This is a genomic window from Streptomyces sp. NPDC017940 (assembly GCF_044328435.1).
Taxonomy (GTDB): domain Bacteria; phylum Actinomycetota; class Actinomycetes; order Streptomycetales; family Streptomycetaceae; genus Streptomyces.
On the sequence record NZ_JBIRHJ010000013.1, the window covers coordinates 1 to 96,774 of the forward strand.

General features: G+C 72.1%; 86 protein-coding genes and 1 pseudogene. 54 read left to right on the top strand and 33 right to left on the bottom strand.

Annotation, left to right across the window (positions count from 1 at the left end; all coding sequences use genetic code 11):
• Window positions 1-232 precede the first annotated feature (232 nt).
• Window positions 233-538 carry a 30S ribosomal protein S14 gene (gene rpsN / locus ACH4DX_RS32715; RefSeq protein WP_398157752.1) on the bottom strand — a complete coding sequence of 102 codons (306 nt, stop codon included), beginning with the start codon at window positions 536-538 and terminating at the stop codon, window positions 233-235.
• Entirely contained in the window at window positions 538-774 is a 237-nt protein-coding gene (rpmB, locus tag ACH4DX_RS32720; RefSeq protein WP_398123604.1) for a 50S ribosomal protein L28, read from the bottom strand. Before rpmB ends, rpsN begins: the two co-directional genes overlap by 1 nt.
• 71 nt (window positions 775-845) lie before the next feature.
• Here rpmB and rpmG point away from each other — a divergent pair, with 71 nt between their 5' ends.
• The 5 genes from rpmG to ACH4DX_RS32745 all read left to right on the top strand — a co-directional run bounded on the left by rpmG (window position 846) and on the right by ACH4DX_RS32745 (window position 3,295).
• Entirely contained in the window at window positions 846-1,010 is a 165-nt protein-coding gene (rpmG, locus tag ACH4DX_RS32725; protein WP_385842331.1) for a 50S ribosomal protein L33, read from the top strand.
• A gap of 1 nt (window position 1,011) precedes the next feature.
• A complete protein-coding gene (locus ACH4DX_RS32730) occupies window positions 1,012-1,260 on the top strand; it encodes a type B 50S ribosomal protein L31 (protein ID WP_398123603.1) in 249 nt (82 codons plus the stop codon).
• A complete protein-coding gene (locus tag ACH4DX_RS32735) occupies window positions 1,260-2,507 on the top strand; it encodes a CobW family GTP-binding protein (protein ID WP_398157753.1) in 1,248 nt (415 codons plus the stop codon). The genes ACH4DX_RS32730 and ACH4DX_RS32735 overlap by 1 nt, the downstream gene beginning before the upstream one ends.
• Window positions 2,508-2,509: 2 nt before the next feature.
• Window positions 2,510-2,752 (top strand): 30S ribosomal protein S18, encoded by a 243-nt coding sequence (rpsR, locus tag ACH4DX_RS32740; RefSeq protein WP_398123601.1) that lies wholly within the window; start codon window positions 2,510-2,512, stop codon window positions 2,750-2,752.
• Window positions 2,753-3,055: 303 nt separating this feature from the next.
• The gene (locus ACH4DX_RS32745) at window positions 3,056-3,295 is read left to right on the top strand and encodes a DUF397 domain-containing protein (protein WP_398123600.1); all 240 of its coding nucleotides are present in this window, start codon (window positions 3,056-3,058) and stop codon (window positions 3,293-3,295) included.
• A 42-nt stretch (window positions 3,296-3,337) separates the two neighbouring features.
• On the opposite strand, the gene ACH4DX_RS32750 is transcribed toward ACH4DX_RS32745, so the two are convergent.
• Entirely contained in the window at window positions 3,338-3,826 is a 489-nt protein-coding gene (locus tag ACH4DX_RS32750) for an ATP-binding protein (protein WP_398123599.1), read from the bottom strand.
• A 336-nt stretch (window positions 3,827-4,162) separates the two neighbouring features.
• On the opposite strand from ACH4DX_RS32750, the gene ACH4DX_RS32755 reads away from it, so the two are divergent.
• The 7 genes from ACH4DX_RS32755 (at window position 4,163) to ACH4DX_RS32785 (ending at window position 11,387) form a co-directional block, all read left to right on the top strand.
• Complete coding sequence (locus ACH4DX_RS32755; RefSeq protein WP_398123598.1) at window positions 4,163-5,077, top strand: helix-turn-helix domain-containing protein; 915 nt, start codon at window positions 4,163-4,165, stop codon at window positions 5,075-5,077.
• 60 nt (window positions 5,078-5,137) lie between these two features.
• Window positions 5,138-6,595, top strand: a complete 1,458-nt coding sequence (locus ACH4DX_RS32760; RefSeq protein ID WP_398123597.1) for an aldehyde dehydrogenase family protein — start codon at window positions 5,138-5,140, stop codon at window positions 6,593-6,595.
• 134 nt (window positions 6,596-6,729) lie between these two features.
• A complete protein-coding gene (locus tag ACH4DX_RS32765) occupies window positions 6,730-7,278 on the top strand; it encodes a DinB family protein (protein ID WP_398157754.1) in 549 nt (182 codons plus the stop codon).
• A gap of 81 nt (window positions 7,279-7,359) precedes the next feature.
• Entirely contained in the window at window positions 7,360-8,004 is a 645-nt protein-coding gene (locus ACH4DX_RS32770) for a PadR family transcriptional regulator (RefSeq protein WP_398123595.1), read from the top strand.
• Between the two features lie 169 nt (window positions 8,005-8,173).
• Window positions 8,174-9,148: an ATP-binding cassette domain-containing protein gene (locus tag ACH4DX_RS32775; RefSeq protein WP_398157755.1), complete on the top strand. Its 975-nt coding sequence runs from the start codon at window positions 8,174-8,176 to the stop codon at window positions 9,146-9,148.
• Entirely contained in the window at window positions 9,145-9,984 is an 840-nt protein-coding gene (locus ACH4DX_RS32780) for an ABC transporter permease (protein WP_398123593.1), read from the top strand. The genes ACH4DX_RS32775 and ACH4DX_RS32780 overlap by 4 nt, the downstream gene beginning before the upstream one ends.
• A gap of 158 nt (window positions 9,985-10,142) precedes the next feature.
• Window positions 10,143-11,387: a DedA family protein gene (locus ACH4DX_RS32785; RefSeq protein ID WP_398157756.1), complete on the top strand. Its 1,245-nt coding sequence runs from the start codon at window positions 10,143-10,145 to the stop codon at window positions 11,385-11,387.
• A gap of 31 nt (window positions 11,388-11,418) precedes the next feature.
• Here ACH4DX_RS32785 and ACH4DX_RS32790 read toward each other — a convergent pair whose 3' ends face one another.
• A complete protein-coding gene (locus tag ACH4DX_RS32790) occupies window positions 11,419-13,164 on the bottom strand; it encodes a threonine/serine exporter family protein (protein WP_398157757.1) in 1,746 nt (581 codons plus the stop codon).
• Between the two features lie 73 nt (window positions 13,165-13,237).
• Window positions 13,238-13,729: an inorganic diphosphatase gene (locus ACH4DX_RS32795; RefSeq protein WP_030361059.1), complete on the bottom strand. Its 492-nt coding sequence runs from the start codon at window positions 13,727-13,729 to the stop codon at window positions 13,238-13,240.
• A gap of 85 nt (window positions 13,730-13,814) precedes the next feature.
• Between ACH4DX_RS32795 and dacB the strand changes: the two genes are divergently transcribed.
• The 6 genes from dacB to folE all read left to right on the top strand — a co-directional run bounded on the left by dacB (window position 13,815) and on the right by folE (window position 21,382).
• Window positions 13,815-15,329, top strand: coding sequence for a D-alanyl-D-alanine carboxypeptidase/D-alanyl-D-alanine-endopeptidase (dacB, locus tag ACH4DX_RS32800; protein ID WP_398157758.1), 1,515 nt, complete (start codon window positions 13,815-13,817; stop codon window positions 15,327-15,329).
• A 69-nt stretch (window positions 15,330-15,398) separates the two neighbouring features.
• The gene (locus tag ACH4DX_RS32805; RefSeq protein ID WP_398157759.1) at window positions 15,399-16,535 is read left to right on the top strand and encodes a zinc-dependent metalloprotease; all 1,137 of its coding nucleotides are present in this window, start codon (window positions 15,399-15,401) and stop codon (window positions 16,533-16,535) included.
• Between the two features lie 176 nt (window positions 16,536-16,711).
• Window positions 16,712-17,815 (top strand): tRNA lysidine(34) synthetase TilS, encoded by a 1,104-nt coding sequence (tilS, locus tag ACH4DX_RS32810; RefSeq protein ID WP_398157760.1) that lies wholly within the window; start codon window positions 16,712-16,714, stop codon window positions 17,813-17,815.
• 45 nt (window positions 17,816-17,860) lie between these two features.
• Window positions 17,861-18,421: a hypoxanthine phosphoribosyltransferase gene (gene hpt / locus ACH4DX_RS32815; protein WP_016643984.1), complete on the top strand. Its 561-nt coding sequence runs from the start codon at window positions 17,861-17,863 to the stop codon at window positions 18,419-18,421.
• 195 nt (window positions 18,422-18,616) lie between these two features.
• Window positions 18,617-20,653 (top strand): ATP-dependent zinc metalloprotease FtsH, encoded by a 2,037-nt coding sequence (gene ftsH, locus ACH4DX_RS32820; RefSeq protein WP_398123613.1) that lies wholly within the window; start codon window positions 18,617-18,619, stop codon window positions 20,651-20,653.
• 123 nt (window positions 20,654-20,776) lie between these two features.
• Window positions 20,777-21,382, top strand: coding sequence for a GTP cyclohydrolase I FolE (gene folE / locus ACH4DX_RS32825; RefSeq protein WP_398157761.1), 606 nt, complete (start codon window positions 20,777-20,779; stop codon window positions 21,380-21,382).
• Between the two features lie 555 nt (window positions 21,383-21,937).
• Here the strand turns inward: folE and ACH4DX_RS32830 are convergent.
• The 6 genes from ACH4DX_RS32830 to ACH4DX_RS32855 form a co-directional block, all read right to left on the bottom strand.
• Window positions 21,938-22,426, bottom strand: coding sequence for a DUF3180 domain-containing protein (locus ACH4DX_RS32830; RefSeq protein WP_398123586.1), 489 nt, complete (start codon window positions 22,424-22,426; stop codon window positions 21,938-21,940).
• Between the two features lie 88 nt (window positions 22,427-22,514).
• Complete coding sequence (gene folK / locus ACH4DX_RS32835) at window positions 22,515-23,111, bottom strand: 2-amino-4-hydroxy-6-hydroxymethyldihydropteridine diphosphokinase (protein ID WP_398157762.1); 597 nt, start codon at window positions 23,109-23,111, stop codon at window positions 22,515-22,517.
• Window positions 23,108-23,467, bottom strand: coding sequence for a dihydroneopterin aldolase (gene folB / locus ACH4DX_RS32840; protein WP_398123584.1), 360 nt, complete (start codon window positions 23,465-23,467; stop codon window positions 23,108-23,110). The genes folK and folB overlap by 4 nt, the downstream gene beginning before the upstream one ends.
• A gap of 231 nt (window positions 23,468-23,698) precedes the next feature.
• Window positions 23,699-24,286 carry a nuclear transport factor 2 family protein gene (locus tag ACH4DX_RS32845; protein ID WP_398123583.1) on the bottom strand — a complete coding sequence of 196 codons (588 nt, stop codon included), beginning with the start codon at window positions 24,284-24,286 and terminating at the stop codon, window positions 23,699-23,701.
• Entirely contained in the window at window positions 24,283-25,155 is an 873-nt protein-coding gene (gene folP, locus ACH4DX_RS32850) for a dihydropteroate synthase (protein ID WP_398157790.1), read from the bottom strand. The genes ACH4DX_RS32845 and folP overlap by 4 nt, the downstream gene beginning before the upstream one ends.
• 153 nt (window positions 25,156-25,308) lie before the next feature.
• The gene (locus ACH4DX_RS32855; protein ID WP_398157763.1) at window positions 25,309-27,159 is read right to left on the bottom strand and encodes a phosphatidylglycerol lysyltransferase domain-containing protein; all 1,851 of its coding nucleotides are present in this window, start codon (window positions 27,157-27,159) and stop codon (window positions 25,309-25,311) included.
• 223 nt (window positions 27,160-27,382) lie between these two features.
• On the opposite strand from ACH4DX_RS32855, the gene ACH4DX_RS32860 reads away from it, so the two are divergent.
• Window positions 27,383-28,516, top strand: a complete 1,134-nt coding sequence (locus ACH4DX_RS32860) for an alpha/beta hydrolase (RefSeq protein WP_398157764.1) — start codon at window positions 27,383-27,385, stop codon at window positions 28,514-28,516.
• 39 nt (window positions 28,517-28,555) lie between these two features.
• Here the strand turns inward: ACH4DX_RS32860 and ACH4DX_RS32865 are convergent, their stop codons facing one another.
• Window positions 28,556-29,722, bottom strand: a complete 1,167-nt coding sequence (locus ACH4DX_RS32865; RefSeq protein WP_398157765.1) for an ABC transporter ATP-binding protein — start codon at window positions 29,720-29,722, stop codon at window positions 28,556-28,558.
• 170 nt (window positions 29,723-29,892) lie between these two features.
• On the opposite strand from ACH4DX_RS32865, the gene ACH4DX_RS32870 reads away from it, so the two are divergent.
• From ACH4DX_RS32870 to ACH4DX_RS32885, 4 genes are all read left to right on the top strand, one after another.
• Entirely contained in the window at window positions 29,893-30,633 is a 741-nt protein-coding gene (locus ACH4DX_RS32870; protein ID WP_398157766.1) for an ABC transporter permease, read from the top strand.
• On the top strand, window positions 30,630-31,310 hold the full coding sequence (locus ACH4DX_RS32875; RefSeq protein ID WP_398123578.1) for an ABC transporter permease: 681 nt from the start codon (window positions 30,630-30,632) through the stop codon (window positions 31,308-31,310). Before ACH4DX_RS32870 ends, ACH4DX_RS32875 begins: the two co-directional genes overlap by 4 nt.
• Before the next feature lie 80 nt (window positions 31,311-31,390).
• The gene (locus ACH4DX_RS32880; RefSeq protein WP_398157767.1) at window positions 31,391-32,356 is read left to right on the top strand and encodes an ABC transporter substrate-binding protein; all 966 of its coding nucleotides are present in this window, start codon (window positions 31,391-31,393) and stop codon (window positions 32,354-32,356) included.
• A 165-nt stretch (window positions 32,357-32,521) separates the two neighbouring features.
• Entirely contained in the window at window positions 32,522-34,033 is a 1,512-nt protein-coding gene (locus ACH4DX_RS32885; RefSeq protein ID WP_398157768.1) for a coiled-coil domain-containing protein, read from the top strand.
• A 153-nt stretch (window positions 34,034-34,186) separates the two neighbouring features.
• Here the strand turns inward: ACH4DX_RS32885 and ACH4DX_RS32890 are convergent, their stop codons facing one another.
• Window positions 34,187-35,623: a PH domain-containing protein gene (locus tag ACH4DX_RS32890; protein WP_398157769.1), complete on the bottom strand. Its 1,437-nt coding sequence runs from the start codon at window positions 35,621-35,623 to the stop codon at window positions 34,187-34,189.
• Between the two features lie 38 nt (window positions 35,624-35,661).
• Complete coding sequence (locus tag ACH4DX_RS32895) at window positions 35,662-36,186, bottom strand: PH domain-containing protein (RefSeq protein WP_398123574.1); 525 nt, start codon at window positions 36,184-36,186, stop codon at window positions 35,662-35,664.
• A gap of 63 nt (window positions 36,187-36,249) precedes the next feature.
• Here ACH4DX_RS32895 and ACH4DX_RS32900 point away from each other — a divergent pair, with 63 nt between their 5' ends.
• Complete coding sequence (locus ACH4DX_RS32900) at window positions 36,250-37,446, top strand: NADH-quinone oxidoreductase subunit D (RefSeq protein ID WP_398123573.1); 1,197 nt, start codon at window positions 36,250-36,252, stop codon at window positions 37,444-37,446.
• A 65-nt stretch (window positions 37,447-37,511) separates the two neighbouring features.
• On the opposite strand, the gene ACH4DX_RS32905 is transcribed toward ACH4DX_RS32900, so the two are convergent.
• A complete protein-coding gene (locus ACH4DX_RS32905) occupies window positions 37,512-38,477 on the bottom strand; it encodes an SAM-dependent methyltransferase (RefSeq protein WP_398157791.1) in 966 nt (321 codons plus the stop codon).
• A 172-nt stretch (window positions 38,478-38,649) separates the two neighbouring features.
• On the opposite strand from ACH4DX_RS32905, the gene ACH4DX_RS32910 reads away from it, so the two are divergent.
• Window positions 38,650-39,852, top strand: a complete 1,203-nt coding sequence (locus ACH4DX_RS32910; RefSeq protein WP_398157770.1) for a sensor histidine kinase — start codon at window positions 38,650-38,652, stop codon at window positions 39,850-39,852.
• A gap of 127 nt (window positions 39,853-39,979) precedes the next feature.
• Window positions 39,980-40,654, top strand: a complete 675-nt coding sequence (locus tag ACH4DX_RS32915; protein ID WP_398123571.1) for a response regulator — start codon at window positions 39,980-39,982, stop codon at window positions 40,652-40,654.
• 58 nt (window positions 40,655-40,712) lie between these two features.
• On the opposite strand, the gene ACH4DX_RS32920 is transcribed toward ACH4DX_RS32915, so the two are convergent.
• The gene (locus tag ACH4DX_RS32920) at window positions 40,713-41,822 is read right to left on the bottom strand and encodes a DUF5937 family protein (RefSeq protein WP_398123570.1); all 1,110 of its coding nucleotides are present in this window, start codon (window positions 41,820-41,822) and stop codon (window positions 40,713-40,715) included.
• Between the two features lie 284 nt (window positions 41,823-42,106).
• Here ACH4DX_RS32920 and ACH4DX_RS32925 point away from each other — a divergent pair, with 284 nt between their 5' ends.
• A complete protein-coding gene (locus ACH4DX_RS32925; protein ID WP_398123569.1) occupies window positions 42,107-42,343 on the top strand; it encodes a hypothetical protein in 237 nt (78 codons plus the stop codon).
• Here ACH4DX_RS32925 and ACH4DX_RS32930 read toward each other — a convergent pair.
• A complete protein-coding gene (locus ACH4DX_RS32930) occupies window positions 42,303-43,499 on the bottom strand; it encodes a threonine aldolase family protein (protein ID WP_398157771.1) in 1,197 nt (398 codons plus the stop codon). The two genes, ACH4DX_RS32925 and ACH4DX_RS32930, sit on opposite strands and share 41 nt — an antisense overlap.
• A gap of 210 nt (window positions 43,500-43,709) precedes the next feature.
• Here ACH4DX_RS32930 and ACH4DX_RS32935 point away from each other — a divergent pair, with 210 nt between their 5' ends.
• The 10 genes from ACH4DX_RS32935 (at window position 43,710) to ACH4DX_RS32980 (ending at window position 53,121) form a co-directional block, all read left to right on the top strand.
• Entirely contained in the window at window positions 43,710-44,642 is a 933-nt protein-coding gene (locus tag ACH4DX_RS32935) for a Rossmann-like and DUF2520 domain-containing protein (protein ID WP_398157792.1), read from the top strand.
• Window positions 44,639-45,661, top strand: coding sequence for a pantoate--beta-alanine ligase (gene panC, locus ACH4DX_RS32940; RefSeq protein ID WP_398157772.1), 1,023 nt, complete (start codon window positions 44,639-44,641; stop codon window positions 45,659-45,661). Before ACH4DX_RS32935 ends, panC begins: the two co-directional genes overlap by 4 nt.
• Window positions 45,658-47,361 carry an L-aspartate oxidase gene (locus tag ACH4DX_RS32945; protein WP_398123566.1) on the top strand — a complete coding sequence of 568 codons (1,704 nt, stop codon included), beginning with the start codon at window positions 45,658-45,660 and terminating at the stop codon, window positions 47,359-47,361. The genes panC and ACH4DX_RS32945 overlap by 4 nt, the downstream gene beginning before the upstream one ends.
• A 5-nt stretch (window positions 47,362-47,366) precedes the next feature.
• Entirely contained in the window at window positions 47,367-48,377 is a 1,011-nt protein-coding gene (nadC, locus tag ACH4DX_RS32950) for a carboxylating nicotinate-nucleotide diphosphorylase (RefSeq protein ID WP_398157773.1), read from the top strand.
• Window positions 48,378-48,383: 6 nt separating this feature from the next.
• Window positions 48,384-49,190, top strand: a complete 807-nt coding sequence (locus ACH4DX_RS32955; protein ID WP_398123564.1) for a type III pantothenate kinase — start codon at window positions 48,384-48,386, stop codon at window positions 49,188-49,190.
• A 1,246-nt stretch (window positions 49,191-50,436) separates the two neighbouring features.
• Window positions 50,437-51,087: a hypothetical protein gene (locus tag ACH4DX_RS32960; RefSeq protein ID WP_398157793.1), complete on the top strand. Its 651-nt coding sequence runs from the start codon at window positions 50,437-50,439 to the stop codon at window positions 51,085-51,087.
• A gap of 13 nt (window positions 51,088-51,100) precedes the next feature.
• On the top strand, window positions 51,101-51,280 hold the full coding sequence (locus tag ACH4DX_RS32965; RefSeq protein ID WP_030567935.1) for a hypothetical protein: 180 nt from the start codon (window positions 51,101-51,103) through the stop codon (window positions 51,278-51,280).
• A gap of 163 nt (window positions 51,281-51,443) precedes the next feature.
• Window positions 51,444-51,929, top strand: a complete 486-nt coding sequence (locus ACH4DX_RS32970; RefSeq protein ID WP_398157774.1) for a BlaI/MecI/CopY family transcriptional regulator — start codon at window positions 51,444-51,446, stop codon at window positions 51,927-51,929.
• 93 nt (window positions 51,930-52,022) lie between these two features.
• Window positions 52,023-52,559: an amino-acid N-acetyltransferase gene (locus tag ACH4DX_RS32975; RefSeq protein WP_398123608.1), complete on the top strand. Its 537-nt coding sequence runs from the start codon at window positions 52,023-52,025 to the stop codon at window positions 52,557-52,559.
• A 226-nt stretch (window positions 52,560-52,785) separates the two neighbouring features.
• A complete protein-coding gene (locus ACH4DX_RS32980; protein WP_030567941.1) occupies window positions 52,786-53,121 on the top strand; it encodes an Lsr2 family protein in 336 nt (111 codons plus the stop codon).
• On the opposite strand, the gene ACH4DX_RS32985 is transcribed toward ACH4DX_RS32980, so the two are convergent.
• The gene (locus ACH4DX_RS32985; protein ID WP_398123562.1) at window positions 53,100-53,774 is read right to left on the bottom strand and encodes an SCO3374 family protein; all 675 of its coding nucleotides are present in this window, start codon (window positions 53,772-53,774) and stop codon (window positions 53,100-53,102) included. The two genes, ACH4DX_RS32980 and ACH4DX_RS32985, sit on opposite strands and share 22 nt — an antisense overlap.
• Window positions 53,775-54,239: 465 nt before the next feature.
• On the opposite strand from ACH4DX_RS32985, the gene ACH4DX_RS32990 reads away from it, so the two are divergent.
• Entirely contained in the window at window positions 54,240-56,762 is a 2,523-nt protein-coding gene (locus ACH4DX_RS32990; protein WP_398123561.1) for an ATP-dependent Clp protease ATP-binding subunit, read from the top strand.
• Window positions 56,763-57,012: 250 nt separating this feature from the next.
• Here ACH4DX_RS32990 and ACH4DX_RS32995 read toward each other — a convergent pair whose 3' ends face one another.
• A complete protein-coding gene (locus ACH4DX_RS32995; protein ID WP_398157775.1) occupies window positions 57,013-60,012 on the bottom strand; it encodes an NACHT domain-containing protein in 3,000 nt (999 codons plus the stop codon).
• A 383-nt stretch (window positions 60,013-60,395) separates the two neighbouring features.
• Here ACH4DX_RS32995 and ACH4DX_RS33000 point away from each other — a divergent pair, with 383 nt between their 5' ends.
• A complete protein-coding gene (locus ACH4DX_RS33000; protein ID WP_398123559.1) occupies window positions 60,396-61,076 on the top strand; it encodes a M23 family metallopeptidase in 681 nt (226 codons plus the stop codon).
• 73 nt (window positions 61,077-61,149) lie between these two features.
• On the opposite strand, the gene ACH4DX_RS33005 is transcribed toward ACH4DX_RS33000, so the two are convergent.
• Window positions 61,150-61,734 (bottom strand): TetR/AcrR family transcriptional regulator, encoded by a 585-nt coding sequence (locus ACH4DX_RS33005; RefSeq protein ID WP_398123558.1) that lies wholly within the window; start codon window positions 61,732-61,734, stop codon window positions 61,150-61,152.
• A 133-nt stretch (window positions 61,735-61,867) separates the two neighbouring features.
• On the opposite strand from ACH4DX_RS33005, the gene ACH4DX_RS33010 reads away from it, so the two are divergent.
• Entirely contained in the window at window positions 61,868-63,517 is a 1,650-nt protein-coding gene (locus ACH4DX_RS33010; protein WP_398157776.1) for an MDR family MFS transporter, read from the top strand.
• A 228-nt stretch (window positions 63,518-63,745) separates the two neighbouring features.
• On the opposite strand, the gene cseC is transcribed toward ACH4DX_RS33010, so the two are convergent.
• The 5 genes from cseC to ACH4DX_RS33035 all read right to left on the bottom strand — a co-directional run bounded on the left by cseC (window position 63,746) and on the right by ACH4DX_RS33035 (window position 68,798).
• The gene (cseC, locus tag ACH4DX_RS33015; protein WP_398157777.1) at window positions 63,746-65,269 is read right to left on the bottom strand and encodes a two-component system sensor histidine kinase CseC; all 1,524 of its coding nucleotides are present in this window, start codon (window positions 65,267-65,269) and stop codon (window positions 63,746-63,748) included.
• A gap of 177 nt (window positions 65,270-65,446) precedes the next feature.
• Window positions 65,447-66,163 (bottom strand): two-component system response regulator CseB, encoded by a 717-nt coding sequence (cseB, locus tag ACH4DX_RS33020; protein WP_398123555.1) that lies wholly within the window; start codon window positions 66,161-66,163, stop codon window positions 65,447-65,449.
• A 66-nt stretch (window positions 66,164-66,229) separates the two neighbouring features.
• Window positions 66,230-66,823 (bottom strand): hypothetical protein, encoded by a 594-nt coding sequence (locus tag ACH4DX_RS33025; protein ID WP_398123554.1) that lies wholly within the window; start codon window positions 66,821-66,823, stop codon window positions 66,230-66,232.
• A gap of 68 nt (window positions 66,824-66,891) precedes the next feature.
• Window positions 66,892-67,431: a SigE family RNA polymerase sigma factor gene (locus tag ACH4DX_RS33030; protein WP_030567966.1), complete on the bottom strand. Its 540-nt coding sequence runs from the start codon at window positions 67,429-67,431 to the stop codon at window positions 66,892-66,894.
• Window positions 67,432-67,865: 434 nt separating this feature from the next.
• Window positions 67,866-68,798, bottom strand: a complete 933-nt coding sequence (locus ACH4DX_RS33035; protein ID WP_398157778.1) for an A/G-specific adenine glycosylase — start codon at window positions 68,796-68,798, stop codon at window positions 67,866-67,868.
• A 2,041-nt stretch (window positions 68,799-70,839) separates the two neighbouring features.
• Here ACH4DX_RS33035 and ACH4DX_RS33040 point away from each other — a divergent pair.
• Together ACH4DX_RS33040 and ACH4DX_RS33045 are read left to right on the top strand one after the other, a co-directional pair.
• The gene (locus ACH4DX_RS33040; protein ID WP_398157779.1) at window positions 70,840-72,456 is read left to right on the top strand and encodes a sensor histidine kinase; all 1,617 of its coding nucleotides are present in this window, start codon (window positions 70,840-70,842) and stop codon (window positions 72,454-72,456) included.
• 93 nt (window positions 72,457-72,549) lie between these two features.
• On the top strand, window positions 72,550-73,224 hold the full coding sequence (locus tag ACH4DX_RS33045) for a response regulator (protein ID WP_398123551.1): 675 nt from the start codon (window positions 72,550-72,552) through the stop codon (window positions 73,222-73,224).
• 520 nt (window positions 73,225-73,744) lie between these two features.
• Here the strand turns inward: ACH4DX_RS33045 and ACH4DX_RS33050 are convergent.
• A pseudogene (locus ACH4DX_RS33050) lies at window positions 73,745-74,368 on the bottom strand (phosphatase PAP2 family protein); the annotation flags it as partial.
• A gap of 205 nt (window positions 74,369-74,573) precedes the next feature.
• Between ACH4DX_RS33050 and ACH4DX_RS33055 the strand changes: the two are divergent.
• Window positions 74,574-75,395 carry a hypothetical protein gene (locus ACH4DX_RS33055; protein ID WP_398157780.1) on the top strand — a complete coding sequence of 274 codons (822 nt, stop codon included), beginning with the start codon at window positions 74,574-74,576 and terminating at the stop codon, window positions 75,393-75,395.
• Between the two features lie 102 nt (window positions 75,396-75,497).
• On the opposite strand, the gene disA is transcribed toward ACH4DX_RS33055, so the two are convergent.
• Both disA and radA read right to left on the bottom strand, forming a co-directional pair.
• Window positions 75,498-76,622, bottom strand: a complete 1,125-nt coding sequence (gene disA, locus ACH4DX_RS33060; protein WP_398123548.1) for a DNA integrity scanning diadenylate cyclase DisA — start codon at window positions 76,620-76,622, stop codon at window positions 75,498-75,500.
• A gap of 111 nt (window positions 76,623-76,733) precedes the next feature.
• Window positions 76,734-78,143 carry a DNA repair protein RadA gene (radA, locus tag ACH4DX_RS33065; RefSeq protein ID WP_398123547.1) on the bottom strand — a complete coding sequence of 470 codons (1,410 nt, stop codon included), beginning with the start codon at window positions 78,141-78,143 and terminating at the stop codon, window positions 76,734-76,736.
• A 189-nt stretch (window positions 78,144-78,332) separates the two neighbouring features.
• Between radA and ACH4DX_RS33070 the strand changes: the two genes are divergently transcribed.
• Window positions 78,333-80,315, top strand: coding sequence for a hypothetical protein (locus tag ACH4DX_RS33070; RefSeq protein WP_398157781.1), 1,983 nt, complete (start codon window positions 78,333-78,335; stop codon window positions 80,313-80,315).
• 449 nt (window positions 80,316-80,764) lie between these two features.
• On the opposite strand, the gene ACH4DX_RS33075 is transcribed toward ACH4DX_RS33070, so the two are convergent.
• Window positions 80,765-81,694, bottom strand: coding sequence for a hypothetical protein (locus ACH4DX_RS33075; RefSeq protein ID WP_398157794.1), 930 nt, complete (start codon window positions 81,692-81,694; stop codon window positions 80,765-80,767).
• A 233-nt stretch (window positions 81,695-81,927) separates the two neighbouring features.
• Here ACH4DX_RS33075 and ACH4DX_RS33080 point away from each other — a divergent pair, with 233 nt between their 5' ends.
• The 5 genes from ACH4DX_RS33080 (at window position 81,928) to ACH4DX_RS33100 (ending at window position 87,205) form a co-directional block, all read left to right on the top strand.
• A complete protein-coding gene (locus ACH4DX_RS33080) occupies window positions 81,928-82,869 on the top strand; it encodes a Ppx/GppA family phosphatase (protein WP_398123545.1) in 942 nt (313 codons plus the stop codon).
• Between the two features lie 133 nt (window positions 82,870-83,002).
• The gene (locus ACH4DX_RS33085; RefSeq protein WP_398123544.1) at window positions 83,003-83,827 is read left to right on the top strand and encodes a sugar phosphate isomerase/epimerase family protein; all 825 of its coding nucleotides are present in this window, start codon (window positions 83,003-83,005) and stop codon (window positions 83,825-83,827) included.
• Window positions 83,824-84,450 carry a TetR family transcriptional regulator gene (locus ACH4DX_RS33090; protein WP_398157782.1) on the top strand — a complete coding sequence of 209 codons (627 nt, stop codon included), beginning with the start codon at window positions 83,824-83,826 and terminating at the stop codon, window positions 84,448-84,450. Before ACH4DX_RS33085 ends, ACH4DX_RS33090 begins: the two co-directional genes overlap by 4 nt.
• Window positions 84,451-84,750: 300 nt before the next feature.
• On the top strand, window positions 84,751-86,604 hold the full coding sequence (gene ilvD, locus ACH4DX_RS33095) for a dihydroxy-acid dehydratase (RefSeq protein ID WP_398123542.1): 1,854 nt from the start codon (window positions 84,751-84,753) through the stop codon (window positions 86,602-86,604).
• Between the two features lie 124 nt (window positions 86,605-86,728).
• On the top strand, window positions 86,729-87,205 hold the full coding sequence (locus tag ACH4DX_RS33100; protein WP_398157783.1) for an SH3 domain-containing protein: 477 nt from the start codon (window positions 86,729-86,731) through the stop codon (window positions 87,203-87,205).
• Window positions 87,206-87,257: 52 nt separating this feature from the next.
• On the opposite strand, the gene ACH4DX_RS33105 is transcribed toward ACH4DX_RS33100, so the two are convergent.
• Window positions 87,258-89,591, bottom strand: coding sequence for a protein kinase (locus tag ACH4DX_RS33105; RefSeq protein WP_398157784.1), 2,334 nt, complete (start codon window positions 89,589-89,591; stop codon window positions 87,258-87,260).
• A 224-nt stretch (window positions 89,592-89,815) separates the two neighbouring features.
• Between ACH4DX_RS33105 and ACH4DX_RS33110 the strand changes: the two genes are divergently transcribed.
• From ACH4DX_RS33110 to proC, 4 genes are all read left to right on the top strand, one after another.
• The gene (locus tag ACH4DX_RS33110; protein ID WP_398157785.1) at window positions 89,816-90,433 is read left to right on the top strand and encodes an EamA/RhaT family transporter; all 618 of its coding nucleotides are present in this window, start codon (window positions 89,816-89,818) and stop codon (window positions 90,431-90,433) included.
• A gap of 180 nt (window positions 90,434-90,613) precedes the next feature.
• Window positions 90,614-91,450 carry an ABC transporter ATP-binding protein gene (locus ACH4DX_RS33115; RefSeq protein ID WP_398157786.1) on the top strand — a complete coding sequence of 279 codons (837 nt, stop codon included), beginning with the start codon at window positions 90,614-90,616 and terminating at the stop codon, window positions 91,448-91,450.
• Window positions 91,451-91,557: 107 nt separating this feature from the next.
• Window positions 91,558-92,295: an ABC transporter permease gene (locus ACH4DX_RS33120; protein WP_398123538.1), complete on the top strand. Its 738-nt coding sequence runs from the start codon at window positions 91,558-91,560 to the stop codon at window positions 92,293-92,295.
• A 126-nt stretch (window positions 92,296-92,421) separates the two neighbouring features.
• Complete coding sequence (gene proC, locus ACH4DX_RS33125) at window positions 92,422-93,288, top strand: pyrroline-5-carboxylate reductase (RefSeq protein WP_398123537.1); 867 nt, start codon at window positions 92,422-92,424, stop codon at window positions 93,286-93,288.
• A 146-nt stretch (window positions 93,289-93,434) separates the two neighbouring features.
• Here the strand turns inward: proC and ACH4DX_RS33130 are convergent, their stop codons facing one another.
• Window positions 93,435-94,025 (bottom strand): cysteine hydrolase family protein, encoded by a 591-nt coding sequence (locus ACH4DX_RS33130; RefSeq protein WP_398157795.1) that lies wholly within the window; start codon window positions 94,023-94,025, stop codon window positions 93,435-93,437.
• Window positions 94,026-94,111: 86 nt separating this feature from the next.
• Here ACH4DX_RS33130 and ACH4DX_RS33135 point away from each other — a divergent pair, with 86 nt between their 5' ends.
• Entirely contained in the window at window positions 94,112-95,146 is a 1,035-nt protein-coding gene (locus tag ACH4DX_RS33135) for a GlxA family transcriptional regulator (RefSeq protein ID WP_398157787.1), read from the top strand.
• Here ACH4DX_RS33135 and trpS read toward each other — a convergent pair.
• Entirely contained in the window at window positions 95,074-96,111 is a 1,038-nt protein-coding gene (trpS, locus tag ACH4DX_RS33140; RefSeq protein ID WP_398157788.1) for a tryptophan--tRNA ligase, read from the bottom strand. The two genes, ACH4DX_RS33135 and trpS, sit on opposite strands and share 73 nt — an antisense overlap.
• Before the next feature lie 431 nt (window positions 96,112-96,542).
• A partial coding sequence (locus ACH4DX_RS33145; RefSeq protein WP_398157789.1) for a hypothetical protein occupies window positions 96,543-96,774 on the bottom strand: 232 nt, incomplete at its 5' end.

Consider the following 96,774-nt stretch of genomic DNA (forward strand, 5'->3'; position numbering starts at 1 on the left):
GTGGCGGGATGACCGAGCGCAGCGTGCCAAGCAACACACTGACGGCGCGGTAAAGCAGACAGTGTCCACTACGCGAGCACGGCCATCCCGCCACGACCCCGCCACCCCCACAAACGGAAAGGCGAACACGACGCGAGACACCAGCGAACGCGACCCCGAACCACCCCCTGCCCAGCCCGAGCCCGAGCCCGAGCCCCAGCCCCAGCCCCAGCCCCAGCCCTCGAGCCCAGAACTACCAGGAGGACTTGCGCACGCCGGGCAGAAACCCGGCGTGAGCCTGCTCCCGCAACCGCACCCGGGAGAGCCCGAACGCCCCCACGTACCCACGGGCCCGCCCGTCCACGCTGTCACGGTTGCGCACCCGCGTGGCACTGGCGTCCCGAGGCTGCCGCTCCAACTCGGCCCGGGCGGCAAGCCGTTCGCGGTCAGACGTGGAAGGCCGCCGGATGACCTCCTTCAAAAGGGCCCGCCGCACGGCGTACCGCGCGACGACAACCCGCCGCCGCTCATTTTTCGCGACCTTGCTCTTCTTCGCCATCAGACCTTCCCCCCACGAGCCCGAATCCTGGCCACAGCGGCCTCGATCCCGATGCTGTCGACGGTCTTGATGCCCTTGGCGCTCAGCCGCAGCCGAACCTGACGCCCCTCGCTGGGCAGCCAGTACCGCTTGCGCTGGACGTTGACGTCGAAGCGGCGCGAGGTGCGCCGATGGGAGTGGGAGATCTGCTGGCCGAACCCCGGCACGGCGCCGGTGAGCTGGCAGTGGGCGGACATGGTGACGCACCTCTCGATCGGATTCGCTCCCGCGTATTTGAAAACGGGATTCATTTTCATACACTACCTCCATGGCCCGCAACGAACTCCGCCCGATCATCAAGCTCCGGTCCACAGCCGGAACCGGCTACACGTACGTGACCCGCAAGAACCGCCGGAACAACCCGGACCGCCTCACCCTGCGCAAGTACGACCCGGCGGCAGGCCGGCACGTCGACTTCCGAGAGGAGCGCTGACATGCGACCCGACATCCACCCGCCGTACGGCCCGGTCGTCTTCCGCGACAAGGCCGCGGACTTCGCCTTCCTGACGCGCTCGACAGCGACGAGCGAGAAGACGGTCGTCTGGGAGGACGGCAACACCTATCCCGTGGTCGACGTGGAGGTCTCCTCGGCGAGCCACCCCTTCTACACGGGCCAGCAGCGCGTACTGGACACGGCGGGCCGAGTGGAGCGCTTCGAGCGGCGCTACGGCGGGGGCAGCTGATGGGAGGGCACACCGGGGACGCGGCGGGAGCGCCGTCCGGGGGCCGTATGGACGTGGCGGTGGTGGCGGGGCTGCACGCGGAGGCGCGGGCGGCGGCCGTGGCCCGGCTCCTGGCGACCGTGCAGGGCAGCGTGGCGCTGCACCACGACTTGTCGAGCGCGGCGCGGGGCACGGTCACGCGCACGGTGCGCGACGCGGGCGGTCTGCTCTCCACGGGCGAGGCACCGCTGGTGAACGACTGCGCGTGCTGCGCGCTGCGCGAGGACCTGGTGCCGGAGCTCGAGCGGCTCGCCGCGGCCGGGCTTACCCGGCTGGCGGTGGTCGAACTGTGGGACTCCGTCGAGCCGAAGGCCATGGCGGAGGTCATCGCGGGCCACGGTTCGGACGCGCTGCGCCTGACCGGTGTGATCACGGCCGTGGACCCGGCCCTGCTCCTGCCGTACCTCGCCAACGGCGACGACCTGGCGGACGCCGGGCTCGCGGCGGCGGCCACCGACCAGCGCACGGTCGCCGACACCTGGGCGCGCCAGCTGGAGTACCCGCCGGTGCTCGCGGTACTCGAACCCACCGCCCGGGCCGTCCCCGACCCGGCCGACCCGGCCAACCAGGCCGATCAGACCGATCAGACCGCCCCCGGCGAGGTGGACGCCGAGGACCGGGCGCTGCTCGCGCAGCTGCACCCGACGGCCCGCCAGGTCCCGATCGGCCACGGCGACCTGGCGGGCGCCGCACTCGCGGGGTTCGACGTGGAGGCGGCGGCCGCGGCCCAGCACCCGGCGTGCGCGCTGCTGCCCGCGGAGGCCGACGACAGCGGGGTCGGCACCTTCGTCTGGCACCGTGAACGGCCCTTCCACCCGGAGCGGCTCTATGCCGCGCTGGAGGATCTGACCTGTGCCGCCGCCCGCAGCCGCGGCCGCTTCTGGCTCGCGGACCGGCCCGACACCCTCCTCGCGTGGGACGCGGCGGGCGGCGCGCTGTGCGTGGAGAACGCCGGGCCCTGGCTCGCCTCCCTGCCGGACGCGGCGTGGGAGATGGTGCCGCCGGTGCGCAGGGCAGCCGCGGCGCTCGACTGGCACCCCGAGCACGGGGACTGCTGCCAGCACCTGGTGTTCACCTCGCCGGGCCTCGACCGCGACGGCATCGCCGAGGTCCTTGAGTCCTGCCTGCTCACGGATGAGGAGTACGCCGCAGGGCGTGCCGCCTGGAAGACCCTGCCCCCCGCGTTCGACGCCCTCCTGGAGGTCTGACCTTGTCCCCGCGCCGCCCCGACCGTGCCGGCAAGCCCCGCACGTCCCGGCCCAACCCCCTCGACACGGCGGGAATCACATACATCGACTACAAGGACACCGACCTGCTGCGGAAGTTCCTCTCCGACCGCGGCAAGATCCGCAGCCGCCGGATCACCCGGGTGACGGTGCGGCAGCAAAGGCGGCTGGCGAAGGCCGTCAAGAACGCCCGCGAGATGGCGCTGCTGCCGTACGCACCCCGCTGAGGGGCCGCGCCGTTTCGCGGCATACGTCCCGCGACGCCCGGAACGCCGTCGCGCGGTGGACACCTCCCCGTCCGCCACGCGACGGCGTTCTTTTCGACTTCGGCCAAAAAGCGCAGCCGTAATGGCTCTCTTTGCGTCTGTCATAGCGAGCGGGACGGTGTTCGATCCGGTCCACCGGCGGTGTAACCACCTCACCACGCCGCGTGCACGTGCATCTGCCCATGCATCAGCACATGAACAGAGCTATGATCCGGGACAGTTGACAGTTACAACAACAGCCACGGCACCACCGGGGAGCGACCTGTGCATCACGTGTTCAACGGCATGGCCGCCACGGATCTTCACGGGGTGGTCTGGCAGAAGAGCAGGCACAGCAATTCACAGGGTGCCTGCGTGGAGTTCGCGAAACTGCCGGGCGGCGACGTGGCCGTCCGCAACTCGCGGTTCCCCGAGGGGCCCGCGCTCGTCTATACGCGTGCCGAGATCGAGGCCATGCTGCTCGGCATGAAGGACGGCGAGTTCGACGACCTCATCGGGGGCTGACCGGCTCCCGGCCGGCGCCCGGGCCCCCGGGGGGCCGCGGGCCTAGGCCAGCTGGAACAGCGCCCACACCACTTTGCCGTTCAGCGCGCCCGCCAGCGGGTGCCAGCCCCAGCCGTCGCTGAACGAGTCCACCAGGAACAGGCCGCGGCCCGACTCGGCGGAGAAGTCGTCCTCCGCCTCCTCGCGCGCCACCGGGCTGTCGTCGCTGGGGTCACGTACCGCGCACACCAGACGCGAGGTCCAGCGCATCATGTGCAGCCGCACGGGCGCGTCCTCGGCGGTGCCGACCGGACACGCGGCGCGCGGGGTGTCCGCGGGCAGCGCGTGCCGCAGGGCGTTGGTGACGAGCTCCGAGACGACGAGCGCGATGTCGTCGAACCGCTCCTCCAGGTCCCAGGACACCAGTGTCCTACGGGTGAACTGCCGGGCGCTGCCCACGGCTTCGTAGCGAGCGGGAAGGGCGCAGGAGGCCGCGCTGGAGACCGCGGAGGGGTCGAGCGGAGGAAGGCCCTGCCGTAACGGCTCGAGCATGGTCGATCCATTCGTCCCCATGCGAGGCACTCCCCGGTTTTCGCGGTTCGCGGTACAAAGCGATCGAGCGGTGGCGCGGTCGGTACAGCCGGGCGGCACAGCGATGGCGCAGCGGTGACGCGCGGACCATGGTTCCGAATGCGCACAGCAGATGCAAGGGCAGATGCACGTGCACGCGCCGGACTCGACCGTTCCTGGGCTGTTTCTTGCCTATTTCTTCCGACGACTTCTTGCGGAGACCTTCCTGAGGCTTTCCCTTTCCGTAACCGTACGAGCACGGCCTGAAGCGTTTAATGGCAGACTGCGGGTCTCACACCTTGGGGAGGACTGAGCGAAGTGACCGCTGGGGAGTCGAGCGGCTCGGTGGTACGGCGCATCCTGCTGGGCTCGCAACTGAGGCGCCTGAGAGAGTCGCGGGGCATCACCCGTGAGGCGGCCGGCTACTCGATCCGCGCATCCGAATCGAAGATCAGCCGCATGGAGTTGGGACGGGTGAGCTTCAAGTCGAGGGACGTCGAGGACCTCCTCACGCTCTATGGCGTCACGGACGAGACGGAGCGCAACGCCCTCCTCTCGCTCGCCAAGGAGGCCAACCTGACGGGCTGGTGGCACAGTTACTCGGACGTCCTGCCCGGTTGGTTCCAGACATATATCGGTCTCGAAGGCGCCGCCTCCCTGATCCGGGTCTACGAAGTCCAGTTCATCAACGGCCTGTTGCAGACCGAGGCCTACGCCCACGCGGTCGTCGAGCGCGGCATGAAGGCCGCGGCCGCAGGCGGGACGGGCGGAGGGCGCAAGTCCGCGCGCGGCAGCCGGATCAACCAGGCCGACGTGGACCGCCGGGTGGCGCTGCGCCTCGAACGCCAGAAGCTGCTCGTGTCCGAGCGGGCTCCGAAGTTCGCCTGCGTCCTCGACGAAGCGGCCCTGCGCCGTCCGTACGGCGACCGCGAGGTGATGCGCGGCCAGATCCAGCATCTGATCGACATCTCGGAGCGCCCGAACGTGACGTTGCAGGTCATGCCGTTCACCTTCGGCGGGCACGCGGGCGAGTCCGGCGCCTTCTCCATGCTCAGCTTCCCCGAGTCCGATCTGTCGGACGTCGTGTACCTGGAGCAGCTGACGGGCGCGCTCTATCTGGACAAGCCCGAAGAAGTCGCCCAGTACGAGCGGGTGATGGCCGAGCTGCAACAGGACTGTCCTGATCCGGCCGACAGCCGCGACCTTCTCCGTGGTCTACTCCAACTGACCTGAATCGTCAGTAGGATGACGTGAATTCAGGTGTCTGCACTCAGCGGCAAGGGGTCTCGCGTCATGTCCTTCTTCACCGATCTGGCTCACCAGTACATCGACGGTGAGTGGAAGGCCGGCTCCGGTTCCTGGGACATCATCGACTTCAACCCGTACAACGGGGAGAAGCTGGCATCGATCACGGTCGCCACGGCGGACGAGGTCGACCAGGCCTACCGCGCGGCGCAGCGCGCCCAGGAGGCCTGGGGCGCGACCAACCCCTACAGCAGGCGCACCGTCTTCGAACGCGTCCTGCGGATCATCGAGGACCGCGAGGCTGAGATCACCGAGGCGATCGTCGCCGAACTCGGCGGCACGCTGGTCAAGGCCGGCTTCGAGCTGCACCTGGCCAGGGAGTTCCTGCGCGAGGCGATACACCTCTCGCTCGCCCCGCAGGGCCACCTGCTCCCCTCGCCGGACGACACCAAGGAGAACCGCCTCTACCGCGTCCCGGTGGGCGTCGTCGGTGTCATCAGCCCCTTCAACTTCCCCTTCCTGCTCTCGCTGAAGTCGGTGGCCCCCGCCATCGCCCTCGGCAACGCCGTCGTCCTCAAGCCGCACCAGAACGCCCCGGTCCTCGGCGGCAGCCTGATCGCGAAGATCTTCGAGGACGCGGGACTGCCGCCGGGCGTCCTGAACGTCGTCATCACGGACATCGCCGAGATAGGCGACGCGCTCATCGAGCACCCGGTGCCCGGCGTCATCTCCTTCACGGGCTCCGACGCCGTCGGCCGCCACGTCGCCACGGTCTGCGCCCAGAACTTCAAGCGCTGCGTCCTCGAACTCGGCGGCAACAGCGCCCTGATCGTCCTCGACGACGCCGATGTGGACTACGCGGTCGACGCCGCCGTCTTCAGCCGCTTCGTGCACCAGGGCCAGGTCTGCATGGCCGCGAACCGCATCCTCGTGGACCGGGCCGTCCTCGCCGAGTTCACCGAGAAGTTCGTCGCCAAGGTCAAGTCCCTGAACGTCGGCGACCCGGCGTCCCCGGAGACGCACATCGGCCCGCTCATCAACTCCTCGCAGGCCGACGGCGTGACCTCGCTGGTCACGCAGGCCGTCCAGGCGGGCGCCAGGGCCCTGCTGCACGGTGCCACCGAGGGCAACCTGGTCGCGCCCTCCATCCTCACCGACCTGCCCGACGACGCTCCCCTCCTGCGCCAGGAGGTGTTCGGCCCGGTCGCGATCATCCTGCCCTTCGACGGCGAGGAGGAGGCCGTCCGCATCGCCAACGACACTCCGTACGGCCTGAGTGGCGCCGTCCACACCGGTGACGTGGAGCGCGGGGTGCGGCTCGGCAAGCGCATCAACAGCGGCATGATCCACATCAACGACGGCACCATCCACGACGAGCCGATCGTGCCCTTCGGCGGCGAGAAGCACTCCGGCGTCGGGCGCCTCAACGGCGAGGCGACGGTGGAGGCGTTCACGACCCACAAGTGGATCTCGGTACAGCACGGCCGCTCGCGCTTCCCGTTCTGAGGTCCCGCGCGGCTCCCGGACAACCGCATGCCACACCCGCGGACCCTTGAGGACAGCACCTGTCCGCAAGGGTCCGTAACGTCTGCGGTGTCGGAAAGGCCGGCGGCCCGGAAGGGCGCAGAAAGGCGGACACCATGGTCACCCACGTCAACGCGGAAGCGCACGGAGACGAGCGCGGCGCACTGATCGCCTTCGTGGACGCCCAGCGCGGCGGCGTCCGCCGCGCCGTGCTCGGCCTGAGCGACGCGCAGGCGTCCGCCCGCCCGAGCGCCAGCGAGCTGACCCTGGGCGGCCTCGTCAAGCACGTCGCGGAGACCGAGCTGAACTGGCTGCGGATGGCCCAGCAGAAGCCGAACGAGCGGCAGCGGACCGAGGAGACCTGGGGCGACAGCTTCCGGCTCGTCGAGGGCGAGACGCTCGCCGACGCCCTCGCCCTGTGGGAGCGGGTGGCCGCGGAGACCGAGGAGTTCATCCGCGCGGTGCCGAGCCTCGACGACACCTTCCCGCTGCCCGACGCGCCCTGGTTCCCGAGCGGCGGCGCCGTTTCCATGCGCTGGCTGATGCTGCACCTGATCGAGGAGATCGGCCGGCACGCCGGTCACGCCGACATCATCAGGGAGTCCCTGGACGGCAAAACGGCCTTCGAACTGGTGGCGCTGGAGTCGGGTCAGTCGTGGGGATGACTGTCCGGACCCGTACCCTAGTCAAAGTTGATGAATAGCATCGACTGAGCGACGCAGGCCAAGCTACTGAAGGGTGCGTGGATGTCAGCGATCCGGCTGCTTGTGCTCGGGGCCGTGCGCCAGCACGGGCGGGCGCACGGCTATCAGGTGCGCAACGACCTGGAGTACTGGGGCGCCCACGAGTGGTCCAACGCCAAGCCCGGCTCGATCTACCACGCCCTCAAGCAGATGGCGAAGCAGGGCCTGCTGCACGAGCACGAGACCGCGCCGTCCACGGCGGGCGGTCCGCCGCGTACCGAGTACGAGATCACGGAGAAGGGCTCGGAGGAGTACCTCGCCCTTCTCCGTGAGGCGCTGACGTCCACGCACAACCAGAAGCCCGACATGCTCTCGGCCGCGGTGGGCTTCATGGTCGACCTGCCGCGCGAGGAAGCCGTGGCCCTGCTGAAGCAGCGGATCCAGAACATGGAGGACTGGCGGACCTCCGTCACGGAGTACTACACCCCCGAGGACGGGCCCGAACAGCTCGGTCACATCGGCGAGATCATGAACCTGTGGCTGCACTCGGCGGACGCGGGCGAGCGGTGGACCCGCCAGCTCGTCGAACGCGTCGAAGGCGGCGCGTACACCTTCGCCGGCGAGGGGGAGCCGTTCGTGGCGGTGCTCGCCGAGGGCGAGGAGAACCCGTACGCGACGGGGGAGCGGCACGCGGGGGACAACGCCTGAAGCGGGTCGACGACGTCTGCCGCCTCCACGACATCTGAGGCATCGCATTAATCAAGTTTGACGAGCCGCGCGTTCGGGCAGTACTTTTGGGCCGCCCTGGTAGTCAAGCTTGACTACCAGGGGCTGTGCGGGGCACGACTGGCGGTGCTCGACCCCTGGAGGGAGACGGATGACGGACGCGATCGTCGTCGAGGGCGTACGGAAGAGGTACGGCGACAAACGGGCCCTGGACGGGCTCGATCTGGTGGCCGCGCGGGGCACGGTGCACGGAGTGCTCGGACCGAACGGCGCGGGCAAGACCACGGCGGTACGGATCATGGCCACACTGCTCCGGGCTGACGAGGGCCGCGTGGAGATCGCGGGGTGCGACGCGCGGCGGCAGGCGCGGGAGGTGCGCCGCCGCATCGGCCTCCTCGGCCAGCACGCCGCGGTGGACGAGGAGCTGAGCGGCCGGCAGAACCTGGAGATGTTCGGGCGCCTGCACCACCTGGGCGCGCGCCGCGCGGGCGCACGGGCCGACGAACTCCTTTCCCGCTTCGGCCTCGCCGACACCGGCCGCAAGGCGGTCAAGCAGTACAGCGGCGGCATGCGGCGCCGCCTGGACCTCGCGGCGTCGCTGATCACGGAGCCGCAGGTGCTGTTCCTCGACGAGCCGACGACGGGCCTCGACCCGCGCGGCAGGGCCGAGGTGTGGGATTCGGTGCGCTCCCTGGTCGGCGGCGGTACGACGGTGCTCCTGACCACGCAGTACCTGGAGGAGGCCGACCAGCTCGCCGACCGCGTCTGTCTGGTCGACCAGGGCAGGGTAGTCGCGGAGGGCACCACGGACGACCTGAAGGCACGGCTCGGCGGCGACCGCATCGACGTGGTGGTGCGCGACGGAGCCCAGCTGGTGCGGGCGGCACGCCTGCTGCCGGGCGCCGCGGGCGGCACGGACGGCGTGACGGTCGACGCCGACCGGCGGCTGGCCAGCGCGCCGGTCACCGACCGCATGGAGGCACTGACCCGTGTGGTCCGCGCACTCCAGGACGAGGGCATCGACGCGGAGGACGTCGCGGTGCGCAGGCCGACCCTCGACGAGGTGTTCCTGCGCCTCACGGCAGGCCGTACGGAGGACCGGGACCACGTGAAGGAGGCCGTGTGAGCGCGACGACGACCGGTGCGGCGGCACCGCCAGCGGACGCGGTGCGGGGCTCACGGCTCGCGCTGGCCCTCACCGACTGCTGGACGATGACCCGGCGCGAACTCGCGCACTGGGGCCGCCAGCCCGTCCAGGTCCTGGTGGGGCTCTTCTTCCCCGTGATGATGCTGCTGATGTTCAACTACCTGATCGGCGGCGGCAAGGGCATCACCGGCGACTACGCCGAGTTCCTGGTGCCCGGGATGTTCGCGCTGACCATGGTGTTCGGACTCGACGCGACGATGGTCGCGGTCACCACCGACCTCAACAAGGGCGTGGTGGACCGCTTCCGGTCCATGCCCATGGCCAACGGCGCTGTCCTGGTGGGCCGTTCGGCCGCCGACATGCTCCAGTCCTTCGTCTCCCTGCTCGTCATGATGGGCGTGGGCCTCGCCATCGGCTGGCGCTGGCACGGGTCCCTGGCCGCGGTGGCCGGGGCGGTCGGCCTCCTGATGCTGCTGCGGTTCGCGATGCTGTGGCTCGGCATCCACCTGGCGATGGTCGCGGGCAGGCCGGAGCTGGTGACCGCCGTGCAGATCCTCGTCTGGCCGGTGGGATTCCTGTCCAACGCGTTCACCGTCCCGGAGAACATGCCGGACTGGCTGGGCGCCGCCGTCGAGTGGAATCCGATGTCCGCGGCGGCCACCGCGGTGCGGGACCTGTTCGGCAACGATCCCGGGGTGAGCGGGACGTCCTGGGCGGCCGAGCACGCCGGACTCCTCGCGGTGCTGTGGCCGATGGCACTCGTGGCGGTGTTCCTGCCGCTCGCGGTACGCAGGTTCGCGGGCCTGAGCAGGTAGGTCCTCGCCCCGGGCCCCGGGGCCCGGGGCCGGGACCCGCCCTGGAACCTGTCCGTGCCGCCTGGCGTTGGTAACTTGGGCGGCGACCGCTGTCATCACCTCGCTCGGTCGCCCCCGAAGTTCGCCGCACTTCCTCACACCCTCAGGAGCCCGGAACCGTGACGACGCTTGCGCTCGGACCAAGCTGGCTGGATCCGGACTACCTGCTGAACCAGTTCGGCCTCTGGGGCCTCCTCCTGATCGTCTTCGCCGAGTCGGGCCTGCTCATCGGCTTCTTCCTGCCCGGTGACTCGCTCCTGTTCACCACCGGCCTGCTGATCACGACGGGCAAGCTGGACACCCCGCTGTGGCTGACCTGCATCCTGATCTGCATCGCCGCGATCGCGGGTGACCAGGCCGGATATCTCTTCGGCAAGAAGGTCGGACCCTCCCTGTTCAACCGCCCGGACTCCAAGCTGTTCAAGCAGGAGAACGTGGTCAAGGCCCATGAGTTCTTCGAGAAGCACGGCCCGAAGTCCCTGGTCCTTGCCCGCTTCGTGCCGATCGTGCGGACGTTCACGCCGATCATCGCGGGCCTCAGCGGCATGCGGTACCGCTCGTTCATCACCTTCAACATCCTCGGTGGCGTCCTGTGGGGCGCGGGCGTCACGCTGCTCGGCGCGTGGCTCGGCAAGCACGAGCTCGTCCACAAGAACATCGAGGCGATCCTCATCCTGATCGTCCTGATCTCGGTGGTGCCGATCATCATCGAGTTCCTGCGGGCCCGCGGCAAGGGCAAGAAGGGGACCGCCCAGACCGATGACCAGGCTTCCTCGGCCCAGCCCTCGGCCCAGGACGACGGCCACACCGGCGGCGAGCAGTACCGGGCGCAGGCGGAGTCCCAGTACCCGTACCAAGGTCGTTACGGCGATCAGCAGCACCACCAGCCCCCGTACCCGGGGCAGCAGCAGTACCAGGGCGGTCAGTACGGCGACCAGCAGTACGGCGGCCAACAGCACCAGGGCCAGTACGGCGATCAGCAGTACCAGGGGCAGTACGGCGACCAGCAGCACCAGGGGCAGTACGGGAACGACCAGGAGCAGTACGGGAACGACCGGCAGCAGTACGGCGGCGACCAGCAGCAGTACGGCGGCAACCAGCACTACAGCGGCGGTCAGTACCAGCCCCAGCAGCCCCAGCACCCGGGCGAGCAGGGGCACTACCCCGACCAGCACACCCAGTTCCTTGGACAGCAGCCCCTGTACCCGGACCCCCGCCGGGCCCCGGAGAACCAGGCCCCCGGGAACCAGGCCCAGGACCACCAGGCCCAGGACCACCAGGCCCAGGACCACCAGACCCAGTACCTGCGGCGGCAGCCCCCCGCCCCCGACGACACCGAGCAGCACAACCAGAACAGGTACTGACCGCGGCTCCGCGGCCCCGCGAACCGGTGGGCTAGAAGCCGCGCGTCCGCTTGGCCGCGCGGCGCCCCCGCTGGTCCTGGGCCGCCGGTGCCTTGAGGAAGAGCCGGGACAGCTCCCCGCCGAGGTTCACGCCGATCGCGATGGCCAGGGCGAGCGCCGCCGCCTTGGAGAGCGAGGCGAGGCCCGGGTTGAGGTTGTTGCGGGCGATCTCGAGCAGCCCGAAGTACGTCGCGCTACCGGGAAGCAGCGGCCCGATCGCCGCCGTCACGAACGGCAGCGCGGAAGCGAACCGGTAGCGCGAGAGCAACTGCCCGAACAGGCCCACGAGGCCCGCCGCGACCGCCGTGGCGGCCACCGGCGAGATGTCCCCGGCCCGCGCGAGCGCACCGTAGACCACCCAGGCGACGCCGCCGTTCAGGGTGACGAGCAGCACGGTTGAACGTTCCTGCTGGAGCAGGACGGCGAAGGCGAGGCTCAGCGCCATGGACGCGGCGATCTGGATCCAGGGCCGGTCGCTGGTGTGGATCGACGTCTCGGGGTTGAGGCCCGCGTCGAGGGTCACGCCGAGGTAGAGCACCATCAGGACGCCGCAGACGATGCCGACGATCAGATACCCGACCTCGAGGAGCCGGGCGGCGGCGGTGATGTAGTAGCCGGTCAGGCCGTCCTGGACGCCCGCGACGAGCGCCCGCCCCGGGATCAGCGCGAACAGCCCACCGGTGATGACCGCGGACGCCTTCACGTCCGGCAGGTCGAGCAGACTGATCGCCACGCCCATGGCGGCGGGCGGCATCGCCGCGACCACGAACTGGTAGAACTCCGGCAGACCGCGCCCCGCGCACAGCCACGCGAGCCGGTCGCCCAGCATCGCGCCGAGGGCGGCCGCGACGAACACCAGAACGTCACCGCCGACGAGGACGGACGCCGAACCGGCGAGCAGCCCGGCCGCGGCCGTCAGGGCCCAGCCCGGGTAGGGGTGGCGGTTGCGGCGCACCTCGGCGAGGCGCCGGTAGGCCTCCTCCAGGGAGACCTCGACGTCCTCGGAGCTGATGTCGTCCACGAGCTGGTAGACGGCCGCGAGACGCGTGTAGTCCGTGCCGCGGCGGCGCACCGTCCGCGACGCCGTCACCGGGTCGTCGACCAGGGACGGCTGGTACGAGATGGCGATGAGCGTGAACGTGACGTTCGGCTCGCAGCGGTCGAGGCCGTAGGAGTGCGTGACGGCGAACATCGCCGCCTCCACGTCCTCCGCGCCCTCGCCGCCCGCGAGCAGCAGCTCCCCGATGCGCAGCGTCAGGTCCAGGACGCGCGGCACGGCGCGCCCCTCGTCGTCCTCCTGCTTCTGCGTCGGCTCCGGCGCCGGGCGCTCGGCCACCGGGGTGCGCAGCATCGTCCGCATCCGGTCCTGCCAGGGCGCCTCCTTCGTCAGCCGGACGACGGGCACGCCGCCGGGCGGCGTGAAGGCGGGCGGCTGCTGCCGGGAGTCGTAGGTCTGCGGCGGGGTGAACGCCGACGACTCCTTGTCCTCGGGCACCTGGGGGATCCTGAGGCCCGTCGGGATCGTGAACTCGGAGGAGGGGTGGTCCTCCTCGGCCACGGCCGTCTGGTCGACGCCGCCCACCGGGGCGAAGGCGCTGTGCGCCTCGTCCGACTGCGGCTTGCGGTCTTCCTCCTCCGGTTCAGCCACCGGTGATGCCTCGCTCCTATGTACGTACGTGTCGTTGCGCGCCCTACGTACGTCAGTATGCGCACGACGTACGTAGGTATGCGTCCGCATCCATGGCGCATACGCGGACGGGCCGCCTGACCCGGGGAGGTCAGGCGGCCCGTCGGCTGCGGTTCGCGGGGGCTCAGTGGCCGCCGTGCGCCTCGAAGCGCTTGTACGAGGCCTCGATCTCGGCCTCGGCGTCGGTGCGGCCGACCCAGTCGGCGCCCTCGACGGACTTGCCGGGCTCCAGGTCCTTGTAGACCTCGAAGAAGTGCTGGATCTCCAGGCGGTCGAACTCGGACACGTGGTGGATGTCGCGCAGGTGCTCCACGCGCGGGTCGGAGGCGGGGACGCACAGCAGCTTGTCGTCGCCGCCGGCCTCGTCCGTCATCCGGAACATGCCGATCGCGCGGCACTTGATGAGGCAGCCGGGGAAGGTCGGCTCGTCCAGGATGACCAGGGCGTCCAGCGGGTCGCCGTCCTCACCGAGGGTGTTCTCGACGAAGCCGTAGTCCGCCGGGTAGCTGGTGGACGTGAAGAGTCGACGGTCCAGGCGGATACGGCCGGTCTCGTGGTCGACCTCGTACTTGTTCCGCGAACCCTTCGGAATCTCGATGGTGACGTCGAACTCCACGGGTGGCTCCTCCATGATCAGCACATACTTCGGGTGGTTAAGTGTCCCTCACGCAGATGTGTGATCGCGAAAGGGGCAGGTCGTCGTGGACGAGCGCAAGCCTGGGCAGCAGCTTCACAAGCTGTTGGAGCTTCTGAGGCGGCTTGCCGTCAAGCCTCCCGCGAAACTCAGGACCTGGCAGCTCACGGCCGTCTCGGCCGCTGCCGGCCTCGTCGTCGCGGCCGTGGCGATCGCCGCGGCCGGCCCCTGGGACTCCTCCGGTCAGCGTACGGCCGAGCGGGACCTCGCGGCCTCCCGGGAAGCCGGGGGTGGTGTAGATCACGCCGGGCCGCCGGGCCGCGAGGCATCGGACGCGGTGCCGAGCGCCCCCGCCGTGCTCGCCGGACTCTCGCGTTCCGCCCGTACCGCCGACGGGACGGGCGCCAAGCCCCTCGCCGCCGTCCTCGACCCGCTCATGGACGACGCGAAGCTGGGGCCCGAGCGCTCCGCGGTGGTCGTGGACGCGGTCTCCGGCGAGCGCGTGTACGGCAAGGGGGCGGGGCGGGAGCTGACCCCCGCGTCCACCACGAAGATCGCCACGGCGGTCGCCGCCCTGTCCGCCCTCGGCCCCGACCACCGGCTGACCACGAAGACCGTCGTCGAGCCGGGATCCCGCCACGTCGTCCTCGTCGGCGGCGGCGACCCCACGCTCACCGCCCGCGGCGACGGCCGCTACGTGGCCGAGTCCGCGAGCCTGCGCGAGCTCGCCGACGACACCGCCGAAGCCCTCAAGAAGCGCGGCGCCGACCAGGACGTCACCCTTTCCTACGACACATCGCGCTATTCGGGACCGTCGCAGCACCCCATCGGCCCCAACGAGAACATCGCCCCCGTCAGCGCCCTCATGGCCGACGAGGGCCGCCTCGACACCTCCTCCTCGGGGACCGCGCCGCGCACCGCGGAGCCCGCGGGCGACGCCGCGCGGAACTTCGCCAACCTGCTGCGCGAACGCGGCATCGGCATCGAGGCCGACCCCGGCCCCGGCAGGGCCGGCACGACCGCCGAACACCTGGCGAGCACCCGTTCGCAGCCCCTCGCCGCCCTGGTCGAGCGGATGCTGACGCACAGCGACAACGACATCGCCGAGGCCCTGGCGCGCGAGACCGCCGTGGCCGCGGGTGAGCCCGCGAGCTTCGAGGGGGCCTCGCGGGCGGTACGGGACCGGCTCGGCAGGCTCGGCCTGCCGCTCGACGGGGCCGTGTTCGACGACGGCAGCGGCCTCGACCGGGACGACCGGCTCAGCGCACAGCTCCTCGCCGCCCTCCTGAAGCGGGCCGCCGGGCCCGGCCACCCCGAGCTGCGGTCCGTGGTCACGGGCCTGCCGGTCGCCGGATTCACCGGGACCCTGGTCGGCCGCTACCCGGAAGCGTCCGCGGGCACGGGACTCGTACGCGCCAAGACCGGCACCCTGACCGGCGTGAACAGCCTCGCAGGCACCGTGGTCGACGCGAACGGCCGCCTCCTGGTCTTCGCCTTCATGACCACCGGAACGACGGACCCCCAGGGCGCCCAGTCCACCCTGGACGCCATGGCCACGGCGCTCGCGGTCCGCGGGTCGTAGCGCGCGGGCCGGACCCACGGCGCCCCCAACCCCGGACGCGAGCCCGGCCGACCACGTACGGTTGACGGCATGACGAGCCTCGGTGGTGCGGAGATGGTCGACTGGAACCTCGCGGTGGCGACCGCGACCCGGCTCGTGCGGCCGGGCCCGGAGGTCAGCAGGGACGAGGCCCGCGCGGTGGTCGCCGAGCTGCGCAGGCACGCCAAGTCCTCGGAGGGACACGTCCGTTCGTTCACCCGGATGGGTACGGACGACATCCACGACACCCCCGTCCTCGTGGTGGACCGCGCGGGCTGGGTGCGCGCCAACGTCGCGGGCTTCCGCGAGGTGCTCAAGCCGCTCCTGGAGAAGATGAAGGACCGCCGCGGCCCCGGCCCCGGCGGCGCCGTGCTCGGCGCTGTCGGCGGCAAGGTGACGGGCGTCGAGCTCGGCATGCTGCTCTCCTTCCTGGCCTCCCGCGTCCTCGGCCAGTACGAGACCTTCGCCCCCGCCACCCGCGAGCTCCCGGCCGGCGCGAACGGCGGCGGCAGGCTCCTGCTGGTGGCGCCCAACATCGTCCACGTGGAGCGCGAACTCGACGTGGACCCGCACGACTTCAGGCTCTGGGTGTGCCTGCACGAGGAGACGCACCGCACCCAGTTCTCGTCCGTGCCGTGGCTGCGCGACCACCTCGAGGGCGAGATCCAGGCCTTCCTCGGCGAGACCGACGTCGACCCGATGACGGTCCTGGAGCGCATCAGGGAGGCCGCCCAGTCGCTGGCGGGCAGCCGCTCCGACGGCGCGGAGGACGAGGACGCCGCGGCCGACGGCGGCCGCTCCTTCGTGGAGATCGTCCAGACCCCGGCACAGCGCGAGATCCTGGCCCGCCTGACCGCCGTCATGTCCCTGCTCGAAGGCCACGCGGACTACGTCATGGACGGCGTCGGACCCGACGTCGTACCGTCCGTCAGCGAGATCAGGGAGAAGTTCAAGGAGCGCCGCAGGCGCGGCGCGGGACGCCTCGACCAGGCGCTGCGCAAACTGCTCGGCCTGGACGCGAAGCTGCGGCAGTACCGCGACGGCGAGCGGTTCGTGCGGGCGGTCGTGGACGAGGTCGGCATGGACGGCTTCAACCGCGTGTGGACCTCCCCGAACACGCTGCCCACCAAGGCCGAGATCGCCAAACCGGCGGACTGGGTCGCACGGATGCACCCCAGGGCGGACTGAGCGAACCGGTGCGGCCGACGGCAGGAGAACGCCTCCGCAATCACCCGTCCGAGGGACCGTGAGCCGTGGGTGGGCGTGCGATGCTCGGGTAATGGCTCGGCTCTGTCACGATCGACACACTCTGAGTGACTGAACTGAGGCTCACCCCCCGAACTTCATGAAGGGAACCAACCGGAATGGGTCCCCATCCTGCGGTCGCGGCGATACGCCTGGCGGTCCGCCGCGTGCTCCACGACGTACTGACCGACACCGCCGCGCACCGCGAGCTCACCCCGTCGCGCTCCGCGCCCCCCGACGGCAACCCCCGCCCCCCTCAGCAGACCCCCCTGGAGCCCCTGACCCCGCAGGGCTTCGCGCACGAGCCGCCCCCGCCGCTCGTGCTCGTGGCGTGCTCCGGCGGCGCCGACTCCATGGCCCTCGCGTCGGCACTCGCGTTCGAGGCCCCCAAGCTCGGCATCCGTGCCGGCGCGGTGACCGTCGACCACGGCTTGCAGCCCGGCTCCGACCTGCGCGCCGCCGAGGTCGTCACCCGGATGACCGCGCTCGGCCTCGACCCCATCGAATCCCTGGTGGTGCACGTCGGCCGGGACGGCGGCCCCGAGGCCGCCGCCCGCGACGCGCGCTACGCCGCCCTCGACGAAGCGGCCGAACGCCACGGCGCCGCCGCCGTGCTGCTCGGCCACACCCGCGACGACCAGGCCGAGACGGTGCTGCTCGGGCTCGCCCGCGGCTCCGGCATCCGCTCGCTCTCCGGGATGGCCGCGGTCTCGGGGGCCGGCGGCCGCTACCGCAGACCCTTCCTGCACCTCGACCGCCAGACCGCCCGCAAGGCCTGCATGGTCCAGTCGCTGCCGGTCTGGGACGACCCGCACAACGCCGACCCGGCCTACACCCGCTCACGCCTGCGGCACGAAGGCCTGCCCGCCCTGGAGAAGGCGCTCGGCAAAGGCGTCGTGGAGGCCCTCGCGCGCACCGCGCAGCTCTCCCGCGACGACGCCGACGCGCTCGACGCCTGGGCCGCGCAGGCCGAGCCGTCGGTGCGGGACGCCACCGGCGTGCTCGAGTGCGCCAAGCTGTACGCGCTGCCGCCCGCGGTGCGCCGCCGCATCGTGCGCCGTGCGGCCATCGGGGCGGGTGCCCCCGCGGGCGCGCTGTTCGCCCGGCACATCGAAGAGGTGGACCGGTTGATCACGGCCTGGCGGGGCCAGGGCGCCATCAATCTCCCGGGCAAAGTCGTCGCACGGCGGCAGGGTGGCAGACTGGTCATCCGGCAAGGCTGACCCGGGACTGTTTTTCCCGACCGGCCGGTGGGACGACCGAAAGTGATGCGGGTGGACGCGAAAGACATGGGCACCGACCTCCAGTCGGTGCTCATCACCAAGGAAGAGATCGACGCGAAGCTGGCCGAGCTGGCCGCGAAGATCGACGCGGAGTACGCGGGCAAGGACCTCCTGATCGTCGGCGTGCTGAAGGGCGCCGTGATGGTCATGGCGGACCTGGCGCGCGCGCTGTCCACGCCGCTCACGATGGACTGGATGGCGGTGTCCTCGTACGGCGCCGGCACGCAGTCCTCCGGCGTGGTCCGCATCCTCAAGGACCTCGACACCGACATCAAGGGACGCCACGTCCTGATCGTCGAGGACATCATCGACTCGGGCCTGACGCTGTCGTGGCTGCTCTCCAACCTCGGCTCGCGCGAGCCCGCGTCCCTCAAGGTGTGCACGCTCCTGCGCAAGCCCGAGGCGGCGAAGGTCGCCATCGACGTGGAGTGGGTCGGCTTCGACATCCCGAACGAGTTCGTCGTCGGGTACGGCCTGGACTACGCCGAGAAGTACCGCAACCTGCCGTTCGTCGGCACCCTCGCCCCGCACGTCTACGGGGGCTGACGACTTGCGCCGGGCACTCCGGGCGGAGTAGGACGCCCGGGAACCCTCAGCCGTTTCCCGCCGTTGGAGCATGCGAAGGCGGTACAGGCAGCCGTCCCGTGCGGCTTCGGGTCACAATGCTGGGGTACCGTCCGAAGAACAGTCTTTATCAAACTCACTATGGCAGGAGGTACGGAGCGCCATCGCTCCGTGTGGATGGACGTGAAGCGATACTTCCGTGGGCCAGTCATGTGGATCGTGCTGGCCGTCCTTGCCGTGGTCGTGTTGATGCAGGTCGTCGGTTCGTCCGGCGGCTACAAGACGGTGGACACCGGCCAGGTCGTGCAGGCCATCGACGACAACAAGGTCGAATCGGCCAAGCTCACGACCGGTGACGATCACACCATCAAGGTGGAGCTCAAGGACGGCCAGAAGGTCAAGGGCAGCAGCAAGATCCAGGCGAGCTACATCGGCGACCAGGGCGTCGAAGTCGCCAAGATGCTGCAAGCCAAATACGAGGACAAGCAGATCCCGGACGGTTACACCGTCTCCCCGTCGAAGCAGAACCCCTTCGTCGGCATCCTGCTGTCCCTCCTCCCCTTTGTTCTCATCGTCGTCGTCTTCCTGTTCCTGATGAATCAGATGCAGGGTGGCGGCAGCCGGGTCATGAACTTCGGCAAGTCCAAGGCGAAGCTCATCACCAAGGACACCCCGAAGACGACGTTCAGCGACGTCGCGGGTTCCGACGAAGCGGTCGAGGAACTCCACGAGATCAAGGAGTTCCTCCAGGAGCCGGCGAAGTTCCAGGCCGTCGGCGCCAAGATCCCCAAGGGCGTGCTGCTGTACGGCCCGCCGGGAACGGGCAAGACGCTCCTCGCGCGCGCGGTCGCGGGCGAGGCGGGCGTGCCGTTCTACTCCATCTCGGGTTCCGACTTCGTCGAGATGTTCGTCGGTGTCGGTGCCTCCCGTGTGCGTGACCTCTTCGAGCAGGCCAAGGCGAACGCCCCGGCGATCGTCTTCGTCGACGAGATCGACGCGGTCGGCCGCCACCGCGGCGCCGGCCTCGGCGGCGGTCACGACGAGCGCGAGCAGACGCTCAACCAGCTGCTCGTCGAGATGGACGGCTTCGACGTGAAGGGCGGCGTCATCCTGATCGCCGCCACGAACCGGCCCGACATCCTCGACCCGGCCCTCCTGCGCCCCGGACGCTTCGACCGGCAGATCGCCGTCGACCGCCCGGACATGCAGGGCCGTCTGGAGATCCTCAAGGTTCACCAGAAGGGCAAGCCGGTCGCGCCGGACGTCGACCTGGGCGCCGTCGCGCGGCGCACGCCGGGCTTCACCGGCGCCGACCTGAGCAACGTCCTCAACGAGGCCGCCCTGCTCACCGCGCGCAGCAACCAGAAGCTGATCGACAACCACATGCTGGACGAGGCCATCGACCGCGTCGTGGCGGGCCCGCAGAAGCGGACCCGGATCATGTCCGACAAGGAAAAGAAGATCACCGCGTACCACGAGGGCGGTCACGCCCTGGTCGCGGCGGCCTCCCCCAACGCGGACCCGGTCCACAAGATCACGATCCTGTCGCGCGGACGTGCCCTCGGCTACACCATGGTCCTGCCGGACGAGGACAAGTACTCGACCACGCGCAACGAGATGCTCGACCAGCTCGCGTACATGCTGGGCGGGCGCGCGGCCGAGGAACTGGTCTTCCACGACCCGACCACCGGTGCCGCCAACGACATCGAGAAGGCCACGGCCACCGCTCGCGCGATGGTCACGCAGTACGGCATGACCGAGCGTCTCGGCGCGATCAAGTTCGGCGGCGACAACACGGAGCCGTTCCTCGGCCGCGAGATGGGCCACCAGAGGGACTACTCCGAAGAGGTCGCGGCGCTGGTCGACGAAGAGGTCAAGAAGCTCATCGAGACCGCGCACAACGAGGCCTGGGAGATCCTGGTCGAGAACCGCGACGTCCTCGACAACCTGGTCCTCCAGCTCCTGGAGCGGGAGACGCTGAACAAGGAGGAGATCGCGGAGATCTTCGCCCCCATCGTCAAGCGTCCGGCCCGGCCGGCCTGGACGGGCTCCACGCGGCGTACGCCGTCGACGCGCCCGCCGGTGCTCTCGCCCAAGGAGCTCTCGCTGACCAACGGTGCGAACGGCGCCACCCCCGCGGTGACCGCCGGCACGGCCGGTACGGGTGAGACGAAGGGCGTCGAGGTGGCTCCGGAGGACCGCCCCGAGAGCTGACTCCTGCCCGTCCCGGGCGTCTCACCAGGCCCGGAATGGATGCCGCGCCCCCCAGGTTCTAGCCTGGGGGGCGCGGCTCTTTTCGGCCCCCCGCATGACACAGGAACCAGGAACGAGGCACAGATGACCGACCCCGTGACGCTGGACGGCGAAGGCTCGATCGGCGAGTTCGACGAGAAGCGGGCCGAGAACGCCGTGCGCGAGCTGCTCATCGCGGTCGGTGAGGATCCGGAACGCGAGGGCCTGCGGGAGACGCCGGGGCGGGTGGCGCGGGCGTACCGCGAGATATTCGCCGGTCTGTGGCAGAAGCCCGAGGACGTTCTGACGACGACGTTCGACCTGGGGCACGACGAGATGGTCCTGGTGAAGGACATCGAGGTCATGAGTTCCTGCGAGCACCATCTGGTGCCCTTCGTCGGCGTCGCCCACGTCGGCTACATCCCGTCCCAGGACGGCAAGATCACCGGTCTCTCCAAGCTGGCCAGGCTCGTGGACGTCTACGCCCGCCGACCGCAGGTCCAGGAGCGGCTCACCACCCAGATCGCGGACTCCCTGATGCAGATACTGGAGCCGCGGGGGGTCATCGTCGTCGTCGAGTGCGAGCACATGTGCATGACGATGCGGGGGGTTCGCAAGCCCGGGGCGAAGACCATCACCTCGGCGGTGCGGGGGCAGTTGCGGGCTCCCGCTACGCGGAACGAGGCGATGAGTTTGATTATGGCGCGCTAGGCGCTGGGTGCTTCGCGCTGGGCGGTGGCGGGGGGTTCGCGCTGCGCGCTCGTCCTCAGGCGCCGGACGGGCTTGATCTTCGCGCTGCGCGCTTGTCCTCAAGCGCCGGACCGGCTTGATCTTCGCGCTGCGCGCTCGTCCTCAAGCGCCGGACGGGCTGGATGTGCTGCGCGCTCGTCCTCGAGTGGCGGACCGGCTTGATCTTTGTGCTGCGCGCTTGTCCTCAAGCGCCGGACGGGCTGAGTCTGCTGCGGGCTTGTCCTTGAGTGGCGGACCGGCTTGATCGTCGCGCTGCGCGCTTGTCCTCAAGCGCCGGACGGGCTGAGTCTGCTGCGGGCTCGTCCTTAAGTGGCGGACGGGCTGGATTTGCCGCGCGCTCGTCCTCTAGTGGCGGACGGCTGGATTTGCTGCGGGCCCTAGCTCGCGTGGCGGGCGGGCTGGATTCGCTGCGGGCCCGAGCGCGCGTGGCGGGCGGGCTGGGTTTGGTGCGGCTCGTGCTCGTGTGGCGGGCGGGCTGGGCATGCTGCGGGTCCGGGCTCGCGTGAGTGGGAGGGGTCATGCTGCGGGGGCTGTGCCGCCGTGTTCGTCGTTGCCGTCTTCCGGGAGTTTGCAGACCCGCTCGAGGAAGAACGCGGCCGCTATGACGCCGATGCCCGCGAGGACCGAGAAGCCGGCGTAGTACGCCTGGTCGCGGCGGGCGGGGATGTCCAGGAACTCCAGCATAAAGACGCCCACGCCGCCGTACATCCCGCAGACCAGGGCCGCGACCAGCGCGCTGGCCTGGCCGAAGACGACGGCGCGGGCGGCCATCAGCGGCTCGACGCCCTTCGCCCCGGGCCGCCGCTCGCGCTGGGCGCGCAGCCGGGCGCGCAGCGAGATCGCCGTGGCCAGCAGGACCACGGCGATCAGGGCGAGGACGATGGGCGCGGCGAGGGGCACGCGCGGCAGCGTGCCCACGGAGTCCCACAGCCGGGCCGCGGCCCAGGACAGCACCCCGGCGACGGCGAAGAGGCCCGCCAGCATCCCCACGCGCAGTTGCTTCATTCCGGCGGTCGCCCCTCAGTCCTGTCCGTGCCTGTTGCCTGCCGGGTGCGTCCCTGGCCTGCTGTGTGGTCCCTGTGGACCCTAACGACTACTCGGGCAGCCGGAGTTCCAGATCGGTGCGCGGCGCGACACCCTCGCGGGTGATGTCGTCGAGCAGCCGGGCGACGGGCCCGTGCCCGGCGAGCTGCGCCTCCGGCTCGACGTCGTGCCACGGGGCGAGCACGAAGGCCCGCTCGTGCGCCCGCGGGTGCGGCAGCGTGAGCACCGGGTCGTCCGAGACCACGTCGGCGTACGCGACGATGTCCACGTCGATCGTGCGCGGGCCCCAGCGCTCGTCCCGTACGCGGTGGAAGGCCTCCTCCACGGCCTGTGCCCGCTCCAGGAGCGAGGCCGGGGGGAGCGTGGTGCGCACGACCACCACGGCGTTGAAGTAGGCGGGCTGGGAGCCGGGCTCGACGCCCCAGGGCTCCGTCTCGTACACCGGGGAGACCGCCTTGACCCGTAGGCCCGGGGTGTCCTCCAGGGCGTCCACGGCCCCCTGGAGGGTCTCCAGGCGGTTGCCCAGGTTCGACCCCAGGGAGATCACGGCGCGCCGCGGGTTGGACAGCGTCGTGTCGGCGGCGTCCACCTGCTCCACGACGGACGTGGGCACCGGCTGGACGGTGGGGTCGCTGTGGGGGGTCATACGCGGCTCCGGGTGATGGTGACGGTCACGTCGTCGAACGGGACGGTGATCGGGGCGTCCGGTTTGTGCACCGTGACCTCGACTTCCAGGAGTCCCTCGTGCTTCAGGCAGGCCTGGGCGATGCGCTCGGAGAGCGTCTCGATGAGGTTCACCGGCTCGCCCTCGACGACGGCCACGACCTCCTCCGCCACGATGCCGTAGTGCACGGTCTTCGCCAGGTCGTCGTCGGCCGCGGCCGCACGGGTGTCCAGGCCCAGGACCAGGTCCACGATGAAGGTCTGGCCCTCCTCGCGCTCCCGCGGGTACACACCGTGGTGCCCGCGGGCCTTCAGGCCACGCAGCGCGACACGATCCACGCGAATCACTCCTGACAGTCGTCGGTAACGGCCGGTCCTGCCGTGTGCGGTCGGCACACCGGCCTCGATCGAATCTACCTGCGGGCACCGACAGTGTTCGCCCGCGGGGCTGCCGGACGGCCCTTCCCCGCGGGCTCGCGGGTGTCCCTACCCACTCGGACGCGGTCGGCCACCCCTCTCGGCGAGGTGTCCTGCCGCTCCGGACGGCGCGCGTCCGCCCGGCCCGGCGGCTCAGGAGGGGGTGTCGTCGTCCTCGTCGTCGCCGCTCTCGGCGAGCACCGGTGACGCGTGGTGCGACCACAGCTTCCAGCCGTCGGGTGTGCGCCGGAACACGTTCGTGGCGACCACGAGCTGCCCCACGAGAGGGCCCAGCTCGTCGCCGCCCTGCGGCGCGGGACCGCCGCTGAGGATGTTCTCCGTACAGGTCACCAGGGCGGTGTCGCCGGCCACGCAGACCCGCAGGTCGGTGAGGAAGAACTGGATGTACTCGGTGTTGGCCATGATCAGCGCGTACGACCTCAGGACCTCGCCGCGCCCCGTGAGCACCGGCCAGCCCGGGTGGACGCAGGAGATGGCGGGCCCCTCCGAGGCCGGTTCCGGGTCGCCGTCGTCCTCGGGGTCCGCCTCCGGCAGGCCGAGGTCGCGGACCGTGCCGGGGCCGCCCGTCTCCGGTGTCTCGCTGTAGGTGTCCGCGTCGTCGAGGTCCGCGGCGTCGAGCCACAGGTCCGACACGCCGTCGAAGTCGCCCCGCTCCAGCGCTTCGTAGAAGGCGGTGTTGGCGAGCTCGACCTGCTCGACGTCCGTCTGCGCGCGCGTCACTGAGCGCCAGCCTCCCCGGAAGCGTCCGGTCCGGCGCCGTCGCCGGCACCGCTGTACCCCCCGTGGCCGGGCGCCGCCGCGTCGGTGACGGCCTGCGCCACCCGTACCGCGTCCGCCGTGGCCCGCACCTCGTGCACGCGCACCGCCCAGGCGCCCTGGTGCGCCGCGAGCGCGGACACCGCGGCCGTCGCGGCGTCCCGCTCGCGCGCGGGCGGCGGGGACCCCTGCGGACCCGCGAGGACCCGGCCGAGGAACCTCTTGCGGGACGCGGCGACCAGGACGGGGCGGCCGAGCGTGCGGAGCCGGTCGAGGCGGGCGAGCAGTGCCAGGTCGTGCTCGGCGTTCTTGGAGAAGCCGAGGCCCGGGTCGACGACGATCCGCTCCGGGGCGATGCCCCCCGCGACCGCCGCCTCCACGCGCGCGTGGAGTTCGTCGACGACTTCGGAGACGACGTCCTCGTACACGGGCCGGGCGTGGATGTCGGTGAGGAAGCCGCGCCAGTGCATGACCACGAAGGGGGCCTGCGCGGCCGCCACGGCGGGCACCATGCCGGGGTCGGCGAGGCCTCCGGAGACGTCGTTCACGAGCGCGGCGCCCGCCGCGAGCGCCTGCCGCGCCACGCGGGCGCGCATGGTGTCCACGGAGACCGTGACGCCCTCGGCCGCGAGACCGCGGACGACGGGGACGACGCGCCGCAGCTCCTCCTCCTCGTCCACGCGCGCGGCGCCCGGCCGGGTCGACTCACCGCCGACGTCGACGAGGTCGGCGCCCTGGGCGACGAGGTCGATGCCGTGCTTGACGGCGGCCGTGGTGTCGAACCAGCGCCCGCCGTCGGAGAACGAGTCGGGGGTCACGTTCACGACCCCCATGACGGCACAGCGGTCCCACCGGGGGAGTCCCTCCACCGTGCCCCCGGCGTCCCCGCGCCGCCCGCCGCCGCCCCCGGGCGGGATACGCAGCCCGTCCTCGCTGTCCCCGCGCAACGTACTCATGCCTCAAGCCTAGGCCCGCGCGGGCTGCCGCTACGCCGCGCGGACCTCACGCTCGGCGGTGTGCGCCGACCGGTGCGGGCAGGGGCGGCGCTGCGCGGTGGCGCGGCGCAGGAAACGCGGCAGCGCGAACGTGACGAAGCCTTCCGCCTGCATCGCGGCGAAACCGATCCGCGGCAGGTCGCGGCTCGAGCGGTAAACCACGAAGCGGGGCTCCCAGCGCGGCCGGAACTTCGCGTTGAACTTGTACAGCGACTCGATCTGGAACCAGCGCGAGAGGAACACCAGGAGCCCGCGCCAGGCGCGCAGGACCGGGCCCGCGCCCAGCTTCTCGCCGCGGGCGAGCGCCGCGCGGAACATCGCGAAGTTCAGCGACACGCGGGTGATGCCGAGCTTCGGCGCGGCTTGCAGCGCGGCGACGATGAGGAGTTCGTTCATCCCCGGGTCGGCCGACCTGTCGCGGCGCATCAGGTCGAGCGAGACACCGTCCCGCCCCCACGGCACGAAGTGCAGTACGGCCTTCAAGTCGCCGTAGGGACCGGCCTTCTCGTCGGCCTTGTGGGCCGTCGCGATCAGGCAGTCGCCGTCGTCCGGGTCGCCGATGCGGCCGAGCGCCATGGAGAAGCCGCGCTCGGTGTCGGTGCCGCGCCAGTCCTCGGCGGCGCGCTGGATGCGGTCGAGCTCCTTCTCCCCGAGGTCACGGATGCGCCGCACGCGCGTCTCGTAGCCATTGCGCTCGATCCGCTTGACCATCTGGCGCACGTTGCGCATCGCGCGCCCGGACAGGGAGAAATCCGCGACATCCACCACCGCCTCGTCGCCGAGCTCCAGGGCGTCGAGGCCGGTCTCGCGGGTCCAGACCTCACCGCCGGTCTCGGAGCAGCCCATGACGGCCGGGGTCCAGGAGTGCGCCTTGGCCTCGTCCATGAAGCGCTCGATGGCGCCGGGCCAGGCCTCCACGTCGCCGACGGGGTCGCCCGAAGCGAGCATCACGCCGGACACCACGCGGTAGGTGACGGCGGCCTTGCCGCTGGGGGAGAAGACGACGCCCTTGTCGCGGCGGAGCGCGAAGTGGCCGAGGGAGTCGCGGCCGCCGTGCCGTGCGAGCAGCTCGCGCAGTCGGCTCTCGTCGTCCTCGGTGAGGCGTGCGGCCGGGTGCTCGGGGCGGAAGGCCAGGTAGATGGTGGTGAGCGCGGTCAGCATGCCGAGGGTGCCGAGGGAGACGCCGACCGTCCAGGAGGTGCGGCCGGTGTAGCCGACGGGCCCCTCGAAGCCGAACAGGCCGTACAGGACGTGCGCGAGGCGGTCGGTGAGGCCCGGGTCGCCGACGACCTTGTCCGGGTGCACGCTGACGATGACGAGGCCGAGCGCGATGGAACCGGCCCCGAGGAGAACGAAGTTGGCCAGTGCCCGCCAGCGGCTGCGCGGGTCCGGCAGCGCGGCGAACTCGGTGCGGTGCCGCAGCAGCAGGGCCAGGAGCCCCAGCGAGATCGCGGCGCCGATGAACGAGTGGCGGTACGCGAACTGCGCCACCGCGCCCGCGGGCAGCAGCACCACCGCGGCCCGCCAGGCGCGCCGCTTGTGCCGCCGCAGCCCGTGCGCGAGCAGGAGCAGCAGGACGCCGCAGCTCAGCGCGAGGGCGGCGGCGAAGGGGCCGAGCGCGCCCGGCAGGACTTCGGCGAAGGTGTGCAGGCGGCTGTGCCGGAAGCGCGGGAAGACGGCCGCCGCGACGTTCAGGAGGCCCACGAGGGCGCAGATTCTGGCGGCGAGGACCGGGACGGCCTCGGGGCGGGGGCCGCGCAGGATCCGGCGCAGCCGGCCGTCGCCGCTGCCCTGGCCTCCTGGAACCGCACCCGATATTTCGCCATCTATCCTGACAGACATCGCATCCCGTAGTTCTGCGAGAGAGCTTTGATCACGGTGCCAAAGGTGGCATCCGGTGATATTGCGCCCTCTAGGACGGTCCTTCGGGGAGAGGGGTTCACTCCCCTCCGAAAAACCGGTGGAAAGCTGGCGGAAAGTATGGCTCGGGCCGCATCCCGGGATTCCGCCCTCCGCGCCGGCCATCGAGGGGCGGACAGGCAGAAAGCACAGGCAGGATCACCCCATGGGTCTCACGAGCAACAAGGTGCTGGCACTTGCCGTAGTGCTGGCCGTGCTGCTGTTCATCGGCACGGTCTGGCTGTGGCCGCGCCTGGCCCGCCGCAGCTGGCGGGCGGTCAGCGGGCGCGTCGGGCTGCTGCTCGCCACACAGCTCGCGATCTTCGCGTCGGTCGGCCTCGCGGCCAACCAGGCGTTCGGCTTCTACGCCACCTGGGCCGACCTCTTCGGCCAGGAGACGGCGCAGGGCGTGGTCGTCGACCACGACGCCATGAAGGGCGAGAAGGGCCCGGTCCGGGTCGTCGACACCCAGTCCGTCGACGTACCCGGAGGCGGCATCCCGCGGCTCGGCGGACAGATCCAGAAGATCGACATCCAGGGCCGCAACTCCAGGATCGCCAGCCCTGCCTACGTGTACCTGCCGCCCGAGTACTTCCAGCCGCAGTTCAAGCACCGCACCTTCCCCGCGGCCGCCGTCCTGACCGGCTACCCCGGCACCGCCGAGGCGCTCATCAAGGGCCTGCACTACCCGCAGACCGCCCACAAGCAGACCAAGGACGGCAAGATGCAGCCGATGATCCTGGTCATGCTGCGGCCCACGGTGGCGCCGCCCAGGGACACCGAGTGCGTGGACATCCCCGGCGGCCCGCAGTCCGAGACGTTCTTCGCCAAGGACCTCCCCGGCGCCGTCAGCGACCACTACCGCGTCGCGAGGAAGGCCGACAGCTGGGGCATCATCGGCGACTCCACCGGCGGCTACTGCGCCCTGAAGATCGCCATGCACCACCCCCGCGCGTACGGCGCCGCCGTCGGCCTCTCGGCCTACTACAAGGCCGCGCAGGACGTGACGACCGGCAACCTCTTCCACGGCGACAAGGAGCGGGAACGCCGCGCGAACCTGCTCTGGTACCTCGACCACATGCCGCCGCCCAAGACCTCCCTGCTCGTCACGACCAGCAGGAAGGGCGAGGGCAACTACAAGGACACCAAGAAGTTCATCGAGAAGGTCAAGTCCCCCACCCGGGTCTCGTCGATCACCCTCGACAGCGGCGGCCACAACTTCAACACCTGGCGGCGCGAGATCCCGGCGTCCCTGGTGTGGATGAGCGGGCGGCTGACCGGCGGCTCGGACGTGCGCTGAGCCCCTGGGACGTGCGCTGAGCCCGGTACGGGGCGGCGGTCACGCCCCGGCCACCGACGCCACCGTCTCCAGGTCGACGTCCTCGCGCGCGATGTCCCGCGCGTCGGCCGCCGTCGAGCGGCGCAGCGCCTCGTGCAGCCGGGCCGGGGTCAGGACGCCGAGGAAGCGGCCCTCGCTGCGCTCGTCGATGACCGCGATCCAGCCCGCGTCGTGCTGGAGCATCGTCGAGAACGCCTGCTTCAGGCTGGCGCCGACCGGCAGCCACGCCTCCATGCGGCGGGCGTGCTCGCGCACCGTGCCGGTGCCCTCGCGCGCGTGCTCGGCGGAGATCCAGCCGTGCAGGTTGTTCTCGCCGTCCAGGACGACGGCCCAGCGGGCGCTTGCCCCTTGGAGGTCCTTGGGCAGCGGGTCGTCCAGGTGCACCACCGGCGGCTGCTCCAGGTCGCCCTCCTCGATGGGCGTCACGGAGAGCCGCTTCAATCCCCGGTCCGCGCCCACGAAGTCGGCGACGTACTCGGTGGCGGGCGCGCCGAGGACGGTGGAGGGGGTGTCGAACTGCTCGACGCGGCCCTGCCCGTAGACCGCGATGCGGTCACCGAGGCGGACGGCCTCCTCGATGTCGTGTGTGACGAACAACACGGTCTTGCGGACGGCCTGCTGCAAGCGGAGGAACTCGTTCTGCAAATGCTCGCGCACCACGGGGTCGACCGCTCCGAACGGCTCGTCCATCAGCAGGACGGGCGGATCGGCCGCCAGCGCCCTGGCCACGCCGACGCGTTGGCGCTGGCCCCCGGAGAGCTGCTCGGGATAGCGGTCGCCGAACGTCGCGGGGTCGAGGCCGACGAGGTCCAGGAGCTCGGCGGCGCGCTCGCGGGCCTTCGCGCGCTTCACACCGAGCAGGTGCGGGACGGTCGCGGTGTTGTCCAGGACCGTCTTGTGCGGGAAGAGGCCGACCTGCTGGATGACATAGCCGATTCGGCGGCGGAGTCGGACGGGGTCGATTCCGGATATGTCCTCGCCGTCGAGGAATATCCGTCCCTCGGTCGGCTCGATGAGCCGGTTCACCATTTTCATCGTCGTGGTCTTGCCGCAGCCCGACGGGCCCACGAGCGTGACCAGTTCACCCTCCGCCACCTCGAAGGACAGGTCGTCGACGGCTGTCGTACCGTCCGCGTACCGCTTGGTCACGTTCTCGAACCGGATCATGATTCCCCATTGTGGCGCGTGTTCTGTGAAGACGGTGTTGCGCCCGTACGAAGAGGGCCCCCGCGTATCGGAGATTGTCAGTGCTCGGGGTTAGGGTCGCCAGTCGGACGGACATGTGGGTTTCGGTACGTGTCCTGCATGGCGACGGGGTTTCGGGGGAGGCGGGGCGGGTGGGCAAGCGGGACTGCCTGGTGGCGAACGACTGGATCTGCGGTGAGTACATCCGCTCGCGCAGCCAGGAACTGACCGACGCGACGCTGGAGCATGTGGCGATCACGGGCACGTCCGTGCTGATAGGCGTGGCGGTCGCGCTGCCCCTCGCGCTCGTCGCGCGGCGCTGGCGCTTCCTCGCCGCCCCCCTCCTCGGCGTGACCACGGTGCTGTACTCGATCCCCTCGCTCGCGATGTTCTCGCTCCTGCTCCCCTTCTTCGGCCTCTCCGCCACCCTGGTCGTCACGGGCCTCGTGCTGTATTCGCTGACCATCCTGGTGCGGAACATCCTCGCGGGCCTCCAGGCGGTCCCCGAGGACGCCAGAGAGGCCGCCAAGGGCATGGGGTACGGCCCGCTGCGGCTCCTGTGGGAAGTGGAACTGCCGCTCGCGCTGCCCGCCCTGCTCGCCGGTGTGCGCATCACGACGGTGTCCACCGTGGCCCTCACCACCGTCGGCGCGATCGTCGACCACGGCGGCCTCGGCACCCTGATCCTCGACGGCCTCGACACCCAGTTCAAGGCGCAGGTGCTCACCGCCTCCGTGCTGTGCGTCGTCCTCGCCATCGCCGCCGACCTGCTGCTTCTCGCCCTCCAGCGGCTGCTCACGCCCTGGACGCGAGCCCATCGAATACGACCGGGCCGCTTCTCGCGCAAGGCGGGTGCGGCCAACAGCGTGGCCAAGGTGGCTGAGCCCGTATGAACGCGATATCCGGTGCCTACGAATGGCTGACCACGTCCGCCAACTGGCAGGGTGAGAAGGGGGTGTGGCACCGGCTCGCCGAGCATCTGTACTTCAGCGGCGTGTGCCTCGCCGCGGCCTGCCTGATCGCGCTGCCCGTCGCGCTGCTGCTCGGCCACATCGGCAAGGGCGGCGCGCTCGCGGTCAATATCTCCAATGTCGGCCGCGCGGTGCCCACGCTGGCCGTCCTGATCCTGCTCACGCTCACCCCGCTCGGCGAGCACGGGGACGTGCCCACGCTGATCGCCCTCGTCCTGTTCGCCGTGCCGCCCCTGCTGACCAACGCCTACATCGGCATGCGCGAGGTGGACCGCTCGGTGGTGGAGGCCGCGCGCGGCATGGGCATGAGCGGACGTCAGCTGTTCGCCCGGGTCGAGCTGCCGCTCGCGTACCCGATGGTCATGACCGGGATCCGGTCGGCCGCGGTGCAGGTGGTGGCCACGGCGACGCTCGCCGCGATGGCCGGTGAGGGCGGCCTCGGACGGATCATCACGGCCGGGTTCAACCTCCAGAACACCCCGCAGGTCGTCGCGGGCGCCTTCCTGGTGGCGCTGCTCGCGCTGCTCGTGGAGGGCGTCCTCGTCCTCGCGGGGCGGCTTCTCGATCCGATGCGGGGGCGGTCCCGGGTGAGCGACTGAGCCGGCCGGACCTTCCCCACGCTCGCAGCGAAAACTCTCGAAACAGTTCTCGACATGGTTCCCGAAATGGTGGTTCACCGATGAACAGCAGGACGCGTCGCGCACGACGGATGGCAGGGGCGGCAACAGCCGTCGTTGCGCTGACCGCGGGGCTCTCCGCGTGCGGCGGGGACAGCCTGGAGGACGACAAGGGGTCCGAAGGCGGCGGCAAGGGCAAGCTCGTGGTGGGCTCGGCGCGGTTCACCGAGCAGAAGGTCCTCGCCGAGCTGTACGCGGGCGTCCTGCGGGACGCCGGCTACGACGCCTCGGTCAAGACCGTGCAGAACCGCGAGGTGTACGAGCCCGAGCTGAAGAAGGGCACCATCGACGTCGCCCCGGAATACGCGGCCACGCTCACCGAATTCCTCAACCTGAAGAAGAACGGCGCCGACGCGAAGCCGGTGGCCTCCAGCGATATCGACGCGACGTACGGTGAACTCACCGAACTCGCCGAGCCGCGCGGCCTCAAGGCACTCCCCGCCGGTGCGGCCGTGGACCAGAACGCGTTCGCCGTGACCAGCGAATACGCGAAGGAACACAAGCTCAAGACGCTTTCCGATCTTGGAAAGTCCGGCGAGAAGGTCCGTGTCGCGGCCGGCGACGAATGCGAGACCCGGCCGTTCTGCGCACCGGGCCTGAAGAAGAAGTACGGCATCGACGTCACCGGAATCGACCCCAAGGGCGTCGGCACCACGCAGTCGAAGCAGGCCGTGAAGAACGGCACGGACCAGTTGGTCCTGACGACCACCACGGACGCGACGCTCAAGAACTTCGGCCTCGTGATCCTGGAGGACGACAAGAAGCTCCAGAACGCCGACAACATCCTCCCGGTCGTGAACGCCAAGGAGGCCGGTGACAAGAAGGTGGCCGCCGCCCTCGCCAAGGTCACCAAGGCGCTGACGACGGACGATCTCATCGAACTGAACCGCAAGGTCGACGAGGAGCGCCAGAAGGAAGCGGATGTCGCCAAGGAGTATCTGGAGTCGAAGGGCCTGATCAAGAAGTAGGCCCCGCGGCCGGCCCGGGTTGCGGAATCCCGGGGGAGCGGGGGAGGGGACGACGTGAACCCTCGTGGAGGAAGTGGCTCACTCGGGTGGGGAGTTGTGGTGGGGGCACCGGGAATTTGGCGGGCGAGGCACCAGACTTCGCCTACGCGCGGTAAGTTTCTGGCCATGCCACGTGGACGTCACCGCCATTCCCCCCCACTGCACAGGCTGCTTCCTCCGTCGGCGGTCGCAGGCTTCTCCCTCGTCTGCGCCGGCGGCGCCTGGATGTTCGCGGAACCCGTCGTGCTGCGCGGACTCGCCGCCGCCGCGGCGGCGAGCGCCGTCGTGGGCTCGGTCGTCATGCGTCAGTGGGACCGCGCGGCGGGCAAGCGGGTCGCGGAGCTCAGCCGCGCCCGCGCCGGTGACGAGTGGCGCTACGAGGAGCGGATAGCCGAGGCCGAGTCCGACCTCGAGGAGTCCCGGGAGCTGCGGACCAAGCTGGAGGCCAAGCTGCGCTCCAAGCGGACCGAGCTCGCGGCGCTGCGCAACGAACACGCGGCGCTGCTGCGGCGGTACGCGACGGCGGAGACCGAGCGGGCCAGCGCGCTCGAACGGCGCAGGCTCCTCGCCCTCGAGGCGTCGACGCCCACGCGGGCGGCGCTGCCCGCGGGGGCGCCCGCCGCGCAGGACGCGCCCTTCGGTGCGGGAACGGCTGCGCTGGAGGAAGCGGCTGACGGAGAGTCGGCGGAAGTTTCCACCGGATCGGTGGGAGTTCCCACCGGGTCGGTGGGAGTTCCCACCGGGTCGGTGGAGTCGTCCGGGCCTGTGGGGTCGGGTGCGTCGGCGGGGTCGGGTGAGTCGGCCGGGTCGGGTGAGTCGGCCGGGTCCGCCGAGCGCATGGGGTCCGCCGAGCGCGTGGGGCCGGGTGCGGCGGTGGGTGATTCCGCCGGTTCCGTTCCGGGCGCCGGGGCCCGGGGGGCGACCCGGCCGCCGGGCGCGAGCCCCAGTCCTTCGCTGTACGGGCGCGCCAACGTCGCGCTCGACCGCCTGGCACGGCCCGGCGTCTCGGCCACGCGGCCCACGGCGGCTGTCAACGGCACCGAGGTCGGCCCCGGCGCCGAGGCCGACGCCTCGGGCGCGGGTTCCGGTTCCGGCGCGGGCTCCGGCCCGGGTTCCGGCGCGGGCTCAGGCTCCGGTTCCGGCTCGGGTTCCGGCGACGCCGACGAGCCCGGTGACCCGGTCCACCCGGACCACACCACCGGCGCTTCCGCCCTCGCGGCGGCGCCCGGGACCGCCGACGAGCCGGTCCACGGCCACGGCCACGGCGAGGGCCGCGTCCGCGGTCACGAGCGTGCGGCCGGGGGCCACTTCACCGTTCCCGCCGCTGCGGCCGTGGTGCCGCCCGCGCGGGGGCGGCGGCTGCCGGGGGAGGGCGGTTTCGACTTCTTCGGTACGAAGAGCACGTCCGCGAAGAGCCCGGTGCCGGCCGCGCTGGACACCGTACAGAACGAGGACCTCGCCGACGTCGTGGGCGAGGAGGCCCTCGCGGTGCACAAGGCGGAGGCCGAGGCCGAGTTCAAGCCGTCGGACGCCGCGACGGACGCGGAGCGTGGCGTGGGCCAGGTCATCGACCTGACGGCGCACGACGAGACGGAACAGATCGACATGGAGGGCCTGCGCACGGCGCTGCGCGCGTAACGCACACGCGCAGCACACTCCGCGCACCCTGACCGGACGGCTGCCCGCGGTTTCCCCCGGCCCTGTGCTCCCGCCTCCGCCCCGCTGGGGGCGAGTGGCTCGGCCAGGGGCGGAACGGGTGGGCACGGTCCGCCCCCGCGGGCGGCCCCGGGCTCAGGCCATCCACCGGTCGGGCCGCGCCTCCCTGCGCCCCGTCCGGGACCGCTCGGCCTGGCCGTGGAGCAGCTCGGCCGCCTCGGCGGCGGGCCGGAGCCGCGCGGTCACCGTCCTGCCAGCCCCCGTGTCCACCCGCACGTCGGCCACGCCCTTGAACCGCTGCCAGGGCCCCTGCCCGAGCCGCACGCTCTGCACCTTCGCGTGCGGCACCAGCGAGAGCCGCCGCCGCAGCAGGCCGTGCCGCGCGGCGAACACGGCGTCGGTGACCGCGAGCCCGTACCCGTGCCACCACACGGGCACGCACCAGGCCGCCCGCGACGGCGGCGGCGAGAGCTCGGCGGCGGCGGGGACCCGCACCCCTGGCAGCACCTGCGAGATCACGGACTCGGCGACCGGCCGCGGGGCGACCGGCACCAGGACGCTGTTCGACGACCCCGCCACGTCCAGCTCGACCCGTACCCAGCCGAAGCGCCGCCACAGCAGCGGCTCGACGATCCGCACGGTCTGCACCCGCCCCGGTGGCACCGTCTCGTGCGCCTTGTCCAGGAGCCCGTGGTCGATGCGCAGGCCGTCGGGGGACTCGCCCACCCGCCAGTCGTACTCCGCGACGAAGCGGCCCACGCTGCTCGCGAATGCGCCGCCCAGCATGGGCAGGGCGGTCGCGATGACCGTCCACGCGTTGTGCGTGATCAGCCAGAGCACCGTCGGTACGACGAGCGCGGCCACCAGGAGCACCCAGGGGGCGCCGGTGAGCAGCAGGGACACGGCGAGCAGGCGCGGCTGCACGTGCAGCAGGTTGCGGGCCGGCGCCTCGCCGACGTCCCGCGCGGTCTCGGGGGCGAACCCGGCGGCGCGCGCGAGCAGTTCGGCGCGCAGCGCGGCGGCGTCCCTCTCGCCGAGGTAGGCCAGCTCGTCCTTCTTCTCCGTGCCGACGACGTCCAGCTTGAGCTTGGCGACACCCACGATGCGGGCGGCGAGCGGCTGGGTGACGTCGACGGCCTGGAGCCGGTCGAGCCGGATGTGCGCGGTGCGCCGGAACAGCAGCCCCGTACGGATCCGCAGTTCCGTCTCCGTGACGGCGAAGTGGGTGAACCACCAGCTCAGGAAGCCGTACAGGGCGCCGCCGACGATCACGACGAGGACGCCTGCGGCGAGGGTGAGCGCGGTCAGCTCGGACAGGCGGCGCTGGGTGCCGTCCGGGTCGTGGAAGGCCAGGCCGACGAGGATCGCGACGGGCGCCCAGGCGCGGCGCAGCGGGGTGACGGGGTGCAGCCGCCGCTCCCCGAGGCCGCCGGGGGGCGGGGCGCAGCCACCGTGGGCCGGGGCGTCGTCAGGGCTCCCCGGGCCGGTCTCACGGGTCACACCCGTCTCGCCCGTCTCGCTGGTCAAGCTCGTCTCACCGGTCTCACCGGTCGAGCCCGTCTCACCGGTCATCCCCGTCCCACCCGCCCCGGCAGGCTCAGCGGGCTCCCTCACAGCCCCGCCGATCGGGCCTCGCCGAGCTCCGTCAGGCGGTCGCGCAGCCGCTCGGCCTCGCTGGGGACGAGGCCGGGGATGCGGGCGTCCGTGGCGGCCGCGGCCGTGTGCAGCTGGACGCCTGCCAGGCCGAAGTACCGCTCAAGGGGGCCGGATGTGACCTCGACGAGCTGCATCCTGCCGTACGGCACGACGGTCTCCTCACGCCACAGCACGCCCCGGCTGATGAGGAGGTCGTCGGCCCGCTCCGCGTACCGCCACGAGCGCCAGTTGCGCCCCAGCATCGTCCAGCCCCAGGCCGCGAGCGCCAGCGGCAGCGCCCCGAAGGCGGCCCACGCCGGGCCCGCGAACAGCCCGAGCAGCACGCCGAGCGCCACCGCGACCGGAACCAGCCACACCACCAGCAGCATCCGGCGCATCGTCAGCACCCCGCGCGGCAGCCCGGTCCACCCGGGCGGCACGCCGTCACCTCCCGTGGCCCCCGTGGATTTCTCTGGCCCCGCCGCCGTCCCCGTCTCCATGCCCCAAGCGTACGTACGCCATCTGACACCGGCGTGTCCGCACGCGTACGACAGACTGGGGGCATGAGCCCCACGACGGAGCACACGCCCACGACGCGGCCGCCGCGGACGACCGGTCCCGCCGAGACCACCTTCGGCATCGGCGGCGCCGCGGAGAGCACCGACATGGTGCTGAACATCGGCCCCCAGCACCCGTCCACGCACGGTGTGCTGCGGCTGCGCCTGGTCCTCGACGGCGAGCGGATCGAGCGGGCCGAGCCCGTGATCGGCTATATGCACCGCGGCGCGGAGAAGCTCTTCGAGGCCCGCGACTACCGCCAGATCGTGATGCTGGCCAACCGCCACGACTGGCTGTCGGCGTTCTCGAACGAGCTGGGCGTCGTCCTCGGCGTGGAGCGGATGCTCGGCATGGAGGTGCCCGTGCGCGCGGTGTGGACGCGCACCCTCCTCGCCGAGCTGAACCGGACCCTCAACCACCTGATGTTCCTGGGCTCGTACCCGCTGGAGCTCGGCGGCATCACCCCGGTGTTCCACGCCTTCCGGGAGCGCGAGGAACTGCAAACCGTCATGGAGGAGGTCTCCGGCGGCCGCATGCACTACATGTTCAACCGTGTCGGCGGCCTCAAGGAGGACCTGCCCGCGGGCTGGACGGGACGCGCGCGCCTCGCCGTGGCCGCGGTGCGTTCGCGCATGGACGTGTACGACAGGCTCGTGCTCGGCAATGAGATCTTCCGGGGCCGCACCCGCGGTGTGGGCGTGCTCTCCGCGGAGGCGGTGCACGCCTACGGAGTGAGCGGTCCCATCGCCCGTGCCTCCGGAGTGGACTTCGACCTGCGCCGCGACGAGCCCTACCTGGCGTACGGGGAACTCGGCGACGTCCTGAAGGTGGTGACCCGGCAGGACGGTGACTGCCTGGCCCGCTTCGAGTGCCTCCTGGAGCAGACGCACAACGCCCTGGACCTCGCCGACGCCTGCCTCGACCGGCTCGCCGACCTGCCCCAGGGCCCCGTCAACCAGCGCCTGCCGAAGGTCCTCAAGGCCCCGGAGGGCCACACGTACGCGTGGACCGAGAACCCGCTCGGCATCAACGGCTACTACCTGGTCTCCAAGGGCGAGAAGACCCCCTACCGCCTCAAGCTGCGCTCTGCCTCGTACAACAACATCCAGGCGCTCGCCGAGCTGCTGCCGGGCACGCTGGTCGCCGACATGGTGGCGATCCTCGGGTCGCTGTTCTTCGTGGTCGGCGACATCGACAAGTAGGGCGCGGCTCTTCCGGCAGTGCGTGTCGCCCCCAGGCGTGCGTGGCTATCCCAGTAGGGCGACGCTCAGGGGCCGGTCACAAGGTCCAGTACGTCCGTCAGGTCGAGCTCCACCGGCTGCGCCAGCCAGCCGAAGTCCCCGAGCCCGCCCGGCGCCGTCAGCTCCGCCGCCTCGCCCGCGCGGGCCAGGGCCCGTACGTAGGCGGCCGGATCGCCGGAGGCGAGCGCGAGGGGCGGGCGGCCGCCGTGGACGCCGAGGGCGTGCAGGGCGGCGCGCTGGGTGCCGATGCGGGCCCCGGGCAGCGCGCAGGCGTCGAGGGCCACATGGGCGGTGACGTCGCGGCTGCCGTCCGGCACGGGCGGCTCCGCACGGCCCGCGCGGAAGCCCGCGAGGGTGCCGAAGGGCGGCCGGGCCGCGCGGGTGTGCGCGTAGTCGACGGCGACCGCGAGACCCCGCGTCAGGGTCGCCACCGCCGCCGCCCACGCCTCGTCCCGGGGGCGCCCGATCTCCGCGCGCAGACCCGGCTCGGCGCCGAGCGGCCACCAGCGCGCCAGCCAGGCGGCGTCCGGGCCCTCGACCGGGCCGCCGAGTTCCTCGGTGCCGTCGGTGTGCACCAGGACGCGGCGCGCCGCGCCGTCGGGCGCCCGCTCGGCCACGTCGAGGGGCACGTTGTCGAGCCACTCGTTGGCGAAGAGCAGGCCCGTCACACCGGCCGGGGGCGAGGCGCACCACCGGATGCGGGCGTCGAGCCCTTCGGGGCGTTCGACGCGCTCCACCGCGTACGCACGCGCGCGTGCCGCCACCTCGCCGGGCAGCGCCGCGAGGACGCCCGCCGTCAGCTCGCCGCGGCCCGCGCCCATGTCCACGAACGCGAGCTCCCCGGGGTGCCCGAGCGCGGTGTCGACCCGGCACAGGAGCCGGGCCACGGCAGCCGCGAACAGCGGTGAGGCGTGCACGGAGGTGCGGAAGTGCCCCGCGGGCCCCTCGGGGCGGCGGTAGAAGCCGCCGGGGCCGTACAGGGCGCTCTCCATGGCTTCCCGCCAGCCGCGCGGCGCGCCGGTTTGCCCAGCGCGGGCTCCTGCTGCCTCGTTCGTCACATCCCGAAGGCTATGTGGGCCTCCACCTTGGGGAGTACGAGAGGGTCCTACGGATCGGACCTCCGGTTGACCCGGGAGGGCTGATGGGTTGCCTACGCTGGGTTACGTGCAGCGCCTCTATGACTTTCTCCGCAGACACCCGACAGGAGTCGACGTCTTCTGGGCGTTCGTCCTGCTCGGCATCTCCGGGATCGGTGTGGTGGCCGTGGCCGAGTCCGACGGCCGCGACACGGCGCTCGGGTCGATACCGGTCGTCCTCGGTCTGTGCCTGGTGGTGGCGCTGCGGCGCCGGGCGGTCGAACGGATGCTGCTCCTCACCGCGGGCATCGGTGTCGTACAGATGATCTTCGATGTGGAGCCGGGGCCCGCGAACTTCGCGATGCTCGTGATCATCTACACGGCGGCGGCGGACGGTGCCTCCTGGGCCTCGCGGTTCGCCCTGGTCGGCGGGCTCGCGGCGGCGCCCCTGTCGCAGGTGCGCTGGCCCGAGACCACCGCGGGCGTCTGGGGCAACATCCTCTTCATGGTCTTCATGGTCGTGCCGTTCGCCCTGGCCTGGGTGCTCGGTGACTCCATCCGCACCCGCCGGGCCTACTTCGCCCAGCTGGAGGAGCGCGCCAACCGTCTGGAGAAGGAGCGCGAGGCGCAGGCCAAGGTCGCGGTCGCCGCCGAGCGCGCCCGCATCGCCCGCGAGCTGCACGACGTGGTCGCGCACAACGTCTCGGTGATGGTGGTGCAGGCCGACGGCGCCGCCTACGTCCTCGACGCGGCTCCCGACCAGGCCAAGCAGGCCCTCGCCACCATCTCGGGCACCGGCCGCCAGGCCCTCGCGGAGATGCGCAGGCTCCTCGGCGTACTGCGCACCGGCGAGCACGAGGAGAGCGGCGAGTACGTCCCGCAGCCGGACGTGGAACAGCTCGACGAGCTGATAGAGCAGGTGCGCGGCGCGGGCCTGCCGGTCGACTTCAAGGTCGAGGGCACCCCGCGCCCGCTGCCGAGCGGCGTCGAGCTCACCGCGTACCGCATCGTCCAGGAGGCGCTGACCAACACCCGCAAGCACGGCGGCGAGAACGCCGGTGCGAGCGTCCGGCTCGTCTACTTCGACGACGGCCTCGGGCTGCTCGTGGAGGACGACGGCAAGGGCGCCCCGCACGAGCTGTACGAGGACGGCGGCGCCGACGGCAGCGGGCACGGCCTGATCGGCATGCGGGAGCGTGTCGGCATGGTCGGCGGCACCCTGGACGCCGGGCCGCGTCCCGGCGGCGGATTCCGCATCAGCGCGCTGCTCCCCCTGAAACCCGCACACTGACACCTGTCACTGGTGGACTCCCCGCCGCCCCGGCGGCCCCCGGCCGCCACGACCGTCGCCCGCCCGCACCCAGCCACGCATCGTCCGCGATGATGTCCTGACGAACCCCCCATGAAGGGACCCCTTGATGTCGATCCGCGTGATGCTCGTCGACGACCAGGTGCTGCTGCGCACCGGGTTCCGGATGGTGCTGGCCGCGCAGCCGGACATGGAGGTCGTCGCGGAGGCCGGGGACGGCGTGGAGGCGTTGCAGACGCTGCGGGCCACCGCGGTCGACGTGGTCCTGATGGACGTCCGCATGCCGAAGCTGGACGGCGTGGAGACGACCCGGCGCATCTGCTCCGACGACAACCCGCCCAAGGTGCTCATCCTGACCACCTTCGACCTCGACGAGTACGCCTTCTCCGGGCTGAAGGCGGGTGCGTCCGGGTTCATGCTCAAGGACGTGCCGCCCGCCGAGCTGCTCGCCGCGATCCGGGCCGTCCACAGCGGCGACGCCGTCGTCGCGCCGTCCACGACACGGCGCCTGCTCGACCGCTTCGCGCCCATGCTGCCCGCGGGTACCGGACAGCCCCGGCACAAGGAGCTGGAGCGGCTCACCGAACGCGAGCGCGAGGTCATGGTGCTCGTCGCGCAGGGCCTGTCGAACGGCGAGATCGCGGCGCGCCTCGTCCTCTCCGAGGCGACCGTGAAGACGCACGTGGGCCGCATCCTGACCAAGCTCGGGCTGCGCGACCGCGTGCAGGTGGTCGTGCTCGCGTACGAGACGGGGCTCGTGCGGGCGGGCGGCGGCGGAGGCTGACGCCCGGCGGGGCGCGTCCGTCAGCGCAGGACGCCCTCCGCCCGGCGGGGCGCGTCCGTCAGCGCAGGACGCCCTCGATGAACTCGGTGCCGAGCCGGGAGACCACGCCCAGGTCCAGCTGGTGCTGCACGTACCGGCCGCGGCGGCGCGTGGTGATCAGCTCGGCCTTCTTCAGGACGCTCAGGTGCCGGGATATCTCCGGCGCGGTCATGCCGTGGGCGTCGGCCAGCTCCCCCGTGGTGTACGAACCCCGGGCCAGATGGCGGCAGAGGCGCATCCGGACCGGGTGGGAGAGGGCGGCCATGCGGCGGGTCAGCTGCTCCACGGAGGCGGGGGCGGCGAGGCCGGGGGAGTTCACGGGGTAGGTGATCGAGGACTGCCAGCCGTACCGGTGCAGGACGAGCAGGTGGGGCCAGCCGAGGCTGGTGGGCACCAGGACCAGGCCGCCCTCGCCCGTCCTGGTGTGGCCCACGGCCATCTTGTCGATGGTGATCCTGCGGGCCTGTTCGTCCAGGTCCACCGCTCCGGAGATGGCCTTCAAGGCCTCGTCCAGTCCCTTGCGGCGCAGCAGTTCGGTCTTGTGGCGGGCGTCGGCGGCCAGTTGCTGGCTCACGCGGGACCAGGTGTCCGCGAAGAACGCCTCGTCGCAGTCCTCGAGGAGCTGCCGGAACCAGGCCCGCACCACGGGCGGGTCGTCGAGCAGGCGCTTGGTGAACCGCACCTGGTGGTCGCCGCGGGCGGCCGCGAGGTCCAGGGCGTGCCGGCGGGTCTCCGGGTCGTTCAGCGGGTCCGTGGCGCGCTGGGTGTCGTACGCCAGCTGGCAGGTGAACTCCAGGGCCGCGTCGACGAACTGCTCGTCCGTCAGCTTGTCGAGCAGGTCGAGCTCCTCGGCGAGGGTGGCGCCGGGCAGCGTGCCCTTGCCGGGGATGCCCGCGAACGGGGCGAAGACGTCGGAGAACGTCGTCCGCCACAGGAAGTCCGCCTCGCACATGCGGTCCGCGAGGCGCGGGTCCAGGCGCGTGCTGACGGCTGTCGCCCAGCCCTGGAGCCCCGGGTGGTGACCGGGCTCCGACAGCGCGTGCAGCGCCATGCCGAGCTCGGCGAGGGGCGAGGGCACGACATGGATGCGGTCCGGTGTCAGGCCGGTGATGTCGATGCTCACGCTCATGGTCCCCATGGTGCACCGCGCCACTGACATCGCCGCCGTCGATTGACGGTCGGCGTCAATTGGGGCGACCTGGCCCCTGTGCCCTGTGCAGGGTGGAGTCATCGCCGGGGCCGCGACGGTGCCGCCCCTTCCGACCGGGGCCGCGCCCCTCTCCCCCCGTCCAGCCCTGCGGGCCTCGTCATCGAACGCCGGACGGGCTGCGACTGCCTCTTCCCGACCACGCAGCAGCAGAGCTGCCCACGCATTGTCCGTTTAGTACTATTCATCATGAAAGGCCTCACCTCATGAGCGTCACCCAGCAGTACCTGCTCGACACCTACCGCGCCGCCCAGCACGGCGAGCCGGCACCGCCCGCCCCCGGGGCCCACGACTGGCAGGTCGTGCGGGAGGTGCGCGACTACGGGCGCTTCAACGCCGTGGTGCGGGAACGGCCCGCGCGGGGCCGTGCCCGTGCCGCCGTGCTGCGGTACCTCCGGGTGCTCAGGGGAGGCGGCGCACGAACTCCGCGACCGCTGCCCTGACGTCGTCGGCGGTCCACGCGAGGCCGGGACCGTTCACGGTGACCTCCGTGACGGACAGGCCCGGCGGGCCGTCGGGGTACCAGCGCCAGAACAGCTGGGTGCCGGTCTCCTCGGCCTGCGTGAGCGCCGCCTCGTTCAGGACCTCGGCCGTGTACGGGAGCCAGCACTGGAACTGGTGGGTGTGCGGCGGATCGGGGTGCACGCGCGACCACGGCACCCGCGCGGACGCGAAGCCGTCGCGCAGCGCGCCGGCGACCACGCGCGCGTGGGCGACGTACTCCGGTAGGCGCGGCAGCACGTGCTCGAGGCCGAGCAACGCCGAGAGCGCCGTCGGGAACTGCTGGAACATCAGCCCGCCGTACCGGTGCCGCCAGGCGCGGGCCTCGTCGGCCAGGGACCGGGGGCCCGCGAGCGCGGCGCCCGCCATGCCTTCGAGAGACTTGTAGAACGACACATAGACGCTGTCGGCGAGAGCCGCGATCTCCGTCAGCGGCCGTCCGAAGTGCGTCGTGCACTCCCACAGGCGCGCCCCGTCGAAGTGCACCACGGCGTCGCGTTCGCGCGCCGCCGCCACCACATCGGTGAGCTCCTGCCACTCGGGCAGGACGAAACCGGCCTCCCGCTGGGGCAGTTCCAGCATCAGCGTGCCGAACGGCTCCTCGAAGTCGAGGACCTCCGCGGCCGTGGGCTGGCGCGGCTCGTCCGTCGGGTGCACGGTGCGCAGACCGCTCACCACGGAGAGGGCGCCCGCCTCGTGCACCTCCGGGTGCGAGCGCGGGTGCAGGGCCACCGTCGCGTTGCCGGTGCGCCCCGCCCAGCAGCGCAGCGCGACCTGCTGGGCCATGGTGCCGGTGGGGAAGAAGACGGCGGCCTCCGTACCGAGGAGCCGGGCGACCTCCTCCTCCAGGTCGGCGACGACCCCGTCCCCGTACATGTCACTCGGTCGCCCCAGGTCCGTGACCTCCGCGGCGCCCGCCGTCAGGGCGGTGAGGCGCTCGGCCAGGGTCACCGCCGTCGGGGGCAGCGCCAGGATCCGTTCGGCGTCGCGGGCGGCGGCGATCCGCCGCGCGCCCTCGTCCGGCTGCTCCTGCCCGGCGGCGCCCTCGCGGACGTCGCCGGTGCCTTCGCGGTCGTCCCGCGGCTCGTGTGCGGTCATCCACAGATCATCGCGCGCGGTCCTACGAATGCCCACAGCCTGTGGACAGCCGACGGCGCGGCCTCGAGCAATAGCGTTAGCATGACGAGAAATCGTCCGGTACCCCGAGCGGACTGGAACGGAAGGCGTCATCGCGTGAACGCATCTCACCGGCCCGAGCAGCCGCCACAGGCCCGGTCGGACCCCAGGAACCGGCCCGCCAGGCTCACTGTGGGCGTCGTCGGAGCGGGCCGCGTCGGCCCGGCGCTCGCCGCGTCGCTGGACCTGGCCGGGCACCGCCCGGTGGCCGCGTCCGGTGTGTCCGAGAGCTCGCGGCGGCGCGCCGCCGCGCTGCTGCCCGACGTGCCGCTCGTCTCGCCCTCCCAGGTCCTCGAGCGTGCCGACCTGGTGCTGCTCACCGTCCCCGACGACGCCCTTCCCGGTCTCGTCGAGGGCCTCGCCGAGACCGGCGCGGTGCGCCCGGGACAGCTCCTGGTGCACACCTCCGGGCGGTACGGCACGAAGGTCCTCGAACCCGCCCTGCGCGCGGGCGCGCTGCCCCTCGCCCTGCACCCCGCCATGACGTTCACCGGCACCCCCGTCGACGTACAGCGCCTGGCGGGCTGCTCCTTCGGCGTGACCGCTCCCGAAGAGCTGCGGCTCGCCGCGGAGGCCCTGGTCATCGAGATGGGCGGCGAGCCCGAGTGGATCGCGGAGGAGGCCCGTCCGCTCTACCACGCCGCGCTCGCCCTCGGCGCGAACCACCTGGTCACCCTGGTCGCCGAAGCCATGGAGCTGCTGCGTGACGCGGGTGTGGGCGCCCCCGACCGGATGCTCGGCCCGCTGCTCGGCGCGGCGCTCGACAACGCCCTGCGCTCCGGGGACGCGGCCCTGACGGGACCCGTCGCGCGCGGGGACGCGGGCACGGTCGCCGCGCACGTCGCCGAGCTCCGCAAGCACGCCCCGGGGACCGTCGCGGGCTATCTGGCGATGGCACGCGCGACCGCCGACCGCGCGCTCGCCCACGGCCTGCTCAAGCCGGAACTCGCCGAGGACCTGCTGGGGGTGCTCGCGGGCGGGGTGACGGCACCGGGCGGCTCCGGCGGCCCGGGTGGGCCGGGTGGGCCGGGTGGCTCCGGCGGCCCCGCCGGAGGGCAGCGATGAGCACCGCGCTCCTGCACACCGCCAAGGACCTGCGCGCCCGTACGCGCGCCGGGCGCCGGGTCGTCGTCATGACCATGGGCGCCCTGCACGAGGGCCACGCCACGCTCGTCCGCACCGCACGGCGGACGGCGGGGCCCGGCGGCGAGGTCGTCGTCACCGTCTTCGTGAACCCCCTGCAATTCGGTGCGGGCGAGGACCTGGACCGCTATCCGCGCACCCTCGAAGCCGACGTCGAGATCGCCGCGCAGGCCGGCGCCGACGTCGTGTTCGCCCCCGCAGTGGAGGAGGTCTATCCCGGCGGCGAGCCGCAGGTACGGGTCACCGCGGGCCCCATGGGCGACGTCCTCGAAGGAGCCACGAGGCCCGGGCACTTCGACGGCATGCTCACCGTCGTCGCCAAGCTCCTGAACCTCACCGCACCGGACGTGGCGCTGTTCGGCCAGAAGGACGCCCAGCAGCTCGCCCTGATCCGCCGCATGGTCCGCGACCTGAACTTCGACGTGGAGATCGTCGGCGTGCCGACGGTGCGCGAGGACGACGGCCTCGCCCGCTCCAGCCGCAACCGCTACCTCTCGCCGGACGAGCGCCGCACCGCGCTCGCGCTGTCCCACGCCCTGTTCGCGGGCCGCGACCGGCACGCCGCCCAGGAGGCGCTGCGCGCCCGCGCCGCCCTCGCGCCCGCCACCCACGCGCGCGTGGACGGCCTCAACGCCCTCGGCGAGGCCCGCGCGGCCGCCGACGCCCACGCGGTCGCCGCCGCCCTGCCGACCGGACCCGCCACCCCGCCCACCGGACCGATCGGCCCGGACGCCGTGCGCGCCGCCGCCCGGCAGGTCCTCGACGAGGCCGCGCGCCTTCGCCCGCCGCTCGTCCTCGACTATCTGGCGCTCGTCGACCCGTCCGACTTCCAGGAGATCGACGGCGGCCACCGGGGCGACGCCGTGCTGGCCGTCGCCGCCAAGGTCGGCACGACCCGCCTGATCGACAACATCCCGCTCACGTTCGGAGCCCCCGCATGAGTGCTACCGGCATACGCCTGTACGCCCCCGCTCCCGGCTGGTCGCTGGATGCCGACGTCGTGGTCGTCGGCTCCGGAGTGGCCGGCCTGACCGCGGCCCTGCGCTGCTCGGCCGCGGGCCTGAGGACCGTCGTCGTCACCAAGGCGCGCCTGGACGACGGCTCCACGCGCTGGGCCCAGGGCGGCATCGCGGCGGCGCTCGGCGAGGGCGACACCCCGGAGCAGCACCTGGACGACACCCTCGTGGCGGGCGCCGGCCTGTGCGACGACGAGGCGGTGCGCGTCCTCGTCACCGAGGGCCCCGCCGCCGTACGCCGCCTCATCGAGACCGGCGCCCACTTCGACCGGTCCGCCGAGGGCGCCCTGGCGCTCACCCGCGAGGGCGGCCACCACCGCCGCCGCATCGCGCACGCGGGCGGCGACGCGACCGGCGCGGAGATCTCCCGGGCCCTGGTCGAGGCGGTCCGCGCGCGCGGCATACCCACGGTCGAGAACGCCCTGGTCCTGGACCTCCTGACGGACGACGAGGGGCGCGCGGCCGGCGTCACCCTGCACGTGATGGGCGAGGGCCAGCACGACGGCGTCGGCGCCGTGCGGGCGCCCGCCGTGGTGCTCGCCACCGGCGGCATGGGCCAGGTCTACTCCGCGACCACGAACCCCTCGGTGTCCACCGGCGACGGGGTCGCGCTCGCCCTGCGCGCGGGCGCCGAGGTCTCCGACCTGGAGTTCGTGCAGTTCCACCCCACGGTGCTCTTCCTGGGCGCGGACGCCGAGGGCCAGCAGCCGCTCGTCTCCGAAGCCGTGCGCGGCGAAGGCGCCCACCTGGTGGACGCCGACGGCGTGCGCTTCATGGTGGGGCAGCACGAACTGGCCGAGCTCGCACCGCGCGACGTCGTCGCCAAGGGCATCACGCGCCGCATGCGGGAACAGGGCGCCGAGCACATGTACCTGGACGCCAGGCACTTCGGCCCCGACATGTGGGCGACGCGCTTCCCCACGATCCTGGCCGCCTGCCGCGCCCACGGCATCGACCCCGTCACCGAGCCCGTCCCGGTCGCCCCCGCCGCCCACTACGCCTCCGGCGGTGTCCGCACCGACCTGCACGGCCGCACCACCGTCGCGGGCCTGTACGCCTGCGGCGAGGTCGCCTGCACCGGCGTGCACGGCGCGAACCGGCTCGCCTCCAACTCCCTCCTGGAGGGCCTGGTCTACGCCGAGCGCATCGCCGACGACATCGCCGCCCTGCACGCCGCCGGCGCCCTCCCCGCGCGCGTGCCCGCCGACACGACGCCGCCGGAGCGCCCGTCCCACCCGCTGCTGCCCCCCGAGGCCCGCTTCACCATCCAGCGCGTGATGACCGGGGGCGCGGGCGTGCTGCGCTCCGCCGAGTCCCTCGCCGAGGCCGCCGAGCGCCTCGCCGCCGTCCACGCCGACGCCGCGGGCGCGCTCGCCGAGCACGGCAAGACCGCCGAACCCGGCGTGGACACCTGGGAGACCACCAACCTGCTGTGCGTCGCCCGCGTCCTGGTGGCGGCGGCACAGCGGCGCGAGGAGACTCGTGGCTGCCACTGGCGCGAGGACCACGCGGACCGCGACGACGCGGCGTGGGGCCGCCACATCGTCGTCCGCCTCGACCCCGACAGGGCCCTCACCACCCGTACCACCGACAACGCCCGATTCCCGAGCACCCAGGAGCAGTGACCGACGTGAGCACCCCCGACCTCCCCCTCGCCGACGGCGACGGCGGCTGCGGCGACGCCTGCGGCTGCGGCGACGCGGCGCCCGACGCGATGGAGTGCGGCCTCGACCCCTCGCTCGCCCGGATGCTGGCCGACGCGGGCCTCGACCCCGTCCAGATCGAGGACATCGCGCACCTCGCCATCGCCGAGGACATGGAGTTCTCGCCGGACGCCGTGGACGTCACGACCCTCGCCACCATCCCCGCTGACGCCGTCGCCACCGCCGACTTCACCGCCCGCCAGGCGGGCACCGTCGCGGGCCTGCGCGTCGCCGAGGCCGTCCTGTCCGTCGTCTGCGAGGACGAGTTCGAGGTCGAGCGGCACGTCGAGGACGGCGAGCGCGTCGAGGCCGGGGACGTGCTCCTGAGCGTCACCACCCGCACCCGCGACCTGCTCACCGCCGAGCGCAGCGCGCTGAACATCCTGTGCCGCCTGTCCGGCATCGCCACCGCCACGCGCGCGTGGGCGGACGCCCTGGAGGGCACCGGCGCCAAGGTCCGCGACACCCGCAAGACGACGCCGGGGCTGCGCTCCCTGGAGAAGTACGCGGTACGCATGGGCGGCGGCGTCAACCACCGCATGTCCCTCGCCGACGCCGCCCTGGTCAAGGACAACCACGTGGTCGCGGCGGGCGGCGTGACCCAGGCGTTCAAGGCCGTACGGGAGATGTTCCCGGGCGTGCCGGTCGAGGTCGAGGTGGACACGCTCCACCAGCTGCGCGAGGTCGTGGACGCGGGCGCCGACCTGATCCTCCTGGACAACTTCACGCCCGGCGAGACGGCGGAGGCCGTCGCCCTCGTCGCGGGCCGCGCCCTCCTGGAGTCCTCCGGCAGGCTCACCCTGGACAACGCCGTCGCCTACGCGCGCACCGGCGTCGACTACCTCGCCGTGGGCGCCCTCACGCACTCCTCGCCCATCCTCGACATCGGCCTCGATCTGAGGGAGGCCGCCGCGGCCCCCGCGCGCGAGGCGGAGTAGCCCGCCATGCTCCTGACGATCGACGTAGGCAACACCCATACGGTTCTCGGCCTGTTCGACGGCGAGGACATCGTCGAGCACTGGCGCATCTCCACCGACGCCCGCCGCACCGCCGACGAACTCGCGGTGCTCCTCAGGGGCCTGATGGGCATGCACCCGCTGCTCGGCGGCGAACTCGGCGACGGCATCGACGGGATCGCGATCTGCTCCACCGTGCCGTCCGTCCTGCACGAGCTGCGCGAGGTCACCAGGCGGTACTACGGAGACGTGCCCGCGGTCCTCGTGGAGCCCGGCATCAAGACCGGGGTGCCCATCCTCATGGACAACCCCAAGGAGGTCGGCGCCGACCGCATCATCAACGCGGTCGCCGCGGTCGAGCTCTACGGAGGACCCGCGATCGTCGTGGACTTCGGTACGGCCACGACGTTCGACGCGGTGTCCGCGCGCGGGGAGTACGCCGGCGGGGTCATCGCCCCCGGCATCGAGATCTCCGTGGAGGCGCTCGGCGTACGCGGCGCGCAGCTCCGCAAGATCGAGCTGGCCCGGCCGCGCAGCGTCATCGGCAAGAACACCGTGGAGGCCATGCAGGCGGGCATCCTGTACGGCTTCGCGGGCCAGGTCGACGGCGTCGTACGGCGGATGGCGCGCGAGCTCGCGGGGCCCGGCGGGGACCCGGAGGACGTCACGGTGATCGCCACGGGCGGGCTCGCTCCCATGGTGCTCGGCGAGGCGTCCGTCATCGACGAGCACGAGCCCTGGCTGACGCTGATCGGACTGCGGCTCGTGTACGAGCGGAACGTGTCACGCGGCTGAGCACCGATTTTGCGCCGAGGAGTGCGGCTCGTCGCCCACTTTTCGCTTACGTCGGGCAATCTGTGTCCGTCTCCAACAGGCTGGGCGGGGACGGATGTCGACCGGCTGTCTTGTGCGGGTGTTCGAGTGGGCGTGGGGCTGATGAGGCGCGGGGTGCGGCTGGGCGTGGTGACGGCCGCGGTGGTGGTGGCGTGGGCGGGGGGTGGCGTCGGGGCCCGGTTCGGGGCCCCGGCCGCGGCACCACTCCACGGCACGCCCGCGCCCACCGCACCCACCGGGGCACTCGGCGCCGTGCCCACCAGCCCTGACTGCGGCATGGCACCCGGGGCTAGGTCCGCCGCCGCATCCGGTGCCGTTATTGCCTTTCCCGCGTCGGGGTCGTCGTTGGCGCGGACGGCGTCGCTGCCGTGCACTTCGTCGGGGGCGGGGGCCGTGGGGGCCGCGGGGGCGGCGGTGGCGGCACCGGCGGCAGTCTCGGTGCCGACGACAGCGCCGCCAGTGCCCAAGGCTTCCGCGACCCCCGCACGCGGCACATCCGGCACACCGGATGTACCGGGCGCACCGCCGGCACCGACCGCACCGGGCACACAGCAGGGACCGGGAACACGGGCTATGGCAGGCACACCGGCCGCACCCACCGCACCAGGCACACCGACCACACCAGGCACACCGCAGGCACCGGGAACACCGGCCGCGGCAGGCACACCGGCCGCGCCACCTGCACCGGGCACCCCGGCCACAACGGCCCCACCGGCCGCCCCGCGCGGCCGCATGGCGAACACCGGGGCCGATGTCCTGCCCTGGATCGGGGCCGGGACGGCCGGGGCCCTCGGGGTGGGAGCGGTCGTGTTCGCGACGGCGCGCCGCCGCCAGGACTGACCTCGCCCGCCCACCGGGCGACGCACGCACGCCGGACCGCACACGGCGCAGGCGGCCGGGATCGCAGCGGCGCGGACGGTCGGGACGCAGCGGCGCGCGCGGCCGATACCGCACAGCGCACGCTGCGGGGACCGCACGCGCACGCGGCCGGGACCGCGCAGCGCACGCGGCCGGGACCGCACGCGCACGCGGCCGCAGAGCGCACTTCCGGACCGCAAGCCCACGCACCCCACACCCCACACCCCCCGGCCCACCCCGTGGCCCCCGCAAAAGGCCAGAGGCCACGCCAAAGCATCCGTTAAGCAGATTTTGTCCCGTTTGCGCTTATCGTCGGTTCATGCCCACGCCATACGGATCCCGGGGCGGAATGGCCTTCGGTGCGCAGGAGCTGCGAGTGCTCCGCCGTGCTCTGGCCCACGCCCTGCACCCCAGTACCGCCCGTTCCCTCGACGCCCAGGCCGTGCAGGACTGCGTACGCCTCGCCCGCGACATCGACGAGGCGGCGCGCGAGAGTGCCAGGCTGCGCGCCTTCCTGGTGGCCGACCTGGCCCGCTACCGGGCCGCGCTGCCCGGTACCGCGGCCGGGTACCTGGAGCTCCTCGACACCGTGCTCGGCACCGGGTACCTGCCGGACGCCGACGACCTCGCGGCCCTGCGCGCCCTGCGCGGCAACCCGCGCGCGGCCGCACTCCTCGGCCGCTGCCTGACACTCGCCGAGCAGGCCGTACGGGAGCGCCTCGCCGCTGTCACGGCGGCCCGGAGCACCGTCGGGCCCGCCCCGTACGGGCCCGTGGTGGTCCGCCCCCGGGTGCCCGGCGACCGGACCCGCCTGCACGCCCTGCCCGGCGGGCTCACCGCGGTGGACGAGAAGAAGCCCGCGCCCGGCGCGAAGCCGCCCGCCGAGCGTCCCGCGCCCCCGCGGGAGCGCCCCCGCCCGATGCCCACCCCGGCCGAGGTGTTCCCGCCCAAACGCCCGGCACGACCCGCCGCCCCCGCGCAGCGCCTCGCCGCGGGCTAGCTACGCTGGGGGCATGGACTACGTCTCCGCGCTCGTGCCCCCCGTAGTGATGGCCGTGTTCTTCGTCGGTCTCATCGTGACGATCGTCAAGACCCAGGGCGGCGCCAACAAGGCCAAGGAGGACGCCGCCGTGGACGCGGCGATCGCCCGCGCCGAGTCCGTTCAGCAGACCCCCAGGACCGGCGACGCCTGACCGTCCGCCGTCCGCCGTCCCGCGGCAGACGGGGCGACCGCGTACGACCGCGCTGTCTCGGCGTACGACCCGACACTCGGGTCGTACGCCCTTTTTGTTACGAAAATGACCGGTATGCCACGTCCATCACGTCATTAGTGACATCGACCACTATTGTTCCACTGTGCCTCGCCCCTTGGGAGAACTCGAAGACGCAGTGATGACACGGGTGTGGAAGTGGAACCGCCCCGTGACCGTTCGAGAAGTCCTGGAAGACCTTCAGCAGGAACGGTCCATCGCGTACACGACTGTCATGACCGTTTTGGACAATCTCCATCAGAAGGGCTGGGTGCGCCGCGAAGCGGAAGGCCGGGCCTATCGATATGAGGCGGTCTCCACCCGCGCCGCCTACGCGGCCGCACTGATGAACGAAGCATGGTCGCAGAGTGACAACCCGGCATCGGCACTCGTCGCGTTCTTCGGCATGATGTCGCCGCAGCAGCGCCAAGCGCTCAGCGACGCCGTTCGCATGGTCGAAGGCCACACGGTCCGCAACGCCGATGCCGATGCCGATGCCGAAGGCGTCGTTCGTGAAGCCGGAGCCCCGGAGGGGGCGGCGGTGGAAGAGGCGCAGAACCCCGCGGGCCCCGAGTCGGGGACCGGGCGATAGCGTCCGCCCATGCCAGCACAACCCGACGAACTGTCCCAGCCGCCCGGCGAACCCCGCGGTCCCGGCGAACCCCCTGAACTCGGCGGGCCCGGCATGCTCCCGGCAAATGCGGTCTCGGTGCGCAGGGCTCGTACCGCCGATGTGCCCGCGGTGCGGGCCCTGCTCGATCCCTACGTCCGGCGGGGCATCCTCCTCGACAAAGCGACCGTCACGCTTTACGAGGACATCCAGGAGTTCTGGGTGGCGGAACGCGCGCCGGGCCAAGGCAAAGCCGGCCCCGTGGTGGGCTGCGGCGCGTTGCACGTGATGTGGGAAGACCTCGCCGAAGTACGCACCCTTGCGGTGAATCCACAGGTCAAGGGCGCGGGAGTGGGACATCGGCTGCTCGGTGAGTTGCTGCGGACCGCTCGCTGGCTCGGCGTACGACGCGTTTTCTGCCTCACCTTCGAAGTCGACTTCTTCGCCAAGCACGGCTTCGTGGAGATCGGCGAGACGTCCGTCGATACCGTCGACGGAGATGTCTACAGCGAGCTGCTGCGTTCCTATGACGAGGGCGTCGCGGAGTTCCTCGGCCTCGAACGAGTGAAACCGAACACCTTGGGCAACAGCCGGATGCTTCTGCATCTGTGATCGTGACCGAGCTATTCCGGGCAGTCACCTGCCCGCGCGGGCTATGTCCGAAACGCGCATGTTTCCTGGGATCCCGTCGAGCTGGTCTCTCCCAGGGGTTTGTGTTTTTCCAGGAAAAGCGGTTTGCTTTCCGACGTACTGCAAGTGCTGCATATAACAGGGGGCGGCGAATCGGCGGCTCACGCCGCATGGTCCGGCCCTGAAGTTATCGATGAAAGGAAATCCGGTGGCACAGAAGGTTCAGGTCCTTCTTGTCGATGACCTCGACGGCGGCGAGGCGGACGAGACCGTGACGTTCGCGCTGGACGGCAAGACGTACGAGATCGATCTCACCACCGCCAACGCAGACAAGCTCCGCGGTCTCCTCGAGGCGTACGTGAAGAGCGGGCGTCGGACGGGTGGCCGCTCCAGCGGTCGCGGCAAGTCCCGGACCGCGACGTCCGGCGGCAGCCAGGACACCGCGCAGATCCGCGCGTGGGCGAAGGACAACGGCTTCGAGGTCAACGACCGCGGCCGCGTCCCCGCGTCCATCCGCGAGGCCTACGAGAAGGCCAACGGCTGACTGCTCTGACGCCGCAGCCGGACCCGGTGGCACTGCGTTGCCGCCGTGTCCACGAGGCGTACGAGGTCGGAGCCCGCGGCGGAGCCGGAATGGGGGTCGGTTCCGCTGCCGTCCGCGCACAGGGCCGGGCTCGGCCCCGGGGCGGACGGCGGTGCCAGTGACGGCAGTGCCGATGACGGCAGTGTCAGCGACGGCAGCGTCGCCTCCACCTCGCAGCCGGGCTCGGGGGCCCGCAGCCACACGGCGGCCCCCGGTCGGCCGACCGCGCCGGGAGGGGTGGGCGCGTCCACGAGACCGCCCGCGCCGATCCCCTTGAGATCCAGGGGAATGCCTCCCCACTCCAGCCAGTCGAGCAGCCCCGGCAGCTCGTCCGCGCTGCCCGCGGCCACCAAGAGCCGCATCGTCTCCCCGTGCAGGGCCACGGGTGCCTTCGGGCCCGCGTGCCGCAGCGCCGCGAAGCCCGCCTCCGCCGGCAGTTCGAGGACGTCGAAACGCAGCCCCGCGCGCAGCCGGACCTCGGCGCCGGGGGCCACGGCCCAGCCCAGGACGTTCTCGTACCAGCACCGCTCCGCCGCCGGACCCCACGGCCCCGACGCCGGGGCGTCCCGCTGACGCGGCACCGGCGGTCGGGGGTGAGGAACGCTGGGGGCCATGCCAGGAGCAACCGGACGAGGCACTCCGGGGTTACGGCCACGTCACACGGTGTCCGGATTCCGTCACTCTCGGTGTCCGGGGCGGGGGTGTGATGGCGTACTCCACGGCGCAAGGGTGTTCGCCCGTAGCGGAGGGAACCGGTGCGCGCCGCATGGAGTGTCCGTGCATACGGGTAGGACATCCCTAGTGGGGAGGGGTGACACGCGGCGTTCAGGTGTCCCGCGTTCGCCAACGGCGTACTCGCAGCAGGGGTGACGGCCTGGCCTGCGGGAACATCGTCTCCCACCATCAGGTTGTGGCATGTGTCGGCGTTGGAGTCAGGAAGCGTTCTCTACCGTAGTGAGGGTGATCCGGACGGGTGTCGGCAGTTGGAATGAGCGGTCCCCGCTTGCGGGACTAAGCTGCGGAAGGACAGGGAGGGGAGCGTCCCCTTACTGCCTGACCGCTCTGAGGAGCGATTAACGATGTTCGAGAGGTTCACCGACCGCGCGCGGCGGGTTGTCGTCCTGGCTCAGGAAGAAGCCCGGATGCTCAACCACAACTACATCGGCACCGAGCACATCCTCCTGGGCCTGATCCATGAGGGTGAGGGTGTCGCCGCTAAGGCCCTGGAGAGCCTCGGGATTTCGCTCGAGGCGGTCCGCCAGCAGGTGGAGGAGATCATCGGGCAGGGCCAGCAGGCCCCGTCCGGGCACATCCCCTTCACCCCCCGTGCCAAGAAGGTCCTGGAGCTCTCGCTCCGCGAGGCCCTCCAGCTCGGGCACAACTACATCGGCACGGAGCACATCCTGCTCGGCCTGATCCGCGAGGGCGAGGGCGTCGCCGCCCAGGTCCTGGTCAAGCTGGGCGCCGATCTCAACCGGGTGCGGCAGCAGGTCATCCAGCTGCTCTCCGGTTACCAGGGCAAGGAGACCGCCACCGCCGGCGGTCCTGCGGAGGGCACGCCCTCCACGTCCCTGGTCCTCGACCAGTTCGGCCGGAACCTCACCCAGGCCGCTCGTGAGTCCAAGCTCGACCCGGTCATCGGGCGCGAGAAGGAGATCGAGCGGGTCATGCAGGTGCTGTCCCGCCGGACGAAGAACAACCCGGTCCTGATCGGTGAGCCCGGCGTCGGCAAGACCGCCGTCGTCGAGGGCCTCGCCCAGGCCATCGTCAAGGGCGAGGTGCCCGAGACCCTCAAGGACAAGCACCTCTACACCCTCGACCTGGGCGCCCTGGTCGCGGGCTCGCGCTACCGCGGCGACTTCGAGGAGCGCCTGAAGAAGGTCCTCAAGGAGATCCGCACCCGCGGCGACATCATCCTGTTCATCGACGAGCTGCACACGCTCGTGGGTGCGGGTGCCGCCGAGGGCGCCATCGACGCGGCCTCGATCCTGAAGCCGATGCTGGCCCGCGGTGAGCTCCAGACCATCGGCGCCACCACGCTCGACGAGTACCGCAAGCACCTGGAGAAGGACGCGGCCCTCGAGCGCCGCTTCCAGCCCATCCAGGTCGCGGAGCCGTCGCTGCCGCACACCATCGAGATCCTGAAGGGCCTGCGCGACCGGTACGAGGCGCACCACCGCGTCTCCATCACCGACGAGGCCCTGGTCCAGGCGGCCACCCTGGCCGACCGGTACATCTCGGACCGCTTCCTGCCCGACAAGGCGATCGACCTGATCGACGAGGCGGGCTCCCGGATGCGCATCCGCCGGATGACCGCGCCGCCGGACCTCCGCGAGTTCGACGAGAAGATCGCGGGCGTGCGCCGGGACAAGGAGTCGGCGATCGACTCCCAGGACTTCGAGAAGGCCGCCTCCCTGCGCGACAAGGAGAAGCAGCTCCTGGCCGCCAAGGCCAAGCGCGAGAAGGAGTGGAAGGCCGGCGACATGGACGTCGTCGCCGAGGTCGACGGCGAGCTGATCGCCGAGGTCCTCGCCACGGCGACCGGCATCCCGGTCTTCAAGCTGACGGAGGAGGAGTCCTCCCGTCTGCTCCGCATGGAGGACGAGCTCCACAAGCGCGTCATCGGCCAGAAGGACGCCGTCAAGGCGCTCTCCAAGGCGATCCGGCGTACGCGGGCCGGTCTGAAGGACCCGAAGCGCCCTGGTGGCTCGTTCATCTTCGCCGGCCCGTCCGGCGTCGGTAAGACCGAGCTGTCCAAGGCCCTCGCCGAGTTCCTCTTCGGTGACGAGGACGCGCTGATCTCCCTCGACATGTCGGAGTTCAGCGAGAAGCACACGGTCTCGCGCCTCTTCGGCTCGCCCCCCGGCTACGTGGGCTACGAGGAGGGCGGTCAGCTCACCGAGAAGGTCCGCCGCAAGCCGTTCTCCGTCGTCCTCTTCGACGAGGTCGAGAAGGCCCACCCGGACATCTTCAACTCGCTGCTCCAGATCCTGGAGGACGGTCGCCTGACCGACTCCCAGGGCCGGGTCGTGGACTTCAAGAACACGGTCATCATCATGACGACCAACCTCGGCACGCGGGACATCTCCAAGGGCTTCAACCTGGGCTTCGCCGCCCAGGGCGACACCAAGTCCAACTACGAGCGCATGAAGAACAAGGTCTCGGACGAGCTGAAGCAGCACTTCCGGCCCGAGTTCCTCAACCGTGTGGACGACGTCGTCGTCTTCCCGCAGCTCAGCCAGGGCGACATCCTCGAGATCGTCGACCTCATGATCACCAAGGTGGACGAGCGCCTGAAGGACCGGGACATGGGCATCGAGCTCTCCCAGTCCGCCAAGGAACTCCTCGCCAAGAAGGGGTACGACCCCGTCCTGGGTGCGCGGCCGCTGCGCCGCACCATCCAGCGCGAGGTCGAGGACACGCTCTCCGAGAAGATCCTCTTCGGTGAGCTGCGCCCCGGTCACATCGTGGTCGTCGACACGGAGGGCGAGGGCGAGACCAAGACCTTCACCTTCCGCGGCGAGGAGAAGGCGGCACTGCCGGACGTGCCGCCGATCGAGTCCGCCGCGGGTGGCGGGCCGAATCTGAGCAAGGACGCGTGACGCGGGCGCTCCGCCCGAGCGGCGCGTAGGGGCTGCCCCGGACCTTCGGGTCCGGGGCAGCCCCTTTTCCGTGTTTGTACGGTCGTGGGAGTGGCGTGTTCCAGGAGGTGTCCCGTTCCACTCGTGGAGCCGTAGTGCTGTGATTCCGGAGGGTGAATTCCCAGGTAGGAATGTGGTCGGACGCAAGCCCGGCAAGAGGCGGGCTCAAGGATTCGGCGCGTCCTTGCCGCACGGATATCGGCCGCTCGGTTCAGGACGGGTGCTGGGGCGGTGCCGCGGCATGGTCTTGCCAGTGGGCGGGGAGATCCAGGCGTTCGACGCCGGGGAAAAGCACCCGGGCGCGTGCCAGGGCGGTCGCGGATGCGGGCTCCCAGGCGCGCGGGCTGAGCAGCGTCAGCTCGGTGACGCCGGGGAGGGTCAGTCCGGCGGGTGCGTGGGCGAGGCTGTCGGCAGGCACGGTCAGTCCGGTGAGGTGGGGCAGGAGGGCGAGGTTCCGCCATGCCGCCTCCGAGTCGGGGAACGCATCGATGCTGCTGAAGTTGAGGCGGCGCAGTCCGGGCCAGCGGCCGATGGGGTGGAGATCCCAGTTGTCGAGGCCGGAGCTCAGGAACATCGCGAACGTGTGCAGGGGAGCCTCGGCGGGGATCTGGTCCAGGGTCCAGGGCTCTCCGTTGTTCACGACGTGCAGAACCTGGAGGCGCCCCAACGCCGCCAGAGCGTCCTGCGTGAGACCGGCGGGCGAGGTCCCGAGGTACAGGTACGTGGGCTCGCACACGGCGATCAGGTGGGATGCCGCCTCGGGCGACACCCCGCCGCGGATCTCGAGGTGCTCCGGCCGCAGGCCGAGCCACATCAGCTCCTCCACGTGCTCGTCCGTGTGGAAGGTGAAGTGCGTCGAGCCGTCGTCCAGGCGGGCCACGATCTGCTCGGCGTACGCACGGCAGTCGAAGCGGTGCCAGCCCCACATGAGCTGACTGCGCACCGTCTGGTCCGGGTGGTCCACGTACCGGGCGAGGAACGGGATCGCCGCGTCCGAGCGCACATGGGTCGCGGCGGTCACCACGTGCCGTGCGGCGTCGCCGGAGACGTCTTCCGGGCCGGGGAGCAGGTCGAGGATCATCGGCCCCACGGCCGCGAGGTCCCGCGCGTCCTCCGGGCCACGGGGCGGGATCAGTTCGGCCGTCCGCCGCTCGACCTCCTGCCGCACCGAGGGCGCCAGCTCCGCCGCGTGCTCGAGGCAGGCCGCCGCGAGGAGGTGCGCGCGCTTCCGGGCGGCGGATTCGGTGCGCGTGTCGGCGTACGCGAGCAAGTCACCGAGCAGCTCGGCACGTTCGCGGGGGCGGGCCTGGGCGACCGCCATGCGGATGACGTCCTCCCACTGGTCGTCCGCGCCGTGCCGGGCGAGCACCCCGAAGTCGCCCTCGTCCACGGCGGCCCGCGCGCCGAGGAAGTCCTGGAAGGTGCGGTGCACGAACTCCACGGTGTCCGGGCCGGGTTCGCGCAACAGCCCGCTGCGGTGCAGGAAGTGGGCGTACACCGCGTCGGCGTCACCCAGGGCGGCGAGTTCGGGGACGGCGGGCAGGGCGTCCCTGATGATCGTGGTGGCGCGGGTGCGGTCGAGCTCCGTACGGCCGTTGCGGATCAGCCAGTAGGCGAGCCGCTGCAAGATCTGGAGCTGGGGCTCCTCGCGGAGTTCGGGCACGTGCAGATGGCGTTCGCGGTCGCGGCGGATCAGGAGCATGGACAGGGCGGCCGTGTAGAGGTCCTTGCGGCCGAGCGGCAGGAAGCCGCGGCGGTCCCGGTGCAGGGCGCACAGCAGCCCGCACAGCAGCGGGTTGGTGGCGAGCCTGCCCAGTTCGGGCTTGCCGCGCACGGCGTCGAGGAGCTGGGTCCGGTACGCCGCGAGGGCAGCGTCCCGCTCCGGTGAGCCGGTCGCCGCGGCCCGGTGCCAGCGCCCGATGAACGTCGCCACGTCGGCCGTGCTCATGGGCGCGAGGGTCAGCTCCGTGAAGTCCTCGTCGGCGAGCCAGTCCTGGCGTACGGCGGACGGCCGGGACGTCACCAGCCAGCGGTTGCCGGGGTAGGCGTCCATCAGGTCCGTCAGCCACGCGCGCGTGCGGGCGCGCTCGGCCTCGGGCACCTCGTCGATGCCGTCGACGAGGACCAGGGCGCGGCCCGCGGCCAGGACGCGGGACTCCCAGCCGTCCGGCTGGGACCCGGCGAGCGGTGACACCGCGGTCAGGAAGTCCTTCGGCGCGGGCAGGCGCTCGCCGTGGGCGGTCAGGGTGCGCAGGGGCAGGACGTAGGGGACGCGGTCGCGCAGATAGGCCATGCGCGCGCCGGGGCGGGGGGCGGCGGCGGAGACCGCGAGCCACTGGACGAGGGTCGTCTTGCCCGAGCCCGCCTCACCGCGCAGGAGTACGCGGTCGTGCGTGGCGAGGGCCTCGTCCGCGGGTCGGGGCACCGCGTCGAGGTCCGCCTCGCGGATCGGGTACAGATCGTCCCCGATCCGCACCTCGCCCAGGGCCCTCCCCTCGCCGGTCGCCGTCAGGCTCAGATAGGCCGCGTCCAGGGGCCAGGTGCCCGGCGAGTCCGCCAGGTCGATCCCGAAGATCGTCAGCTTGCCGTGCTTCTTCGCCACATGGGCGAGGTAGCGCTGCTCGAACCGCGCGTCCTCCGTGCCCGGGAGCGGGTTCCGCGCGATCAACTCGTCAACTTTGGCTATGAGTTCCGCCTGGTTGCGGCTCTGCTCCACGAGGGTGCGGGCCACGAACGCCGAACGCTGCGTGAAGAAGTTCAGGACGTGCAGGCACGCCGTGGTCAGCAGCCGTTCGTAGAAGTACTCGGCGTCCGCCGACAGGTCCCGTGCCGGATCGCTCCCGGCACGGCGCAGCCTGTTCGCCAGTTCCTGATGGCCGAGCGACACCGCCTCCACGTCCGTGAGGGTGAGGGTGCCGAGCGCGAGCAGCGTGCCGGTCAGGGCGTGGACGACGGCTTCCTCCTCGTCGCGGGGGAGGGGGCGTTCGCCGTGCCCGGGGGTGCGTACGGCGTGCCGGACCAGCTCGGTCACCAGTGCGCGCACGTCCTTCTCGGCGAGGTGGCGCCGCTCGCCGCGGAACGACACCAGGCCGTCGACGCGCACCGGTGCGTCCACCAGGCCCGCCCCCGGTCCTGGCCGCGCGAACAGCTTCCTGACCAGCGGGGAGACGACGCCGGACGCGATGCGGATGCCAAGGGCCGCGGGATCCATGCGCGAGAGCGTAGTGGGCGTAGCGGGCGTCACATCCGGAGGGTGCGGAAGCGCGTCGTCCGGTGATGTGACGCACAGGGCATACGTCACATACGAGGTTTGATAGTGGCCGTCCCGGGCACGACGGCGCGCATCACCCCTGGGGGACGACCGAAGAAGCCGAAGGCGGTGAGGAAACCGCCGGAAACGGACGTCTCGGGTACGGCCGCGCCTAGTAGAGGGGCTGCTTGAGCGCGGGGCGGGGTGGGGGTTACCAAGGGATGGCCGTCCGGCATGCGCAGTCCGTGTGCCGGATTCCCTTTTGCCTGCACCACCCCGTCCTGCCCGCTCCACCCCGTCCCCCCTGCCTTGCTGCCTTGCTGCCCCGCCCCGGAGGTTTCCCCATGCTGAAGCGCGCCACGACTCACTCTTCCGCCCCGTCCCCGCGTCGTGCCCGGGCGGCCGTACTCGCCGCCGGTGTCGGTGTCACGACGGTGCTCGGAGCCGGGTTCGCGGCCGCCGCCGACGCCAAGGGCTCGGTGCCGTCCGTGACCGCCTCGTCCGTGGGCGCCCAGGCCGCCGCCCAGGCCAAGGCGGCCGAGCACGCCAAGCAGGCCGCAGGAAAGAAGGCCGCGCAGGCCAAGCAGGCCGCCGCCAAGAAGGCCGCCGCCTGGCAGGACCCGGTCGAGAACTACCGCCTGTCCGCGAGCTTCGGCCTCGGCGGCAGCATGTGGTCCCACAAGCACTCCGGCCAGGACTTCGCCGTGCCGATCGGCACCGTCGTGAAGTCCGTGCACGCCGGCACCGTCGTCAAGGCGGGACCGAACGGCGCCGGTGACGGTCCCGCGTACGGCAACGCCGTGGTGATCAAGCACGCCAACGGCACGTTCTCCCAGTACGCGCACCTGTCGAAGGTCGAGGTCCGCCCCGGCCAGGCCATCGGCACCGGCCAGCGCATCGCCCTGTCCGGCAACACCGGCAACTCCAGCGGCCCGCACCTGCACTTCGAGATCCGCACGACGCCGAACTACGGCTCGGCCGTCAACCCGGTGAACTTCCTGCGCGAGCAGGGCGTCCGCGTCTGATCCCCCGCGCGTGACGCCCCGGCTCGGGCGTGGTGGGCCCGCGTCGGCTCGGGTGTGGTGAGCCCGGGCCGGCTCAGGTCCCGTTGTGCGCCTGGGTCACCAAGTCGATGGCGACCTCGAGGATGGCTTTCCGCTTCTCCTCGGGGTCGCCTTCGGCGTCCCTGAGCACGAACATCCCGCCGTGCATCGTGAACAGCGCGCTGAAGCAGCGCACCTGTGCGGTCAACGGCGTCGACAGGTCGTCGTGGCGGAGGATGTCGAGGAGCTGGAACATCCGGTCCTTGAAGCTCTCGCCCGTCTTCAGGTCGCGCATCGTCGCCTGGTTCTCCTGCATGAAGCGGAAGAGCGGGGCGCCCTCGTCCAGGATGCCGCTGTAGCGGGTCAGGATCGTGCGCTTGGTCTCCAGGGTGCGCGGCTGCTCCTTGCCCCAGGCGATCAGCTCGTCGATGGGCCGCGTCAGATCGTCGAAGATGCTGGTGAGGATGTCTTCCTTGGTCTTGAAGTGGTAGTACAGCGCCGCCTTCGTGACCTCGAGGCGCTCGGCGATCTCGCGCAGGGACGTCTTCTCGTACCCCTGCTCGGCGAAGAGTGCGAGTGCCACGTCCTGGATGCGCTGACGGGTGTCCCCGCGGCGCCGCTGCCTGCCTGTGCTGCCCATGGTGGCGATCCTCGCACTTCTCCCCGGCCCAGCCCGAACTTACTTGACGCCCGGCTAGTTAAGGGTCTACTTTCCTCCACTGTAGCCAACTTGCCGGGCGGCAAGTAAGTACGGGGAAGTGGGGACGGGAACCATGGCGGGAACCAGCGTGGCGGTCGGGGCGGCCGACCGGACGGTGCAGAACTCGGCGGAGAAGGAAGCCGGGGGGACGGCGAGGAGGAAACAGGGGGGAGGGGAGACCCCGGAGCCGCGCAGCGTACGCGTCGTGATCTTCGCGCTGATGGTCGCGATCCTGCTCGCGATGCTCGACAACATGATCGTGGCGCCCGCGATGCCGACCATCGTCGGCGACCTCGGCGGCCTGGAGCACCTGTCGTGGGTCGTCACGGCGTACACCCTCGCGACCGCGGCCTCCACCCCGATCTGGGGCAAGGTCGGCGACATGTACGGGCGCAAGGGCGCCTTCCTCAGCTCCATAGTCATCTTCCTGGTCGGCTCCGCGCTCAGCGGTATCGCCCAGGACATGGGGCAGCTCATCGCCTTCCGGGCCGTACAGGGCCTCGGCGCGGGCGGTCTGATGGTCGGCGTCATGGCGATCATCGGGGAACTGGTGCCGCCGCGGGAGCGCGGCAAGTACATGGGCATGATGACCGGCGTCATGGCGGTCGCGATGATCGGCGGCCCGCTGGTCGGCGGCACCCTCACCGACCACCTCGGCTGGCGCTGGGCCTTCTACATCAACCTGCCGCTCGGCGTCGTCGCCCTGTTCATGGTCAGCGCCGTGCTGCACCTGCCGAAGAAGCGGGCGGAGGGGCGCATCGACTACCTCGGCGCGGCCCTGCTCACCGTCGGCATCACCTCGCTGGTGCTCGTCACGACCTGGGGCGGCACGGAGTACGCCTGGAGCTCGGCCGTGATCATGGAGCTCATCGGGCTCGGCGTCGCCTCCCTGGTCGGCTTCTGGTTCGTCCAGCAGAAGGCCGCCGAGCCGATCATGCCGTTCCGGATCTTCCGCAACCGCAACTTCTCGCTCATGGCCGTGGTCGGCTTCCTCACCGGCTTCGTGATGTTCGGAGCGATGCTCTTCCTGCCGCTCTACCAGCAGGCGGTCCAGGGCGCGTCGGCCACCAACTCCGGGCTGCTCCTGCTGCCGATGCTGCTCGCGATGATGGCCGTCTCGATGTTCGCGGGGCGGTTCACCACCGCCACCGGCAAGTACAAGGTCTTCCCCGTCGCCGGCAGCGTCCTGATGGCCGCGGGCCTGTTCCTCCTGTCGCAGATGGACACCGAGACCTCCCGTCCGACCTCCGGGCTCTACATGGCCGTCCTCGGCGCGGGCATGGGCTGCCTGATGCAGATCACCATGCTCGTCGCGCAGAACAGCGTCGAGATGAAGGACATGGGCGTCGCCTCGTCCACGGCCACGCTGTTCCGTACGCTCGGCTCGTCCTTCGGTGTCGCGATCATGGGCGCGCTGTTCAACAACCGGGTGCAGGACGAGATGGCGGCGCGGGCCGCCGGGGCGGGCGGCGATGTCGCCCGGGTCACCGAGCACTCCGCCCAGCTCGACGCGGACAGCCTCGCCAGGCTGCCGGAGGCGGCACGCGACGCCTATCAGCACGCGGTGTCCTCAGGTACGCACCTGGCGTTCCTGCTCACCGTGGTGGTGGCGCTCGGCGCGCTCGCCGCGGCGGTCTTCGTGAAGGAGACGCCGCTGCGCGGGTCCGGGCCCGCCGACCAGAAGCAGGCCGGTGCCGCGGGTGGGGACCCCGCGCGCGGATAGCGGAACAGGACGGCGGCAGAGGCCGTCCGATTCCGCGGCGTCCGCCCGGCCGCACGGCCCCCGGAACCGAGCGAGAGCTCGGCGCCGGGGGCCTGTTCGTGCCACGTGCCGGAGGGCCGGCGCACTACTTGGCAAAGGGCTGGCCCCCTACTTGGCAAAGGGCTGGCCCCCTACTTGGCAAAGGGCGGGCCCCCTCCTTGCCGAAGGGGCCCATTACTTGCCGGAGGGCTATTTGTCCCACTTGTCGGGGAGCTGGAGCATCGGGAAGCTCCCGGTGTTCGTCGGCGCGTGCTCGGGCAGCCAGAGCACCGCCACCGCCCCCTCGGCGGGCTCGTCGGGTGCGGACCCCGGCGGTCGGATGTTGCGGAACGTCAGCCGCGCGCCGAGCACCTTGGCCTGGCCTGCCGCGATCGTCAGACCCAGGCCGTGGCCGCGGCCCGCGCGGTCGGCGGACCCGGTGCGGAAGCGGCTCGGGCCCTCCGCGAGCAGGGCCTCGGGGAAGCCGGTCCCGTGGTCGCGCACCCGGACGACGCGGCCCTCGACGCTGACCTCGATGGGCGGCTTGCCGTGCTTGGCGGCGTTGGCGACGAGGTTGCCGAGGATGCGCTCCAGGCGGCGTGGGTCGGTGGTGACGATCGACTCGTGCACGATCGTCACCCGTACGTCGTGACTCAGGACGGCCATGCGGCGGCTGACGAACTCGCCGAGCGTGATGTCCTGCAACTCGGCGCGCTCGGACGCGGAGTCGAGCCTGGCCACCTCGAGGACGTCCTCGACGAGGGTGCGCATCGCCTGGGCGCGGTCCTTGACCAGCTCGGTCGGCCTGCCGGGCGGCAGCAGTTCGGCCGCCGTGAGCAGCCCGGTCACCGGCGTGCGCAGCTCGTGCGCGATGTCGGCGGTCACGCGGCGCTCGGCTTCGAGGCGCTGCTTGAGGGCGTCGGCCATGGCGTCGACGGCCTGCGCGAGGTCGTCGGTCTCATCGCGTACGTAGCCGCCGATGGCCTCCCGCACGGTCACATCGGTCTGGCCCTGCGCGACCTCGCCCGCGGCCGTGGCGGCCTCGCGCAGCCGGCGGGCGATCTGGCCGCCGATGAGCACGCCGAGGGCGCAGCCGCCGAAGACGACCGCGATGGAGCCTATGACGAGGGCCTGGTCGAGGTCCTTCATGATGGCCGCGCTGCGGTCGGTGAAGCGGGTGTGCACCGACAGGACGTGGCCGTCGCTCAGCGGCACCGCGCCCCAGATGTCCGGTACGCCGTCGGCGTGCTCCTGCACATACGTCGCGCGGCGGCCGGTGAGGACCTTGCGCCGCAGCTCCTTCGGCAGCTGCGGGTCGTCGATCTTGGTGCCGTAGAAGGCGCTCGTGGTGCCGCGGGACTGGTAGTTGCGCTGGGCGATCTGGACGCGCTCGTCCTGGAGGTCGCGGGCGTTGTCGAGCATCGAGACGCGGGCCGCGTTGTGGACGACCAGGCTCAGCGCGACGGCGACGAGCGCGCCCACCAGGGCGATGGCCGCCGCGATCTTCCAGCGCACGCCGGTGCGCAGCCTGGCGCCCGTGAGGTCCCGCAGGCGCCAGGTTCCACGGGGGCGCCGCAGGGCTTCCAGCCGGTCCCGCAGCCCGCGAAGCGGCCCCGAGGCCCCGCCTCCGAACCCCGCCCGCACCGGGCCTGCCCCTGCCTGAGGGCTTGTCCCTGTCCGGGGGCTTGTCCGTGTCCGCGCCGGGCCTGCCCCCGCCCGCGGGCCTTTCCCCACCCGCGCCGGGCCTTTTCGTACCCGCGTAGGGCCTGTCCCTACCCGCACAGGGCGTTCCGCACCCGGTCCAGGGCGGTGTGCGCCCGGCCCGGAGCGGGCTTCGCCCGACCCGGGAGGCGTCGGCTCGTTCATGTCACCGCCCATGGGTGACCCCTGTGTCCCCGCCACGTCGCCGGCTCACGCCCGGAGCTTGTAGCCGAAGCCGCGGACCGTTTCGATGCGGTCCTGGCCGACCTTGGTGCGCAGCCGCTGGACGTGCACGTCCACGACGCGCGTGTCGCCGCCCCAGCCGTAGTCCCAGACGCGCTCCAGGAGCTTGTCGCGGGAGAGGACCGTGCCGGGGGCGGAGGAGAACTCCAGGAGCAGCCGCATCTCCGTCGGCGTGAGGCCGACCGGGGCGCCGGCGCGGCGCACCTCCATGCCCTCCGTGTCGATCTCCAGGTCACCGAAGGTGAGCACACCGCCGTCGGCGGCGCCACCCGCGTCGGCGGGAGCCGCCGCACCCGCGCCGGGACCGCTGGCGTGCCCGAAGCGCCGCAGCACGGCACGGATGCGGGCCACCAGGACGGCACCGTCGAACGGCTTGGTCACGTAGTCGTCGGCACCCGCCTCCAGGCCGAGGACCACGTCGATCGAGTCGGCCCGCGCCGACAGCATGATCACCGGCACCGTCGACTCGTCCCGGATGCGCCGGCAGAGGCTGACGCCGTCGAGGCCGGGCACCATCACGTCGAGCAGGGCGATGTCGGGCCGGTCGGCCCGGAACGCCTCCAGGCCCGACAGACCGTCGGGCATGGCGGTGACCACGAAGCCGTCGCGCTCCAGGGCGAGCTGCGTGGCCTCGCGGATGACGTCGTCGTCCTCGACGAACAGGACATGGGTGTGTTCTGCCATCGGGTGCTCTCAGTTCCGCTCTGTTCTGGGTTCGGGGGCGGGGTACGGGTACGGGTGCGGGGGCGGTCAGTCGTCGTCCGGGGCGGCGGAGGCGCCGCTCACCGTCTTGCTGTAGTTGTTGTGCGTGCGGTCCTGCTCGGTGAAGCGGTCCGAGGCCCAGCGGTACGTGATGACTTCCTCGCCCGAGGGATCGGACTGCGAGCCGCCCTCCTCGTACAACTGCTTGCTCACCACCAGGTCGCCGCGGTCGATCTCCGCGTAGACCGGAGGCTGCTCGTCCGTGAAGACGTTCTCGTACCCCCTACCGGCGGGGCGGTACACGTAACTGCCGATGCCGACGGCGTCCCCGCAGGTCAGCACGTTGACGACGACATCGGACGAGGATGCTCCCGTGATGTTGCCGTAGGACACGTCCACCGGGTACTCGTCCGCGACGCACGGCTTCAGGTCGCGCTTGACGGCGAGGCTGACCTTCGGGTCCTCCTTCACCAGGCGGACGGCGTCCACGTCCTTGGGGGCGGGCGAGGCGGACGGGTTCCCCGAGGGCGTCGCCGTGCCCACGGGGCCCGAGCGGGCGGGGCCCTCGTCACGCGTGCCGGAGCCGCCCGTGGAGCAACTGGTCAGGGGGAGCAAAAGGCCGAGGGCGGCGAGCGCGGCCACTGCCGAGCTCCCCGCCTTCTCCTGTCTCCATGGTGGTGTCGGCCGGCCCGGCCGACCGGCTCCGGCACTCAGGCCGCGCAACGCTCCCGCTCCTCACGTTCGAACGCGCGCGCATCGAGATCGCGGCTCTCCAGCTCCTGGCGGAGCCGGGCGAGCGCCCGGTGCAGCGTGCTCTTGACCGTGCCGGCCGACATGCCGAGCGCGGCGGCCGTCTCCTCGGTGGACATCTGCTCCCAGTGTCGCAGCACGACGACGCTGCGCTGCTTCGGGGCGAGCACCTTCATGATGTCCATCAGGAGGGCGCGGTCCGCGTGCTGCTCGGTGGAGTCGTCGACGGAGGCGTCCGGGAGCTGCTCGGTGGGCACCTCTTCGAGCTTGCGGGCGCGCCACCACTCCGTACGCGTATTGATCATGACCCGGCGCAGGTAGGCGTCGGCGAGGCGCTTGTCGGCTATGCCGTCCCAGCGGCCGTAGGTCCGCACGAGCGCCGTCTGCAACAGGTCCTGCGCGTCGACCGGGTCAGGGACGAGCCGTCGGGCGCTGCGCAGCAGGGCGTCCTGCCGAGTGCGGACGTACTCTTCGAATTCGAGCACCTCGCCGTGCGCCATGTCCAACCGCCTCCGTCCATCCCGTCAAACCCCGGCTGCCCCCGGTCGACGCCGGTTGCCTCGCGACCGCCCTTGTCCTGCCTGTGCGGTACGAGAAAGAAGCTACGGAGGCCTTGTCACGGGGCTGTGCGGAGCAGCCAGCGGCGGACGCACGGCTGTACGTCGGTTGTGTAACAGAAGTAGGCCGGGCGTAAAACAGCAGGTGAGTGTGGGTGCTGTTGCCCGTTATGTCGGCGGTACGGGTCTGTCCGACGCGGTGCGGGGCCCGTGACACGGGGGTCTGCGCGGCGGGGCGTGGTGACGCGGTGGCTGCGGCGCGGTGGTTGTGGTGCCGTGCTCGTGCCCCGGTGGGTGGCGTGGTGGCTGTGGCGTCGTGCTCGTGCCCCGGTGGCTGTGCCCCGGTGGCTGTGGCGCGGTGGTTGTGCGCGTGCGCGTCAGGTCAGGGGGAGCCGGTAGAAGCCGTCCGGCAGGGGCTCCACGAGACCGTCCGCGACGAGTCCGTCCAGGGCGCGGGCCCGCTGCACGGCGTCGTCCCACACCCGGTCGAGGGCGGCCTGCGGTACGGGTGTCACGGCCTCGCGGAGCACGGCGAGGAGCTTGCCCCGGACCTGCCGGTCGGTGCCCGCGTACGTCTGGCCGCGGCGCGCGGGGCCCTCGTGCGCGGGTTTGCCCGCCCGCAGCCACGCGCAGCGGGCGGCGATGGGGCAGCGCGCGCAGTCCTCGTTCCTGGCGGTGCAGACGAGGGCGCCGAGCTCCATGGAGGCCGCGGCCCAGCGCGAGGCGGTGCGCTCGTCCCCGGGCAGCAGGGCGCGGGCGAGCTTGCGCTCGGCCGCGGTGGTGGCGTTCGGCGGGTACTGCACGCCGGTGACGGCGCGCGCGAACACCCGCCGGACGTTGGTGTCGAGCACGGCGTGCCGCTGCCCGTACGCGAACGAGGCCACGGCGGCGGCCGTGTACTCGCCGATGCCGGGCAGCGCGAGCAGCTGCCCGTGCTGTGCCGGTACGTCGCCGCCGTGCCGTTCCGTTATGGCGACGGCGGCGCCGTGCAGCCGCAGCGCCCGCCGGGGGTAGCCGAGCCGCCCCCAGGCGCGCACGGCCTCGCCGGGCGCCTCCTCGGCGAGGTCGGCGGGGCGCGGCCACCGGGCGAGCCACTGCTCGTACACCGGGAGCACGCGGCTCACCGGTGTCTGCTGGAGCATGAATTCGCTGACCATGACCCCCCACGGTCCTGCGTCCTGCCGCCGCCACGGCAGATCGCGCGCGTTGGCGTCGAACCAGGCGATGACGGGGGAGTGGAACTGCTCGTCCAGCGAACGGGCGTCGGCGGTGCCGTCGCTGACGAGATCGGCGGCGAGTGCGGTCGGCATGGGCACGATCCTGCCATGGCGGGCAGGGCCGGTACGCCAACGGCGCGATCGCGTCGCCGTTGCCGGGCAGCGCGATCGCGTCGCCCTTGCCGGGCGTGGTGGGCGGCTCCTGGGTCAGGCGCTGCCGCCGCCTCCGGGTTCCGGCGGCCGCGGGGGTGTCTCCCGCCCGCCTGTCTGTTGCTGTCGGCCTCGGCGTGCTGTGCGGCTTCCGGTGCGGGGCTTGCTGTCGCCCGCGGGGATGTGGGGTGGTTCGGCCGCTGTGCGGGGGTTTTCCCACCCGCCCGCCCGTTGCTGTCGGCTTTGGCGTGCTGTGCGGCTTCCGGTGCGGGGCTTGCTGTCGCCCGCGGGGATGTGGGGTGGTTCGGCCGCTGCGCGGGGGTTTTCCCACCCGCCCGCCCGTTGCTGTCAGCCCTAGCGTGCCGTGCGGCTTGTGGTGCAGTGCTTGCTGTTGTCCCCGGTGCTGCCGAGGGTGTTGTCCCGCCGCTGCGCGGCGGTGTCCCCCTCCCACCCACCCGTTGCTGTCGGCCCCGGCGTGCTGTGCGGCTTGTGGTGAGGTGGTTGCTGTTGTCCCCGGGGCTGCGGGGAGGTCCGGCCGCTGCGCGGCGGTGTTCCCCTCCCACCCGCCCGTTGCTGTCGGGCCTTGGCGTGCTGTGCGGCTTGCGGTGGGATGGTTGCTGTCGTCCCCGGTGTCTCGGGGAGTGTTGGCCCGCCGCTGCGCGGCGATGTTCCCCGCCCGCCCGTTGCTGTCGGCCCCGGCGTGCCGTGCGGCTTGCGGTGCAGTGGTTGCTGTCGCCTCCGAAGCTGCGGGGGCGTCCGACCGCTGCGCGGCGGTGTTCCCCTCCCACCCGCCTGTTGCTGTCGGCCCCGGCGTGCCGTGGGGCTTGTAGTGGGGTGGTTGCTATCGCCCTCGGGGCTTTGCGGTGGTGCTTCCCCGCCCGCTTGCTCGTTGTTGTCGGTTTTGGCGGGCTGTGCGGTTTTTGATGCGATGGTTGCTGTCCCTCGGAACTCCGGGGGCCCGCCGCTGCGCGGCGGTGTTTCCCCGCCCGCCCGCCCGTTGCTGTCGGCCTTGGCGTGCTGTGCGGCTTCCGGTGCGGGGCTTGCTATTGTCCCCGGCGCTGCGCGGCGGTGCTTCCCCGCCCACCTGCTCGTTGTTGTCGGCTTCTGCGGACCGCGCGGTTATCGGTGCGGTGGTTGCTCCCCAACGGGCACTCCGGGGGGCCGGGGGTGCGCGGCGGTGTTTCCGCCCGCCTGCTCGTTGCTGTCGGGCCCGGCGTGCCGTCGGGCTCTCGGTACGGTGCTTGCTGCCACCCGCGGGTGCTCGGAGAGTGTTGGCCCGCCGCTGTGCGGCGCTGTTTCCCATCCGCCCGCCTGTTGCTGTCGGGCTTGGCGTGCCGTGGGGCTTCCGGTGCGTCGGTTGCTGTTGTCCCCAGAATTCTGCGGTGGTGCGCCCCCGCCTGGCTGCCCGTTGCTGTTCGCCTTTGGCGTGCCGTGGGCATGCGGTGCAGTGGTTGCTGCCCCCCTGGCGCTCTGGGGGGCCGCCGCTGCGCGGCGCTGTTTTCCCACCCGCCCGCCCACCTCCTTGCCGTCGGCCTCGGCAACACCGTGCGGCCCCCAGCCCACGAGGCTGGTGCCGTCCTCGGTGTGCCGTATGGCACCCGCCCCCCGGCGCACCGGGTTACCGCAGGTGACCGGTGAAGGGTGGGTGGGTGGGGGATTCCGTCGTGGGGCCGCGGACGGTCGGTTGACCCGGTTCGCGGGATGCGGTCGTCCTCGGTGTGCCATATGGCACCCGCCCCCCGGCCCCCGGGCCACCGCAGGTGACCAGTCAAGGGCGGGTGGGTGGGGGAATCCCCGACGGGCGGCGGACGCTCACGCTCGCAGCGGCAGGCCCGCCTCGGACCACAGCTTGCTCCGTGCGGCAGCGCAGCTGTGCCCCCTGTGCGCCAGATCACCGCAGGGTGACCGGCTGAGGCCCCCGACAGGGAGGCACCTGACGATCGGCAGGGGCGGCCACCGCCGGAGGGCACGTAGCGTCCGGGGAGTGAAAACGCCCCGCCCGACGAACGCCGCCCTCTGGGCAGCCCTCGCCGTGCCCGCGGCCACCGCCGACGCAATCGGCCTGAACGAACCCCGCCCCCTGTGGGGCCACCTCACGGGCCTCGCGATCCTCGCGGCAGCCACCGCCACCTGGCGCACACGCCCAGCCACGGCCTTCCTCCTCGCCGCCGCCCCCGGCCTCACCGCCCCCGCCCTCTTCACCGTCTCCTACGGCCCCGCCCTCGCCGCGTTCGCCCTGCTCCTCGGCAAGCACGGCACCCGCGCCCGACCGGCCCTCCTCGCCTTCGCGGCGCTCGGCGCCGTGGGCACCGCCCGGATCGTGGTCCGGGACGTGGACCCGGTCGTGGAGTGGCTGGTACTCCTCGGCACCCTGCTGTTCGGTGCCGTCTTCCCCTGGCTCGCGGGCCGCTACTGGCGCCAGGGCAGGGAGCTCGCCGCGGCGGGCTGGGCCCGAGCCGCCCAGCTGGAGCGCGAGCAGCGCATCGTCGCCGACCGCGCCCGGCTGCGTGAACGTGCCCGCATCGCCCAGGACATGCACGACTCCCTGGGCCACGAACTGAGCCTCATCGCGGTACGAGCAGGCGCCCTCCAAGTGGCCCCCGACCTGCCGGACCACCACCGGGCCGCTGCCTCCGACCTGCGCGTGGCCGCCGCGAACGCCACGGACCGGCTGCGCGACATCATCGGAGTGCTCCGTGACGAGGACGACGAGACCGCACCCCTCACCCCGCCCGACGACACCGCACCCCGCACCTCGCCCGGCGAGACCGCGCCCCTCGCCCCACCCGGCGAGACCGTAGCCCAACTCGTCGCACGCGCAGCGGATTCGGGCCTGCCCGTGCGCTACGCGGCCGATGGCACGGAAACGCCCGGCAGCGCGGGGCGCCTCACCCACCGGGTGGTGCAGGAAGCCCTCACCAACGCCGCCAAGTACGCGCCCGGCGCCCCCGTCACCGTGACCGCGACCCGCACGGACACCGGCACCACCATCGAGGTCACCAACGCCCCGCCCCCGCCCGGCACAGCTCCCCGCCCCCGCCCGCGGAACGGCGGCTCGGGCCTCGCCGACCTGCGCACGCGGGTCGAGGCGAGCGGCGGCACCCTGACCGCGGGCGCCCACGGAACGGGCTTCCGCGTCCATGCGCACGTCCCGGAAGCGGCCGACGGAACACCCCGGCCACCCTCACCACCGCACCCCGGTGCCGTACTCGCCCTCGCCCGCCGGCGCACCGCCCTCGCCTTCGGCGCCGCGATCGCCACCGGCACCGTGCTGGTCGCCGGTGCCTTCGGCTGGTACGCGTACACCGAGACCCACTCCGTCCTGCGACCCGCCGACTACGCGGCGCTGCGCGTGGGCCAGCCGCAGTCCGAGGTCGCCGCCGTGCTGCCGGACCGCCAGCGTCACCGACCCGCCCGCCGAACGCGCGCCGAGACCGCCGCCCCCGGGCGCGGACTGCCGCTACTACCGCTCGGGCGGTCAGCTCTTCACCTCCCTCAGACACTTCAGACTCTGCTTCGACCACGGAAGGCTGGTGGACAAAACGGTGATCCCCAAAGCGGGCACGGACGGACGGGAGAAACAGGAGGACGACAGGGATAAGGACACGGACACGGACAAGACAAAGAAGCAGGAGCAGCAAAAGAAGCAGCACAAGCAGCACAAGCAGCACAAGCAGCAGAAGGAGATGGCCCGGTGATACGGGTGTTGCTCGCCGACGACGAGGCGATGATCCGCGCGGGCGTCGGCGCCATCCTCGCGTCGGACACCGGCATCGAAGTGGTCGCCCAGGCCGCCGACGGCCACGAAGCGGTCGACCTGGCCCGCGCCCACCGCCCCGACGTCGCGCTCCTGGACATCCGCATGCCGCGCCTGGACGGCCTGGCCGCGGCCGAGGAGATCGTCAGGTCCCTGCCGGGCACGGCGGTCGCGATGCTCACGACGTTCTCCGAGGACGCGTACGTCGCCCGCGCGCTCGGCGGCGGTGCCACCGGCTTCCTGCTCAAGTCCGGCGACCCCCACGAACTCATCGCGGGCGTGCGGGCGGTGGCCGACGGCGCCGCGTTCCTCTCACCGCGGGTGGCACGGCAGGTGATCGACGGCTTCGGCGCCCGGCACCTCGGGCGGCGGACCGAGGCCCGCGCCAGGGTGGACCTCCTGACACCCCGCGAACGCGAGGTCCTCGGACTGGTGGGCGCGGGCCTGTCCAACCCCGAGATAGCCGCACGCCTCCATCTCGTCGAGGGCACGGTCAAGGCCTATGTCAGCGCGGTCCTCGACCGGTTGGAGGTCAAGAACCGCGTCCGGGCGGCGGTCGTCGCGTACGAGGCGGGCCTGGTCGCGGACGACGGGGCCACCACGGCTCGCTGAAGCCGCCTCAGGAGCGGGCGTGGTGGGGGTCAGGGTCCTCCGGCCGGTCTGCCGCCGCCCCGTGACCGTACGGGTACTCGGCCTGGTGGCCGTGCGGGTACTGGGCCCGGCGGCCGTGCTCGTACTCAGCCCGGTGACCAGCCTGCTGACCGTCTTGGTGGTCGGCCTGGTGAGCGGGGTACGGCTCCCCGTGCTGCTGGGACTGCGGCAGGGACTGCGGCACGGACTGCGGTTGGGCGTGCTGCTGGGACTGCCGCTGGGACTGACCCGGCTGCTGCCGGGCCCCGTGCTGCTGCTGCGGAACCCGCCGCAGCGCCATCGTCTCCTCCTGCCGGGACGCCGCCGCCCCGTCCCGGCGGAGTGTCATCGTCCGGTCGTGGGGATGCTCGGCCTGCTGCCCGGCAGGGCCGTGGCCGGCTCCCGGCGCCGCGGCCCGCGCGGGCTCGTACGGAAGGGAGTTGCGGTACTGGCCGTCCTGGCGGGGCACGAACGCCGAGGCGGCAGCCGGACTCGATGCCCCGGGAGCGGACGCCGCGGCGGGGCCCTGGCCCGCGAACCACCGGACGACACCCGTCCGCGACCCCCGCATCGCCTCCGTGATCCGCGTCACCGGGTCGGCGGCGAGCCGCACCGCGAGGAACACCACGAGCGCGCCGAGCACCAGACCCACGGCCACGTCGTGCGGGTAGTGCACGCCCACGAACACCCGGGAGAAGGCCATGAGCACGGCCATCGGCAGGGTCAGGGCCGCGACGCGCGGCCAGGCGAGGGCGAGGCCGAGGGCGGCGGCGCCCGCGATCGTCGAGTGGTTGCTCGGGAACGACCAGTCGCCGTGCGGCGGGCACTCCACGAGTGGCCGCAGCGCTCCCGACACCGCCCGGCACGGGCGCTCCTCCTCGACGACGGACTTCACGGCCTCACTGATGACGTACGCGAGCGCCGTACCGAGCGGCGCGAGGACCGCCACCGCGACCGCACGCGGGTCGCCACCGCGCGCCCGCCACCAGGCGACGACGAAGAGCGCGCCGAAGAGCAGCAGGCCCAGTTCCGTCCACACCTCCGCGAGGTGCTGCACCCAGGCCGGGGTGTCACGGGCGAACTCGGTGACGTCGAGGTAGAGGCCAGAAGAATCCATGGTGTCCATGATTACGGACGGTACGAAGTGGTTCTGCCCCGTCACATCCAGCGACCGGGGGATCACGGACCTGACGAAAGTCAGGGGTGGGCGGGGAGGAACGGGACATGTGCGGACCCCTCGGAGGGGTGACCGGAATGATGATCCGCAAAAGTTGTGACCTGAGGCGGCGGGTGAGGCAGGACAACGCCCGGTTCTCTCGTAAGGTTTGGGCGTGGGATCTTTGCGCAATCCGATCGGGCCGCTTCCCTCCTCCATCTACTGGCGTCGGAGGGCCGTCCTGCTGTCCATGCTCGGACTCCTCCTGCTGCTTGTCGTATGGGCCTTGGCGTCGGGCGGAGGCGACGGCAAGAACGGCGCCGACGGCCCGTCGGGCAACGGGCCCGCGACGTCCATCACCCCCGGGCCATCCAGTTCGGGGCCCGCGATCAGTGAACACCCGGGCGGGCGGGACGAGTCGGAGGGCTCGGAGGGCGGCGCCGACGGTGGCGGCTCGGGCTCCGGCGGCTCCGGGGGCTCCGGCGGTTCGGGTTCCGGCGGTGCGTCCGACGGTGGCGCCGGGGGCGGCGGCACGGACGACGCCAAGGGCGGCGGCGGATCGGGCCAGCGGCTGCCCGCCGGGTCGACCGTCACCAACTGCGCGCCCGGCGCGGTCCAGTTGAAGCTGCGCAGCGTACGCAACACCTACGCGCCCGGCCAGAAGCCGAAGCTGGAGCTGACCGTCGTCAACACCGGCGGCAAGGCATGCAAGGTCGATCTCGGCGGCAAGGGCACCGTACTGACGATCACTCAGGCCGGTGCCGACGACGCGCTCTGGTCCTCCGCCGACTGCCCCGGCGCCAAGGCGAGCGTCCTGTACCGGGTGCCCGCGGACGGACAGGTCACGTACGCCGTGGAGTGGGACCGCAAGGCAAGCGCCCCGCAGTGCGCGACGCCCCCGGCGGGCGGCGCCAAGGCGGGCACCTATCTGGTCGAGGTCAGCTCGCCCGGCCTCGGAAAGGTCGCCCCGGCGTCGTTCGTGCTCGCCAAGGACTGAGGCCACCGGGGCAGCCGGGGCCCTTGGGGCTGCTGGGGCCACCGAGGCCGCCGGGGCCACTGAGCCGCCGGGCTCTGGCCCCGGCCCCGTGTCCGCCGGAGGTCAGACGTACCGCTCCAGGATGGAGGACTCGGCGAGCCGGGACAGGCCCTCGCGGACGCTGCGGGCCCGGGCCTCGCCCACCCCGTCGACCGTCTGGAGGTCGTCGACGCTCGCGGCGAGCAGCTTCTGGAGTCCGCCGAAGTGCTCGACGAGCCGGTCGATGATGGCCCCGGGCAGCCGCGGGACCTTCGCGAGCAGCCGGAAGCCGCGCGGGGACACCGCGGAGTCGAGGGTCTCCGGCGATCCCGTGTACCCCAGGGCGCGGGCGACCGTGGGCAGTTCGAGGAGTTCGGCGTGGCTCAGGGAGTCGAGGTCGGACAGCGCCTCGTCCACCGTGCGGGAACGCTTCGCCGTGGGCTCGGGAACATAGTCCCTGACGACCAGCTCGCGCTCCGGCTCCACGCCCGCGATCAACTCGTCGAGCTGGAGGGTCAGGAGGCGGCCGTCCGTGCCGAGCTCCACCACGTACTCGGCGATCTCCGTGGCGATGCGGCGCACCATCTCCAGGCGCTGGGCGACGGCGGTCACGTCCCGCACCGTCACCAAGTCCTCGATCTCCAGGGCGGAGAGCGTGCCCGCGACCTCGTCCAGGCGGAGTTTGTACCGCTCGAGGGTGGCGAGGGCCTGGTTGGCACGTGACAGGATCGCGGCCGAGTCCTCCAGGACGCGGCGCTGGCCGTCCACGTACAGCGCGATCAGGCGCATCGACTGCGAGACGGACACGACGGGGAAGCCGACCTGCTTGCTCACCCGGTCCGCCGTGCGGTGCCGGGTGCCCGTCTCCTCCGTGGGGATGGTCGGGTCGGGCACCAACTGCACGCCCGCGCGCAGGATCTTCGTGATGTCCTTGTCGAGCACGATGCCGCCGTCGAGTTTGCACAGCTCACGCAGGCGCGTGGCGGTGAACTCGACATCCAGGACGAAACCGCCCGTACACATCGACTCGACGGTCTTGTCCGAGCCGAGCACGATGAGCCCGCCCGTGTTCCCTCTCAGAATGCGCTCCAGGCCGTCCCGCAGGCCGGTGCCCGGCGCGACCGCGCTCAGGGAGGCGCGCATGAGACCGTCGGCACCGGAGCCTCCACCGGACTTGCCGGGAGCCGCTCCCCGGTCGTTGGCTGCCACTGCACTCCTCCGGTCGCAGGTTGTCCACCCATGGCCGACACCGCGTCGGCACTCCGCCGACGCTCCGCCGCACGCCTAGCTTCGTACGGATGGGCGAGACCAGGGCAAAGTCTACCGGCGGACCTCGTCCTCCCGTGGGGCCTCCCGCCGACGCGATCTCGGAAGGACGCGCAGCGCGTCGCCCATGTCGGCGACTTCGGTGACCTTCATACCGGCAGGGACCTTGCCGGGGTCCGCGGGGACGAGGGCGTGGGTGAAGCCGAGGCGGTGCGCCTCGGCCAGTCTGCGCTGCACCCCCGTGACCCGTCTGACCTCGCCCGCCAGGCCCACCTCGCCGATCGCGACCAGGTTCTTCGGCAGCGGGGTGTCGCTGGCGGCGCTGGCGAGGGCGAGCGCCACGGCCAGGTCGGCGGCCGGTTCGGACAGCTTCACGCCGCCGACCGTGGCGCTGTAGATGTCGCGCTTGCCGAGCGCGGTGATGCGGCCGCGCTGCTCCAGGACGGCCAGCATCATCGAGACGCGGGACGTCTCCAGGCCCGAGGTGGTGCGGCGCGGGGAGGGGATCTGCGAGTCGACCGTGAGCGCCTGGACCTCGGCGACCAGGGGGCGGCGGCCCTCCAGGGTCACTGTCAGACAGGTGCCGGGGACGGGCTCGGCGCGGCGGGTGAGGAAGAGGCCCGACGGGTCGGCGAGGCCCGTGATGCCCTCGTCGTGCAGCTCGAAGCAGCCGACCTCGTCCGTCGTCCCGTACCGGTTCTTCACGCCGCGGACCAGGCGCAGGCGGGCGTGTCTGTCGCCCTCGAAGTGCAGGACCACGTCGACGAGGTGCTCCAGGAGGCGCGGGCCCGCGATCGCGCCGTCCTTCGTGACGTGACCGACCAGGAGCGTGGACATGCCGCGCTCCTTGGAGGCGCGGATCAGGGCGCCGGCGACCTCGCGGACCTGCGCCATGCCGCCCGGCGCGCCGTCGATCTCCGGCGAGGCCACGGTCTGCACCGAGTCCAGGATCAGGAGCGAGGGCTTGACCGCGTCCAAGTGGCCGAGGACGGCGGACAGATCGGTCTCGGCCGCCAGATACAGGTGGTCGGCGAGCGCGCCGATGCGGTCGGCGCGCAGCCGGACCTGGCTCGCCGACTCCTCGCCCGTGACATAGAGCGTGCGGTGCTCGTCCGTGGCCGCCTTCGCCGCGACGTCGAGGAGCAGCGTGGACTTGCCGACGCCCGGCTCGCCCGCGAGCAGCACCACGGCGCCCGGGACCAGACCGCCGCCGAGCACCCGGTCGAGCTCGGCCACACCGGTGGTGCGGGCGGTGGCGCTGCGGCCGTCCACCTGGCCGATGGGCAGCGCGGAGGAGGTGACGCGGCCGGGGGTGGTGGTGCGCACCGCGGGCGCGCCGTACTCCTCGACCGTGCCCCATGCCTGGCACTCGGGGCAGCGGCCGAGCCACTTCGCCGTCTGCCAGCCGCATTCCGTGCAGCGGTAGGACGGGCGGTCCTTGGCGGTTTTCGTACGGGCAGCCATGCGTGAACCGTAGCCGCCGCCACTGACAGCGGGTTCCTGCCGTCCGGGGGCCCGGGCTCCGCCCTCTCGAACGAGCAATGGCAATCCTGGCTTCCTGTCCCCTTTTGAGGGATCTGTTCACCCGTAAGGATTAAATGCGCTCAAGGGGGCAGAACGGGTCTGCATCATGCGCCTACCTTCGCACGGGTGATGAGCAGCAGTCCGGAGACCCCCACGTACACCACCGGCGCGCACCGGGCGCGTCAGGGCGCCCGCAGGCGGGTGGTGCCCCGCACGGTCGCGCAGTCGCCGGTGCCGCCGGTGCTCGCGGCGCCCGAGGTGGCGTACTACGAGCCGTTCCTGGACGGCCTGTTCACGTACTGCCTGTCGGTGCTGTGCGACCACGACGCCGCGACGGCCGCCCTCGGTGACGTGCTGGCGCTGGCCGAGCGGCGCGGTGCGCGCCCCGACGGCGAGACCCGCGCGTGGCTGTACGCCCTCGCCCGCTGGATGTGCCTGCGGACCCTGGCCGAGGCGAAGCAGCGCGGGCGCCATGGGCACCCCGGGGGCCGGGGGGAGGCTTCCGTACCTGTGGCGGCATCGGGGGTCCCTTCGGTGTCGGGGGCCCCTTCGGCTTCGGACGCCCCTTTGGCCTCGGCGGCCCCGGACCGCCCCGCCCCTGCCGCATCGCACGCACCGCTGGCCGTGCCGGGGCACCACCCCCAGGGCCCGGTCGGCATGCCGCGGGCCCCCTTCGCGGCACCCCAGGGCCCGGTCGTGCTGCCCCCGGCGCCCTCCGGGCAGAACGACCGGGACGGGGCCGTCTGGAACAATTGGAACGTCGGGTACGACGCCTCCGGTGGCGAGGCGGCGCCGTTCGACGACACCGCCCGTGCCCGGCGGCGTGAACTGGCGCGGCTGGCCTGGCCGGAGGCCGCGGGGACCACGCCCGAGCAGCGTGAGGCCCTGGAGCTCGCCGTCCGGCACCGGCTCACGCCCAAGGAGGTCGCCTCCGTCCTCGGCCTCGACCCCGCCGCGGCGCGCGAACTGCTCGCCGCAGCGGCCTGCGAGGTGGAGCGCACCCGCGCGGCACTCGCCGTCGTCGAGACCGGCTCCTGCCCGATCGTCGCGCGCCTCACCGGTGACAACCAGGTCCTGCTCGGCACGGCCCTGCGCCGCGAACTGGTGCGGCACGTCGACGACTGCCCCCGCTGCCGCAGCGCCGCCGAGAGCGCGGGATCCAGCGCGTGGCCCGGCACCGCGGTCACCCCGGCCGCGCTGCCCGTGATCGCCGCACCGCGCGCGGCCCTGCACCACGCCATGGCGCACGCTCGGCGCACGGTTCGCAGGGCCCGCGGTGGTGGTCCCCGGTTCGACCGCCGCGGTTTCCCGATGGATCCGAAGGACCACGCGGCCCGCCGGGAGCGGCTGCGTGCGCGGGCCGTCACGACGACGGTCGTCGCGACGGTCGTGGCGGCTCCCGTCCTCGCCCTCTGGGCGGCGTACCGGGGTGCGCCCCTCACGGGTGAGGGGCGGGACGGTCGCGCGACGGGTGTCACCGAGGCGGAGGACGGGCCCGGCGGTGGGGGCGGCCGCGAGGACTACGAGAACGCGGGCAACGCCCGTACGGGTTCCGACCCCCGCTTCCGCGGTGGCCGCGGGGGGCCGGGTGTCTCCGTGGAGGTCATCAGCCCCGGGGGGCCCGCGGGGTCGGCGCCCGGAGCCGGGCGGATCGGTGTCCAGGCCAGGTCGCAGGGTGGCGTGACGCTGATCACGCTGACGGGGGCGGGGAGTTCACCGGTCCGGTGGTCGGCGAGCAGCGGTGCCTCCTGGCTCGTCCTGAGCCAGTCGTCCGGAACGCTCTCGCCCGGTGGGTCGGTCACGATCAGGGTGTACGTGGACGACGACCGCGAGCCGCCCGGGCACTGGAGCGCACGCGTCACGATCGCCCCCACCGGCGCAGTCATCGCCCTGGACGGCTACGGCCGCCCCACCCCACCACCCCGCCCCGACCACCAGTCCCCCCGCCCCCCACAACCCCACCCCCACACCCCTCAACCCCCAAACACCACCCCACCACCCCCAACCCCCTCAAACGACCCCCCCACCCCCACAACCCCACCCCCCACAACCCCTCCACCCCCAACCCCCACCACCCCACCCACACCAACCCCCACACCCCCCACAGACTGACCCCACAAGGCCCCCCGAGCGGTCGCATCTGGAGAAGGCACCCCGAGCCCCAAATTCCCCACAAACAGACACAAAGCACCCCTTAAGGGGCGCGAGGAACGGCGCGCGCAACCAGGAACCAACCGAGACCCGCCAACGGCGAACTCCCCGGCGGCGAAAAGGAACCCCACACCGGGTCAAAGCCGACACCCACCGGCCAGGCAAAGCGCCCCTTAAGGGGCGCGGGGAACGGCGCGCGCAACCAAGAACCAACCGGCACCCGCCAACGGCAAACTCCTCGGCGGCGAAAAAGCGCCCCAGCCGGGGCCAAGCCGACACCCGCAGGGCAGCGCACACGCCCCGCAAGGGGCGCGGGGAACGGCGCGCGCAACCAAAACCCAACCGGCACCCGCCAACGGCGAACCCCCCGGCGGCGAAAAGGCGCCCCACGCAACGGGCCCAGGGGCCAGCTAAACGAGGGGATCCGCAGGATGCGCCGCAACCAGCGGCAGCTGAGAAGCCAACCGCTCCTCGCAAAGCTCGACCAGCCGGTCATACCCCGGCTTGCCCATCAGCTCGACCAGCTCGGGCCGGTACGACACGTACACAGGATCCCCCGCCCCGTGCGCCGAGGTCGCCGACGTGCACCACCAGTGCAGGTCGTGCCCCCCGGGCCCCCACCCCCGGCGGTCGTACTCACCGATGGACACCTGAAGCACCCGGGTGTCGTCCGGCCGGTCGATCCAGTCGAAGGTGCGCCGGACCGGCAGCTGCCAGCACACGTCGGGCTTGGTCTCCAGGGGCTCCCGCCCCTCCCTCAGCGCCAGGATGTGCAGCGAACAGCCCGCGCCCCCCGCGAAGCCGGGCCGGTTCTGGAAGACGCACGACCCGTTGTAGGGACGGGTCTGCCGTTCGCCGTCCTCGTCCTGCGAGACCCACCCGGTCTTGGTGCCGACGTCGTGGTACTGCCAGATGTCCGGCGTGAGCCGCGCCACATGCCCCGCGACCCGCTGCTCGTCCTCCTCGTCGGAGAAGTGCGCGCCCAGCGTGCAGCAGCCGTCGGCGGCACGGCCCGCCTTGATGCCCTGGCAACCGCTGCCGAACACGCAGTTCCAGCGGGAGGTGAGCCACGTCAGGTCGCAGCGGAAGACCTGCTCGTCGTCCGCCGGGTCGGGAAACTCCACCCAGGCCCGGGCGAAGTCGAGCCCCTGCTCGTCCGGGACCACGGCAGCCTTGCCGACCTCGACGACGGACTTCACCCCCTTGTCGGCCTTACGGACCTTCTTCCCGACGTCCTTCTCCGCCTTGGAGGACTTCGGCAGCTTCGCGAGCTTCGAGGGCTTCAAGGGTTTCGCGAGCTTCGAGGGCTTGGACGGCTTCGCGAGCTGCGAGGGCTCCACTGACTCCGACGGCTTCGATTTGCCGGGCTTCGCCTTGTTCGTCTTTGGCACATCTCCAGGGTATGCGCGCGACCCCCTCCCCGGGGAACACGAACATCGCCTTCCGGGGAACACGAACATCGCCTCCCCGGGGAACGGGAACATCCCCCCGGGGAACGGCGGACATCCCCCCGGAGAACAGCAACATCCGCCCGGACGCCACCGGCGTTCCCCGGCGCAGTAGCGTTCCGTACATGAGACTCGGTGTCCTCGACGTGGGTTCGAACACGGTGCATCTGCTGGTGGTGGACGCCCACCCCGGCGCCCGCCCCCTGCCCGCGCACTCCCACAAGGCCGAACTGCGCCTCGCCCAACTCATCGACGAGGCGGGCGCCATCGGCCCGGCGGGCGTGGAGCTGCTGGTCGCCACGGTGCGCGACGCGCTGCAAGCGGCCGAGGACAAGGGCGTCGAGGACCTGCTGCCGTTCGCCACCTCCGCGGTGCGTGAGGCCACCAACGCCGACGAGGTGCTCGCCCGGGTCCGCGAGGAGACCGGCGTCGACCTCCAGGTGCTCAGCGGCGCCGAGGAGGCCCGGCTGACGTTCCTCGCCGTACGGCGCTGGTTCGGCTGGTCCGCGGGCAAGCTGCTCGTCCTCGACATCGGCGGCGGCTCCCTGGAGATCGCCTACGGCATCGACGAGGAGCCGGACGCCGCGGTCAGCCTGCCGCTCGGCGCCGGCAGGCTCACCGCCGCGTGGCTGCCCGAGGACCCGCCGGACCCCGCCGCCGTACGGGCCCTGCGGCGCCACGTCCGCGCCCAGATCGCCCGTACGGTGGGCGAGTTCAGCCGCTTCGGCAGCCCCGACCACATCGTCGCGACGTCGAAGACGTTCAAGCAGTTGGCCCGGCTCGCCGGTGCCGCGCGGTCCGCCGACGGCCTGTACGTACAGCGCGAACTGAAGCGGAAGACCCTGGAGGAGTGGGTGCCGCGGCTCGCCGCGATGACCGCGGCGGAGCGCGCCGAACTGCCCGGGGTCTCCGTCGGCCGGGCGGGCCAGCTGCTCGCGGGCGCGCTCGTCGCCGAGGGCGCGATGGACCTCTTCGGCGTGGAGTCGGTCGAGATCTGCCCGTGGGCGCTGCGCGAGGGCGTGATCCTGCGCAGACTCGACCACCTCCCGTCGACACAGGTCACCTGAGGCGTCCACACAGGTCACCTGAGGCGTCGACACAGGTCACCTGAGGCAAGGCACCCGGCACCCGCGAGCTCCCGGACGGCCCGCGGCCCCCTGCCCCGCCCCGCCCGCCGGAGGCACCCCGTACGCTGTCCCCGTGGTGGAACCAGTCGTGCGCATCCCGGATGCGAAGGTCGCTCTCTCGACGGCCTCCGTGTACCCGGAGTCGACGGCGACGGCCTTCGAGACAGCCGCGCGCCTCGGCTACGACGGAGTCGAGGTGATGGTGTGGACGGATCCCGTCAGCCAGGACGTCGAAGCCCTGCGCCGCCTCAGCGACTACCACCGGATCCCCGTCCTCGCCGTGCACGCGCCCTGCCTGCTGATCACCCAGCGGGTCTGGTCCACCGACCCCTGGGTCAAGTTGCAGCGGGCCAGGGCCGCCGCCGAGAAGCTGGGCGCGTCCACCGTCGTCGTGCACCCGCCGTTCCGTTGGCAGCGCAACTACGCCCGTGAGTTCGTCGAGGGCATCTGGCGGATGGCCGACGAGACGGACGTGCGGTTCGCCGTGGAGAACATGTACCCCTGGCGCTACCGCGACCGCGAGATGCTCGCGTACGCCCCCGACTGGGACGTCACCAAGGACGACTACCGCCACTTCACCATCGACCTCTCGCACACGGCGACCTCGCGCACCGACGCCCTGCACATGGTCGACCTCATGGGCGACCGCCTCGGCCACGTCCACCTCGCCGACGGCAAGGGCTCGGCGAAGGACGAGCACCTGGTGCCGGGACGCGGCACCCAGCCCTGCGCCGAACTCCTGGAACGCCTCGCGAGGAGCGGCTTCGACGGTCATGTCGTGGTCGAGGTGAACACCCGGCGTGCGATGTCCGGCGCCGAGCGCGAGGCCGACCTCGCCGAGGCGCTGGCCTTCACACGGCTGCACCTGGCGTCGGCGGTGAAGGTGCCCCGCCGGTGACGGAGAGCCCCGCCCCGCGCCGCCGGGGACGCCCCACCCGTACGCAGTCGGCACAGGGCCCCGCCACCCGCGAGGTGATCCTGGACGCGGCCCGGGCGCAGTTCTCCGAGCGCGGGTACGAGAAGGCGTCCGTGCGGTCCATCGCCAAGGCGGCGGGCGTGGACTCGGCCCTCGTGCACCACTACTTCGGTACGAAGGAACAGGTCTTCGCAGCGGCCGTGGAGGTCGCCTTCGCGCCCGCGTTCCAGACGCCGGGGGCCGTGGAGGACGGGCCGCCCGAAGAGCTGGGGGAGCGCCTCGCCCGCTTCATCCTCGGCGTCTGGGAGAACCCGGAGACCCGCGCGCCGCTCCTGGCGATCGTGCGGTCCGCGGTCAACAACGAGACGGCGGCCGCGGTCTTCCGCGACCTCGTCGCCGGTCAGGTGCTCGCCCGCATCGCCCGCGGCCTGGACCTGCCGGACGCCGAGCTGCGCGCCGAGCTGGCCGCGGCGCAGCTGGTCGGCACGGCGATGCTGCGGTACGTGATCAAGGTCGAGCCTCTGGCCTCGGTGGACCTGGAGCAGATCGTGACTCGCGTGGCACCCGTCGTACAGGGACATCTCACCGCCGACCGGAACAGCTGACCGGAACCACTGACCGGAACCATTGGCCGGAGCAGCTACCGGACCCACCGGCCAGGACCGGGTGACCGGAACCGCTGGCAGGACCCCCGAGAGGACCCCCCAGAGGACCCCCGACGGGACCCTCGACGGCACCCGCCGACCACGGCCCCCGACCAGGACCGCCCACGGGACGAACCGAGTGAGACGGCCGTCCCGTCATCCGGACACCCTGTCCGGATCTTGGATCACCGGCGTACGCTCGACGTAGTCACACCTGCCCCGACCACGCCGCGCAGCATGACCCTTGAGGAGCGAGCGACGATGCCCGAGCTGAGGTCCCGCACAGTCACCCACGGCCGCAACATGGCGGGCGCGCGCGCCCTTATGCGGGCCTCCGGGGTACCGGGCGCGGACATCGGCCGCAAGCCCGTCATCGCCGTGGCGAACTCCTTCACCGAGTTCGTGCCCGGCCACACGCACCTCGCGCCCGTGGGCCGCATCGTCAGCGAGGCGGTCCGGGAGGCGGGCGGCATCCCGCGCGAGTTCAACACCATCGCCGTGGACGACGGCATCGCCATGGGCCACGGCGGCATGCTGTACTCGCTGCCCTCCCGCGACCTGATCGCGGACTCCGTCGAGTACATGGTGGAGGCGCACTGCGCGGACGCCCTGATCTGCATCTCCAACTGCGACAAGATCACGCCCGGCATGCTGATGGCGGCCCTGCGCCTGAACATCCCGACGGTCTTCGTCTCCGGCGGCCCCATGGAGGCGGGCAAGACCACGCTCGTCGACGGCACGGTCCGCAAGCTCGACCTGATCGACGCGATGGTCGACGCGTCGAACGAGAACGTCTCGGACGAGGACGTCCTGCGCATCGAGGAGAACGCCTGCCCGACCTGCGGCTCCTGTTCCGGCATGTTCACGGCCAACTCCATGAACTGCCTGACGGAGGCCATCGGCCTCTCCCTGCCGGGCAACGGCTCGGTCCTCGCCACGCACACGGCCCGCAGGGCCCTGTACGAGCGCGCGGGCGCCACGGTGGTCGAGCTGACCAAGCGGTACTACGAGGAGGACGACGACTCCGTCCTGCCGCGCAACATCGCCACCCACGCCGCCTTCGAGAACGCCATGGCCCTGGACATCGCCATGGGCGGCTCCACGAACACGATCCTGCACCTGCTCGCCGCGGCCGAGGAGGCCGGGGCCGGGTACGACCTGAACGACATCGACGCCGTCTCGCGCCGCGTCCCCTGCCTGGCGAAGGTCGCGCCCAACGTCGCGCCGACCACGACGTACTACATGGAGGACGTGCACCGCGCCGGCGGCATCCCCGCGATCCTCGGCGAGCTGTACCGCGGCGGGCTCCTCAACGAGGACGTGCACACCGTCCACTCCCCGTCCGTCAAGGAGTGGCTCGACGCGTGGGACATCCGCAGCGGCTCGGCCACCGGCGAGGCCGTCGAGCTGTGGCACGCGGCCCCCGGCTGCCGCCGCTCCGCCGAGGCCTTCTCGCAGTCCGAGCGCTGGGACACCCTCGACACGGACGCGGCGGGCGGCTGCATCCGCGACGTCGCGCACGCGTACTCCAAGGACGGCGGGCTCGGCGTACTGAAGGGCAATCTGGCGGTCGACGGGTGCGTCGTGAAGACGGCGGGCGTCGACGAGTCGATCTGGACCTTCGAGGGCCCGGCGGTCGTCTGCGAGTCGCAGGAGGAGGCCGTCGAGAAGATCCTGAACAAGCAGGTCGTGGCGGGCGACGTGGTCGTCATCCGCTACGAGGGACCCAGGGGCGGCCCCGGCATGCAGGAGATGCTCTACCCCACCTCGTTCCTGAAGGGCCGCGGCCTCGGCAAGGCCTGCGCGCTCGTCACCGACGGCCGCTTCTCCGGCGGTACGTCGGGCCTGTCCATCGGCCACGCGTCCCCGGAGGCCGCGTCCGGCGGCACGATCGCCCTCGTCGAGGACGGCGACCGCATCCGCATCGACATCCCGAACCGCTCGATCGACCTCCTGGTCGACGACGCCGAGCTGTCCCGCCGCCGCGAGGCCCTGGGCGGCGTGTACGCCCCCACGTCCCGCGAGCGCAAGGTCTCCGCGGCCCTGCGGGCGTACGCGGCGATGGCGACCAGCGCGGACAGGGGCGCGGTGCGGGACGTGTCGAAGCTGGGCTGAGCCGCACGGAGACTGTCCTGCTTTGTCCTGCAACTGGCTCGGTGCGCGGGCGCGTCTAGGGTGGGGAGAACACGCCACGGGCGGCCCGCGCCGCCGGTTTTCACGGGGGAAACGAGGTAGCAGGATGAGCAGTGAGGAACTGACGGTCACCGCTGGGACGGGTGAGGCCGGAGTGGCCACCGAGACCGGAGTGACCACCGAGGCCGCAGTGGCCACCCAGGCCGGACTGGTCACCCAGGCCGGACTGGTCACCGAGGCCGGACTGGCCACCGAGGCCGAGGTGGTCGCGGAGGCGGAAGCGGTCACCGAGGCGGAAGCCGTCGTGGGGGCCGAGGCGGAGGCGGTGGCCGAGCAGGCCGCCGCCCGCACCTACGCCGTCGCCGCGGACGCCAACGTCCGCTCGGGCCCCGGCACTTCGTACGAGAAGGTCGGCCGCGTGAAGGCCGGCTCCCGTGTCTCCATCAGCTGCCAGCGACCCGGCGAGACGGTCACCGGCCCGACCGGCACGTCGAAGATATGGGACCGGATCGGCAACGGCCGCTATGTGTCGGACACGTACGTGCGCACGGGCAGCAACGGGTACGTGGCCCCGCGCTGCTGAGGCGCCGGCGCCTCGGGTTCCAGGGTCTGTACGAAGCCGCCGGACGTCCGGTTCACTCGGACTTCGGCGGTTTCGCCGTGTCGAAGGCGTACAGCAGGTTGCCCGAGCCGGACACGAGCGCCACCCGCCCGGCGAACGCCACCCGCGGGCTCGTCGCCGTCCAGCCGATGCCGTCGACCTTGGGGTCGGTGGTCCACTGCCGGCGCCCGTCGCGCGGTGACAGCGCGGCGACCCGCCCGCCGCTCGACGCGAAGTAGAGCGCGCCGGGACCGGCGGCCGGACCCGACGTGCCCTCCACACCCGTGTGCCGGGCCCACTTGAGCCTGCCGGTGGCGGCGGCGACCGCGCTGACCCGGCCGCTGTGCTCGGTGAAGTACACGGTGCCGTCGATGAGCTGGGCCGTGCCGCCGTACCGCTTGCCGAGGCGCGCCGACGTCACCTTGCCGTGCGCCACGTCCAGGTGGAGCACCGCCGCGTACTCGACGGCGTCGAGCCTGTCCGCGTGCTGCCGCACCAGGACGAGCCGCCCGCCCTGCACGCCGAGGGGCGCCACCGGACCGTCCAGGGTGAAGGACCGGCCGGGCTCGCCCGAGGCCACGTCGACGCCGCGCACCGTGGCCCGCTGCGGTCCGCCGGTCGCGATCTGCGACTTCGGTACGCACATCAGGTAGGCGCGGGCGCCCGCGCCGAGCGGCGCGCACTGGCTGCCCGCCGGGAACGGGTACGTCCACAGCGTCCGCCCCGAGCGGACGTCGTGGGCCTGGATGTGGGTGCCGCCCGCGTCCGCCGTCAGGACGGCCGAGCCGACCATGGCCGCGTCGGGGGCGCCCTGCCCGGCGACGGCGGAGGACTGGGCGCTGAACGGCGCGGACCACAGCTGCTTGCCGCGCGCGGAGTCCAGGGCGACGACCTCGTCCTGGCCGCCGCCCTCGGCTGCGAAGCGGTAGGCGATGACGACGGGGGCGGCCTTGCCGGACGCGGAGGCCTTCCCGGTTCCGGACCCGGCGCCGGACCTGTCGCCGGACCCGGGGTTCGCACCGCCCGTGCCCGCGCCCGCTGCCGTCCCCGAGCCCGTGCCGGTGGCCGCTTGCGCTCCCGTGCCCGCGAGCCCGGCGATGTACGTGTCCTGGACCGGGACGCCGGGGCCGCCCACCTCCCACAGCCGTTCGCCGTCGGCGATCCGGACGCGGGTGGCGACCATGCCGCCACCGCCGCAGTACGCCGAGTCGCCGTACGGGAAGCAGCGCACCTCGTCGGGGATCTTCGCACCGCCCGCCGGTACGTTCTGCTGCCACGGCCGGAACCCGTCCGGCAGGGCGCGGCTGCTCGCGGCGACCGTGCGCCCCCTGCTGTCGGGGTTCTGGTCCGTGTCCTCGTTGGCGGCCCGGCTCAGGACGGCGAGGCCCGCACCGATGACGGCGACGGCGACGGCCGCGGCGAGCACGGAGCGCCGGCGGCGGGCGGTCCGGGAGGCCGGGCGAGCGGCGGTCCGGGGAGCGGGAGCGGGGGTGGCGCCGGTGTCCCTGCCGACCTCGGTCTCGGTGTCCCGGGTGCGGCAGCCGCCCGTGGCGACCGCCAGCTCGGCGGGCAGGTCCCGCAGCAGCACCAGGAGCTGGTCGACGGAGGGCCGCGCCGCCGGGTCCTTGGCGAGGCAGGGCTCGACGGCCGACCGCAGCGCGGGCGGCACGTCACCGAGCGCGGGCGCCTCGTGCACGACCTGGTACGCGGTCATGTACGGGGAGTCCGCGTCGAAGGGGCCCTGCCCGGTCGACGCGTACACAAGGAGCGTCGCGAACGAGAAGACGTCCGACGAGGGGCCGACGCCGCGCGGGTTCTGCAACTGCTCCGGCGACATGAACGGCGGCGTGCCGATCACGCGCCCGGTCATCGTCAGCGTCTGTTGGTCGGCGGCGCGGGAGATGCCGAAGTCGATGACGCGGGGCCCCTCCGGGGACAGCACCACGTTGGACGGCTTCAGGTCACGGTGCACGACGTCGGCCCGGTGGATGTCGCGCAGTGCCTCCGCGAGCCCGATGGCGAGCGAGCGCAGTTCGGCGCCGCCGATCGGCCCGCGCTGCGAGATGCGCTGCGCGAGCGTCGGACCCTCTATGTACGCGGTGGCCATCCACGGGTGCGTCGCCTCGGGGTCGGCGTCGACGACGGCGGCCGTGAACGCGCCGCTGACCCGGCGCGCCGCGGCGACCTCCTGCCGGAAGCGGGTGCGGAACTCCTCGTCGTCCGTGAACTGCTGGTGGATCAGCTTGATCGCGACCGGTCGGCCCGACGCCGTACGGCCGAGGAAGACGGTGCCCATGCCGCCGGAGCCGAGGCGGGCCTCGACCGGGTAGCCACCGATCTCCTCAGGATCACCTGAGCGGAGCGACATTCTCGACCTCCCCGTCCCGGTCGTCCTTGTGCTGACTGCAAACTGCTGGTCCGCACAAACTAGCGGCCGGGTACGGACGCAGGGCAAGGCGGGGGACGAATACGGCGCGGCGGCTTTCGCGCACGACCGCGCGCGCTCTCCCGGGGCGCACGGCACCCGGCGCCGCGTCCGCCCACCCCACCGCGTACGCGGCCTGCGGCGCGGGCGGGGCGATAATCGACGACGTGAGCGAAGAATCCCCCACCGCGAAGCCCGCAAGGCCTGCCGAAGCCGCGAAGCCCCCGAAGCCTTCCGAGCCGGAGGTCGCGAGCGCCGCGGAGGGTGCGCACACCCCCGGGGCGCCGCGCACCTCCGGGGCGGCAGCCGCGGGCGGCACCCCGCCGGGCCCGCGGCCCGAGCCCCTCCGCTTCTTCGGTACGTCCTGGGTCGACCACACGGACCGCTACGGCCTGCGGCGCGTCGGCGTCGCGGCCGGCGCGCTCGCCGCGGCGGCCGCGGGCTGCCTCGTGCTGCGCTTCGCCTACCAGGGCCTGGAGATCGCGGACGTGGGGGCGTTCGTGAACCTGCTCGTCGTGATCATGTTCGCGATCTGTAGCGCCATCGCGTTCCGGCGCACGTGGGAGGGGTTCGGCAAGCGCCACGACCCGCAGTCGGCGGCCCAGATGCGCAGCCTGATGACGATCGGCTTCATCGGCTCCCTGCTCGCGTACTTCTTCCGCTCCCTGAAGGAGGCTCCCGGCGAGAAGCTGCACCGGGAGGAGTACGAGACGGAGCGCGTGCGGTACGAGAAGCGGACCGCTCGCCGCCCGGGCCACCCGTCTAAGCGCAAGCGCCGCAAGTAGCGGCCGCGCGGCCCGGGCCCCGGCCCCGCCGCCTCTCCAGGCCGGCCCCTCTCCCGGTACGCGCCCCCGTACGGAACATCCCGCACCGCCACGCACCCCTCCGCGTCGGCGGTGCTTCGGCATGCCCGAAGGCGTGCCGGGCCTTGACGGGGGGCCCGGTCCGGGACGCATAATCATCACATGATGAATATTTCGGCATCCGGCCCAGGCCCGGCCTCGGCCGGCGCATCCGGCACCGCCCGGACCGACCAAACCACCCAGGCCATGCAGACCGCCCCGGCCGCCATCAGGGCGGAATCCCTCCGGGCCGTGCGCGGGCGGCGCACCGTCCTGCGCGACCTCGGCTTCACCGTGGAGCGCGGCCGGATCACCGGCCTGCTCGGCCCGTCGGGCTGCGGGAAGTCCACGCTGATGCGGGCCGTCGTCGGCACCCAGGCGCAGGTCACAGGAACCCTGGACGTCCTCGACCACCCGGCGGGCACCCCCGGGCTCCGCTCCCGCATCGGGTACGTCACCCAGGACCCGTCCGTCTACGACGACCTCACGGTCCGGCAGAACCTGGAGTACTTCGCCGCCGTACTCGCCCCCGGCCGCGGCCCCGCGGCCGCCCGCCGCCACGAGAACATCACGCGCGCCATCGCCGACGTGGACCTCACCGCGCACGCCGACGCGCTCGCGGGAAACCTCTCCGGCGGCCAGCGCAACCGCGTCTCCCTCGCGGTCGCCCTCCTCGGCGCCCCCGAACTCCTCGTCCTCGACGAACCCACCGTCGGCCTCGACCCGGTGCTCCGCCGGGACCTCTGGGACCTCTTCCACACCATCGCGGCCGACCGCGGCACCACGATCCTCGTGTCCTCGCACGTCATGGACGAGGCGGAACGCTGCCACCGGCTGCTCCTGATGCGCGAGGGCGAGATCCTCGCCGACGGCACCCCCGACGCCCTGCGCGCCCGCACCGGCACGGAGACCGTCGAGGCCGCGTTCCTCCGCCTGGTGGACGAGGCCGCCGCGAGCTGACGCCCACCGGACCGACCACCACGCCCGGTCCGCACCCCACCTCACCTCACCTCACCCCACTCCACCTCACCTCACCCCACTCCACCTCACCTCTACGGAGCACCGATATGAACCTGCACCGCACCCTCGCCACCGCGGCCCGGGTCCTGCGCCAACTCCGCCACGACCCCCGCTCCATCGCCCTGATGCTCCTGGTCCCGTGCGTGATGCTGCTGCTCCTGCGCTACGTCTTCGACGGCAGCCCGCGCACCTTCGACACCATCGGCGCCTCGCTCCTCGGCATCTTCCCGCTGGTCACGATGTTCCTCGTGACCTCGATCGCCACCCTGCGCGAGCGCACCTCCGGCACCCTGGAACGCCTCCTCGCGATGCCCCTGGGCAAGGGCGACCTCATCGCGGGCTACGCACTCGCCTTCGGTGCCCTTGCCGTCGTCCAGTCGGCGCTCGCCACCGGCCTGTCCCTGTGGGCCCTCGGCCTGGACGTCACGGGCTCGGCCTGGCTCCTGCTTCTCGTCGCCCTCCTGGACGCCTTGCTCGGCACGGCGCTCGGCCTGTTCGTCTCCGCCTTCGCGTCGTCGGAGTTCCAGGCGGTCCAGTTCATGCCGGCGGTGATCTTCCCGCAGCTGCTCCTCTGCGGCCTGTTCACGCCGCGCGACCGGATGCAGCCCGTCCTGGAAGCGGTCTCGAACGTGCTGCCCATGTCGTACGCGGTCGACGGCATGACCGAAGTCCTGCGCCACCCCGACCTCACCGGTGACTTCGTCCGCGACGCCGTGATCGTGGCGGGCTGCGCCCTCCTGGTCCTGGCCCTCGGCGCCGCCACCCTCCGCCGCCGCACGGCCTGACCCGCCGCCGCACCGCCCGCCCCGGTGCCGCCCGCCCGGTGCCGTCCGCCCTCCGGACACCCCGCCGACCCGCGCCCGCCCGATGCGAGGATGGCCCCGACCGACGCACCCACGGGAGGCCCGTCCATGAGCACGCCGAGCACGCCGAGCGATCCGCAGACGCCGGGCAGGCCGACCCGACCGAGCCAGAAGGTCGCCGTCCTCGGTACCGGAAAGATCGGCGAAGCCCTGCTCAGCGGCATGATCCGCAGCGGTTGGGCGCCCGCGGACCTGTTCGTGACCGCCCGCCGCCAGGAGCGCGCCGACGAACTGAGCACCCGCTACGGCGTGGAAGCCCTCAGCAACGCCGACGCGGCCAAGCGCGCCGACACCCTCATCCTGGCGTGCAAGCCGCAGGACATGGCGGCCCTCCTCGCCGAACTCGCCCCGCACGTCACCCCCGGCACCCTCCTCGTCAGCGCCGCCGCGGGCATCACGACCTCCTTCATCGAGGAGCGCCTGCACGAGGACACCCCGGTCATCCGCGTCATGCCGAACACCCCCGTACTCGTCGACGAGGGCATGTCCGTGATCTCCGCGGGCAGCCACGCGAGCGCCGCGGACCTGACCCACGCGGAGGCCATCTTCGGCGCCGTCGGCAAGACCCTGCGGGTGCCGGAGACCCAGCAGGACGCCTGCACGGCCCTGTCCGGGTCGGGCCCCGCGTACTTCTACTTCCTCGTCGAGGCCATGACCGACGCCGGCATCCTCCTCGGCCTCCCGCGCGACAAGGCCCACGACCTCATCGTCCAGGCGGCCATCGGCGCCGCGGTGATGCTCCGCGACAGCGGCGAACACCCCGTCAAGCTCCGCGAGAACGTCACGTCCCCCGCGGGCACCACGATCAACGCGATCCGCGAACTCGAGAACCACGGAGTCCGGGCGGCCCTGATCGCAGCCCTGGAAGCAGCCAGGGACCGCAGCCGAGAACTGGCCTCCGGCAACACCGCCTGACCCCCCACTTGCCCCCGACCCGAGCGCACAGATCCAGCCCGTCCGGCGTTTGAGGACGAGGCGCGAAGCGCCGATAAGGCTGGGGTCCAGGGGGCGCAGCGCCCCTGGTTACGGTGAAGGGGCGGGCCTGGGGCGCCCCGCGAGGCCTACCGGGCAGCCCCCACCACCTCCCCGGTGAGCACCACCCGAGCGAACCCACCCCCGTGCAGGGAAACCGCCGTACCCCGCGCCACCTCCTCCGCCAGGAGCCGCCACCCGAACGGCCCCACCAGGTCGAAGGTGTACGTCGCGTCGTACGCGAACACCACCTCGTACCCGAGGTTCCCACCCATCCGCGCAGTGGTCTCCGCACACATGTTGGTCTGGATCCCGGCCACCACAATCTGCGAGATCCCCGCAGCCCTCAGCCACGCGTCCAGATCGGGCGTCCCGTAGAAGGCGGAGTTCACGCTCTTGGTGACCAGCAGCTCACCACCGCCACTACCCCCCTTCCCGCGCCGCTCCTCCACGTACTCCTTGAAGTCGTTGCCCGCATGCCCCGGCCGCAGCGGCGAATCGGGCTTGGGCGAGTCGTGCCGCACGAAGACGACCGGCCGCCCCGTCGCCTGCCAGGTGTCGATCAGCGAGGCGATGTTCTCGTCGGCCCCGGGATTGTTCCGCGGCCCCCAGTGGCCCTCCTCCTCGAATCCCTTCTGCACGTCGACGACGACCAGCGCCGCGTTCTCCGCGATGTTCAGTGCCTTGTCCATGCCCACGATGCTCCCGCCGGGAATCTCCTCCCCCCAGAGCTACAAAAGCCACCATTCGATGGTTTACTGCCACCGTGCCCGCACCGGAGATCGCTCGACCACCGCAGCGCATCGCCGTGCTCGCCTTCCCGGGCATCCGCGCCTTCGACGTCTCGGTGATCACCGAGGTGTGGGGCACCGACCGCACGGATCGCGGGGTGCCTTCCTTCGATCTGCGCCGTGTGGCCGCGGACCCCGGACCCGTCCCGATGCGCGGCGGCCTCTCCCTCACCCCCGACCGTGACCTCGTCTGGCTGGACCGGCTGTCCGGCACCGACCTGCTCGTCGTGCCGGGACTCGACGACCACGTGACGCCCGCGCCCCAGCCGTTCCTCGCCGCGCTGCGCCGCGCCCACGCCCGCGGCATCACCGTCGCGGCGCTCTGCGGCGGCGCCTTCACGCTGGCCCAGGCGGGTCTGCTCGACGGCCGCCGCGCCATCACCCACTGGAACCTCGTCGACCTCCTGCGCACCCGGCACCCCCGGGTCACCGTCGTACCCGACGCCCTCTTCATCGAGGACGACGGCATCTGGACGGCCGCGGGCACCGCCGCGGGCATCGACCTGTGCCTGCACCTGGTCCGTACCGCCCACGGCTCGGAGGTGGCGGCGGCCATCGCCCGCTCGATGGTCACCGCGCCGTTCCGCACGGGCAGCCAGGCCCAGTTCATCGAGCACCCCACGCCCCGGGCCGACCGCGACGCCGACGCCCTCGCCGAGGTCCGCGAATACGCACTGCGGCACCTCCAGGAACCGCTCGCCGTCTCCGACCTGGCCACCCGGGCGGGCATGTCGGCGCGCTCGTTCGCCCGGCACTTCACCGCGGCGACCGGCACCACACCCCTGCGCTGGCTCCTCGACCAGCGCGTCGCCGCCGCGCAGAAGCTCCTCGAACGCACCGACCTGCCCATGCCCGAAGTGGCCCGCCGCGCGGGCTTCGGCAGCGAGATCACGATGCGCCAGCACTTCGCCTCGCGCCTAGCCACCAGCCCGCGCGCCTACCGCGCCATGTTCACCGGCACCTCCTCGGCCGGCGCGGGCGCGGGGGGCAGCAGCCCGATCGCCCGATAGGCGGCATCGACCGTCGGCCTGGACATCTCCCGAGCCCGTTCCGCTCCCGCCCGCAACACCCCCTCGACGTGAGCGGAATCCCGCGCCAGTTCCCCGTGCCGCTCCCGCACGGGCCGCAGCAGCTCCACCACGGCGTCGGCGGTGTCCTTCTTCAACGCTCCGTACGACTCGTACGCTCCGCTCAGCTCCTCGGGATTCCCGCCTGCACAGGCCGCGAGGATCTCCAGCAGGTTCGAGACCCCGGGCCGGGTCCCGCGGTCGTACACGACCTCGCTCCCGCTGTCCGTCACGGCGCGCATGATCTTCTTCCGCACCACGTCGGGCTCGTCGAGGAGGTAGACGATCCCCGCCCCCGACTCGTGGGACTTCCCCATCTTCGACATCGGGTCCTGTAGGTCCATGACGCGCGCCGCCACCTCGGGCCGGGTGGCCCGCGGCACGGTGAACGTCTGCCCGTACCGCTGGTTGAACCGCGCCGCGAGGTCCCGCGTCAGCTCGACGTGCTGGGTCTGGTCGTCCCCGACCGGCACCTCGTCGGCGCCGTACGCCAGGATGTCCGCCGCCATCAGCACCGGGTACGTGAGCAGCGACAGGCGCACGCTCCCGCCCCGCGCCTGTTCGATCGGGGCCTTCTCCTTGTACTGCACCATCCGGCGCATCTCCCCGTCCGAGGCGACGCACTCGAGCAGGTACGAGAGCCGCGCGTGCTCGTCGACGTGGCTCTGTACGAACAGGACGCTCCGCTCGGGGTCGATCCCCGACGCGAGGAGCAGCGTCGCCGCCTGCCTGCTGAGCCTGCGCACCCGTGCCGGATCGTGGTCCACGGTCAGGGCGTGCAGGTCGACGACGCAGAACACCGGGTCCGCCCGGTACTGGTCGACCTCGGCCCAGCCCCGGACGGCTCCCAGGTAGTTCCCGAGCGTCAGGTGCCCGGTCGGCTTGACCCCGCTGAAGATCCGCGTCATCTCTCTCTCCACTTCCGGAACGTGGCCGCCGACCCGGCGACCGGGTTCAGGACCTCCGGAGGGAGATACGCGAACGGCCGCCGAAGCGGCGGCCGTCGAGTGCATGCGTGGGACCGGCCGCCGTCAGGCGGCCCACCACTGTTGGGTGCGCGCATGCGTAGTCACGGCCCCACCGTAGCGCTCCGAGGCCGGAGGTTGACACCCCAGGAGCCGGGACGTAGTGTGCTCCGAGTTGCCCGACGTGAGCGCCGATCACTGGTCGGTCCCCGGGCGGCCATTCCGCAGGAAACATTCAAGCGATCAACGCACAGCCTTCTCGTATCCACGAGCAGTCTGCCGTCGTCTCGTTTTCATGTGCTTTTGCGAAATGAGGAGTCCGCGTTCGAAAGGACGCCCCCGATTAGGTCGGGAGCCGGGATTCCGCTAAAGTCTCACTCGTCGGAACGGCCCAACAGCCGGAAAGACACCCCCGGTTGACTGGGAATCAGGCCCGAAAGGATCTGATAGAGTCGACACCGCCGGAAGGCCGAAAGGCCGGAAAGCACCGAGGAAATCGGATCGAAACGGCAAGCCGGAAAGATCTGATAGAGTCGGAAACGCAAGAACAGAAGAAAAACCGAAGGGAAGCGCCCGGAGGAAAGCCTGAGAGAGTCTCTCGGGTGA

Excerpts from the sequence above, each read along its gene's own strand:
- rpsN (WP_398157752.1), bottom strand. The coding sequence starts at position 538 with ATGGCGAAGAAGAGCAAGGTCGCGAAAAATGAGCGGCGGCGGGTTGTC.
- rpmB (WP_398123604.1), bottom strand. The coding sequence starts at position 774 with ATGTCCGCCCACTGCCAGCTCACCGGCGCCGTGCCGGGGTTCGGCCAG.
- rpmG (WP_385842331.1), top strand. The coding sequence starts at position 846 with ATGGCCCGCAACGAACTCCGCCCGATCATCAAGCTCCGGTCCACAGCC.
- ACH4DX_RS32730 (WP_398123603.1), top strand. The coding sequence starts at position 1,012 with ATGCGACCCGACATCCACCCGCCGTACGGCCCGGTCGTCTTCCGCGAC.
- ACH4DX_RS32735 (WP_398157753.1), top strand. The coding sequence starts at position 1,260 with ATGGGAGGGCACACCGGGGACGCGGCGGGAGCGCCGTCCGGGGGCCGT.
- ACH4DX_RS32750 (WP_398123599.1), bottom strand. The coding sequence starts at position 3,826 with ATGCTCGAGCCGTTACGGCAGGGCCTTCCTCCGCTCGACCCCTCCGCG.
- ACH4DX_RS32760 (WP_398123597.1), top strand. The coding sequence starts at position 5,138 with ATGTCCTTCTTCACCGATCTGGCTCACCAGTACATCGACGGTGAGTGG.
- ACH4DX_RS32765 (WP_398157754.1), top strand. The coding sequence starts at position 6,730 with ATGGTCACCCACGTCAACGCGGAAGCGCACGGAGACGAGCGCGGCGCA.
- ACH4DX_RS32770 (WP_398123595.1), top strand. The coding sequence starts at position 7,360 with ATGTCAGCGATCCGGCTGCTTGTGCTCGGGGCCGTGCGCCAGCACGGG.
- ACH4DX_RS32775 (WP_398157755.1), top strand. The coding sequence starts at position 8,174 with ATGACGGACGCGATCGTCGTCGAGGGCGTACGGAAGAGGTACGGCGAC.
- ACH4DX_RS32790 (WP_398157757.1), bottom strand. The coding sequence starts at position 13,164 with ATGCGGACGCATACCTACGTACGTCGTGCGCATACTGACGTACGTAGG.
- ACH4DX_RS32805 (WP_398157759.1), top strand. The coding sequence starts at position 15,399 with ATGACGAGCCTCGGTGGTGCGGAGATGGTCGACTGGAACCTCGCGGTG.
- tilS (WP_398157760.1), top strand. The coding sequence starts at position 16,712 with ATGGGTCCCCATCCTGCGGTCGCGGCGATACGCCTGGCGGTCCGCCGC.
- hpt (WP_016643984.1), top strand. The coding sequence starts at position 17,861 with ATGCGGGTGGACGCGAAAGACATGGGCACCGACCTCCAGTCGGTGCTC.
- ftsH (WP_398123613.1), top strand. The coding sequence starts at position 18,617 with ATGGACGTGAAGCGATACTTCCGTGGGCCAGTCATGTGGATCGTGCTG.
- folE (WP_398157761.1), top strand. The coding sequence starts at position 20,777 with ATGACCGACCCCGTGACGCTGGACGGCGAAGGCTCGATCGGCGAGTTC.
- ACH4DX_RS32830 (WP_398123586.1), bottom strand. The coding sequence starts at position 22,426 with ATGAAGCAACTGCGCGTGGGGATGCTGGCGGGCCTCTTCGCCGTCGCC.
- folK (WP_398157762.1), bottom strand. The coding sequence starts at position 23,111 with ATGACCCCCCACAGCGACCCCACCGTCCAGCCGGTGCCCACGTCCGTC.
- folP (WP_398157790.1), bottom strand. The coding sequence starts at position 25,155 with ATGGGGGTCGTGAACGTGACCCCCGACTCGTTCTCCGACGGCGGGCGC.
- ACH4DX_RS32855 (WP_398157763.1), bottom strand. The coding sequence starts at position 27,159 with ATGTCTGTCAGGATAGATGGCGAAATATCGGGTGCGGTTCCAGGAGGC.
- ACH4DX_RS32860 (WP_398157764.1), top strand. The coding sequence starts at position 27,383 with ATGGGTCTCACGAGCAACAAGGTGCTGGCACTTGCCGTAGTGCTGGCC.
- ACH4DX_RS32865 (WP_398157765.1), bottom strand. The coding sequence starts at position 29,722 with ATGATCCGGTTCGAGAACGTGACCAAGCGGTACGCGGACGGTACGACA.
- ACH4DX_RS32875 (WP_398123578.1), top strand. The coding sequence starts at position 30,630 with ATGAACGCGATATCCGGTGCCTACGAATGGCTGACCACGTCCGCCAAC.
- ACH4DX_RS32880 (WP_398157767.1), top strand. The coding sequence starts at position 31,391 with ATGAACAGCAGGACGCGTCGCGCACGACGGATGGCAGGGGCGGCAACA.
- ACH4DX_RS32885 (WP_398157768.1), top strand. The coding sequence starts at position 32,522 with ATGCCACGTGGACGTCACCGCCATTCCCCCCCACTGCACAGGCTGCTT.
- ACH4DX_RS32890 (WP_398157769.1), bottom strand. The coding sequence starts at position 35,623 with ATGACCGGTGAGACGGGCTCGACCGGTGAGACCGGTGAGACGAGCTTG.
- ACH4DX_RS32895 (WP_398123574.1), bottom strand. The coding sequence starts at position 36,186 with ATGGAGACGGGGACGGCGGCGGGGCCAGAGAAATCCACGGGGGCCACG.
- ACH4DX_RS32900 (WP_398123573.1), top strand. The coding sequence starts at position 36,250 with ATGAGCCCCACGACGGAGCACACGCCCACGACGCGGCCGCCGCGGACG.
- ACH4DX_RS32905 (WP_398157791.1), bottom strand. The coding sequence starts at position 38,477 with ATGGAGAGCGCCCTGTACGGCCCCGGCGGCTTCTACCGCCGCCCCGAG.
- ACH4DX_RS32915 (WP_398123571.1), top strand. The coding sequence starts at position 39,980 with ATGTCGATCCGCGTGATGCTCGTCGACGACCAGGTGCTGCTGCGCACC.
- ACH4DX_RS32920 (WP_398123570.1), bottom strand. The coding sequence starts at position 41,822 with ATGAGCGTGAGCATCGACATCACCGGCCTGACACCGGACCGCATCCAT.
- ACH4DX_RS32925 (WP_398123569.1), top strand. The coding sequence starts at position 42,107 with ATGAGCGTCACCCAGCAGTACCTGCTCGACACCTACCGCGCCGCCCAG.
- ACH4DX_RS32930 (WP_398157771.1), bottom strand. The coding sequence starts at position 43,499 with ATGACCGCACACGAGCCGCGGGACGACCGCGAAGGCACCGGCGACGTC.
- panC (WP_398157772.1), top strand. The coding sequence starts at position 44,639 with ATGAGCACCGCGCTCCTGCACACCGCCAAGGACCTGCGCGCCCGTACG.
- ACH4DX_RS32945 (WP_398123566.1), top strand. The coding sequence starts at position 45,658 with ATGAGTGCTACCGGCATACGCCTGTACGCCCCCGCTCCCGGCTGGTCG.
- ACH4DX_RS32955 (WP_398123564.1), top strand. The coding sequence starts at position 48,384 with ATGCTCCTGACGATCGACGTAGGCAACACCCATACGGTTCTCGGCCTG.
- ACH4DX_RS32960 (WP_398157793.1), top strand. The coding sequence starts at position 50,437 with ATGGCCTTCGGTGCGCAGGAGCTGCGAGTGCTCCGCCGTGCTCTGGCC.
- ACH4DX_RS32965 (WP_030567935.1), top strand. The coding sequence starts at position 51,101 with ATGGACTACGTCTCCGCGCTCGTGCCCCCCGTAGTGATGGCCGTGTTC.
- ACH4DX_RS32975 (WP_398123608.1), top strand. The coding sequence starts at position 52,023 with ATGCTCCCGGCAAATGCGGTCTCGGTGCGCAGGGCTCGTACCGCCGAT.
- ACH4DX_RS32985 (WP_398123562.1), bottom strand. The coding sequence starts at position 53,774 with ATGGCCCCCAGCGTTCCTCACCCCCGACCGCCGGTGCCGCGTCAGCGG.
- ACH4DX_RS32990 (WP_398123561.1), top strand. The coding sequence starts at position 54,240 with ATGTTCGAGAGGTTCACCGACCGCGCGCGGCGGGTTGTCGTCCTGGCT.
- ACH4DX_RS32995 (WP_398157775.1), bottom strand. The coding sequence starts at position 60,012 with ATGGATCCCGCGGCCCTTGGCATCCGCATCGCGTCCGGCGTCGTCTCC.
- ACH4DX_RS33000 (WP_398123559.1), top strand. The coding sequence starts at position 60,396 with ATGCTGAAGCGCGCCACGACTCACTCTTCCGCCCCGTCCCCGCGTCGT.
- ACH4DX_RS33005 (WP_398123558.1), bottom strand. The coding sequence starts at position 61,734 with ATGGGCAGCACAGGCAGGCAGCGGCGCCGCGGGGACACCCGTCAGCGC.
- ACH4DX_RS33010 (WP_398157776.1), top strand. The coding sequence starts at position 61,868 with ATGGCGGGAACCAGCGTGGCGGTCGGGGCGGCCGACCGGACGGTGCAG.
- cseB (WP_398123555.1), bottom strand. The coding sequence starts at position 66,163 with ATGGCAGAACACACCCATGTCCTGTTCGTCGAGGACGACGACGTCATC.
- ACH4DX_RS33030 (WP_030567966.1), bottom strand. The coding sequence starts at position 67,431 with ATGGCGCACGGCGAGGTGCTCGAATTCGAAGAGTACGTCCGCACTCGG.
- ACH4DX_RS33035 (WP_398157778.1), bottom strand. The coding sequence starts at position 68,798 with ATGCCGACCGCACTCGCCGCCGATCTCGTCAGCGACGGCACCGCCGAC.
- radA (WP_398123547.1), bottom strand. The coding sequence starts at position 78,143 with ATGGCTGCCCGTACGAAAACCGCCAAGGACCGCCCGTCCTACCGCTGC.
- ACH4DX_RS33070 (WP_398157781.1), top strand. The coding sequence starts at position 78,333 with ATGAGCAGCAGTCCGGAGACCCCCACGTACACCACCGGCGCGCACCGG.
- ACH4DX_RS33080 (WP_398123545.1), top strand. The coding sequence starts at position 81,928 with ATGAGACTCGGTGTCCTCGACGTGGGTTCGAACACGGTGCATCTGCTG.
- ilvD (WP_398123542.1), top strand. The coding sequence starts at position 84,751 with ATGCCCGAGCTGAGGTCCCGCACAGTCACCCACGGCCGCAACATGGCG.
- ACH4DX_RS33100 (WP_398157783.1), top strand. The coding sequence starts at position 86,729 with ATGAGCAGTGAGGAACTGACGGTCACCGCTGGGACGGGTGAGGCCGGA.
- ACH4DX_RS33105 (WP_398157784.1), bottom strand. The coding sequence starts at position 89,591 with ATGTCGCTCCGCTCAGGTGATCCTGAGGAGATCGGTGGCTACCCGGTC.
- ACH4DX_RS33115 (WP_398157786.1), top strand. The coding sequence starts at position 90,614 with ATGATGAATATTTCGGCATCCGGCCCAGGCCCGGCCTCGGCCGGCGCA.
- ACH4DX_RS33120 (WP_398123538.1), top strand. The coding sequence starts at position 91,558 with ATGAACCTGCACCGCACCCTCGCCACCGCGGCCCGGGTCCTGCGCCAA.
- proC (WP_398123537.1), top strand. The coding sequence starts at position 92,422 with ATGAGCACGCCGAGCACGCCGAGCGATCCGCAGACGCCGGGCAGGCCG.
- trpS (WP_398157788.1), bottom strand. The coding sequence starts at position 96,111 with ATGACGCGGATCTTCAGCGGGGTCAAGCCGACCGGGCACCTGACGCTC.